Origin of the sequence: Pseudomonas sp. USTB-Z, assembly GCF_019691255.1 — a bacterium.
Taxonomy (GTDB): Bacteria; Pseudomonadota; Gammaproteobacteria; order Pseudomonadales; family Pseudomonadaceae; genus Aquipseudomonas; species Aquipseudomonas alloputida.
Map to the genome: position 1 here is coordinate 57,672 of NZ_JAECZP010000004.1, position 113,911 is coordinate 171,582.

A 113,911-nucleotide genomic window follows, 5' to 3' on the forward strand; every position below is an offset into this window, starting at 1 on the left:
GCTCGACAATATTAAGGAGTCGCGCCGACATCGGGCGAATGAGACCGATTGGCGCCCCTCTCCAGGGCATTAGTCAGCTCACCAAGTGCATCACGCAGATGGCAGTCTTGCCGTGCAGAACTAGGCTCCGACAGTAATTGTCGCGCATGTCTGAGTAGCGCCTCAAGGCTCTTGATATTGAGGGCTAGCTCGATCAGGACGGGCGAATCGCATGTGAATTCCCCAACTTGCTCGAAGAAGATAGGGATCACACGAGTCTGACGATATCCTGCAGTCTTTGGCGATCCCAACAGAAAACCGTAGCAAACATCGCCTCGGGTCACTACCAACATCAACAATTTGTTAGACTCGCGGTTTCCATCCATAACCCAGCTCTGCAGAAATCCTGGCGAGTTAGTTATATTAGCAACAAAGGCATGTAGTTCATCCATCGAGGTAGGCCAGACATCATCTGTCCACCTTACGTCATCAGGGGCAGGGATTATTAAGGCATAACCCTCCCTCAAGGTGGTGATTGTACCCACTTGGCAGGAGGTAATGGGGAGCGGGACGATATCGCCCAGCATGAGGATAAATAGCGTACAGCTCATTTGTTTACCACCGGCAAAGCTGGCCGCAATGCGAAACTCCGTAGGCCCGTCAATTTGTGGAAGCTCAACGCGAGCAAAGGCAGTATCAAAAGTTTCTTCTACAGCCCGATGACGCAAGCAAAACCGGGCCCACTCACTATTTTTAGCCTCGACGTCGCTGCGACCGTAAAGGGAGCCCAAGCTGGCTTCGGTCAAGGAGCGTGCAGTAGCAGATAACTCGTTTTGCAAGTTAGAGGAGTCAGTGTGTTTCATGCTGTTCGGGTGGCCTCGCCTAAAAAGTTAAGATGGTGCGAAGCACAGCTTAATGGCTGGAGTTGGATGTAGTTTTGAGCCATCGGGTCTACCAGGCCGAAACCACTACGTACATCAACAGGCATAGCCGTGATGTAGTCGATCGAGTAGCGCTTTTACCTGCAGATATCCAACCTCATTGCTTGCACATTCCAGCGCACTTAAGCTACCGATCTCGACCTGAGGGCGAGTCAGCCAAACATACGCCTTAAATTTGCTGCCAAACACCTGCTCGGCCTGTTGCCGAATGAGCTCCTCAAAATCTGTTTCTATTTTCATGCAGAACTACTCTTTTACCTTTGAGCATTCACCTCTTGGGAGAATAGCGCACTGATGAAGTTCAGGCATGTTCCAAGACCAGCAGCGCAAGGAGATTTATATGCCCGCATAGTACCCGGTAGCTTTGAGACGTCGATTAAGCGATAAATTGAGATCGTCCCCGCTCTGCAGAATTAATGACTCCAGTCATGGCGGTCAAAACTCACCGAAGAGGCTACAATCATTTGACTATACGACATTGAGTGGAATCGCGCAAACCGAGCATGTAGCCGGAAGTTATGGATACCCCGAATGCTCAGGCAAGCGATCGCCGCAGCGTTGATCCACATCCGCCAGCAACAGCAGGTGCTACTGACTGATAGTGAGGAAGGCGCAACCTCTGCACACCTCATCCGCGTCGAGCACAACGAGCATGGCGTTACGGTATGAATGCTCGATGAGATCGCTCGACAGTTACCGTAATAAAATTAGGATGCAGCACACTCAATGCTTGTGACCATTCGAATGTTCCTTTGACTTCCGTCGCAGTACAGTCTGCATAGTCGTAGAGACATGGCTCCCCTCCCCAACCAGAAAACCGCTGATTCGCACAGGTATCCAAGCCTGAGGAGCGTGGTGAAGAAGTACCTGCCGCGCACGATGCGAAAATAAGTCCTCGATTCATCTGAACGGTTTGGTGCCGATCCAATGAAGCTAATCAGTACTTGAGAACGCAACCGGCTCAAAGGGCATCTTGCGAGCCTTCAAACGAAGGCCGGGCCGGAATCACCGGCACCCTCCTCTGCTTCTTATGCGGCCTATCCGGTGCTGGGGAACGGCCCCAGCACTAGGCCCTGTGTTTCTTCAGTCGGCAAAGCCTTGCCGGTCGAGGTGGCCCCCTAGAAACCTTTCATTCAGCACTTTGGGGAAGGACACGGCAAGCTTCCACATGATGTAGATGAAGACGATCGGGACAATGATCCCCAGATACCCGCCCATCAAGAGGCCGACAATACTGAGGGGCAGGAACAGAAGCAGCAGCACAAAGGCGCTCACGCGCATTTTTTTGATCCAGCTGGCAAAACCATTCTCTTCATAAATTCGCTGCCCGTCGGCAGTTTTGACTGCAAACAGAACGTGCCCGAGCCGGCCAAGTTTGACGAAGAAAAACTGCCCTTCCATACCCAGGTACACCCCTTTTTTTCCGCGTCTTTGATAAGGGTGTCCAAGATCAGCGCGGCGCGATCGACCATGTCACGCGAAATCCTGGTGTACAACACACGCACGCGACGCAGCTCCACCCGCCCTTCAAAATCCTCGGCAGCTCTTACGGCCCGAAGCCATTCACGCACGAGCGGGTGTGGATCAGCCAGGTTGGTTGGCACATTGAGTTTTGAAGGGTTGGGGCGGGCCGGTGCTTTGGGCGGCGCCGGCGGAAACACTGACCTGTCCAGTACCCTGAAGGTAATCGATTCGGCTGAGTCGGGTGGGGTCGGCCTTTTAGGGCGCTTTTCGACGGTCTTTGCCCAATGCCCGCGACGCGGTAGCAAAATACCGGCCTTCCTACATGCTTTGCTCAAGGCAACATCCGAAACGCCGATCTGCCGAGCCAACTGCAAGACCGGGGTCGTCCAGACTCGGTCGAACAGCTCACGGACTGGATACGTGACAATCTTGTACATGCGTTTTCCTTGAGTGACCAATGTGAGATCAGTCAGTGACAAGCTGAATCGGCAATGGAGTACATTTGTGCTCCGGCTGGACTCTTTTGTAATTTCGAGCTCACACGACCTCTCAGGCTACCTTAACGCTACAGATCGACGTCGAAGATGGTGCTCGACAGCCTCTCAGAAGCGCCGAGTGATCAGCGTCTGAACAGTGCTCCGTCTGATCTAGGCAACCGGTTTTATGCAATTGGTAGTTGATCACCGTGTTATAAAGATGATCCGCTTTAAGTCGAAGACGCTTGAGCTCCTCTTCTAGGCGCCCTTGGGCCTCAGCCTGGTTGTAGGCTCGAATAGCCAACAGCGCTTGCGTGCGGAGCGGTTCTCCAGCCGCAGCCATGCCCTGTAACGTTCGCTTCATGACCTCATCCCTCTACAACGTGGTAAGCGAGCTCTGTAGCCACCTGCTTCCCAGCTTCAGTGCAGAATCTCCATGGAAGCCGTGGCTGGAATGCTGAAAGTGGAACGCTTCAGACTTCACGGTAGACGCTCTCCCCGGATCGCTGGTCGATCAATGCGCCAGCCACGAAGTCTCGTTCCGAGTTACGCCAGGAAACGGTGTTCGATTGACGAACCGGGCAGCCCTTTGTCTCCGCAGCCAAGGCCAGGGCAACGTTAGAAAATCCCCGAAAAATGTGACAAACATCATAGATTTGGCAGTATTTTCAGATTTTGCCCTATAAAAATTTTTTGCGGGACGGAGTTCTTATATTTGAGAGCCAAAAAAAGCGGGATCTCCGCTCCCCCATTTTTCCCTGCTCGAATTGGATGGCAATGCACCTTCTCATCCCTGCGTTTTCTTGAGTCTGAACGAAATCTGCCAGGCTATCGCCGCCTCTCAGCGGCTCAGGCATCGGGGGAAATCGCGGGTTTCGGTAGCTTCAGCTACCGCTGCTTTTGACTTTGGCTTCAAATACAAATCGATTTGGGCGCTTTTTTTGATGGGGAAGGTGCGTCCCGGGTTTGGCAATAAAGGCGGGGCAGCGCCAGCCAACTGAGCGACTGAAAGTAAGTGCCTCGCAACGAGTATCTGTTTCACGGCTTACGGGGAGCGAACGGTCGACATGCCCTCACAAGTTACCTGCCTGAAAACTAAGCTATAGCTTAGATTTTCATAGTTTCTCTGCCTGGTCGCGAAAAAACGAAGCTATAATTTCGTTTTTCGCACAGGTGTGCTCCTATGACCACTTTGGTGCAGCTGCGCTCCGCTACAGAGCTGGGTGTTGCAGTTCGACAAGTTCGAAAGCAGCAAGCAATCATCCAGACCGATCTCGCAGATATGCTCGGTAAGAGTCATGTGCTGCTCAGGGACATCGAGACGGGCAAAGGTACGGTTGCAATCGCCAGCGTCCTGCAGGTGCTGAACGAGCTTGGGATACGGCTATATGCTGAGCTGCCCGAGTGACAACTCCTCGACCTGCCCCTTGTGGGTGGGCTGCAGCAACCACCCACTGCTACAAATCGGCAGGCCATTACGGCTCTGCCACTGAGCTACCTCTGTCAGATTCAGCCTGTTTGCAAAGCTTGAGGTCTTCTAACGCCTGGCTCAGCTGTTTGCTGAGCTCAGTAGTGGTTGCTGCTAGCTCGGCGGTTTCAGCATTGGCAATCTCGGCCCCTTGCCTGGCCATTACCAACTGCTCCTGAAGCATTTCCTTGGCGCCCTCCGCCCGGGCAGCAGCCAGGTTCGCCAGGCTCAGATCCCCCTCCAGGCGCTTCAGCGCATCCTCATTGTGGCGAGCAGCTTTGTTCTGCTGACGAGCCTCTGCGAGTAGACGTTCGTTGTCCCGATTGAGTCGGGTGAGCTCATCCTGGCGCACCATGAGGGTTTGCTGAAGCTGCAGCATCTCGTGTTGCAGCTGTTGAAGCTGGGACTCATGGCGACGTTGATCTTGCTCGCGTTGCTCCTTGATCGCATCGCGATAGTGCTCCATAGCGTCACGAGCATGGGCGTGTTTCTCTTCCAGCGACCGCACCAACTCATCTTTTTCCTGCACCCGCAATTCGAGGTCGGAGCAACTTTGGCTTATGCGTGCGTTGCGGGTCAGCTCTGTCTGCAGTGAAGACTGCGACGTTCGCAGCTCCTCTGCTTGGCTGGTCAGAACGGTGTCTCGGCTAGCGACCTCTTGCTTGGCTTGCTTGAGCTCATCTTCAAGCCCCTCAATGTGCTGGTTAAGCCCCTTCACACTTTGCTCATGGGAGGCCCTCTCCTGAGCCAAAGCAGCATTGCCCTCCTCAAGCACGCGTTTCAAGAGTTGTTCGACCATCCCTGTGAGCTCATCACTCAAACGCTTCGGGTCGGCCAGGGGGCGGACATCGGTCTTTTCCAGCTCCTGCAGGTACCGGGAGATTGTGGTTTTGGAACCGGTATTCCCTAGCTCAATCCGTACGGCATCGATGCTTGGGTTTACACCGCGAGCAAGGAGTGCAGCGCGCGCCTTTTGTACGAGTGCCTTATTGATGCCGCCGCGAGCCATGGTTTCTCCTACGATTTCGTACCGATGTACATGTCATGTATCTACGTAGCATGTTACTTCAAATTGCGGTCTTTGTAATCGCTATTTGTAAGAGTAAATAATCGAGCATTATGTGTTCTTAGATTCGAAAATGAGCCAAAATCGCTTCCAGAACCGGTACGAATGGCAGGCAAAGGCAGATGGACAAGGCGCAGCGGTATCTGACGGCAGGCACGCGTGAAAACACCCGCAAGAGCTATCGAGCGGCCATCGAGCACTTCGAGGTGACGTGGGGAGGGTTTCTGCCGGCAACGGGTGAGGGAATCGTTCGGTATCTCGCGGAGTTTGCTGACTCACTGGCGCTCAGCACCCTGCGCCAGCGTCTCGCGGCACTTGCACAATGGCATGTCAGCCAGGGCTTCCCTGACCCGACCAAGACGCCTCATGTGCGCCAGATGCTCAAAGGCATTCGCGTGGTGCACCCCGCCAAACAGAAGCAGGCGGCTCCCCTTCAGCTTCGCCATCTTGAGAAAGCGGTCAAATGGCTGGATAGCAAGGCAGGAGCAGCGATCGAGTCGGGGGATTACTGCGCGCTGATGAGATACCGGCGCGACGTAGCGCTGCTACTCATTGGCTTCTGGCGAGGCTTTCGCAGTGACGAATTGGCTCGCCTCCAAGTCGAAGACACGCAAGCAGAGGCTGGCATAGGTATCACCTTCTATTTGCCCTACACCAAAGCTGATCGCGATCATCAAGGCAGCACTTTCCAAACCCCTGCCCTGAAAAAGCTCTGTCCTGTGGAGGCGTATATCAACTGGATAACCGTGGCCGGGATTACCAGAGGCCCAGTGTTCCGAAAGCTTGATCGGTGGGGCAACCTTTCTGAGAAAGGGTTTAAGTCAACTAGCCTCATTCCACTGCTGCGGCGCATTCTGGAAGACGCAGGCATCCCTGCTCAAGCCTACAGCAGCCATTCGATGCGTCGAGGGTTTGCAACCTGGGCGTCTGCGAACGGCTGGGATATCAAGGGCCTCATGAGCTATGTCGGATGGAAGGACATGAAATCTGCGTTGAGGTATGTCGACGGCAGCAGTTCCTTCGGCGGGTTGGCTGCATTCAGCCCAGGCTAGATCGATCACGATCGCTAGCCTGCGCCAACGAGCTCATTTTGATGATTTTCCCTTCTGCGACGCGAACTCGCGTTGACTTGCGACCACATCATTGCCAAGGCGTGCTTTCAAGCAAATCACAGCGTTGATCAAGGATTTCATCAGGAGCAAAGAACGGTTCAAGTGCTTTGACATCGGCGTGGTTTGCATTTGCTACGCCTCCCCGAACGCGAAAAGAGTACAAATGTACTGCTTGCGGAATAAAGCGGTGCGCGCTTGAAAACAAGAAACGTGCGTCATGCTTGTCTCTACACGAGGAAGGCCTCATGACGCTGAACCCGACACCCGCCGTCGGGCTGCGTAGCAAGCGCAACGTAACCCAGGATGGGTTCGCGGATTTCCACTGCTCAACTTCGCAAACGGTTATGTTTCTATCGGCTTCAAGCCTAGGCATCAGTCAAGAAATCCCCCACACAATCACCTGGCCAGCTTTTAATCCGATTTCTGGCTACGGATGGAGTCGATGCGAAGCGCCGGCAGATCATCAGCGAACCGTGCTGATTCACCTCTATATCGAGCGAACAGCCGTTGCCGTCGCCAGTGGTGTTGACACCCTCATAGGCCATCTCAGGGCCCCATAGCTGGCCAGCTAATTTAGGGTCATGTCGGAGGATCAACGGCTCTCGCTGATGCTGAAGACTGGCTCCGCCATGTGTCAAGGGAGTGCCAGCCTGCTTTTCAGAACAACATCAAAGCGGGACAGGTTAGCAATGGACGCTCAACCTCTGCCGTCAATTACCACAGTCGCTCAGTAGGCGACATTGCGGACGGTGCATCTGCTCGTCCGCAATGCCTAGATGTGTTTGGCATTGATTAACGCCCCCTTTGCCAACCGCGGATTCTCAAACGCCACTCTCCCGGTCAACCTGAATACCGGAACTTTTTAGAGTGCAGGCATAGCCGCGTTTCCTCACCAGTCCGGCCAGCCCTCATCAGCGGAGAGAATTGCCACAGCCAACGTATATCCACATCGTTTTTTGCAGATCACGACAACAATAATTCTGTGAGGCAATTTGACATGAAACCCAAGGCAATCGGCCAATTCGGCACGAAGCTGACCCTGACCTGTGCGTTAGCACTATCTCCTCTCCTCGCGTTTGCCGACTCAAAGCCGGCAGCTATCAAAATTGGCATCACCACGTTCATTTCGGGGCCCGCTTCAGTCTTCGGGATGCCTGCAAAAGCAGCTGCCGACTTGTATCTGGAGCAGTTGAATGCTTCAGGCGGCATCAAGGGCGTGAAGGTCGAGCCCATTTTTATTGATGAAGGCGTGGGGAGTGACCGCCTTCTGTCGGAGTACCGCCGAGTCGTGCAAGAGCAGCAGGCTGCTGTGATGATCGCTTCGATCTCCAGTGGTAACTGCAATACCCTGGCACCCGTCGCGGAGGATCTCAAGGTCGTTAACTTGTTGTGGGATTGCGGCACTGAAAAGGCACTGGAAAACCATGCCTATCGCTACGTCTTCAGGCCCCAAGCCAATGCGGTCACGGAGATGGTGTCGAGTGTCATCTATCTCCTCCAAACCAAGCCCGACTTCAAGACGATTGCAGTGGTCAACCAGGACTATGCGTGGGGCCGAGATTCGTGGGAGATATTCAGCAGAACGCTCAAGCAGCTCAAACCTGATGTGAAAGTCGTTGCCGAGCTGTTCCCGCGGTTCGGCGCCTCAGACTTCTCTGCAGAGGTCAGTCGCTTGCAGGTACTGCGGCCTGATGTAGTGCTCAGCACCTCCTGGGGAGGTGACCTGGATACCTTCATTCGACAAGCGAGCCAGCGTGGCTTGCTTCAGAAATCGCAGTTTTTCCTCCCGCTTGGTGAGACGTCACTCGAACGCCTGGGCTCGGCGGTACCCGACGGGGTACTGGTGGGCGCTCGGGGCGATCACTATTTCTTGAATCCCCAATACACGAATGATGCCCGCCATGGTCAGTTCGTTAACAACTTCAAGGCGCGTACCGGCACCTATCCAATCTACTCCGCCTACCACATGGTGCAGGCACTGGACGCAACAGTTGCTGCCTACTCCAGAGCCATCTCCGCCAACGGTGACAAGTGGCCTGACGAAGAGCAGCTCGCCGATGCTTTTCGAGGGTTGGAGTTTCGTGGACTCACCAGCGGCGTTCGGATTCGCCCTGAAGACGGACAAGGCCTCGAACCCCAGCTGTTTGGCGTGACCGCGGCAAGCAACCAGTTCAAGTTCAAAGTGCTCAAAGACATCGTCCTGATCAACCCTGATGGCGTCACTACGCCGCCGGGGATGAAAACGCAGGACTGGCTTGGAACGCTCAGTCCAGAACTGATCACTGAGATCAAGGCCGTGAGGGCACAACCATGAACCTCTTCGACGTCCTGCTCCTCTCGCTCCTTGATGGCATCTCCTATGCCGGACTGCTCTTCCTAGTGGCGCTGGGTCTGACCTTCATCTTCGGTGTGGTTCGAATCATGAACGTCGCCCACGGCAGCCTTTACGCGTTCGGCGGCTATGGCGCCGCCTCGCTTGGACTGTGGCTCGGTCAGGATGCTGGTTCGACTAGCCTGTCGATTGCGTTGCTGTTGATGGGCGCGATCTCGGTGGGATGTGTTCTGGGCACCGTATTGATGCTCTTACTCAAGCAGTTTCAGCATCGCGACCCCATCCTGCAGCTCTTGGTGACCTTTGGCGCGTTCATGATTTTCGAGGATCTTCAGCGCCTGCTTTGGGGAAGTCAGCCCTACTTTGTGTCGGATGTCGTCACCAACATGGGGACGTCTGAGCTCAAAGGGGTGACGTACACAAACTACCAACTGCTCTTTGTGCCATGTGCCGCAGTGGCAGTGTTCGTGGCTCTCAGATGGTTCCTAAACAAGACCTTGGCCGGAAAACAGATCATCGCCGTTACCCATGATCGTGAGGCCGCTACTGCCCTGGGAATCAACGCCAAACGTATTGCCTACCTCACCTTCTTGGTGGGCGCGATTCTGGGTGCGTTGGGGGGAGCGCTTGCATCACCTACTACTTCGCTCGTGCCTGGTATCGGCGCCGACATGATCGTCCTTTCATTCGCTGTTGTTGCCAGTGCCGGTTTGGGACAGGTCAGCGGTGCGCTGGTCACCGCCTTGATGATTGGGCTTGCTCGATCATTGTGCGTCTATTTCGCGCCTGAAATGGAAGTGGTAATGCCGTACCTGATCATGGTCGCTGTTCTGCTCGTCCGTCCCCAGGGCCTCTTCACTGTCGTGCAAGCGAGGAAAATCTGATGCGCTCCCTACTTTTCTTTGCGCTACCAGTCATCATCGTACTCAGCCTGGCAGTCGGCATGCCGTGGCTCAAACTCCCACTGATACTCGCACTCTGTTACGGCATGGCAGCGCTGGGTGTCGTTGTTCTGCTCAAGGCTGGCCAGATCTCCTTTGGCCACGCGATGTATGCCTGCGTGTCTGGGTACATCGTTGCGTTCCTTGGGCAGCGCTTCCCTTCCCTTGATGGCGTGGTAATGATCGTTGTCGCCACTGCCGGCAGTGTATTGCTTGCCATGGTCATCGGTGCATTCGTCGTGCGCTACCGGGAGATCTTCTTTGGAATGCTCAACCTTGCGCTGTCGATGGTGCTGTTCACTGCATTGGGCAAGTTCTATCACCTAACAGGCGGCACGGACGGGCTAAGGGTTGTGCGTCCGTCGATGCTTGGGCTTCAGCTGGAGCGAAGCACATTTGAAATCACGCTCCTGGTGATCTCGCTTGTGTGCTCTGTGCTAATCGCCATTGGGATCCAGCGCTACTTCCGATCGGGAGAGGGACAAGCTCTGGCCGCGATCAAAACGAATGAAACACGGCTGGAGTATTTGGGCATTTCAGCAAAGAGGGTTTTGTGGAAAGGCTACGTAATCTCGGCAGCCCTGTGCGGTCTGTCCGGTGCGCTGTTCGGGCTATCCCAAGGCCTCGTAACGCCTGAGATGGGTTACTGGCTGCGTTCGGGTGAGTTTGTCTTCATCGCCATTTTGGGCGGGTCGGGTCATCCAATCGGTGCTTTCCTGGGCGGCTTCCTCTATGAATTCCTGAAGATGTATTCCGCCGCCTTCGTCAGTGGCTCATGGCAAATGGTGTTGGGGATCGTCCTGATCGTGATCATCTATTTCCTGCCTAAGGGGTTGACGGGGTTGCTGCGCAAACGCCGTCTGGCAGGAGGTGATGCATGAGCCAGGTTCTTCTTGAGACACGCAAACTGAAGCTCGCTTTCGGCGGTTTGGTGGTAGCCAACGAAATTGACTTCCAGCTCCATTCCGGGGAGCGGCTGGCAGTGATCGGGCAGAATGGCGCGGGCAAGACAACGTTCATCAATATTTGCACTGGGTTACTGCGACCTGATGACGGGAGCGTGTACTTCGCAGGCGACGATATTACCGGTCGCACCCCTCGATCCATCGTGCGAAGAGGTATGGCACGGTCATTCCAACTGCCCCAGCTGTTCCTCGATCACACCGTGCGTGAGTCTCTGCAGATTGCATCCGCGTCCAGGCAAGGCAAATTGTCTGCGTGGATGGGGCTCGGCAAGGCAAGTGACTGGGTTGAGATCGACCATATGCTCGATCTGATCGGCCTGCGCAGCCGCCAAGACGAACCATGCAGCAATCTGCCAGAGGGACAGCGAAAGCTCTTGGATGTCGCTATGTCACTCATGTTGCGCCCGCAGCTATTGATTCTCGATGAGCCTACCAGTGGCGTATCGACTGAGGATAAGCACACCGTCATGGAGACACTCATGAGCGCGTTGGACGAACAAAAGGTTACCGCCATCTTTGTGGAGCATGACGTCGACATCGTGAGTCGGTATGCAACGAGGGTGGCAGCCTGGATCAGCGGCGGCATCGCGGCTGATGGGAAGCCAGTAGATGTTCTGTCCAATCCAATGATCCAAAAAGAGGTGTTAGGGCTATGAGCACCACAGTTCTGAGCTTCCATGGCATCAGCGTGGACATCGTGCGCGCCCCAGTGCTTCGCAGCATCACTGCTGACTTCGGTGCGGGTGAAATCATCGCAGTTGTCGGGCGCAACGGTGCCGGTAAAACGACGCTCCTGCGCACCATCATGGGCCTGCTCCCGATCAAGGATGGTCAAGTGCTGTTCAGGGGCAGCGACCTCGCATCGCTACCTGCTCACCAGCGGGCCCGGCTGGGTATTGGTTACGCGCCTCAAGAGCGTGTCATGTTCCCCACGTTTACCATCGAAGAGAACCTTCGGCTGCCATGCCAGGTCGCCAGGATGTCGAAGCGCGAGATTGATGATCGGCTGGCGATGACGCTTGACGTGGTACCGCAATTGCGGGACATGCTTCCTCGATCCGGTGCCGCGCTCTCGGGCGGGCAAGGGAAGATGGCGGCGTTAGGACGCGCGTTGATGATTGGGCATGAGATGGTCTTGCTCGACGAGCCGTTCCAAGGCTTGGCACCTGCACTGGCAACGGAGTACAGCAATGCGTTGAGGCGACTACAGCAGCTGTTGCCAGATCTGTGCATTGTGGTCACTGAGTCCAACGGCTCGCTGCTCAAGGATGTCCCTGATCGAATTTTGCAGATTGAGCGAGGCGCGTTGATTAGCACCGCACACCGCTCCTCATCTGAGCAGCCTTTAGCGCAAAGCAGTGTGCTCACCGCGACTGGATACCGGTAACCAGAGCGGGCCTCGCTCGACATCTCAAGATGAGATCGAGGCCCGTTCAACTCAGTGAGGCGATGATCAGGCGTTGTAAGCCCAGATGCGCCTGCTTTCCGGAGCCCACATCTGAGGCCCGGAGCGATGCACCGAATCTCCTTTCGCGTCTACTGCAACTGTCGTAGGCATGTCTTGGACTTCAAATTCGTAGATCGCTTCCATGCCCAGATCATCGAACGCAACGACTCTGGATTGGGTAATGGCTTGGGACACAAGGAACGCTGCGCCGCCTACAGCCATCAGATAAATGGCTTGGTGCTCCTTGATGGCATCGATCGCCGTCTGACCTCGCTCGGATTTGCCGATCATTCCTAGCAGCCCTGTGTGCTTCAGAATGGTGGGCGTGAATTTGTCCATCCGCGTTGACGTTGTAGGCCCCGCAGGCCCAACGATTTCATCCCTCACAGGATCGACTGGCCCAACGTAATAAATGAATCGGCCCCTTAAATCGACGGGCAGCTCTTCCCCTCGCTCCAGCATCCCAACCAGGCGTTTGTGCGCAGCATCCCTACCTGTCAGCAGCTTTCCGCTCAAGAGGATGGTTTCCCCTGGGCTCCAGGTGAGCACATCGGCAGGCGTCACCGTATCGAGATCCACTCGGCGAGCCGCCGCGGCTGCCCCCCACGCGATATCCGGATAATCACTGAGGGCCGGGGCTTGGAACTGCGCTATGCCGGTGCCGTTGAGTGTGAAATGTACATGTCTGGTCGCTGCGCAGTTCGGGATAATGCAGATGGGGAGCGAAGCCGCATGCGTCGGGTAATCCAGGATCTTGACGTCGAGAACAGTCGTCAGCCCACCTAACCCCTGCGCTCCGATGCCGAGTTGGTTCACTCGGTAGTACAGCTCAAGACGAAGTTCCTCTAACCGGCTGGTCGGCCCCCGCTCGATCAACTCATGGATATCAATTGGCGCCATCAGCGACTGCTTGGCCAGCAACGCTGCCTTTTCCGCGGTACCACCAATGCCAATGCCCAGCATGCCGGGAGGACACCAGCCAGCTCCCATCGCCGGCACTGTGTCCAGTACCCAGTCAACGATCGAATCAGACGGGTTCAGCATCGCTGCCTTGGCCTTATTTTCCGATCCTCCACCCTTGGCAGCAATATCGAAGCGGATATCAGACCCGGCGACGACCGAGTAATGAATGATGGCTGGCGTATTGTCACGAGTGTTTCTCCTCCTCCCCGCAGGATCCTCCACAATCGATGCTCGAAGCACGTTGTCCGGATGCAGGTAAGCCTGACGAACGCCCTGGTTGATCATCTCATCCAAGCTCATGGTGTGAGCGCCCCATTGAGCATCCATTCCAATCTCCACGAAGACCGTCACGATCCCTGTGTCTTGGCAGATCGGGCGCGAACCACTGGCACACATTCGGGAGTTGATGAGGATCTGTGCGATAGCATCGCGGGCAGCGGGCGAAGCCTCACGCTCGTATGCCTGATACATCGCGTTGATGAAGTCCGCGGGGTGAAAGTAAGAAATGAACTGCAATGCCGACGCGACACTGTCGATGACATCCTGCTGCTGGATCTTTTTTGTCAATTTTCTCACCAGTTTTCGAGGCGGAAGACAGGTGAAGCATCAGCGCTGGCCTGCGCAACCGCCGAAGGGGAATCGGGTTGCCGACCATTGATGATGAAAGTCGTCAGCGCGAGTGGGAATTTGTCATTGTTAAAGCCCGCATTCAGGCGTGGCTAACATCCACCTAAGCGTCCTGCGGCATTTACCAGATCCGAACGCCGGCTTATAGAAATGTAAATTCCTTAAATGGGTAAGCCGAGGCAACCTGACCTCAGATAAAAAACAACAATGCGCATCAGGTCAGCCTTCATGCCTAGCCTCAAGCGAACGACCAGCAACATGGCTTCACTGCACTGTTTTGCTATGACGGCCTTGCATCCCTCTACGAGCAGCCTGCGTGCCGCTGGTTATCGGGGCGGGATACGTTGTTCGCCCGCATTGCCCCCTACCCCATTTGCTCGCCGTGGCCTCGAAAGCTTCGCGCGCGTTGATCCCCTTAAAGCATTTCCCGTTGACCACTTGAGCTGGCCTTGCAGCGCGAGCGCCACCCAGATCGGCCAGCCAACCCCTACCCTGTTGAAAGGACTGATCCATGAGCAAGCTGTTTATTGATGGCGAGAGTGTCCCTGCCACTGGCGGCGGAACTATTCCTGTTTATTCGCCGGTAACTGGAGCGGCGTACGCAGAGATAGCCCGCGGGCAGTCCCAGGATGTCGATGCTGCCGTACGCGCTGCACGAGCCGCCGTGAATGGAGATTGGGGTAGGAAGACCGCCACCGAGCGAGGTCGCGTGCTGGTTCAGATCGGCAGCAAAGTCCTGGAGAACATCGATGAGCTTGCAGAGATTGAGGCTCGCGACACCGGTAAGCCGATCGCCTTGGCTCGTAAAGATATCGAGGCGCTGGCGCGATATTTCGAATTTTATGGAGGCGCCGCGGACAAGGTGCACGGGGAGGTCATCCCTTACCTTACCGGCTACACGGTTAGCGTCGTGCGCGAACCCTGTGGAGTGGTTGGCCATATCATTCCATGGAACTACCCAGCCCAGATGCTCGGACGCACGATTGCACCTGCTCTGGCGATGGGCAACGCCTCGGTCGTTAAACCCGCCGAAGACGCCTGCATGACATCACTGCGCTTCGCAGAGATTGCCAGTGAGGCGGGATTGCCAGCCGGCGCGCTAAACATCGTGACTGGTTACGGCAAAGAGGCTGGTGCGGCGTTGGCGGAGCACCCGGACATCAATCTGATCACGTTCACCGGCTCACCTGGAGTCGGCGTGGCCATCCAGACCGCTGCGGCAGCCAACCACGTCAAATGCGTACTCGAACTGGGTGGCAAATGCCCACAGGTGGTGTTCGAGGACGCCGACTTGGATAAGGCCATCCCAGTCATCGTCGGTGCGATCATTCAAAACGCAGGTCAGACGTGTTCAGCAGGCAGCCGTGTCCTGGTTCAGAGGACTGTATTCGATCAGGTCGTGGCACGCCTCGCTGCGCGTTTTAGCGAAGTTCGGGTAGGTCTGCCTGAGACCTCTCCAGATTGCGGCCCAATCATCACCAAAGCTCAGTTTGGGCGGGTCAACCAATTTATCGCTGAGTGCAAGCAGTCCGGCTTACCCGTGATTGCCGAGGGTTTCATGGACAGTGACCTGCCGGAAGACGGTTACTACGTACGACCCGTGGTGTTCGGCCCAGTACCCCGGGATCACAAGCTGGCGCTGGAGGAAGTCTTCGGCCCAGTGCTCGCAGTGCTCCCCTTCGATGATGAAGACGATGCTGTAGCCCTGGCCAATGGCACCGACTATGGCTTGGTCGCCTCCATCTGGAGCGAAAACGGGGGGCGGCAGCAACGTCTCGCCAAGCGCCTTGAGGGCGGGCAAGTATTCATCAACTGCTATGGAGCAGGTGGTGGTGTGGAGCTGCCGTTTGGGGGCATCCGCAAGAGCGGCCATGGGCGTGAGAAAGGTTTGCTCGCGCTCGATGAATTCAGCATCACCAAAACCGTGGTTAGCCACCACGGCTGAAACTCAATCTTGTTTTTGATCAGTGCCGGAGAAAATGATGACTCAGCTTAATAATAAGGTCGCTCTCGTAACAGGTGCAGCAAGCGGTTTCGGTGCGTGCATTGCGAGACGCTACATCGAACAAGGCGCAAAGGTCGTCTTAGCAGATATCAATTTCGAAGCTGCCAGCAAGCTCGCTGATGAGCTTGGCGCCAATGCTGTAGCCGCGGCTTGCGATGTCACCAATGCCGAGCAGGTTCAGGCTGCGGTCGACCTGTGCGTAAAGACATTCGGAACGCCAGATGTGGTGGTCAATAACGCGGGCACGACCCACCGCAACCAGCCGTTGATGGACGTGGACGAGAAGACCTTCGATCGCGTATTCGCAGTCAACGTGAAGTCGATTTTCCACATGACCAAGGCTGTCGTGCCTCTGATGCGGGCTCGTAAATCTGGCTCGATCATCAACGTCGGTTCCGTCGCTGGCATTCGCCCGCGCCCAGGCCTCACCTGGTACAACGGCTCGAAAGGTGCTGTGAATCTGCTGTCGAAGTCGCTGGCTGTTGAGCTGGGCCCTGACGGAATTCGGGTCAATAACATCTGCCCAGTGATGGGTGAGACGGCCTTGCTCGAAGATTTCATGGGCGTGCCCGACACCCCAGAAAACCGCCAGAAGTTTTTGGCTACCATCCCGTTGGGCCGCCTGGCCAAGCCAGATGATGTGGCTGCTGTCGCTGTATTCCTGGCGAGCGATGACGCTGCCTTCCTCAACGGTGTTGAACTGCCAGTGGATGGTGGCCGCGTCATCTGATTTGCTCTAGCAATCCCTGCAGTACGCCCTTCCATGCGCTTGCCACGATCAAGCGCATGGAAGGGTGCTTCGTGATCCCCCTCAATCACCCTCCTCCTCAGCCGCGCCGACTCTTTGTCAGTCGTGTCCGTTAATCCAGGATTAACACCCCATTTCGATTCGCAAGATTCTTGAACGCTCGCGAATCAGGCATCGTGATGTCTCGCGCCCCTCAGTACTCACTGTTTGAACAACACCAACAAATTCAGGAGAGGGCCTTTGGAGAAAGACGTATGCAAATCAAAGCCGCTGTCGTGAGAGATACCTCTGCCCCGTTCGTTGTGGAAACCCTCACGCTAGATGAGCCAAGGGCCGACGAAATCCTTGTGCGGGTTGTCGGTGCTGGTGTCTGTCATACGGACATGGTGGTCAGAGATCAAGGCTACCCCGTACCTTTGCCCTTGGTACTTGGGCATGAAGGTTCAGGTGTCGTCGAGCGCGTTGGCGCAAACGTTAAAACCCTGCAGCCTGGCGATCACGTAGTACTGAGCTACGCCAACTGTGGTCATTGCAGTAATTGCTTGTGTGGCGCACCTGGCTACTGCGAATCCTTTTACGACCAGAATTTTGGTGGCCAGCGTACTGACGGCTCTACGCCCTACAAGGATGTCGAAGGCCACGCTGTATGCGGCTGCTTCTTCAATCAATCCTCCTTTGGCACGCACGCTCTGGTGTCCGAGCGAAACGCGATCAAGATTCCCAAGGATGTCCCCTTGGAGCTCATGGGCCCACTGGGGTGCGGTATCCAGACCGGCGCCGGCGCCATCATGAACGCACTCGAGCCTGGGGTAGGTAGCAGCATTGCCGTGTTCGGTACAGGATCCGTGGGGCTCTCGGCGATCATGGCCGCCAAGGCGGTCGGATGCACCCAGATCATCGCGGTCGACATGAACGATGCGCGTCTGGAGCTGGCCAAAGAGCTCGGCGCCACGCATGTGATTAATCCAGCGTCGACGAATACCCTCGACAAAATCCGTGAGATTTCAGGCGGCGGCGTTCAATTCAGCCTGGAGTGTACCTCCCATCCCAAAGTCCTGCGCCAAGCCGTCGACTGTCTGCGAATCCCAGGCGTCTGTGGGCTGGTAGGTGCTGCGCCGCTCGGCACGGAAGTGTCCCTGGACATGAACACGGTTCTGTTCGGACGCACCCTGCGCGGCATTATCGAAGGGGACAGTGTGCCGAAGGTATTCATACCTCAGCTTATCGAACTCTGGCGTGCTGGACGCTTCCCCTTCGATCGCCTGGTCAAGTACTACGCCCTGGAGGAAATTAACCAGGCTGTGGCCGACTCAGAAAGTGGCGTGGTACTCAAGCCCATCCTCAAGCCCTGATGCTTGAGACACTTCAAACGACAGATACAGGTACGTTATGAACACTGCCCAAACCCCTTCTCCACTGATCGCCGCAGGCCTCCCGGCCCAGTTCCGACTGTCGATTGCCGGCAAGCTGGTGGAGGCCGAATCTTCTTTTGACGTCTTGAATCCTGCGACCAATGCAGTCATTGGCCAGGCTCCAGAGGGCTCTGCTGCACAGCTCGAAGAAGCGATTTCCGCTGCAGCAGAGGCCTTCAAGTCCTGGTCGAAGCTGGACTGGCAAAGTCGCTCCGAGTACGTTCAACGTTATGCCGATGCGCTTGAGGCACGAAAAGAAGAGTTGATCACCCTGCTGACACTTGAGCAGGGCAAGCCTCGCCACAGCCAGGCAAAATCGGAAGTGGAAGCAGCCATTTATTGGGTGCGGGAAGTCGCCAAACGCCATATCCCTGTCGAGGTGATCGAGGATACTGAGGATCACATCGTAGAAGTTCATCACACGCCGCTGGGCGTCGTTGGTGCGATCACGCCCTGGAACTTCCCGGTACTCCTGGGTCTCTGGAAAGTGGCGCCCTGCTTGGTCACAGGCAACACCATGGTGATGAAGCCCTCCCCGTACACGCCCCTGACCTCGCTGTTCTTCGGTGAGATTGCCCAAGACGTCCTACCGGCTGGCGTGCTAAACGTCGTTTCCGGGGGCAATGAGCTGGGTCAGATCATCACTGAGCACCCTGCCATCTCTAAAATCAGCTTCACCGGCTCGACTGCAACGGGTAAGCGAGTCATGGCCAGCGGTGCAAGCAATCTGAAGCGCATCACCCTTGAGCTTGGCGGCAACGATGCTGCCGTTGTACTCGCGGATGCCGACTGGCAATCCATTGTGAAACCTCTGTTTTGGGCAGCCTTTGGCAATTCCGGGCAATGGTGTATTGCGGTCAAACGCCTGTACGTCCACTCCAGCATCCACGCCGAGTTTACTGCAGCCTTTGTTGAATACGCGAAGTCGATCAACGTCGGTGACGGCATGGATCCGACGTCGGATCTGGGCCCGATCCAGAACCGGATGCAGTATGAAAAGCTGCTGGAACTGTTCGAGGACACCCGTAAACGGGGCTACAAATTCGCTCTGGGTGGCACCATTGATGAGTCAATGGCCGGTAACTTCGTTCCTGTAACGATCGTCGATAATCCCCCAGAGCACAGTCGCATTGTTCAGGAGGAGCCGTTTGGGCCGATCCTGCCCATCATTGCGTTCGACGAAATCGATGAGGTAATTACCAAGGTCAACGCAAGCCCATTCGGCTTGGCTGGCTCCGTTTGGGGTGGCGATCGGAGCAAGGCGATCGAGGTCGCGAAGCAACTGGAAACCGGTACCGTATGGGTCAACGAGATCCACATCCATGGCATCGACATCCCGTTCGGAGGCCACAAGCTCTCAGGAATGGGTGTAGAAAACGGCCAGGAGGGACTGGCTGGCTTCACTAACACAAAGACCTACATGTTCAAAAAATAGTTGGTTTGCATGCCCCCTCAATGGCCTTTCGCATAGGCTCTTGAGGGCGCATGCGCGTCCGGCTGCCCCCTGGAGGAGTAAGTGGCGAGAGTCTTGATCATTGGAGCAACTGGCAAGGTCGGAAGTCGCCTGGCTAGAAGGCTAAAGCGCAACGGGCATGAAGTCGTCGGCACGTGCCGACGAGCTGACCAAGCAGCGGCGTTGCGACTCGAAGGCGTTGAACCTGTCGAGTGCGATATCGTGAGCGTCGGCGTGGCTGAGATGACTTCGTTGATGTCCGGTATCGACGCTGTGGTTTTCACGGCAGGTGCAGCAGGTGCCGGGAGAGAATTGACCGATGCGATCGACGGTGAGGGCGTTTTGAAAGCCAGCGCCGCGGCACGGGCTGCTGGTGTCAAACGATTCGTGCTGGTATCAGCGTTCCCAGATGCTTGGCGCAGCAAGCGCATGCCTGAGTCTTTTGAGCATTACATGTTCGTCAAACGGCAAGCAGATGTGCACCTGGCCAGCACTGACCTGGACTGGATCATTCTTCGGCCTGGTACCCTCTTGGATACAGACGCAACCGGCGCAATTCGCCTGGGAATGGCCATTCCGTATGGAGAGGTTTCCCGGGATGACGTTGCGTCGACTATTGTCGCGTTGATCGAGGAGCCACGGTTGCGGCGGGTGATCCTGGAGCTGACATCGGGCTCAACTCCAGTTCAACAAGCGGTGTCGGATCAAGCCCGAATGTTCAGAATTGAGTAGCGGACTTCTCAGCTTGATCGGCTCTCAACAGGCTGATCAGTTTGCGGACACAGCCAGGTAACGCATCCAGTTCTCGGACGAGAATACTGCGTTCTCTGATCGCCCAAGGCTCATCGAGTTGGACGATGGAGAGCTTCATCGTCTTGCTATGCCTGATTGCCGCTGATTGAGGAATGATGCCAATCCCCACATTGGCTTCCACCATACGGCATACCGACTCAAAGCTGGATACCTGGATCCGCCAGGAGAGTTTCTCGCCGAGCCTCTCAGCCTGCTCGCGCATGAACTCCTGCAGCGTACTCCCTTCTTGCATACCCACATGATGGTAAGCCAGGGTATCGACGAATTTTGGAGAGGTCGTCGTATCCAGTACGTGGCCTTCTGGGACAACAATCACCAGGCGGTCAGTGCTGTAGTGGAGAACCTCAAGCTCTTTGGTCGCAACCGGGCCTGCTACGATCCCCATGTCGGTTGAGCCTTCGAGTACCCCTCGCACGATGTCTCTGGTCAATCGCTCTTGAAGATCGACCGTTACGCCTGGATTGCTTGCCAGATACCGTGCAAGGACTTCCGGCAGAAATTCCGTGACCGCTGTAGTGTTGGCGAAAATCCGAATGTGCCCCGATGAGTCAGCGCCGTACTCATTGAATTCAGTTTTCAAGTACGCCATCTGCCGCATGATGAGCCTGGCGTGCTTAAGAAGCCGTCTACCTGCCTCAGTCAGTTCGACCCCTTTACTGTCCCGATACAGCAGATGGGTGTTCAACTGCGCCTCAAGCGCTTTCATCCGGACGCTAGCTGCGGCTGGGGAAATAAACGCCTTCTTGGCACCCTGCGTCAGGCTCGGTGCCTCGGCAATGTGAATGAATAAATTCAGGTCTTTGAAGTCTAGGTGCATGAGGTAAATCCAATCGCCCGAGGCATTAGCTATAGCCTAACGCTGGGTTTTCAAAAGGCAAATTCACAGAACGCCAAGAGCCTCTCATGATCTCTTCAGGACTACAACCGCTTCCTGAATAGCATCAGTTGGAAGCAGGCAGGCACCAACGCCTGGTCGCATGTCCTCCATGGGTTATCTCAACAAACCGTAGCCCGGCGCCAAGCAGGCAGCCGCGCACTTCACCGTACGGAGCACACTGTGATTAAGCCGACCTCCAGCCTTCGCCCCTTGGATGGTGTAACCGTTGTCAGTCTTGAGCATGCGATTGCTGCACCATTTTGTACGCGTCAGCTGGCAGACCTGGGAGCCCGCGTGATCAAAATCGAGCGTCCAGGCGTCGGTGACTTCGCGCGTGCCTATGACACCCGTACCGAAGGCCTGGCTTCGCATTTCGTTTGGACAAATCGCTCCAAGGAAAGCCTTACCCTCGATGTGAAGAAACCGGGCGCAGACGCCATCCTGGATGCGCTGCTGGATAAAGCCGATGTGCTGGTGCAGAACCTGGCACCGGGCGCAGCAGCACGCATGGGCTTGTCGTTTGAGAAGCTCCACGAACGGTTTCCAAAACTGATTGTGTGCGACATCTCTGGGTACGGCGAAGGTGGGCCGTATGAGCAGAAGAAAGCTTACGACCTCTTGATTCAAAGTGAAGGTGGCTTTCTGTCTGTAACGGGCGGCCCGGGGGATGACGAGCTGGCCAAGGCTGGGTGCTCGATTGCGGACATCTCGGCTGGCATGTATGCCTACTCAGGGATTCTCTCAGCGTTACTGCTGCGTGGAAAAACCGGAGTGGGCAGCCGAGTGGATGTCAGCATGTTGGAGTGCCTGGTGGAATGGATGGGCTACCCGCTCTATTACGCCTATGACGGAGCAACACCTCCCCCTCGCGCAGGCGCCTCGCATTCGACTATCTATCCGTATGGCCCCTTCCCCGCCAGCGAAGGTGAAACCGTGATGCTGGGCCTTCAAAACGAACGTGAGTGGGCCCTATTTTGCGAACGCGTCTTGGAAGCGCCGCAGCTGCTCAGTGATTCACGATTCGATTCCAATGCCAAACGATCGGCGAATCGGAGCGAGTTGCGGGCCATCATCGTGACTGCATTTTCTCGTCTTGGCACTGAAGAGGTTGTCGCCCGTCTCGATGCAGCCCCGATCGCCAACGCCAAGGTCAACAGCATGCATGACGTTTGGAAGCATCCCCAGTTGCAAGCACGTGGGCGCTGGATGGAAGTGGCCAGCCCCAGCGGCGCATTGCCGGCACTCCTGCCTCCAGCGAGCAACTCCGCCTTCGCTGCACGTATGGATGCCATTCCTGCGCTTGGCCAGCACAGCGACAGCATCCTGAGTGAGCTCGGTTACTCTCAAACTGAGATCGGTACCCTCAAGAACGGTGGAGTGATCTGATCGTGACGAGACCTTCGTTTGTACGCAGCGCCCTGTTCGTACCAGGTGATCGACCCGAGCGGTTCGAAAAAGCGTTAGCCACGGATGCCGACGTTGTAATCGTAGATTTTGAGGATGCAGTAGAAGACGCGCTGAAAGCTCAGGCACGTGAAAACCTGCAGCACTTTTTGCGCTCAAACCCTGATGTGGGGGTGGTCGTTCGAGTGAACGGTAGCGATCACCCAGAACATCGAGCAGACGTGGCTTTCTGTGCAGGTGCTGCTCAGGTTAAAGCTGTGATATTGCCCAAGGCGGAGAGCCGTACACAGGTTGAGCATGTCGGTAAGCAGGGACTCTTGGTATGGCCCTTGATTGAAACCGTACAAGGCGTTGAGGCCCTGGCAGAAATCGCCAGTGCGAAGAACGTGGAGCGTCTGTCCTATGGGGCGTTGGACTTCGGCGTAGAGCTGGGTTTGAAATCAGGTACCGCAGCCGCAAATCGAATGCTCGACCAAGTCAGATTCCAACTGCTGACTCACAGCGTCCGTGCTGGCTTGGCGCGTCCTCTGGAGACGGTCTTTGCGGACATCGCCGCTTTGGATAAGCTTGCAGAATTTGCCCAAGACGCCCTCGATATGGGATTCGAAGGCATGTTGTGTATTCATCCCAAGCAAGTGGCTGTTGTGAACGAAGCGTTTTCACCCACCAAGGACGAGCTGGCCTGGGCAGCCAGGGTACTGGAAGCATCCCAGGGCGCCGCCAGTGCATTCAGGTATGAAGGAAAGATGATTGACGCGCCAGTGTTGGCTCATGCGCGTCGATTACTTGGAGTGGCATGACGCATTCCGGCTTGAGTGATGCGTCGACGTTCATCAAACCTGGCAGGTTAAGGTCGGCAGTTGAGCATTCGACCTGAAAAATACCTTCGCATCCCGCGCCGCACTTGAATCATTCGATGCCACTCGCTCGGCTGTTCCAGCTGCAGTGAGTCGCTTCGTAATTATCGAAGGCACCCTCTTCAAATGCTCAATGTCACCTTTGGAGCTGAGCAGTCATGCTTAGCCGCAAACACTCAATGGCAACGAACATGAAACAGCATATAGTCATCGTAGGGGGCGGCGCAGGCGGCCTGGAGCTGGCAACGCGCCTCGGCAACCGGCTGGGGCGTTCGGGGCGGGCGCACATCACGCTGGTGGACGCTAACCTCACCCACATCTGGAAGCCGCTCTTTCATGAGGTTGCAGCGGGCTCACTCAACACGGGGCTCGACGAGCTTAACTACGTGGCACAGGCCCGCTGGAACCATTTCAGTTTTCAGTATGGTCGGATGTCGGCCCTGAATCGTCACAACAAAATGATCACCCTGGAGCGGATGCTCGATGCCAATGGCAAGGAGATCAGTCCCGAGCGAACGATTGCTTATGACACGCTGGTGATGTCCGTTGGCAGCCAAAGCAATGACTTCGGTACCCCTGGCGTTTACGAGCACTGCGCGTTCTTGGACAGTCGCCGCCAGGCCGAAAAGCTACATCAGACATTGCTCAATCATCACCTGAATGCACATGCTACGAACAGCGACGCACCATTGAACATTGCAGTGGTTGGTGCAGGGGCAACAGGCGTGGAACTGTGCGCTGAGCTTCAACATGCAGCCCGCCTCCTCCAAGGTTATGGCGTTCGAAAAGCGTCGTCAGATACCTTGAAGGTTTATCTACTGGAGGCCGGTGAACGCATCCTTCCTGCATTACCTGAGCGCATCAGTCAGGCGGTTCACAGAGAACTGATCAAGGTGGGTGTCGAAGTGCTGGTCAGAACCGCTGTTCAGGAAGTCACCCCGTGCGAAGTCGTACTCCGAGACAATGAGCGCGTGAAGGTTGATCTGACAATTTGGGCGGCAGGCATCAAAGCTCCTGCATTCCTGGGACGGCTCGATGGCCTGACGACAAATCGAATCAACCAGCTGGAAGTGCTTCCTACCCTGCAGTCCGTTTCAGATGAGAGGGTTTTTGCCATCGGTGATTGTGCAGCTTGCCCTGTCGAGGGTAGTGACGGCAAGCGCGTACCTCCCCGAGCGCAAGCTGCGCATCAACAAGCCGAGCTTCTGGCCCAGAATCTGGAGCGACAACTGTCAGGCAAACCTCTCAAATCGTTCAAATACCGAGACTACGGCACGCTCGTGTCTCTGGCCTCGTTCAGCGCCGTGGGAACGCTGATGGGGAATCTCTCTGGGGCGACATTCGTAGAGGGTTTGCTGGCGCGCATGTTTTACATGTCACTCTATCGCATGCATCAAGCTGCGCTCTTGGGTAAGCGCCGTGTGCTGTTAAGGATGCTTGGAGATCTTCTCTCTGGTCGATCTAGGCCGAGACTGCGTTTGCATTAAGCGGACGTGCATCCAGCCCCCTCTCGGGGGCTTTTCAGTTCTGCAGTAAATGATCAACCATCTCGCGGGCGATGAGTGACAACGCCTCTCGGTTTCGTACACACAGCCGTAATTCGCGCCGCGCCCAGGACTCGTCAAAGTCGACCTTGCACAATTGCATCTGGGGGAGTTGGTGTCGAATCGCGTGGTGAGGGAGGATGCCGATGCCCATGCCGGCGTGGATCATTCTGCAAATGGCTTCGAAGCTTCGCAGTTGCACTCGAATGCGCAGTGAACGATCCAAGTCGATCGCAGAGTTCTGTAATCGCGCATGGAGAGCAGTGTCTTGCTGGAAGCAGATGTGCTCGTAGTCGAGGGTGTCTTCAAACCTCACGCTTTTACGCTTAGCCAGAGGATGGTCAGAGCGCGTGACCAAGACCAGGCGGTCTTGCCGAAAGCTGAAGATTTGAAGCTCCTCGGCAACGACATGGCCGGCGTAGATGCCGATGTCCGCGGCCCCCTCTCGTACGCTCCGTACGATTTCAGCGCTGGGACGCTCCTCCAGATCGATCTTCACCTCCGGAAAAACTTCCTTGAAGCGAGTAAGGCGCTCGGGAAGATACTCGATGGTGGCAGAGGCATTGGCTTGAATCCGGACGTGCCCCCTTACGCCGCTGCTGAACTCGCTCAGGTCAGCCTGCATCTGTTCGACGTTAGATATCAACACACGAGCGTGGTGAAGCAGCGACTGGCCCGCAGGCGTTAACGTGACACCTTTAGGTTGTCGGTACAGCAGCGCCGTACCGAACCCGCTTTCCATGTCACTGATCCGCTTGCTAACAGCGGCCAGCGAGAGATGCGTTCGCTCCGCTGCCCGAGTCAGACTCGATTCTTCTGCCACCGCTACAAAAAGTCGCAAGCTGTAGAAATCAATGCGCCGCATCGCGCACTTCAATCCGCCCGTCACTCACCAGAGGGCCTACGTACCGCGCGGAGCCAATCACTTCAAACAGGGCCGAGCGACGTTGCATGGCCGTTTCGACGCCTGTGACCACAACATCCAGCGGATCTGCGCCGGCTTGAGCGAGATCACCTGTCAGCTCTGCGCCAAGGTAGTCCAGGGAGTATTGAGCCAAGGCTGCCGACAGGGCATGGCAACCGCCCGATCTCTGCACATTGATCACACAGGTGCCTGGTCGCAGCAGGCGCGCAAGGCCATAGGTGCCGACAAGCATCGCTGCAGTGTCTTTCGAATCGCAAAGCGCCACCATGACGGTCTCGATGCTGCTCAAATCCCCAACAGGCTCTAGCGCACTCGCACCTGTTTGGCTGCAAAATGAATCGATTAATGACCGATCATTGTCGCTAACCACGATCGGGTATCCTGCTTTGGCGATGAGGGCGGCCAGCGGCCACCCCTTACCCTTCAAGCCAATAAAGCAGATCTTAGGCTGAAGAAGAGACATGATCAGGCGTCCATCTCTTTGAAGACTTCCTTGGCCACCCGGAAGCTATCAATCGCTGCTGGCACGCCACAGTAGATGGCGACCTGCAGGAAAATCTCCTTGATCTCATCTTTAGTCAGGCCGTTGTTCAGCGCTCCGCGGACATGCAGTTTGAGCTCATGCGGTCGATTCAAGGCCGAAATCATTGCCAGGTTCAGCAGGCTGCGGCTTTTGCGGTCAAGCCCGGGACGGTTCCAGACATCGCCCCAGCAGTACTGAGTGACCAGTTGCTGAAGATCAAGGGTGAAGTCGTCTGCGTTTTTAATGGCAGCATCTACGTACTCGGCGCCAAGCACCTCGCGGCGCGTTGCCAGGCCTTTTTCAAAAAGCTCTTCGTTCATCTCTATCTCTCGTCGGGTTGTTGTTTTTGATCGACGGCAAGCTCCGCAATAAGCCAAGCATGACAACCTCAACCTAGATCATTGTCATACAATATGTCAATGTTACTCAACCTATGGCATGCTCTGCCCTGTCTACGAGCCGTTAGCTTCTGCCCGCTCAGTAAGGCACCCACTGATCCCTTAGTCATACGTAACTGATCTTCGAACAAGGACAACCCATGCAGTTGAGAGATTCGGCGCTTTTTCGTCAGCAAGCCTTCATCAATGGTGAGTGGCTGGATGCGGACAGTGGCTTGGTAATCCGGGTGACGAACCCGGCCACGGGTGAAGTTATCGGTACCGTGCCGAAGATGGCCACCGCGGAAACCCGCCGCGCCATCGAAGCTGCCGACAAGGCCCTCCCGGCCTGGCGGGCACTGACAGCCAAGGAGCGCTCGAACAAGCTGCGTCGCTGGTTTGAACTGATGATCGAGCACCAGGATGACCTGGCTCAGCTGATGACCACCGAGCAAGGCAAGCCGCTGGCCGAAGCCAAGGGCGAAATCGCCTACGCGGCCTCGTTCATCGAGTGGTTCGCTGAAGAAGCCAAACGCGTCTACGGTGACACCATCCCAGGCCACCAGCCAGACAAGCGCCTGATCGTCATCAAGCAGCCAATCGGCGTTACCGCGGCCATCACCCCGTGGAACTTCCCGGCGGCGATGATCACCCGTAAAGCTGGCCCGGCACTGGCCGCTGGCTGCACCATGGTGCTCAAGCCCGCCTCGCAAACCCCCTACTCTGCCCTCGCCCTGGTCGAACTGGCCCACCGTGCCGGCATCCCGGCTGGCGTGCTGAGCGTGGTCACCGGCAGCGCCGGCGAAGTCGGCGGCGAGCTGACCGGCAACTCCCTGGTACGCAAGCTGTCCTTCACCGGCTCGACCGAAATCGGTCGCCAGCTGATGGAAGAATGCGCCAAGGACATCAAGAAGGTTTCCTTGGAACTGGGTGGCAACGCCCCCTTCATCGTGTTCGACGACGCCGACCTGGACAAGGCCGTCGAGGGCGCGATCATCTCCAAGTACCGCAACAACGGCCAGACCTGCGTCTGCGCCAACCGTATCTACGTGCAGGACGGCGTCTACGACGCGTTCGCGCAGAAGCTGGCCGCTGCGGTCGCCAAGCTGAAGATCGGTAACGGCCTGGAAGAAGGCACCACCACTGGCCCGCTCATCGACGGCAAGGCTGTCGCCAAGGTTCAAGAGCACATTGAAGACGCCGTTTCCAAGGGGGCGAAAGTGCTGTCCGGTGGCAAGCTGATCGAAGGCAACTTCTTCGAGCCGACCATCCTGGTCGACGTACCGAAGACCGCTGCGGTGGCCAAGGAAGAGACCTTCGGCCCACTGGCTCCGCTGTTCCGCTTCAAAGACGAAGCCGAAGTCATCGCCATGTCCAACGACACCGAGTTCGGCCTGGCTTCGTACTTCTACGCTCGCGACATGAGCCGTGTGTTCCGTGTCGCCGAGGCCCTGGAATACGGCATGGTGGGTATCAACACCGGCCTGATCTCCAACGAAGTCGCGCCATTTGGCGGTATCAAGGCTTCGGGCCTGGGCCGCGAAGGTTCCAAATACGGTATCGAGGACTACCTCGAAATCAAATACCTGTGCCTCAGCGTATAACTTAGCTAGAACACGAGAGCTGAAGATCAGCTCTCGTTTCTCGATCACAGCTAGTGAACGTATGACTGCTGTCCCGCGCCGAGGGCCACCTCTACCAGTTGATGGCCGTTCTTGGTCACCCTGCTTGGATACAGCGATGCCATTGAAGGCTCATGCGGTGCTAGCACACGCGACATGTCATCACCGACTGCTTTCAAAATAGAATCAGTGGTCATGAGGAGATTGGTCTGGCTTCCAGAGGCCAATCCGACTGGTAGGTAGAACGGATCCGCTGGATTGCCACCATGCAGGTTGTCGTGGCGGTAAACCAGATCTCCGGTATAGACAAACACGTCCTCGCTCTCGCGCTTGCCATCGTTGCGGATCACGATGTATTGCGAGGCGGCGGTATGGGTGTCCTTCGCAAGGCGTACATCCACCCCAGGGAATACATCATCGATATCCCCCCTCAGCCCTCGCATCCTTCCTTCTCTCGCCAGCTGCACCGCATAGATCATGTCCCCGGTATCTACCGCAGTGAGCAACCACCGGAAACGCCTGTCCATGGTCATGATAGAAACCCAGGAGGCAAGCTCCTCCTCCTGGATATAGAACGTAGCGTTGGGGAAAAGCTCAAGGCCACCCATGTGGTCAAAGTGGGCGTGCGTGAGAATAACGTGGGTAACCTCCTCGGGTGTACAGCCCACCTCTGCCAGTACGTCGCGCGGTGGGAACCAATTTTGGACGTTGAACCGTTTTACAAACTGCTCGCCATGGGACGCATTGTTGAGGCCGCAGTCGAGCAAAATCGTGTGCCCCTGGCCTTTGAGAAGGGTGTAGCAATAGGGCAATTCGACGGTTCCACCATTGTGCTTGCCGTAGACCAACGAGCTCATGGCTGCATCGGGAACCTTGGCGTATTCGAGCATCCAGATTGAATAGTCCGACATGGATCCTTCCTTCTTGTTGTTATCGAAAAGTTTTTATCCGCGGCCCAGATCTGCTGAGTGCTGGGCACAGCAGGAGTGGCTGAAATCGACGACCTCGAATCCAGGCAGACATTTAGAGGCGCACTCAAGCTCACGCCAGCCGTCGACCAGCAACGGTAATGGGTCGAGTGCTTGAGCCTTGTTGGCCAGGGTCTGGTCGATTGCGTGAGAGCTTGAGATCAACCGCTCAAGCCCCCTGCACAGGTGACGATGAAAATGCCCAACACGATGGGTAGGTTTAAGTGCCATGAAGCATTCCCTACCCTGCATGATCTGAGAGGCAGCAGCCTCCCGGGTAGCATGATCAAGCGCATGCCGGGAGCGTTCGAATGACATCACCAATAGGATTGATGCAAGGCGGCTCGCAGCGTCCTGCAGCTGCTGAAAGCATTGATGCGCTGCCGCGGCGTACACGACCGTGGCATCATCAAAATCAGTGCCTGGCGTGACCCGCAAATGCTGAGCTTCTGAATTCATACCGCAATCTCATCCGGGACTAGCTGCAGCCCCAGAATCATGTCCGAGGCTTTTTCTGCAATCATGTAGGTCGTAGCGTTGGTGTTCGCAGAGGGCATCGATGGCATGATGGACGCGTCTGCGACTCGTAGCCCTGTCAGCCCATGGACTCGTAACTGGTGATCGACCACGTTCATTGGCTGATCCGCTGGGCCCATGCGTGCAGTCCCGATCATGTGGTAAACGGTGGTACCCATGTTCCTCGCGAAATCGAGCAGTTCGTCATCGCTTTTCAGGTCAGGACTTGGTGATGTTTCCGACTCGACATAGCGCGCCAATGCGGGTGTTCGGAACAACTCACGCGCTAGTCGCATCCCGCCAATCAGGGCGCGCTGATCAGTTTCATGTGTGAGGTAATTAGGCTGAATGATCGGTTTGTCGAAGGGATCGCGACTGCGCGCGCGGACATAGCCCAAGCTTTCAGGACGTTCCTGCCAGACGCCAAGCGTCAATCCAGGATGAGAATCTAGAAGCCCCACCACACCCTCCTTGAAGCTCGCGGGCGAGCAAGCAAATTCAAGGTCTGGTCGATCGAGCTTTGGGTCGGACTTGCAGAACAGGTGCACCAGGGATGGACTTACCGCAAGCAAGCTGGGGCGTCGCATCAACCAGCGGCCAATCTCCAGCAAAAGTGCCGGCCCCTGCACCATCTGGTTGATGGTTCTAATCCCTTTCACACGGGAGACCATACGCACGGCGTAATGATCACGTAGATTTTGCCCCACACCCTCCAATGCATGGACAACCGGCACGCCTATATCTGCCAGGACATCGACCGGCCCAACCCCGGACAGCTGAAGTAGCTTGGGTGTATTCAACGCTCCAGCGGTGAGCACCACCTCTCGCCGTGCCCGAACCTGGTGAATAGTTCCGGTTGGGCCTTGGCTTAAGTAACGGACACCGACAGCGCGCTTGCCCTCGAATATGATGTTGGTCGCTTGAGCATCCGTACGGACGCTAACATTCCTTCGCTTCTCAGCTGTGCGAAGAAACGCTTTCGCAGAGCTATACCGCATCCCTTTGTGAATAGTGCGCTGGAAGAACCCGGCACCCTCTTGGCGCCCGGCGTTATGGTCACCGTTACGCGGTATGCCGATAGACTCTGCTGCCTCGATCAGAGCGTTGCTGACGGGGTGATGCCAATCCAGCTCGGATACAGGTAGCTCTCCAGCCCCTCCCCTAAAGGCACTACCTGCTCCTTGCCACTTCTCTGAACGCTTGAAATAGGGCAGGACATCTTGATACGACCACCCCTTATTGCCGGCAGCAGCCCAGCTGTCGTAATCCGCGGCTTGCCCCCTCACATAATTGAGCCCGTTGATCGAACTGGATCCGCCCAGCACCCGGCCTTGTGGCAGTGAAAAACGCCTGTTGTTGGTACCTGGGCCAGGCTCTGCCTCAAAGTTCCAGGTCAACGTCTTGCTGTAGATGTTTTTGATGTAGCCGGCAGGAATATGGATCAGGGGATTGGTGTCTCGCGGCCCAGCTTCGAGAATGCACACAGTGGCGCCGCTAGCACTCAAGCGGTTGGCAAGCACACATCCTGCGGTGCCTGCACCTACCACGATGTAGTCAAACTCATCGCCTTGATGAGCATTCATGACCATTGTCGGCCTCCTTGATTGGCGGTCGAGCATCGGTGTGCACGACCCTGTTTTTGTAGTTTTTGGAGCCAAATCACGCTAAACGATTGTAGTACAGACAGTCAATCATATTGGGTTAACCATTCCCGAAGCATGGTGCAAAGCCCGCTCGTCGTGTCCTCAGACTGAAAATCGCACCGCCCTCTTGGCAGCTTAAGCAAGCGGGTCTAGAGTGCCTGTATCTCACTCATATTGTAATACAATAATAAGGAAGCAATCATGACTGGAAAGGCGCAAACCTGGGCCGAGGCATCACGCTCAAAAAGGATCTCGATTGATGCCGGAAAGCGTAAAGTGCTCATCTCCAGCATCATCGGAAGCATCATCGAGTGGTATGACTACACCCTCTACGGTGTTGCCGCCGCGCTCGTTTTCAACCATCTGTTTTTTCCCAACTTCAGCTCAGGTGCTGGCACAATCGCGGCGTTTGGTTCGTTCGCGGTAGGCTTCATCGCACGCCCGCTCGGTGGCTTCTTTGCAGGTCAGATGGGCGACAGGGTCGGACGTAAAACCACGCTGGTTCTTACTCTCATGCTCATGGGGGTGTCGACAACTCTCATCGGACTGCTTCCGACCTACGAACAGATTGGTATCTGGGCGCCCATCCTCTTGGTGCTGATGCGGGTCGTTCAGGGCTTTGCCGTCGGCGGTGAATGGGGAGGCGCAGTACTCATGGCAGTTGAGCATGCGCCCGCGAACCGTCGGGGCATGTGGGGTGCTTTCCCCCAAACTGGTGTTTCAGCTGGCCTGGTTCTCGGCTCTGCCGCATTTGCGGCGGCATCGGCTTTGCCTGAACAGGACTTCTTAAGCTGGGGTTGGCGCGTTCCTTTCCTGTTCAGTGTCGTGCTCGCTGCCGTAGGTCTGTTCATTCGACTCAAAACGGAAGAATCACCAGCATTTTTGGAGGTGAAAAACTCCGTCGCTGAACGCAAAAGTCCGCTCGCCGAGGTTTTCAGGAACCAGCGCAAAGCGTTGCTGCTCGCCCTAGGTGCGCGGTTTGCAGAAGGGGGCAACTACTACATTTATACCGTCTTTATCCTGGCATTTACCTCTCAGTACACCTCGCTGGCGAAAAGCGACGTGCTGCTCGTCGTCATGCTGGCGGCGCTTTTCAACATCATCTCAATTCCGGTCTGGGGCGCCGTGTCGGATAAAATTGGGCGCCGTCCGGTGTTCATCGGCGGTGCGCTATTCATCGCGCTAACGGCATATCCGTTCTTCCTAATGGCGATGAGTGGATCGCTCCTACTGCTTGCGATTGCTCTGATTACCGTGCTCTGCCTTGGCCACGGGCCTGTGTACGGCACCTTGGCAGCCTACTATGCGGAGCTCTTCCCTACAGCTGTCCGGTACAGCGGCATCTCCATTGGTTACCAAGCTGCATCTATTTTGCTCGGCGGCATCACTCCAATGCTCGCCAGTGCCCTGATACTGTGGGCTGACGGATCCCCCTGGGCGGTAGTGTTGATGATGGTAATCAGCGCGCTCATCGCAGCATTCACCATGTTGGTGAGCCCGGAAACCTATCGAAGAGACCTAAAAACGGTGTAGAGAGCATCATTTGGTGGCGCTTTGATCTCTGGATTAAGTGATCCCCCCAGAACACGCCAGAACGCTGATTCAGAGCTCACCACGCGCCAGGCGTGGTTGATATCGAGCGTATTGGTATACAATCTGCTCATCCTATAATCAGATTGAAACCCGTGAGCGGCCTAATCGTCGAACACGTGAGGAGCTAAGATGGCCCGTGATGATATGCCGGTAATGAGCCGACCTGAAACGCTGCGAGGTCATGTCGAAAGCTTCTTGCGCGAAGCCATCATGAATGGACGGTTTGCGCCGGGAGAGAGACTGGTCGAGCGCGAGCTCTGTGAAATGCTTGAAGTGAGCCGCCCTCCTCTGCGAGAGGCGTTGAGAAAACTTGAGGCCGAAAAACTCGTGGTCATTGTGCCGCACCGAGGCCCGGTGGTCGCAAGTCTTGACGTTGAGGAAGCTCGTCAGCTCTATGCACTACGCGCGCTGCTGGAGGGTTTCGCAGCCCACGAATTTGCCAGGCTGGCCTCCGATCGTGAAATCACTGCGATGGAGAAAGCGGTCAAGAACTTGCATAAGCAGGCCACGAATCCAGATCGTCGCGCTCTGATTCAGGCAAAGTCGAAGATTTACGATGTGATGCTGGGCGGTTGTGGTAACGCGTTGATTACTGAAGTTCTGCATGGGCTACTGACGCGAATCAACCTGTTAAGAGCCACGTCTTTCTCTCGCCCAGAACGTCTTCACGAAAGCCTAGCGGAGATTGATGAGCTGTTGGAGCGCATCAAGCAACGTGACTCGGAAGGCGCCCAGAGGATGGCGACCCTGCACATCAAGAACGCGGAAAATGCCGCGATGGAAATGCTTGAGTCCGCTGCCACTGAAAGCCAGTGACCAAACCTTTTCAATCGCTCTTGCGGTAACGCATTACGAGAGCGATTCAATTCAGATCACCTGATGCGATATCAGGTGATCTGCCCTCCTCAGTCCGTCACATTCATCGATTGACCGATGGCATAAAACTGCCCGCCTGCAATGTAATGAATGCTCCTCAAGGCTGGGGGCGCCTGCTCATATCTCCAATGGCCGTCCTGAAATACGCGGCTGTCTGCCCACGCTCCAACAACCTCACCAATGAACAAGTCGTAGGTTTCTTGATTATGAGGCTCATTGATCAGCTTGCAGATCAGCCAGGCTGAACAGCCTTTGACAAGCGGCGCATCAAAACCCGGCATCTCGAACAGCTCCACCCCAGCATGGGTAAGCTTGTCTGGATCTTGGGATCTGCTGGTGTTTCCAACTGCATAGGTGAGGTCGAGCTGGTTCTGGGTCGGTATCTGCAAAACGAAAAAGCCGCTGCGCTCGATCAACGCTCGGGTGGCTGCGATTTTGTCAATCACGACAGTGACCTTAGGCGGTTCGAAATCCAGGCCACACGCCCAGGCAGCAGCCATGACGTTGTCGCATCCCCCATGGCGAGCGGAGACCAATACCGTAGGCCCGTGGTTGATCAGCCGATAGGCCTTAGATAGCGCAACAGGCGTGATGTGAGTGCCGCCAGCGAACCCTGCTGCAGATAACTGATCACTCAATAAGTAGTCTTCCAGTCCGTGATGGCCATCTCGCAGAAGATTACTGACGGCAGTCGCCATACTCGCTTCATCGATACCGGCAAGTACATCGAACCTTGCCTTCCAGGTAATGACGCAGGCTGCTGTGTCGGACAGCGGCTAAACGCTGACACTGGCTTCATAGTTCTCGACTGGCAGCGGTGTGATTTCCATCCGATAGCCGAGACTTCTTTGCTTCGGTTCAAGCACCGTGAGGCGCTCTGTGAGCACTTCGCCTGTAGGCAGATGGAGCTCTCGGACGCTCCCGGCGTCGGCCCTCTCACTGATGAGGCTGCTCGCGGAGATGCCCGGATGCCACTCTGCAATGTCTCCAAAACGTTCAACAATCGTCCATACCGCTTCTGCCGGGCACTGGGCGATCGCAGTGTATTCTAGACTTGGCACAACATAGCTCCTTGGTGAGGCGCACCCCCCGGGAATCGCCGCTCTCTTTCACGAGAAATTCAGCCCCGGTGGGCCGCCGTCTATGGATGCAACGTATTGCCGATCAACAGCCGGCAAAGCGCAACGCACCTACCAATTTTGTCGAGTAGGCGAGATGATCAGGTCGTTAACCGTAACGTTCGGTGGCTGGTTGAGCGCATACACGACCGCATTAGCTACATCCACTGGCGAGATCGCGATGCGATTTAGCTCTCGGGCAGCTTTACGGCCTTCGGGGTCGGAGACCTTTTCTGCCCACCCTGTGTTGATCACGCCGGGACTGATGGTGTTTGCGCGAATACCGTGATGCACACCCAGTTCTTTGCGCATGGACTCGGTCATGGCCTGTACGAAGAATTTGCTGGCACTGTAGACGCCCGCTGACTCGCCCACTTGATGGCCAGCCACAGACGCCATATTCAAGATGTGCCCGGACTTCTGCTCGACCATCAAAGGCAGAACAGCAGCAATGCAGTTGAGATAGCCTTTGATATTGACATCCACCATGCGGTTCCAGTCATCGGTCGCCACATCGACCCAATTGGAGAACAGCATCAGCCCAGCATTGTTCACCAAAATGTCGACGGCCCCGAAGGTATGCTTGGCGTAATTTGCGAGTCCTTGCGTCTGGAGAGAATTGCTCACGTCGGCAGGATAGGGATAGACCTGGGCTCCACCCTGGCCGACCTCATCAACCAGCGCATTCAATTGTGGCTCATCGATTGCAGCCGCTATGATCCTAACACCCTGGACAGCCAATGCCCGCACTGTTGCCGCGCCAATGCCCGAGGAGGCGCCCGTAACGACCGCGACCTTGTTTTCTAAGTAGTTCATTCAAATTCCTCGGACGCGCAGATCAATCTGCGCGTCTACAGGTGATGGCGAAATGGGTTGATCAGTAGTTGCCTTTTGGCCAATCGGTGTAGCCCTTCGCGCCACCGCCGTAGTACGACTCGCGTGGCGCGATGGTTAGCTCAGCGCCCACTCGCAGGCGCTCCACCAGATCCGGGTTGGAAATGAAGTAGCGCCCAAACGCAACGGCATCGATCAGATCTTCCTTGCGGCGCTCAATGGCCATTTCCAGGTCATAGTTGTTGTTACCAATGTACGGGCCGTGGAACCTGGCGCTCAGCGCATCCATATCCACGCCAGCGGGGATCTCACGCGTTGTGGCTGTCGCACCCTCGACGAAATGCATGTAAGCCAGGTCAAATTGATTAAGCTCGTCTACCAGGTAACCGTAGAGATCCATCACGTTGCTGTCTGGCGGCGTGTTGCCGGCATCAGGTGTAACCGGCGAAAGGCGGATGCCGACTCGATCATTCCCCCATATCTCCACAATAGCGGCAGTGACCTCCAGGGTCAGGCGCGCACGATTTTCGATGGATCCACCATAGCGATCGGTACGCTTGTTAGTGGAGTCTCGAAGGAACTGATCCAGCAGATAGCTGTTCGCCGAGTGCACTTCTACGCCATCGAATCCAGCCCGCATGGCATTGCGTGCCGCGATGCGGTATTGCTCGATGATCCCCGGGATCTCATCCGTTTCGAGTGCGCGGGGCATCGATACCGGAACAAAACCGTCGACGGTATAGGTATTCCCTTCCGCCTGGACGGCTGATGGAGCTACTGGTGCTTCGCCATTGGGCTGCAGCTCAACGCTGGAGAAACGACCGACATGCCACAGTTGGCTGACAATCTTCCCGCCGGCGGCATGGACGAGATCAGTCACCTTTTTCCAACCCGCTACCTGCTCTTCGCTCCAGATACCCGGTGTTGCGGCATAGCCTCTGCCTTGAGGAGAAATGTTAGTCGCCTCTGCGATGATCAGTCCTGCACTGGCTCGCTGTGCGTAGTAAGTCGCATGCAATTCATTCGGGATACCGTCTTCGCAGTACCGGCTACGAGTCACTGGCGCCATCACAATACGATTCGCCAGTTTGATAGCCCCCATCTCCATCGGGGAGAAAAGATCCGTGCGTGTGCTGTTATCCATCGTAAACACCTCAATAGTAGACCGGTCGTCTAGCCGATAGGCAAAATTTTTTAGTGGATGAGGCAGTTCACTGCTTGGCTCGCAGTTTCGAACGCCTTAGTGGATTTTTGCAGCTTCGCTTGCAATGAAGCCCCAAGCCAAAGCTGGTAGAGCGCTTCCGCCAATGAACTGGGTTCCATTGATGAGGTGATGCTGCCGTCCTCTACACCTCTGCTGATGCAGGAGGCCAAGGCTCCCACGATCCGAGCGGTACCCTTCTCCAGGACATCGCGCATATCTTCAGAGAGATCGCAGACCTCAGGGCCGAGCTTCACCACCAAGCACTTCTGGTGGGGTACATCGGTACCTTGAGTTTCAACCCAATATTCGAAATACCGGTGCAGGCACTGCGCTCCGCTCTCGTTGGCCGCCAGGATTGGAACAATTCGGCTGATGTACTCGGAGAAGTACTCCTCCAGAAGCGCCTTGCCAAAATCCTCTTTCGAGCGGAAGTAGTGATAGAACGACCCCTTTGGCACACCCGCATTGTTCAGCACTTCGGCCAAGCCAACAGCGGTGTACCCCTTGATGGTCATCAGGTTGCGCGCTACATCCAGGATGTGCTGACGCATGTCATTTGGCTTGTTCATGGCGCCCACCTTACCTCCGTACCGACCAGTCGTCTAGTAATTTCTAGACCAGTCGTCTAGAAACGCCCTTTACCCCCACCGCTTTCACCCCTAACTGGTCATCTGTGCATTCCAAAGACTGAAAAATATCTATCGATATTTCAACCAGTTAGTGGCGATCTCATTGAGTTTCATAGCCTCTGCACTTGTTCATTAGCGCGCGTTAATAGCGGCTTAGTGGGCCGAAAGCAAGGGCAACTGAGCACCTTGCTTTTTGATTTTTTCGAGATATATTTGCCTACAACACGCCGATAAGATTGTAATACAAGAACACAAAGGTCACGGCGTCTGGGGTTTTTAAGCCCTACTAAGGAGGCACGTGCGCGTCGGCTTCCGTGACCTTTGAAATGCTCACCCGAGCGTCATGTAGGCGCCTAAGGAGAATGCTAAATGCCTCGTATCACTGCCGCTGTGGCAACCAAGGCCAAGAGCCCCCTTGAGTTAAGAGAACTCACGCTGGCCGAACCCGAAGGAAACGAGATCCTGGTGCGCACCGTCGCATCCGGCATCTGCCACACGGATCTGTTGCTCAGGGACGGTATCTTCGGCCCGAGCCATCCGGTGATTCCAGGGCATGAGGGTGTTGGTGTCATCGAAGCGGTAGGCCCCGACGTCAAAAGCCTGCAGGTGGGTGATCACGTTGCGCTGAGCCAGAGCTCTTGCGGCCACTGCGCAGACTGCCGCCGCGCGCATCCGATGAATTGCCGAAACTACGTCCAGTACAACCTGACTGGCGCCCGCCCGAACGGTAAGCGTGCCATCCTGGATGCCGACGTCGCCTCTAACTTCGTGGGCCAATCTTCGTTTGCTACCCACATTCTCGCCACCGAGAACAACGCAGCGAAGCTGCCGAAGGATTTTGATCTCAAGATCGCCGCGCCACTGGGTTGCGGCATGGCAACCGGTGCCGGCACCGTCATGAACGCCATGCGGCCGCCAGTAGGTTCCACCATCGCAGTCTTCGGCTGCGGTGCAGTAGGCCTGGCGGCGATCATGGCTGCCAAGATCCGCCGCTGCAGCGTTATCGTCGCTGTTGACCTGCATGACTCGCGCTTGGAAATGGCCAAGAGCGTAGGTGCTACTCATGTAATCAATGGCCGTGCAGAAGATGTAGTGGAGCAGATCCATCAGATCACCGACGGTGGCGCCGATTTCAGTATCGACGCGGTCGGGCTGACGCCTGTGGTACGAAATGCAGTTTCCTCTACCCGCCCAGGTGGTCATTGCGCGCTTCTTGGTCTCGATAGCTTGGGCAAGGACATCCCCATCTTGCTTGATTGGATTGCATTCAATCGCAAGCTGCAAGGCGTGATTTTAGGCGATCAGATCCCTCAGATTTTCATCCCCCAGCTGGTACAGCTGCAGCAGGAAGGCCTGTTCCCCTTCGAGCGGTTCATCACCCACTACCCCTTCGAAAAGATCAATGAGGCCATTGCCGACGCAGAGTCCGGCAAAGTCATCAAACCCGTCCTGCTGTTCTGATGGAGTGCACCATGTCGGCTGCCTATGTCGTCGCTACTTTCAACGTAAAACCTGAACACCTTGACCAAGGTAAGTCACTCATTCTGGGCTTTGTAGAACCTTCGCTGGCGGAAAAAGGCTGCCTCTTCTACGACGCCTACCAGTCGAATGAAGATCCGGCTGAGTTCGTAATCGTGGACGCTTGGGCTACCCAAGAAGACCTGGATGGGCATGCCAATAGCGAACACGTCTCCCAGATTGTTGAGCAGCTTTCGCCCCTTTTGGCCAAACCTGCATCCGTAAAAACCTATCGTAAGATCTCCTGATCAAACGAAAGTGTGCATCTCTCCAACAATAACAATACGAGGCAATAAAATGCAGAACGTACAAGGTAAGGTTGTAGCTATCACTGGCGCGAGCAGTGGCATTGGTGAGGCGACGGCCCGCTATCTGGCTGGCCTGGGCGCTCATGTCGTCATTGGAGCACCTGCTAACACAGTACCTGCCATGGAAAAGATTGTTCAGAACATTCAGGAAGCTGGTGGCAAAGCTGCTTATGTAGTTCTTGACGTTACCCATCGAGAAGACGTGCAAAATTTTGTCGATTTCGCCGTCGACAAGTTTGGCCGCCTGGACGTGATCGTGAACAATGCTGGCATCATGCCGCTCTCTCCTATTGAGGCCCTCAAGGTTAACGAATGGGACGCGATGATTGATATCAATATCAAAGGCGTTCTCTATGGTATCGCTGCAGCACTTCCAGTGATGAAAGCCCAGGACAGCGGGCATATCGTAAATATCGCGTCGGTCGCTGGCCATATCGTTACCCGCAACAGTGCTGTCTATTGCGGAACCAAGATCGCGGTGCGCGCTATTTCGGAAGGTCTGAGGCAGGAGATTGGTGAGAAGATCCGCACCACTATCATTTCCCCCGGTGCAGTGCAATCGAACCTTGCATCAACAATTACCGATCCCGAAGCAAAGGCAGAAGAAAAGAAAGTACGCGATATCGCTGTAAAGGCTGAGGCTATCGCTGGCGCCATTGCTTTCGCTATTTCCCAGCCTGCCGAAGTTGACGTCAACGAAATTCTCATCCGCCCAACCGCCCAACCTTTCTAATTCTTGCTTTGCCGGGCAGCTGTGCTGCCCGGACGCTGGCTTACAAATACAATAATGGAGTCAAGCATGAAACCAGCCATCAAGCGTTGGGCGACCGCGCTCAGCCTTTTTTCAGCCATATCTCTGTGTGCCCCTCTGACGCTCGCGGAAGACCTGGTTCTTTTAGCGGATACAAGCCCCGCGTCGGGCGACAATCCCCTCACCAAACCAGACGAATTCAAAAAGACCGGCCCATGGAAGATTGGCATGAGCCACTATGGCCTCTCTGGGTCGACCCACACCTACCAGACAGCGCATGAAGCCGATCAGGCCGTCAAGGACATCCCTAATATCGGCGAGTACCTCTTCCGCAGCGCTGACCTAAGCCAGTCCAAGCAGGCAGCGGACATCGAGGATTTGATCGCTCAGAAAGTAGATGTTCTGATCGTCGCGCCGTTAACCACCACGTCGGCTTCAGCGGGTATTGAGAAAGCACGCGCCGCAGGCATTCCGGTGGTGGTGTATCTGGGCAAAACGAGCACCGACAAGTTCACTACCGAGATCCAGGGGGACGACTTCTTCTTCGGCAAGGTGATGGCCGACTACCTGATCAAAAAGACCAAGGGTCAGGGCAACATCTGGCTTCTGCGAGGCGTTGCTGGTCACCCGATCGATGAGGATCGCTACAAAGGCGCGATGGAGGCGTTCAAGGCTGCCCCCGGGGTCAAAGTGATCTCGGATCAATACGCAAACTGGTCATATGACGACGCCAAGCGCATGTGTGAAAGCCTGTACCTGTCCAACCCTCAAGTCGATGGTGTGTGGTCTGACGGTGCAAACATGTCCCTGGGCTGTGCTGATGCACTGCAGCAGATGGGAGTTTCCTCACTACCTCCAATTACCGGCGAAGCAATGAATGGCTGGCTTCGTCGCTGGAAAACAGATGGACTGCAGTCGATCGGCCCAATCTGCCCACCTGGGCTCAGCGCTGCAGCCATTCGTGCTGCTGTTGCTCTCCTGGAAGGCAAACCGGTTCACAAGCACTATGTGAACCGCCCTGCCCCGATCACTGATGAAACTTTGGATAAGTACGTACGAATGGATCTGTCCGACGCCTACTGGAGCCCTTCCGAAATCCCGGAAGCCAAGCTCCAGGGCTTCTACGGCAGCAAGTAATTCGTCATACCGCGATGGCGCTGACTTAGGTCGCGCCACCGTTTATTCAGAGGATCGGGCCATGCTGCGCGCGAAAAAAATCACCAAAACTTTTGGCAATACCACCGTGTTGCATGGCATCGACTTTTCCCTTGAGAAAGGCTCGATCCATGCACTAACAGGAGAAAACGGGGCAGGCAAGTCGACGCTGATGAAAATCATCGCCGGTGTGCACAAGCCGGACAGTGGGACACTTGAGCTTAACGGTAGGCCTCTGGTGCTCACATCTCCGCTGGATGCGCTTCATCATGGCATCTCCACCGTGTTCCAGGAGTTCACTCTGATACCGAATTTGTCGGTGGCAGAAAACATCTTCCTTGGGCGTGAGCCTCGCAAAGCCTCCGGTGCGCTGGATTACGCCCAGGCCGAAGCGAAGGCTACCGAAATTCTGGCTCGCGTAGGGCTGGAGTTTGATCCCAAGACGCTGGTCAAAAACCTCACTGTTGCTCAGCAACAGGCGGTAGAAATCGCCAAGGGGATCTCGGCAGACGCGGACATCTTCATTTTCGATGAGCCCTCCGCCGCTCTCAACGCTGCGGATGTGGTGCGCCTTCAGCAGCTCATCTTCGAGTTGCGTGATGCCGGTAAAGCGATCATCTACATCTCCCATCGTCTTCGCGAGATCTTTGAGATGTGTGACACGGTGACCGTGATGAAGGACGGTCGCCATGTTGCCACGCGTTCCACCAGCGAGCTCAACGAACACGACTTAGTGGCTCTGATGGTCGGGCGCGAATTGGTGGATTTCTTTCCGCCACGTGGCAAACCTAGCGTTACTCCGGCCTTGGACGTTCGCTCACTGCAGGTTTCAGAAGGCAGCGCGACGGTTCGATTCACGCTCAACCGTGGCGAAATACTCGGAGTCGCGGGTCTTGAGGGCGGAGGGCAGCGTGAAATAGCACGCGCCCTGGTCGGCCTGGAGAGCTTGTCCCAAGCCGAGATCTACAAGCACGAATCTACCCGCTCTATCGTCACGCCACTCGATCCCTCCCAAGGTATCCAGGCGATGATTCGAGCCGGTATCGGGTTCATTCCCGAGGACAGGAAGAGCGAGGGCCTTTTCCTGAGTCTCTCCATTGCAGACAACATTGCACTGGGTACCCAGATCGGACGCCCTATGGGGTCGATCCTGCATAACGCTCGCACTCTGGTTGCGACTCTTGTGAAGGAAATGAAGATCGGCACCGGCAACTCCAAAGCAGTTGTGAAGTCGCTCTCTGGTGGTAACCAGCAGAAGGCGCTAATTGGACGCTGGCTTGCGTCAGGTGTCGACATCATCGTTATCGAGGAGCCTACACGCGGCGTTGATGTGGGTGCGAAAGCTGAGATCTACCGCCTCTTGCGTAGCTTCGTGGATCAGGGGGGCGCTTTACTCGTCCTGTCGCGTGAACTGTTGGAATTGATCGGGCTGTGCGACCGCATCCTGGTGGTTCACGACGGGCATTTGGTCGCGCAAATGCCTGGCAACGAAGCCACCGAACAAGGGATTTTACAAGCAGCGATAGGAAGCACTGCTTCAACCCCGGTAAACACCACCGTCAATGGAGCTGCGACCCATGAGCGTGCTTAATCTCCTCACTGCACCACGCAATTCTCGAAGCGGTAACCTGCGCTTCGCCTTCGCTATCCTCGCCGTTCTGGTGGTGATTGCTACGGCCAGCTCGCCGGAGTTCTTCACGGCCCAGAACATCCAGAACGTCATTGCGCAAACCGCCCCTTTGATCTTGGCCTCCATTGGACAAATGATGGTTGTGGTTACTGGGGGGCTCGATGTGTCCAACGGCGCGGTGGTCAGCCTGACGACAACCTTGGTGGCCATGCCCTACCACGACGCAGTCAATCTGAGCCTCGCCTTTGGCGCCGCTTTGATGATTGGACTAGTCAACGGATACGGCGTCGCACGACTGAATGTGCATCCCATCATCATGACGCTGGCCACCATGAGTATCGCGCAAGGCTTCGCACTGCTGCTCAGGCCAATTCCCGGTGGTGATGTACCAGCCTGGTTGATCGGAGCTGTGAATGGCAACCTTGGGATCATTCCCGGCTCGCTCTTCTGGGTGGTTGTTCCAGCGTGCGCAGCAGCATGGCTGTTGTATCGCCGACCATTTGGTGTGCACCTCTTCGCTGCCGGCGGCAATGCTGAAAATGCGCGCCTTAACGGTATCAAGACCCAACGCATCATCATCGCTGCCTATGTGCTCAGCTCTCTATTTGCCTTCATTGCAGGCCTCTACCTGGCAGGACGGCTCTCATCTGGCGACGCGAAGGTGGGTAACGCATTCAACATCGACTCTGTGATGGCAGTGGCATTGGGTGGCGTACAGCTGAGCGGTGGGGTTGGTAGCTTGCTCGGCACGGTCATCGGAGCGCTTCTGGTGAGCCTCATCGGCAATACCATGAATCTTTCCAACATATCCGCCTTCGTTCAGCTGGGCGTAAAAGGCCTGCTGCTGCTTGCAGTGGTCAGCCTCCAGCGCCGCAAGGAGATCGGACTGTGAACACTCGATCGACGAATGGGATATCACTCAAAATGGCCACCCCCAAGCTAAATACGCTGTCGGCTTTTCAGTGGTTGCTCAGGCTTCCACCCTCTTACATCGTGTTGGCAGGGCTGTTGATCGTCATCGGCATTTTCGCCAGCAACCTCCTCAGCCCCCTTTTCACTTCGATCATCTTGAGACAGTGCGCCCCTCTCGGAATCATCGTTTTGGGTCAGGCGTTGGTCATGCGGGCGGGGTCTATCGATCTGTCGGTAGTCGGTGTTTCGGCGATGACCATCTACCTGGTGACCTCGGGCATCCTTTCAGGCCTGCACCCGGCTTTCACCATTTTGATTCCGCTGGTCATGGGGATATTGGTAGGTGCCGTTAATGGGGTACTGATCGCCTATGTAAGAGCATCGGCGGTGATGACTACCCTCGGGGTTACCACTGTTCTGCTTGGACTGGTGTCTTGGATGACCGCGGGCCAGCCGCCTGGCGCGGTACCTCGCTGGCTTAACCTGGTTACCAGTGAGCGCTTGTTCGGTTTGTCTTATGCGGTCTACATCTGGGTCGGACTTACGTTGGTGTTCGCTGGAGCACTCCGCTACCTGGTGTTTGGCAAGCTGCTCGCTGCAATCGGCGACAGCCCCAAAGCCGCGGCAATCTCTGGTCTACCAGTCAAGCGAGTCATTTGCGTCAGCCACATCGCTGCAAGCTTGCTGGGCGCTATGGGGGCCTTGCTGCAAACCTCTGCGCTCGGGGTTGGGAGCATCAAACCAGGTCTTGATTTGGCCATGAATGCAATCGCAGCAGCGATACTGGGAGCGGTGACGTTTGGCAGCGGTCGGGGTGGTGTTCTCGGCCCATTTGTCGCCGTACTTGCCTTCGGATACCTATTCGCTGCGCTGACAGTGTTCGGTGTTCAAGAACCGGGACGATTAATTGTCCAGGGCATAGTCATTGCCGTCGCTGCCATCAGCGCAGGCATCCGTCAAAAGTAACTCCCTCCTCCTCCACACGCTCCATCTGAAGAATTCGGCTCACTGGCTAGTTAATAGCCGGTGGGCTGATGTGTGGCCGCTTGCGGCCAAAAACAGTGCGAAAACAATAACAAAAGGTCACCTCACTTCATGAACAAAGCATTGAAACACGCGCTCATCTTCTCCATGGCCCCGCTGGCCCTCTCTGATGTTACCCAGGCGCTGGAGTTTTCTGGGTACCTACGCTCGGGAATCGGTGGTTCTACGAGCGGCGGTACTCAATCGTGCTTCCAACTGCCGGGCGCACAGACGAAATATCGCCTGGGGAACGAATGTGAGCAGTACAGCGAGCTGGAGCTGCGACAAGACGTCATGAGCTTCAATGATGGATCAGTCTTGAGCGTCGACGGCATGGCTGCGCTATGGGCTGACTACGGCCATTCGCCAACATTCACGGGAGACAACGGTTGGGCGAGGATGGCCCAGATGTATGCGCAATGGAGCAACGTCTCAGCGCTGAATGGTGGTTCAGTATGGGCAGGACGCCGCTTCTACAAACGTAACGACATCCTGATCTCCGACTATTTCTACTGGAATCAGAGCGCCACTGGCGCCGGCATCGAGGATGTGAAAATCGGTGACTACAAATACAGTTATGCATTCTCACGGAAGGACAACGTCTTTCAACGTGACTACATCAACCGACACGACTTCAACATTGATGGCATCGAGGTCAACCCGGGCGGTGTGCTGCAGCTGGGCGTTAGCTACATCGAGAATCCAGAGAAGGCTCAAGTCGACAGTGGCTGGGCTTTCACTGCACAACACAAGCAAACGCCCTTCCTGGGTGGTCACAACACCTTCGCCGTGCAATACGGTGAAGGCTCAGGTACCGGGTTGGGCTACACGGGCGACCCGAGCTTGGATGACAGCTCAAAGTCCTGGCGGGTGGTCGAATATTTTGATTGGCAGGTCACGCGGCAAATCAGCGGTCAGTTCGACATCGTTTTCCAAAAGGACAGGAAGCCAGGTGGCGCTGATCAAAATTGGCTCTCTGTCGGCGTACGTCCCGTTTACGCCCTCACCGACCAGTTCAAGCTGGTTACGGAGTTCGGCCACGACCAGGTCACCGCTCCTGGAGGCACACGCAAGCTCGACAAATTCACCTTCGCGCCCACCTGGTCACCTGCGGGCCCTGACTTCTGGGCTCGCCCGGAGATCCGCTTGTACTACACCTATGCGCAGTGGAACAAAGCGGCTCAGGCTGCAGCATCGGAGCTGGTAGCCGGATCCGCGCTTTCAGACACAGGCGCCTTTGGCACCGATCGGCATGGGTCTAACTTTGGTGTGCAGATCGAGTATTGGTGGAAGTAATTCACCAAAGTCAAAGCGCTTCAGGAGTCAACAGGTGAGGCTTTACCTCCGAATGATGGAGCCCTCGCCTGTTCAAAGTTGCGATCATTATTGATCGGATCGCAGTAACGATTTATCAGCACCGGTCAGCACGGATCTGGGCTTGCCAGCATCCCTGCTGATTTGTCGTTTATTTGTCTCATCTAACTCTGCCTTCGTCTGCAGGAAGTAATAATGTTGCAGCTCAATGTATTCCCTAAGGATGTCTGGCACGTCTGATATATTACTGATGTCTAGCTCGCCGACATCAAGCTTTAATGCCTTTGAATATTCGTCCCTAGGCCATCCCTCGCTGAGGATATAGAAATACATAAATGGCAGTTTGAAGGCTGCGATATAGCGGTGAGGGTCATCGGTGAATTTGATGTCTTGCTCGCCTATGGCGCGATCCAAATTATACGTATACTTCTTCGGCAGGCCAAAAAAGGGTGGCTCTCCATAGAGCGGGGCAAAGTAGATGGTCACCTCGCATCTATTATTCAAAATGCTCTGCCTGGACTGCTCCAAAAATTCATCGACCTTGACTATGTCCTCATTTGTCCATTCCCCCTCATCATCTTTGGTGGTAAGCAAGGCCCGCCAAAATATGGACAATACCGCCAATCTTACATCTTCCGTGATGGTGATTTTAGAGCTTTGCTTTCGATAATTCGCAACTTTGCGGAACACATTCTCGGCCAGAGCTTTCTCTACAATAGAAAGCCTTCCCTCGCACCCTCCACACAAGAGATACTCTTTAGGGCCATCTTGGCGTCGCACGTTAACGTCTAAACTGTACCTGATATACTTTGTGGGCGATGTTTTTTTAACCCAATCGTAAGCAAATTTAGGAATGCTGTGAGACTCTTTAAGGATCACATTTTTTTCGCCACAAAGCGCGCAGTCTCCCAAAGAACCACCGGGTTCATTGGTCATTTGCTCACTGGAACCGTTTAACATCGTCATGAATCGTTCCTGCACATTGTGATAGGAGGTTATGACCCCCTTCGGGCGGACAGCGTCGAATGCCTGATACGTCATCAGGCCTTGGGTAAGGTGGATGTGGCGGGTCACGCAGCAGAGTCTTTTTCCACCGCCAAGAATGGAGTCTGATCCAGCGCGGTAAATGATGCCTCATTGTTGAGCAGCCTGATGAAATTCCGCTTCTGCTCCTTCGTGGACAGGTTGACCATCCCACCTGCGAGATCAATCGTTCGAGCAAATATAGGGAAGTTGGCCATCACACCCTGGATTTGAGCGACGTTCAAGCCTTGTTGGACAATGTTGCCCTTCGAGACCATCGCCAGGCGCCGCATGAAAGCACGATCACGATACATATCCTTGAAAATATCACCTGGAGCAGCCACACCTGCAATGTTGAGAATCCCCAGCGCCAGAATCAGCGGCGTCGCTGAGTGAGCAAGGTTGTTGATGATCTGCTCCAGCCCGTAGAATCGCTCCAAAAGCGACAGATTCAGCGTGTAGAATTTGCCGCCATAGTAGAAGACGTCAATCGTATCGTTGATATCAATTGCATCATAATTGACCTTGCCAAGCGTGCGGCCATTGAAGCTGCAGAATGAGCTTTTGGTTTTTTTGTGCAGTGACACGGGGTATTTGTGCTGGTACAGGACGACACTATTCCCTTGGCCATCGCTAAGCAAATACACCACCCCTTTCACCTGCGACAGACTCTGCTGGTTAAAGTCGAATCTCGGAGCCGGCGCATTGATGCCAAACGCTAAAACACGGCTGATCTCGTTGAACTCCGCAGGCAGATGCCCGATCGCGACATCGTCATACTCCATGACCAGTTTGTCGCGCTCCAACGCAGTGGAGACCAGAGGGACGGCAGCTTTGCCGTCATTTGGCTCGACCACTGCTTTCTGCAAGCGGTAAGCGAATGCACGCGTCAGCTGCGTTTCAACTGCGGGCTCCAGCTGAACGGAGCTAACCGCGAGACCATTCGCAGATTCAGTAAGGAAAAAGGCCTCGCCTGAGACATGAGGAGAGCGGGTGATAGCGTCAATGCCAGTGAACATATTTACTTATCCAGTTTAGCTAAGCAGGTGTTGTTATCTATACGAATGTAACGAATTACACTCTTATCGGTCAGCTGCCCCCGACAAATGACTACAAACTGCTTTTCGCCTCTGTCGTGGATAGTTGCTTTGAAAATTTTGAAACCCAGAATCGCAAGCGAGGGGTTGGAGTAGAATTTATTAGTTTTTACGTAGATCGCCCCAATCGCTACAATCATCAAGGCTAGGTTCAACACTGTACGTTTGCTTTCAACATCCGTGAAAACAAGTGGCATGACATAGGTCGCCAAAAATTCAAGGTGCTCGTGATTTTCGTCGCTTATATCTGAAACGCGGCACGTGATCGACCACCCTCCTCGATAGCTGTTTGCGAGCAGCCAGAGGATAAGTCCACCTACCAGAATGAAGAGTGCACTGACAACGAACACCAGGTTCTTAACGTTGAAATCATCGCACAATGCGTTGAGATCACGTTGTTTCACGGCCTCCGCCACGTTGGTCAGTAACGTAGCATCATAGGACATGATCAACAGTGAAACGAAGAGCAACCACAATGAGAGGACGTAAAGCATTACTTTGATCAGCCAATCATCCTTCATGATTGTTCTCCGTTAAGGATGTCCTATGTACTGATCATCAGATCGAATGAGTCAAGCAGCAACGGTCTGAAGATAGCAGTTGGCCACCTTTCAGGCTAGTCGTTTAGAGGGGGGGATAGACTGGTTCTGTAGAGGAATGCCCGGGATCAGCAACGCTAGACCCCAGGCAGTGCGGGCTTACAGAGCGCCGTGCTCTTCTTCCCAAGCTTTGATCGCATCACCAGCAACGCGGAAGGCAGCCAAGGCCAGTGGCACGCCGGCGTAGATGCCCGCTTGCATCAGGACGGCGCGAATTTCGTCCTTCGTTACGCCATTGGTGAGAGCGCCTTTGACGTGAACACTGAGCTCATGGTGTTGGCTCATCGCGGTCAGCATGCCAATGTTCAGCAGGCTGCGGGTCTTGAAGGGAAGCGTGTCATCGCCCCAAATCGCGCCCCAGCAATACTCAGTTACGAGCGCTTGCATGGGCTTGTTGAAATCGTCGGCGGCAGCCCAGGAACGATCTACGTGGGCTGCGCCCAATACAGCTTTGCGGTTGTTGAAGCCTTTTTCGAATAGTTCGCTACTCATGGTTTTTTCCTCTGTAAATGCAACGCTTTGACGCGCCTGGATCGATGGGGTTTGAGCGTATGTGGCCCTGCCGGGACATCTGACGGAGATGGCAGAGCATTAGCCCGATGATGTAGAACTTCAATCTCCTTGCGTCCAACGTGAGCAGGCTGATCAAGGGGCAAAGGGCCCCCGCTGCCCCAGATCGTTTAACCAGGCATCACATGGAGAAGCTGAGAGGTGAGTAAAAGCGCTGCCGACCAAAATCAGTCGGCAACGTCGGATAAATCAGCCGTGATGGCCCACAATGCGATACATCTCGGTGTGGTCAGTACGAGCGGTGGACTCTTCTGCAGCGTCCATCCAGACGTCAAGACACTCATGCCCAAGCTTCATGTCCTCACCCATCTGCTCTGCCAGCGCGACGGCGATTTTCAGATCTTTGACCATGAGCTGCAGCGCAAAACCGGAGGCATAGGTGCCACTAAGCATGAATTGGTGAACTTTGTTCAGGGTGGCATTGTTAGAGCCCGACGCGCTGTTCAGCACATCCGTCATCACTGCTGGGTCGAGGCCGAATTTCTCGCCCACATGCAGAGCTTCTACCGCTGCCAGCAGGCCAGCGGCGGAGACGTAGTTGTTCAGGGCTTTGATGGCATGACCGGCGCCAACGGGGCCCACATGGGTAGTTTTACCCATCTTGGTCAAAAGTGGATCGTACTGCGCCGCGAGTTCAGCAGTACCGCCGACCATGATGGCGAGCGTGCCAGAGACTGCGCGTTTTACACCGCCCGACACAGGCGCATCGAGCAGGCCAATCGACAGAGCCTCTAGCTCGGCAGCCAGCTCACGGGTCTGGAGAGGCTCCGACGAGCTCATATCGATCACCACTGCACCTTTCTTGACCTGGGCAGCAATGCGTTGTTTACCGACCAATACGTCTCGAACGATCGCGGAGTTAGGCAGCATGGTGATTACGATCTCAACATCACTGATCGTCTCAACCGATTTCAGATCGAATGCACCAACTTCATTGCACAGATCAGCAACGGTGACCTCGTTCATGTCACTTACGATCAGCGGGTAGCCTGCCTTGGCGATGTGGATGGCCATAGGACGGCCCATCATGCCGAGACCGATGAAGAGTACTTTGGGCAATGACATACGCTTGTTCCACCTTTTACAAATAAACCTATTGAAGCACCCGTCGCTCGGCGGGGCCGATTATCCGGTCTCAGACCGAGCTGTGACCGGGCTGAGCAACCTCATATTTGGCAGCGTGCTGCTTCACCGGAGCGGCAAAAAACACCATCAGACCAGAGAGTACGCACGGGACGGCACCAAACCAGATTGCCGCCTGCAGCCAAGAGTCGCCCGCGCCCAGGAACATCGCGGAACCTGCGCTGGCAATGATTGCGCCGACCGGGCCAATCCCGGTGACGATCGATGCACCTGTACCGCGCACGGAGGAGTCATAGCTCTCACCCACGAAGAAAAGCAGGCATGAATATGGGCCAATCAGGAAGAACTGTCCGATGCTGTACAGGGCAATAACCATCCATGTCTCACTTGGGCCGTTCAACATGGCCCAGAATGCTGCTCCGCCCAGCATCCAACCCACAGCAATCACATTACGTCGACCAAAGCGATCTCCGAAATAACCATGAGTGAGATAGCCGAGGTAGGCCACCAGGTTGGACAGAAGCAGAATGATCAGCGAATTGCCAAACGAAACGTGGTGGACACTCATCAACACGGTCGTGCCCAAGACGCTGAAGATCTGTACCGGGAACCAGTTAAGCAAGTGCGCGCAGCTCAGCACTAGCGTCGCACGACGCGCTTTACCCTTCAGCACACTTGCCAACCCTACGGACTGCTCAGCTTCCATCTGCTGGCTTTGCGCAAGCGCCTGGGCCTCACCGTTCATTCCCGAGGCCTGGAGTGCCTTGATTTTGCTCAGCGCTTCGAATTGAGGGCTTTCCCGCAGACGGGTCGCCATGAATGCCACGATCAAAGAAGGAATTGCAGCGAAAATGAAACAGCCTTCCCATCCCACATGAGGCAGCAAAACTGCCGTGAGGCCAGCGGCCAACAATGCACCGATAGGCCAGCCTCCTTGCACCAAGCTGTAGATCAAACCGCGGCGCTTTGCGATCCGTGGATCCTTCGATGCTGAGTACAACTCGCTCAAGTAGGCACCGTTAACGCCTTGCTCAGCGTAACCAAGGCCAGCAAGCGATCGGATCAGCGTAAGGACGAGCGTGCCGATCGAGCCCGCGCCCGCGGTTAGCGCAGAGCAGATCCCTGCCCCGCCTACAGTGATGACCATGCCAGCGCGCCGACCGAACCGATCAACCAACGGCCCAACTGCAAGGGCTACTACCACGGTACCGAATGCGACCCAGGTCGCCAGGCGTGCCTGTGCGGCATCATCCAGCCCAGTCGCTTTACCAATCTCCGGCAACAACATGCCGAAGAGAATGAAATCGTAAACAGCGAATGTCCAAGCCAGAAATGCCACGAGCGTTGCATACTTTACTTGAGCATTTGTCACGGGCGCAGGTCGCCAAGCACCATTTTCCGGGCACTGAGACATTATTAATACTCCACGAGTAGAATTTTATCGATCGGCAACTACACCAATCATTCTTGTTGTCTTAAATCGCGGTTTTTGGAAGGGGGCAGTATGGCTACTGGCCCCCTCCGAACATCACAACGACTTGGTATGAACTTCGTTCAGGATCGGGAGCAGGTACTCCCTGAAAGCCGTGTAGTCTTCAGTGGCTGGGAAATGCCCCAGTTTTTCCATCGGCCAGAATTTCGCACCAGGAACAAGGTCAGCCACCATCTGGGTTTCAGCAGGTGATGTATTTGGATCGTATTCGCCGGTCAGAAGGTAAAGCATGCACTTGCTGGTATCGATAGTGCGTGCTTCTTCTGGTGTTACGTTGTGTTCGTAGTAGTAATAGTTGAGGTCGCCGGCAAAGATACCTGGGCCACCGCACATATACTCCCACTGGATCTCACGCACGTTCGCTTCTGGCGAATATGGAGAGATGTTCAGCATCATCGCCGCACCAATGGAGTTACGACTGACGTTCGGGTTGTCGAACTCCCGGCGGATGCCCGCCATCCCTACATCAACGTACTCTTGTGCGGACTGCAGCGCGCCTTCAACCGAGATGGTGGCGCGGTAGTGGTCGGGGCGGTACAGGGCGAGGTCAATTGCCAAATGACCGCCCATGGAGGAGCCCATGTAGACCGGCGAATCCAGCTGCAGGGCTTCGCTCAGCGCTTGCGGGAAATCCAGCATGAAAGCACGAGTCATCTTGTACTCCTGCTCCCACCAGTTCACACCGTAGGGCGGTAGCGACTTACCATGGTATGGCAGGTCGAACGCAATAACGCGGAATTTGCTGGTGACCTCTTCATCGCAAAGCAAATGACGATACTGGCGACCGTCGGAGCCCGCGGTGTGGCCCACGAGTAGAGGTATGCCCTGCCCGGCTTCTTCGTAGTACACGCGGTACTCGATGCCCTGCACGTTCAGGTAGATGTAGCGACCTACGATCGGATCATGCTTGGCCATGTTTCAGCACTCCTGAGAATGGATCTGGCGGAGCAGCTGCATCATCCGATTCAGTGCTGGCAGATAAGCGAAGGTTGCGTGGCTGTCACTGATGGACAAGCCGTGCTTGACGGCGGTGGATTGCAAGCTCTGGAAAAATGGCTTTGGCTTTTCAGCCAGCATTTCCTTCCAGTGCTCCGGAGTCCCTTTGACCATAATCTCAGTCACGGTGTCATCCGACTCACCCGAATCAACAGCCTCAAGCTTGCCTTCCTGGAAGGTCAGATGGTGCTGTTCAGAGCCAGCGACCAGCTTGAGAGTACCGTTGAAGTAACGGGTTTCCCGAACGAATTCCGGATCCGTTTTGGCAACCTTTTCAAAGGCTTGAATATTGATGATAGGCATTTCGTCACCTGATTATTTTTGTTGATCATCGCGTCCCTGCTATTGGCATAGCGTTCGGTGCGGCTCCTGCCGCACCGCTCACGATTCCTGGCCATCTTCGGAGCCGCTGATGACACGGCCCCGTTATGATTGTAATACAATAATATCGTGGCTTGAGGCCAATATACCCCCTCTGTCGGGAGTTGCAAGCCCTTCTTGGAAAATTTGCCGCTGCTCTGTACCCCCCGTATTCTGCGGGCCGCAGCTCACAAGGGCTCCGCGGGAACATTCTCTTTGCGTGAAAGAAACGTTCCTTCGAATTCAGTTTTATTGCGGGACGGTCGCGGCTATTTTGCGGGCTATCACCCTGCTCAGCCCGGCGCTCCTAGGCCGTGGGGTGGTCTCAGGTAACGCTGGTCTGCTTACCTTTTTTGCCCGCCTAGGGAGATTTGGGCGGGCTTTTTTTTGCCAGCACATCGACTAGGCGATCGCGGGATCCGGGGGAAGGCAAATGTCGATCAGTTCCCCGTGGAGGTTCAGTTCTTGGAGCAAGGCGCTTACATTGGGGTGCATGAATCCTTTTCGCCAAGCCAGCCAGATTTCCACTGTAGAGAATGAACCGGGCAAGGGAAAAGCCTCCACCATCTCGGCCCCCTGCATGGCGCAAAGCATGCTTCGCGGGAACATTGCGATCCCTGCACCCGCTGATACACAGGCAAGCATGCCGTGATATGACTCCATTTCAAAAATCCGAGAAGGTCTCACTCGGGCTGAAGCAAACCAGTTCTCGAAGTGACGACGGTAGGAGCAGTTCGATCGAAACGCATAAACCGTTTCTCCTGCCACATCACGTGGATGGCGAATCGGTGGATGATGTCGCGGAGCGATGACAAGCATCTCCTCCTCAAACACTTTACGACCATCCAACGCCAGATGACCGATAGGCCCATCAATGAACGCTGCGGCGAGACGCCCCTCAGTCACGCCGTTGATCATTTCCGCTGAAGAGCCGGTTGTCAGATCTAACTGCACAGCTGGGTAGCGCTGATGAAAGCTTGCCAACACCGAGGGCATCCTCACTGCCGCCGTGCTCTCCAAGGAGCCAATGGTGAACATGCCGTGCGGCTCCCCACCTTTGATCACGCCTCGGGCCTCGCTGACCAGATCAAGAATCTTCCTGGAGTAATCGAGGAAAACCGCGCCGGTGGGAGACAAGTACAAGCGCAGTCGCTCCCGAATGAAGAGGTCGACTCCCAGCTCACCCTCTAGCTGTTTCAACCGCGTTGTGACGTTCGAGGGCACTCGGTGCAGTCGCTGCGCTGCGGCGGTAATGCTGCCCTCCTCTGCGACAGCCCGGAAAATTTCAAGCTGCGTAAGATCCATAGATTCACCAAAAGAGAACGTTTCATTCTGAAATATTCATTTTTTACCGAAGTGCACCCGGCGTATGGTACGAGACAGCGCAACGAAAAGACAAAATGATTGTAATACAGGAATACGATATAACGACTTAAGGTGCAATGGGTTTCCTGCAGCCACAAGACTGCTCCCGCACCTACTCGCCCCGCCGACGCACAGGTTGAGGCGTGAATACTGACTGAGAGGAGACAAAGATGACCTATCCGGACTACCGCACCGAAGCGGTGTCGCTCAGCCCTGCCACCGGCGAAGTGGTGGCGCGATACCCCTATCAAACTGAGTCGGAGCTTGATAGCGCGCTGGAGAGGGTACAGGCAGGGTTTGAAGCCTGGCGCACTGTGCCTGTCGGGGAACGAGCAGCCGTCTTGACCAACATGGCTCGCGCACTGCGTACCAATGCGTCTGACTTGGCGCGTATGGAAGCAGTCGAGATGGGCAAGCCCATCAGCCAAGGTCTCGCTGAAGTCGAGAAAACTGCCGCATTGTGTGAGTGGTACGCTGAGCACGGCCCTGCAATGCTCGAACCCCAGCCTACGCTTGTAGAAAACAATCAGGCGTTCGTTGAGTTTCGTCCTTTGGGTGCTGTCCTCGCAGTTATGCCTTGGAATTTCCCGATCTGGCAAATTCTGCGTGGCGCTGTCCCTGCGATCCTCTCGGGCAACCCATATGTACTCAAACATGCGCCTAACGTCATGGGGTGCGCGTATTTGCTTCACCAGACCTGGAGAGCAGCTGGGCTTCCAGATGGTCTTTTCGAGGTGATTAACGTGTCGCCAGAGGGGGTCAGCCGGGCTATCAAGGATCCGCGTATTGCATCTATCGCGGTCACGGGCAGCGTACGTGCAGGGTCTGCCATTGCCGCCCAAGCCGGCGCCGAGCTGAAAAAGTGCGTCCTTGAGCTGGGCGGCTCAGACGCTTTCATCGTCCTTGCCGATGCTGACATCGATGAGGCTGTGAAGGCGGCCACGGTTGGGCGCTTCCAGAACACAGGCCAAATCTGCATCGCAGCCAAACGAATCATCGTTGAAAAGGGCGTAGCTCGCGAGTTCGAGGAAAAATTCGTAGTAGCCGTCAAGGCGCTGAAGATCGGCAATCCCATCGACGAAGACACCTATATCGGGCCGATGGCTCGCTTCGACCTCAGGGAAGAATTGGACGGACAAGTCCAGTCGACGATCAATGAAGGTGCCCGTCTGTTGCTGGGCGGTAAAAAGATCCCTGGCGATGGCAACTACTACGAGCCAACCGTCCTGGCCGACGTCAAGCCCGGCATGACCTCTTTTGTTCAGGAAGTATTCGGCCCTGTCGCATCCATCATTGTGGCGGACAGCGCTGATCACGCCGTTGAGCTTGCCAACGACAGCGAGTTCGGGCTGGCAGGAAGTCTATGGACGGGAGATGTCGCCAAAGCCAAACACTATGCCGCCAGGCTGGTGACCGGAGGTGTGTTCATCAACGGCTATACCGCTTCAGACCCTCGCGTGCCGATTGGCGGCGTCAAGAAGAGTGGCTTTGGCCGCGAGCTTTCCCACTTTGGGCTGCATGAGTTCTGCAACATCCAGACTGTGTGGGTTGACAGACGTTAACAAAGAACCCGCGCAGGCATCTCAACTGCGCGGGTTCTGCGGCCAACGCCAGTGATGGCGGCTCGACAGCATCCAATGCCTGGTACATCTTGGACGAAACCCCTCATCCAGGCTGCAGCGACCCTAGAAGCACGGATATGTAACGTCCGAGCTGGCGCATAAAGTGTTTAGCGCGGACAGGATTGTACGGGTACATTAACCTGCCCAGATGGCGGGCCACAGCACACCATGATGCAGATCGAGGATCGCCGAGATCGACACGTGCTGGGTACTAGACCCGGCGCAAGATCGCTGGTTGCTCAACTTATGACTAACTGAGTGCTTCACGTGGATCTGGAACAGATGCGACAAAACGCTCGGTATGATGCCGCAGCACGTATTTTTGCAACCATGTCCTCGAACGAAAAAAGCGAGCAGCTACTCGCTCAAATTCAAGGTCAATCCGATGCACAAATCGATTTCGCGGCACGGTATGAAGGGGTGCCAGCTGATCAGCTGGAGATCTATCGGGCCATGGTCAGGGGGCAAGACAACGCGTTCAACGACGAGCTGGGCCTTGTCCACGATCTTCTGCTACCTGGTGATGTGATTCTTAGCACAGGCAACACCTTCGGAGCGAAAGTCATCACCAAAGGGCAGAAAATCGGCTACGAGCATGCAAGATCAAGCCATGTCGCACTAATCCATGCAGAGTTTGTGTGTGTCGATGCGATGCCTGGCTTGGGGGTTTCCAACAGGCTGGTGTCGGAGTTGTTGGGTGACGTCAAGCCTGGGTGGCGGGTAATCCGGTGCAAAAAACTGGGCCCAGAGCACATGGACAGTGTCTACCAAGCCTGTGCATTCTACTTGGCACAACCGTACAAAATTTTGCCATCAAAAAAGCCGATGAAAGCTGCCGCCTACTGCTCTGAGCTAGCGCGCAAGGTCTTTCTCCATACCGGTATCACGGGAATTGGCATTCCTAACGACAGCGTGCTGAGCCCAGGAAAATTTGATGAATTGGCGGACAATCATCCCCAGTGGGAAGATGTCACCGAACAAGTGAAGCCAGCGATCGAATTCTGCATGAAGTATCCCAAGCTGATGGAAATGACCACTCGGCTCATGATCGAAGGCCTCAAACTAAACCGTAAGCGCTTTGAAGAGAGAAAAGCTCAGATTAAACAAATTCAGCTGGCGGCGAGCAGAAACGCCATTTCCAGAGAAAAGGCGAAGGAGATGATCAAATCCATCCGCGAGATAGAAACCACGATGAACCACAAATTCTGGGATTTTTCGAAGTAGTACAACCCTGTAGGGCCTCCTGCCGGAAAGCCGCCAGCCGATCGTACGCTGGCGCGCTGCCTCTAAACGCACCCTGTCATCGACTGCGCACTCTGGTGGCGCAGTCGAAATGCCTGACCATCCCACCCACCTGCAAGAGACGCAAGCCTAGCTCGCATAGGCAAGATCTCCCGGGAGGACGGCTAGACACGCAGCATGTCGATGAGCTCCCGTAGGCCCGTGGGATTTGACGCTGCCTGGGGTAATAGATGTAGTACGACGGCTCTATCGACGCCCAATCAGCTAGCACTACCTGCAAACGCCCTGCTTCAACATGAGGTCGTATTCGCTCCTCCGGGCAATAGGTAATACCTCGATCTGCCAAGGCCATCTCGATGCCAAACTCGATCTCATTGACACACAACTGGCCTGGCACATCAATCACCCGGTGTTCACCAGCCTTCTCAAAGTCCCACCGGTAGATAACACCCTGTCCCAAGGTGTTCCAGGATGCACGCGACGCGATCGCCCTCCTCCATGAGCACGGCATAGCTACCGCCGTCTGCAGCAACCTCGCTGCACTCTAGGGCCGGCAGTGAAGAAGCTACTGCCAGATCTCAACGCCTATTCGTTCAGTCACGAGCTCGGGGTCACCAAGCCTCACCGTCAGTTTCAAACGTTGGCACAAGAATCGCTCGACGCTGGCCAGCACCCGCTCACCAGACCGAGGAGTGCGCACTTAAGTGTTCGCATCATTGACGTAGCGCACGAAGCGATGGCCCCGCCGCCCGAGTTTGCGGTCGAGTTCATCGAGCAAAATATTCGACAGCAACGGCGACAGCGGCCCGCCTTCCGGCGTCCCATCCTGCCGCTGGCTGACGATTCCGTCTGACATGATCCCGGCTTCGAGGTAACGGCGGGTAAGCCTGAGCGCTTGCTTGACTTCAACCCGACGCTGCAAGCAAGCCATCAAGGTGTCGTGATTGACTCGATCAAAGAACTTTTCAAGATCAAGCTCCACACACCAGCGATGTTCCGCCGCCACATGGGTGCGGGCCATTTCAACGGCTTGATGAGCGCTTCTGCCCCGACGGAACCCGTAGCTGAAGTCCGAAAACAGAGGATCAAAGATGAGCGTGAGCTGTTGCAGCAGTACTTGCTGAATTAGATGATCCACGACGCTAGGGACTCCCAGTTGCCGTGTGCCGCCCTGCGGCTTGGGCATTTCAACCGCCCGCACTGCCTGGGGATGTTATTCACCGGCCAGCAACCTGGCCTTGAGGGTTGGCAAATACTCTTTCACGTAGCCCGCCAACTCAGCGACCGTCATGCCATCGGCACCCGGCGCTCCCTTGTTGCTGACCACGCGTTTATACGCAAGTCTGAGGTTGGCCGGCGCAAGCACCCGCTCCATCAGCGTGTCCGGCTCCGCGTTCGTCCACGCTACTGGCGCCGTCAATACCTTTACATTGTCATGCATCATCCTCGGCTTCTGGTCGGGGACTCGGGGTGACAGTTTCCGCCGTGGGAAATTTCTGCATTACCGTTACCAACGAGACAGTGACGCCTAATGGCGGCATAACCTGTTCGGCCCTTGGTGACGCGGTTAACCGCCACTTACTACGGCCAGGGCGGACTTCTGCACGCTCATCCCGTCGCCTCTCGACGCTCGGTAGCACCATGGCAAACGGGCAGATCTCCCAGAGTAATTCACGTAACCTTCCTGCTTATGCCTGTCGGATTTACGTCACAGCATTCCGGGCACGTATTGGGCTTTGACGGTATGGCCCGACTTACCCCGCTGTGTCGCCTCTATCCGCTTCCTGTTCGTCAGGCAAGCATTTTGCCTCGGGCTTCCTTCAGATCGCAGCCACCCACGACACCCTTGCCTCTGGCTAACATTTCCCCCTGCCGGATGTGTAGAGGACTTTCACCTCCAAGTCACCCACTCGGCCACCACAGCCAAGCGGGTTGCGCTGACGCGCAACGCACCATGCCTGGCGCACCCATAGAAAAAGCCCCCACCAGGGGGCTTTAGCACACCATGAGTGGAGCAGGTTATTGGGCAAGCCAGCCTTCCACTACGTCCCCACCATACTGGGCTTTCCACTCTTTGAGCAGCTTGTGATTGCCACCCTTGGTCTCGATGATTTCACCGTTGTGCGGGTTCTTATACTGCTTAACCTGGCGAGCGCGACGGGGGGACTTTTCAGCTACTGCTGGCGCGGCGGCACGCCGGTTGGCTTGAGGATCCAGAATGTTGATGATGTCGCGAAGGCTGAAACCGTATTTGTTCAGCAGATCACGCAATTTAGTCTCAAATTCGATCTCCGCTTGCAGCTCGGAGGAGCCTTTCATAGCTTCCAGTTCGGCCAACTGTGCCGCTAATGTTTGCTCAAGCTTACGGAATTCTGCGAGACGGGACATATGAGATCCTCAAATTTAAGGTAAACAGGCGGAACATTCTAAAGCATCCCGCTAACGATGTCCTTTAGTATGACGTTGATTCTAAATCCTCGTTCAATGTAGCTCGCTTTGAACTATTTCGAAGCCGTGACAGGCATCGCCTTTCAACTATCTGTCTGGGGCGAGCGCGTCCAGCGAGGATAGAAGCTTCTCTAAATCCATAAGCCTCGACGCCTTGATGATGTCGTACCCACCGCGACTACTCAGCTTGTAAACCTCACGGGCCTTTTTGACACGCTCAAGCAATGGCACGACCATACCGGAGGCCATTTCCAGGAAGTCATTGATGTCGGCTCTTGTCTGGGGAATTTTGTAGCCTTTGGATGTACTTGTGATGATGACATCAGCGTCCCGAAGCTTCGCAATACCACTTGACCGAACCCGCTGCTCCGACAGGTCTCCAAATCCTCTTTCACCCAGATGGGGCCGCCAGAGTCGAGACATCTATAGGAGCAATAGCACCTGAGGCTCGCCCGAAATTGATCAAGGCGCCGCCCGATGCTAACGCCTCCATGGATCCACTAAAGGTGTCTTTGCCGACACTGTCGAAAACGATGTCAACCCCACGCTCGCCCGTGTTTTTTTTTACCGCCTCTACGAAGTCCACATCCCTATAGAGGATGGTGTGTTTACACCCCAAGTCGTGGAGCAGCTCGGCTTTCTCAAACGAGCCAACCGTTCCAATGACGTTCGCTCCTAGTTTCAGAGCACCCTGGACAAGGAGCTGGCCGACCCCGCCAGCAGCGGCGTGAATCAACACCCACATCCCCGGTCGTATGGGGCTCATCTTGTGCAACAACACTTGAACGGTGAGGCCTTTGAGATAGCACGAGGCGGCAACAGCCTCATCGATACCTGCTGGTAGACGGATCGCTACGTCTGCAGAAACCAGTCGCGACGTAGCGTAAGCACCATATTTGGACGGAAGGTGATTGGGCAGGTGAGCGGGAAAGGACGTCGACAGCCCCTTCCATCCTCCCTATCCTTTCAGTCGAGAAGAACCGCGCCTGGCCAAAGAGCTACGGGCACGGTCGCAAGCCTGCGATAATGGCGATTCAGCATCACCTTGGTAGGCAAATTTTTAATGCACATGCACGACCCCCTTGATGGAATGCTTCCATTCACCCTGAACGGTGCCCCCAGCGGGCAAGGTCTCCTACAAGACTTCTGGGCCTGGAGCTTTTCCACCCTCCACAACACCTATTTGCGCGGATACATTGCTGAGTACCTTGTACTGAAAGCTCTGCAGGATCCTCAATCTCTCCTTTCCGTACCAGTTGATCACTTCAAGACTAAGATCGAGCAAGACATACACGACCTAGTATTTTTTATCGGAAACAAAAAGTACACCGTTCAAGTGAAATCTAAAGACTCTTACACGGCAGACGAAAAATTCAAAACCTCCTTTGCAGAAGGTTTCGACCCTCAGACAGGGAAAAACACCCCGAGAAATCACTGGTCAGACATTTATGTGTTCGCCTATCTAAGGCTGGATGAATTGGTCTGCAAAAAAGTAGAGGAGCGCCATCACAACTGGAACAAAGACCACAACTGGAAGCCAAGCGAAAAATCTCTGCACAAACAAGATCAATTCACATTAGCCAAATCTGTCATTGCAATTGAAAACTGGAGCTTTTACGTGTTGTCAAACGGAGCGCTCAAGGGGCGGCCTTCAATCCCCTTGAATCAATTGAAAAGCGAAGCACCTGCGGTCACATGGCAAAACCTCGCTCGCCAGATACGCCACACAGCTGCCCGTGTCGGTAACCGCGTAATTTAATGCAGAGCAATCGTCGACCAGTAACTATCCAACGGAGTCAGGCGCGGCCAAATGCGATGCGAGACGGCACCTGGCCCCTCGCTACAAAATGACTACCCGAGACTGTGATGGCAATCCTAGCCAGCCGCTCGACCACTAGTCCTTGCCTAAAAGAGCTGTAGCTTCGAGCGGATTTGATTCAGCAGTTTCCAACCTTCAATTTATCGAAATTAATGATCGCTTGAGCCACGTCTATCGGGTTCTCCTCTGCGAGCCAGTGTCCAGCTCTAAGAATAGTGACAGCGGTCACATTTGCTGCGACTTCGAGCATCATGTTTTCCATGATGGGCTCGAACGCACTGGCCTCGCCGGACATCGTGAGGACTGGAACGGAAAGTTTTCCTTCACGAGCGTATACCGCCCGGTTCCAGTCAGCATCGCGACTAAACGTTCTGTATAACTCGAACCCTGCTCTCATGCCGCCTGGCCCGCTGAAGCTTTCAACGTAACTTTGTTTGGTTATGGAATCTATCGCCCCGGCATCGTAGGCGAGATCGTGCCAAAACCGCTCCAGGTAGAATGCCTCCCTACCAGCGGTGAGCGCTTCAGGAATATCAGGTGCTTGGTGGAAGTGGAAGTGCCATACCCTCTGACTGTTCAGTGAAATCTGATCGAATGCCTCAGTTCCTGGTAGCGGTGCATCCATCACAACCAGCGCTCGGGTTGACTCTCTGAAGCGTCGAGCAAATGCATACGCAATCATCAGTCCGATGTCATGCCCTACAACGCACACCGGGTTACTAACCCCCGCATCCTTTAAGACCAGTAGGCAATCCTGAGCGAGCTGAACCTTGTCATATCCAGTCAGCGGACGACTAGACCCACCAGCACCACGTATGTCCGGTGCTATCACCCGGTATGCAGCGTGAACCAGAGGGCCTACAAGGTGACGCCACGCGATGGCCGTCTCGGGATAGCCGTGAATCAGCAGCACAACTCTGAGTCCAGTACCGGCACTCAGGTATCGAATACGGACGCCATTCTCCACTTCGGCTGAACACCATTGGATGTGCGCTTGGTCAGTCTGCGGCATTGAGCATTTCCCCGAAAGATTACGTGGACGAATCGGAACGAGCCGGGGGCCGCTTGCACGACCCCTGGCGATAATCGCTTAGTTGAGTCGTGCTTTTTGAGCGTGGTTGTGGGCTTTCACGACCTCTGGCGTCGTACGATTTTCGATGACCTGCTGCTTGGTAACTTCGTCACCACCCACAACGTGGTCGACATCGTTCATCAGCGCCTCGAAGCCCTGGCGAGCAACCTCGGTCTTGTCGTTCTTCTTGGACTTGCCAATCGCGCTGCTGCCCATACCCGCGTTCTGGTGGAAGTCGCTGTCAGTGGCGCCTGGAAGGAGCGCTGTAACGGTTACCCCAGTTTCGCGCAGCTCTTCACGCAGTGACTCTGCGAAAGAGAAGCCGAAGGCCTTGGAGGGGCCGTAGACGGTCTCGTATGGAGTTGGCTGCGTCGCAGAGATGGAAGACGTGATCAGAATACGCCCCTTACCGTTGCTAACCATATGTGTGGCGACACGCTTGGCCATGTGCACGGTGCCTGTGATGTTGATGGCGATCAGCTTGAAGTCATCTTCAAGATCGTTATCGATGAAGGCACCGCCCTGACCAATGCCAACATTCAACGCAGCAGCATCCAGTGGGCGATTAAGCGATACAACGAAATCCCAGAGGCTTTCAACACCCTCATAGGTAGCCGCATCGGCTTGGTAGGGAAAGCATTCGGCACCAAGCTTCCTGATTTCCTCAGCCGAATTCTCAACTTTCTCACTCGACCCTGAGATGACCAAGTCGAACCCGTTCTGGGCGAAGTGCTTGGCCAGCTCAAAACCGATTCCTGAAGAACCTCCGGTCACAAGGGCGAGTGGACGCATGGCAGTCATAGATTTTTCCTCACGGTAGGTGGATGTCACTTACCTTCGGAAAGCTTCAGGCTTTGAATGATCCATGAGCTTGATTCAATGAAGCGTTGGATCCGGTGCAAGGTCACCCGCGATCGAGATAGGTCAGACGCTGTGCCCTTAACATCGAGAGGAACATCAAATGTCTTATTTGGAAAACACGGTAACGGTCATCACTGGCGCCTCCTCAGGTATCGGTGCAGCGACGGCGCTGAAGCTTGCGCAAAGAGGCAGCAAAATAGTGTTGGCTGCCCGAAACGAGGAACGACTTCAGGGACTTGTAACGCAGATCACACAGGCCGGTGGTGTCGCGTCTTACCACCTGACGGATGTGGGCGACCGTGCCAGCGTTGACGAACTCGTCAATTTCGCAGTTTCCAAATATGGGAAAGTCGACAGCCTCGTGAACAATGCCGGCCTGATGCTGTTCTCCGACTGGGTAGATGTTGCCGTCGATGACTGGGATCAGATGATCAACACCAATGTCCGAGGGTACTTACACGCCATCGCAGCGGCCTTACCCAGTATGATCGCCCAAGGGCATGGCAAGATTCTCAACATGTCATCGGTAGCGGGGCTGCACGTCGGCGGCTCAAGCGGCGTCTATAGTGCGTCGAAGTTTTTCATTCGCGGCATCACAGAAAGCTTGCGCAAAGAGGTGGGGGTCGAGCATGGGATCCAGGTGTCAATGATCAGCCCTGGGGTGATCGACACAGGGTGGGCTGACAAAGTAACCAATAGCGATGGCAGAAAGGCTGCTCAGCAGCTAAACAAAATTGCGATAACTCCCGAGCAGGTTGCAGACGCCGTAGCTTATGCCCTAGACCAGCCCAACAACCTGACCATCAACGACATCGTCATTCACCCGACCAAGCAAAACTGGTAATTCATGAGCAGTCCAGGTCGACCACGCGGTTGTGGCGATGGCACTGAGCTGTAGGAGGGAGCGATCAAGCAGCCGAATTCGTTACTGCGGCCATGCGGTTCTAAGGCTTAATGGATTCTCGGAGTTAGAAATGTACCGGCAGCAATCCTGCCGGTACCGGCTACGACTCGTTCTCAAAGGCTCAGGCAAATGTGCTCGGATCTGGGCCCAGCCTGCCACCGCTATCCAGAGCCGCAATTGCGATCAAGTCAGCCGCGTCCAATGCGAAATCGAAAACGTTAAAGTTTTCCTGGATGCGCGATGGCGTGATCGATTTAGGTATTGCAATCAACCCGAGCTCAAGATGCCACCGAATGATGACTTGTGCGGCTGTCCTGTCATGCTTTCGGGCAATGTCCAATATGACTGGACTGCTCAGCGCAGTACCTTGGCCTAGCGGGCTCCAGGATTGGGTGGCGATACCTATTTGTTGGTGGGTGTGCCGAAGCTCAGTCTGCTGCATGAACGGATGAAGCTCGATCTGATTCAGTACCGGCGCTACGCCGGTATCATCGACCAGCCTTTGCAGGTGGTCTTGATTGAAGTTGGAAACGCCGATAGAGCGTGCTTTGCCAGTTCGCTTCGCTTCGATCAAGGCGCGCCAGGTTTCCACATAGTTGTTTTGGCTAGGTGCCGGCCAGTGGATGAGCAGTAGGTCGACGTAATCTACCTTGAGCCGCTTCAGACTTGCTTCCAGCGCTGCTGTGGCGGTATCAAGTCCGTGAGCGTCATTCCAGATCTTGGTAGTCACGAACACCTGCTCCCGAGGTGTGCCTGCGTCCCGCAGACCCTCTCCCACACCTTCCTCGTTTCCATAGATCGATGCAGTGTCCACATGGCGATACCCTTCTTCCAGAGCAACACGCACAGCGGCGCGCGCGTCTTCGTTACTGGCTTGCCATACGCCTAGGCCTACTTGGGGAATGCGCTGGGCGTCAGATAATTGGATGGTCAGCTGTGGCTTTACCATGAATCGATCTCCTGGATAAAAAACTTGCGCCAGTCAAAGGGTGACGTCCTCGACACGGACTCACAGTTCAATGTCTGGCGCTTTGCGCTCTTGCAATTGGGCTCTTTCGGGGCGTTTTTCGAGTGCAATGGATACAGCAAAAAAGACAATGCCGAGTGCAGCCAGAGCGGCACCCACCCAGCCCGTCGATGCCCAACCCAGGCCGCTAGCGATGGACAGACCGCCGAGGGATGCACCAACGGCGTTCGAGATGTTGAAAGCACTGTGGTTCAAAGCTGCTGCGAGGGTTTGGGCTTCGCCGGCAACATTCATCAAGCGCACCTGAAGCGCCGGCACCAATGCGAAACCGCAACCGATCAGAAACAGCACGACCAATGTGCCAATGCCGGATGGTGCGAAAAGGGAGAATGCGCCTAAGAACAAGGCGTTCCAGATCATCATGTAGAAGATGGCAGGGACAAGTGCCCGATCGGCCAACCAGCCGCCTATCACATTGCCAACGATCATACCCACGCCCCAGAGCGCCAGTACCATCGGCACTTGACCAGAGGTGAACCCAGTTACTTCAGTCAACGTTGGGGTGATATAGCTATAGACGGAGAACATTCCGCCGAAGCCTATGGAGGCCGTCGCAAGTGTCAGCCAGAGCTGAGGTTTTTTGAGGCCACTCAGCTCAGATCTCGCGCTCGCGGATTCGTCACGCGCGATGGTTGGAATGAAGAACCAGAACAAAACAGCGGCGATTGCGCCACCCGCAGCAAGCGCCCCGAAGGCGCCACGCCAGCCGAAAAGCTGACCAATCCATGTTGCCGCAGGAACACCGATGACATTAGCGGCTGCCAACCCTGCCATGACGTACCCGGCTGCTTGCGCTCTCCGATTGTCCGCCACCATGGAAGCAGCCACGAGGCAGGCTACCCCGTAGTAGGCGCCGTGCGGCAGACCTGCAATGAACCGTGCAGCCAGCAAGGTCGCGTGATTCCAGGCGACAGCGCTTGCTGCGTATCCAGCCGCAAAAAGTGCTACCAGTGCGATCAGCAACGCTTTGCGAGGCCAACGTGCTGCGAGGATCGCGATCAATGGAGCACCCACAACCACGCCCAGGGCATACGCGGTGATATAGCCCCCCGCGACAGGTATGGAGACTTCGGTGCTTGACGCCAAGCCTGGCAGCAAACTCATGGAAGCGAACTCACCCGTCCCGATAAATAGCGCGCCCAAGCCAAGCATGGTGATCGCTATGCCGATGCCATGTGAGATCTCAGGTGTGGGTTCAACATGAGGAGCATTGGTTTCAATACTGGTCTGACTGGTCATCAGTGCCTCCGATAAAGCGGTACCGAGGGCACCCTTTGAGTACGAAGAAAGGTGGCACCTCCGGCTCGGAGGTACCCAGGTGAATGTTGAAATCAGATTCTTCCAGCTATTTGTTGGCGACGTCGGCGATGTAGGCAGCGAATTGATCGGCGTAGTCTTCGTGCCAACGCGAAAGGGCTGGGCGGTTTTTAATCATGTCGTCTGCCGCCCATTGCATACGGCGCTGATCAAGTTCCCAGCTGGATTCGTTGTCTTCACAGAAGATGTAAAAGTCACCCTCGGCCATCTTCTCGATCATGCGGTTGGCAACCTGATCGGCAGTCCAGGGGCTATCCGGCTTCTGCGTCTCGGACGTCATGCCAGGGAAGTTCATGGGGGTGAACGTGTACCCCGGTATCAGCAAGTGGGCTGAAATACGATCTCCGACCTTCTCCCGCAGCTCATGGGCCAATTGCTCGGTGAGGACTTTGATCGCCGCTTTAGACAATGAGTACGCAGCGTTACCGGGGCGCGTTGTGATCCCTTCTTTGGAGCCGAGATTAACGATGGCGGCAGCGCCGTTCTGGGAGAACATCGTCTCCACGAACAGGTGTTGAAGCATCAACACGCTCCAGAAATTGACGTCCATCAGTGTGCGCCACTTCGACATCCCATCCCAAGGCCCAGCCCGGTTGATGATGGCTGCGTTGTTTACCAACAGCGAGACCTCACCGAACTCACAAGATCGCTCGTAGAGCTGGTGGAGATCGCGCTCGGATGTCACATCACCTTGAATGGCCAGCAGCTTCACCTTCGGAAACTCGTTGAGGATCGTCTTGCTCGCCACGTTCAGTGCATCCGAATCGCGATCAAAGAGGACGACGTTCATTCCCTCGCTGGCGACTCGCCGGGCTATTGCGTAGCCGATTCCCACTGCCGCGCCGGTAATGACTGCGACAGCTCCTTTGCGGATGGCTGGATGATTCATAGAAATGTCCTCCTGGCTGTATGGTCGTTAAGAGCCGGGCGGGCCCTTAGGACTATCTCGGTGATTTCAGGGGAAACACCGAGCCGAATAGGGAAACCGTTCCACAGAGCGGTGCCGTTGCTGACGTAAAGCTTCATCTTGCCGACGTCATAGCCGCCTGAAATGAAGCCTTCGTTGGCGTACCCAGCAACCAGATTCAAGCCGCTGATCATGCCGCCATGGGTGTGGCCTGAGAGCTGTAGGTCAACACCGGCAGCCGCTGAGTTGGACGCCCCCACAGGGCGGTGCTTTAGCAAAATAGTTGGTGCGTTTTGAGGCGCTCCGGCAAGCGCCTGAGATAAGTCAGGGCCTTGATGACCAAAAGCTGCTGCGGCCTCGTCGGTGACGCCCGCGATTACAAGCTGATCTGCTCCCTTGGTGAGGATGAGGTGTTCGTTTACGAGAACCCGCATGCCTAGACGTTGGAACTCAGAAGTCCACTGATCGGCATCGAAGTAGTACTCGTGGTTGCCAGGAATCGCGATCACGCCCAGTGGAGCAGTCAGCTTGCTCAATGGCGCTACGTCTTCTTTACGGGCCTCGACGGTGCCATCGATGAGGTCACCTGTGATCAAAATCGCGTCGGCGTTCAGGGCGTTAGCGCGTGATACAACACCTTCGACCCAATCCGCCTGGAAGAGGCGACTGATGTGCAGGTCAGTCAACTGGACAATGCGTAAACCATCCAGCGACGGAGGTAGGTTTTCAAGCGTCACCTCGACACGCCGAACCTCGGGGAGTTGAACTGCCTGGTATACGCCGATGGCTGACAAGAGGAGCGCTATAGACGCAATTGCCAGGCGAATACGAACCCCGAACACACTCTCCACCGGCACTTTGCGCCTCATCGCGATGAGGCCGCACGCAAAATCGGTCAGCAGCGTGAACACCAGCACGAGCACAAATGCGCAAAACAGCCACCCAGCTAAAAGCACGTAAGCCCGAGGTACCTCGGGCGAGAACATTGTCCCGTAAACCGCAATCAGGATCAGGTGGTACTTGGAGATAATAAGCACGGCCAAGGCCACCAGCACCCGCCAGGCCATTGTTAGGGGCAGCGGGGCAACGAAGCGCCAGAGGACATACAGGTAAGCGAGGGTTAGATAGATATGGAACACAATAAATATACCGTCATCCGGGTTGACGCCGAAATCGTTGAGTGGAATTAATAGTACCTGAGATCAACGCTAGAATTATTTAGCAGCGTTGCATCATCCATTGAATTTCACTCAACCATGGTGCGTCATGCCTGTCCTTCCTACCACGCGGCTATCACGCGCAGACCTTGCTGATCTGAACTCGTTTATCGCGGTCGAACGGTTGCGGAGCTTTACCCAGGCGGCTGTGGAGCTGGGGATAACCACCTCAGCTCTAAGTCATGCGATACGAAATCTGGAAGAGCGACTTGGAGTAAGGCTGCTAAATCGCACAAGCCGGACAGTGTCCCCTACGGATGCCGGAGCTGCGCTTGCAAAGCGCTTGACTGTTGGCTTCTCCGAAATCAGCAGCGCCTTAGCGGCACTTGATCGCCACCGAGATCGGCCTTCAGGCCGGCTTCGCCTCAACGTCCTGAGCGATGGCGCACGGTTACTCTTCACGAAATTTCTACCGCCGTTTCTGGAAGCCTATCCTGAGGTGTCTGTGGAGGTAGCAGTGGACGACAAGATGGTAGACATCGTGTCGGCAGGCTTCGATGCAGGCATACGATTCGGGAATACGATCCCAGAGGACTTCATCGCCGTCCGGCTCGGAGAGGAGCTTCGATGGGTGGCGGTTGCGTCACCCCGCTACCTAAATGCCCATTCACGAATTCTGGTTCCAGAAGATCTGAAGAATCAAAATTGCATCCAGATACGGACAGGAAATGGCGTTATCTATCGTTGGGATTTTCAGAAGGATGGCGACCATCAAGCGATAGACGTTCCGGGACAGCTATGCGTAAACGAGACCGCGCTAGGAATTGAAATGGCGCTAGCTGACCGAGGCATTACTTACTGTCTCGAAGAGCGTGTCCGTCCGCATTTGGCGCGCGGCGAACTTCAAATCGTCCTGCCTGATTGGGCACCTATGGAGCCAGCTTTCTACCTGTACTACCCTGGACGTCGCCAGATGCCGCCAGGTCTGCGAGAGTTGATCGATCTATTCCGCTCGGAATTGTCCTGAACAGCTATGAAATCTAGGAGACCGACTTTACGCGGTTAACGCCGGCAACCGACTTAATAACAGCCCAGCGGCGTTCGCATTGAGCATGGCGGGACTCAGCTGGCCTTTGAGCACCCATCTACAGGCTGTTACTTCATAGCAAGCCACGGCCTTCCACCATCACCGAAATGCGTGGTGAACACGTGGTGGACGGTCAATGCAGCTAGTCACTGTCCTGGCTCAGCTTGGCAGTTTCACGAAAGCTGCGGAAGCTCTGTCCCCGGGCAGGCCTCAGGCAACCAGGGCGATATAGGAACTTGAGGGCTCATTGGGAGTGCGCCTGTTCCAGCGAACCACTCGTAGCGTTCAGCTGACCGCGGATGGCGAACGCTTCAACGCGAGGATCAAAGGGATCTTGGGTGACATTACCGAAGCCACTTCGATGGTCAGCTTGCCAGGAAAGACATTTGGAGGACGACTTTGACTGAGAGGACAGTCGATCTGGTCGCAGAGGGTTTAGATCGTGCATTGCGCTTGGGCGACCTCCCCGACTCGACGCTCATTGCGCGCCCGATCGGTATGGCAACATGATCACCTGCGCATCTCCAAGTTACCTGAGCGAGAAGGGTGAACCGAAAACCGTGGAAGAATTGTCAGGCCAGCACGGCGTACGTTCCCTGTCAGGCCAGAGCAATCGCCCACTTGCCTGGCAATTCATCGTGGAGGTGAAAGAAAGAAAATACGGCCCTCGATCATCGGTGACCGTGAATCAGTCTGGAAGCTACGTACAACGTGCTCTCGCGGGCTTCGAGATTGTTCAACCTCCAGGTGTCATTCTTGATGCACACTTGGCCACTGGTGCACTGGTGGAAATTCTCCGGCCATTTAGGCCCAGACAAAGGCGAGTCACGATCCTCAACCCCAGTCAGTCCTATCTCTCTCCAGTTGTTGATATTTTCGTGGAGTGGCTTAAGGCCCGGTTCCCAGAACTTCATCCGACTTGGTTCGCGCCGATCAGCCGTGTGAACGTATAATCCACGCTGCCGCTTGACTCTGTACGTGATCCCTGGCAGAGAGGCTGAAAATAGAAGTGGTGACGGGAAGATCCATTAACTCCGCGTGGCTGCGCCGACTGCTGGCAACGCAGATTCAGTGAGTGACAGCGATCAGATTCCAATCTCATAAGCCAAGAAGTCTTCTGCCAAACGCTCGGTAGCATGGCCCTGGACAACCAGCTGCCGCTGGAGCCCTCTGACCAGGTGAAGCCACAGTCTAGAACGAAGTTCGATATGCCAGCCGTGGTCGTAGAATCTCACGTCCTTACGAGACTTCGCGCACAACGCATCGAGCAATGCGCGATAGGAGACTTCCCCAATCGATACAGGCGTGACTCGAAGCAGCTCATCCTTCCCGGGCTTACGCTCATAGGACTCAAGCATGATGCTGACTTCATCCGCCAGACACCCACCGAACACGACTTCCGCCCTACCCCAGATCTCCCGTTCCACCACCTGCTCCATCGAAACTCTCACCCTGCAAGAGATCAATATACTGGGTAATCGGCTTTGGGGAGCGAAAGCACGTCCTGGAGAGTACCTAGAGCATGTCTCCACTGTAAAAAATCAAGAGGTTTCATGAGTCGGGCTCTAGGCACTCCTGGATTACCAAGCTCACGCGTCTCAGCGCACGCTCTCCAGGCAGCCGACTTGTACCTACTCATCATCAGCTCCGTCGAATCCATCGGAATGAAAGCCGAGGCGCGCCCTTAGGAAAAGGCGGCGCCAAGGCATCCAGAAAGATTCTCCTAGCTTACAGACCTAAGTCTTCGGTGAAGAGCTCACCCCGCAACGTATGGCTCATCGTGCATCCAGGAATGGTGGTAGCAGTTTGGCAGATAGCACTATTGCTGCTGCCATTTAGGTACATGACTGCAAGTGCATAAGTAGCGTCTGCTCGAAGAAGCTTCGCTAGCCTATTCAGCTTGTACGCGTGGTCAGGCTTCATTCCGTGCCTGAACGGTATCAGGCGTTCGCGAATGTCTTTCCCGTTGAGCGGTGTGCCTACACAAGCTTGCTCAAGATCCTCCCCGAATCGAAGTGTTGCATGTAACGAGCCACGGGCCATCTCAGGTGTATCCAGATGGCTCTCAATGAGATCAGCAATGTTCACAGCGAGGTTCCCTATCATTCGCGATCCAGGATGATAGCGAAACAATGGCCAAAGTCGAGCCCTGGATTGCCCGTCCTAGAGCCTTCATTGCTTATTTTTCCGCGTTCAGGCGTTAGCGGTGAGTATCAGCTGGCCATCAATTGTTCTAGCCCTACGCCTTCTTGAGGTAACCAGTACCCCTCCTCCCAGAGCTCACTGATCTGCTCGAATAAATCCGGCAACCAGGACTTCACTAGATGTCGGTGGTCAGTGGGGAGTGCAACAGGATCCCGACGCCGCCCTACCTCTAGCAAAAGACGGTAAAAGCCAATGCTCGGCGTCAATTGAAGTTCATGCAGGCGATTGAATTTCAGGGGAATGTTAACGCCTTCAGGGTCGATGTCACCGAAGTATTCTGCCCTTTGGGCATCTCGCTCTCTCATGACCTCCAGCAGAGCCAGGCCAGACGCGCAAATTGTATTTCCTCCACCATAAACGACGGCGCTGTAGCGCTTGGCATGCTCATTCCACTCTCCCAGGCTCCAGAACGTGTGGTGGTTCTCGACCACGAGCACAGGTGCGCCTACGGCGTCTGAAGGTCGGTAAGCAAGCGGATGCTCAACACGCATTGCTCCGATGACACTTAAGGGCATGCGACCACCAAAGAGCGCTCCATTGCGCACCCGGGCATCAAGAAACTTCTCATCCCCGAAAATATCCAGCGACCGCTCACGCAAGGGCACCTGCAGGAATCGACCGCGACGCTTGATCAGCCACTCGTTGATCATGAAAGCTGTTGCTTGCTCGCTTAATGACAGGCTCGGCCAGAACCCAATCTCTGGCAGCCACGAAACGCTGTTGTAGTCGAATGTCGGCTTCGACTTTTCTGCTCGTACCAAGGTAATGGCCTTGGGCATTGGAGGGTGCCCAAGCTTTTCGAAGCCACCCGCGCCGGGTAGTTTCAACAAACCCTCCGCCTCTCCTAGCCGCAACGCTTCCAGCAGCTGAGCATCCCGGTTCGGCGTCTCGACCTGCTCCGGATAAGCTGCAAGCCAGAGGGTTCTGAGCGTCGGTAGCGTCACGCGCTTCCCTGCTTCCAGCTCAAGCGTTTTCAGAAATGCAGCGCTCATCGTTATACCGCTGCCTCAGCAAAGGTCGCGCTGGCCATCTCGATATGAGTGCGTTTTGTCTTGCTATTAACGCCCGCCTTACGAAGCCGGATGATCCGCCTGAACCCTTCGAGGATGTTGGCATCCGCATTGGCAGTAAAGCAGATCAGCTGGATACCGAGGCTAGTCGCCAGCTTTCTCTGCGCATCGATGAGGGCTCTGGTCTGGACGTTTGCGAAGGGGTTGTCGAGAAGCAAGGGCCCGCCACCGCCGCGTTTTGCTTGGGTCTGTGTGCTCACACGCATATGACTGACCAGCATGTAGAGGAATGTCGCGATGACAGTCCCTTGGCCACCTGACTTCTTCATGGCATTCACAGGCTGATACTGAAAATCGATGTTCTGCTCCATTTTCAGCATGTGCAGCCCAAACGACTTCTCGTTCGTAAAGCGCAACAGACACTGCGTGATGATGTCCGCCCCACTGCTTGGAACGACGCCATCCTCGATCTGACTGTTCAGATAGTGGCGAATTTCGAGCTTGCGCTGCTCCGAGCTCTTCGCAGAAAGATTGGCCGACATCTTCAGGATTTCTTTGCCACCCACATAAGGCGTTCCGGCGGGCATGGTGATTCCTGAAGCATATTTGACCAACGAGCTCGCCGACGTCGCCTGGTTGTAGACCTCGTTCACGCAGCTCTCGAAGTCGGGGATCATTTCGTTCAGCTGATCCGTGACCGAAGCAATCCGGTCATGGATCATTTCAGCCAAGCGATCATGGTCGGTACATGCTTTGTCAAAATCGTCCTGACTGATGTGCATCGAGACCTCAGGCTCTACGGCGATGAAATCGCTGTGCGTGGCGACCCTGACCAAGTCTCGATGCGCCCTGCTTGTCTCCAAACTGCAGTTTTTCACTGCTGCATCTCGCGCGGTTCGCGTTTCGACCAAAGCGGTTACGCGCCGTTGGATATCTCCGTCCAGCGGAATGAGTTTGGGTTCGGCAGTGGTTGCGGGGAATGCCGACGCTACAAAATTGACCTGGACGACCAGGCCATCCTTGCGCTTCTCATCAGCGGCGCTGTCGATGCGTTGTTGAGTGATTTGCCGGCGAAGAGTTTCGGCCTCAGCGCCTCGCGCGACCGCAGCAGCCAACTCACGCTCCAAGGCATTAGCGACTTCCTCATCACCGAGTCTGTGCATGTCTTCTGAAGGCTCTTCAGGGGCGTGCTCGCGGATGAAGCTGTTCAACACTGAGCCCGTTACAGCTGCGTCATGAACCGCTCTCTCCTTCTCGCTATCAAGGCGTGTGTTCAGCTTTTTCTGCGAGTCGATTTCTGCTCCGATATCGATGTCACTCCGGGCGAGCTCCGTGATGAACACATCGTCAAGATGGCCATACTCCTTGAGGAACAGCGCTGCCAGTTGAATAGATCGTTCGCGCTGGTCTACCAGTTGGTAACTGACGACACCGAGCTTATGATTTTCCTCTGCGGTCAGCATTCTCATGGCGTTTGAATACAGCGTTCGAATGACGCTGAGGTCATATCCCGTTTCGTGTAGGCAGCCCTCTGCATCGAAATCGGCGTCATACCGCATAACTTGCGCAAACTCACGTTGTAGCTCGGAGACAGTAGCGGCAACGTCAACCAGATCCAGGCGAACCTCCTCCAATCTCAGTGAGTGAACGCCTTCATCCTCCCGAAGCGCCTCCAGCAGCGCGGTGGTTTGATGCATCTCTCGGTTGATTTCCAACAGCTCACGACGACCCGATTCAACCTGAGGCTCCCAGGTAGCCAAGTAATCAGACAGACGCTTAAGGCCGTTCTCGTGGGCCTGAATTTGAGCAGGGAGCACTTCGATACGCGCACTCAGCGCTTCAAACTCATGAGTCAAGCGTTCAGTGAGCTCAAGCAGCGCAGCCCGCTTCGCCGTCGCAGCCTCGATTTCTTCTTGGCGTTGCTCAACTTCCAATTCGATTTGTTGAATAGCCTCGTGCGTGTAATCGCGCTGAAAGCGTTGAAGGGCGGCAAGCGCCGCTTGAGCTTGCTTCTCCCGGGCAGAGAAAGCGTCATGCTCGACGTGGATTTGCTCGATCAGGGCCTGGCAATCTACCAACAACTGCGCGGCAGCGGCCTTATTGAAGAGCGAGTCCTTTTCTGGCCCAAAAACATAACGATCTTCAGAAGCAGATTCAGCATCCAGACCCGCCACTGCCAGCGTCACAGGCAGGGAGAGTGGCAGCTGCAGGGACTGTCCGACTTGAATCGCTTTGTTCCACTCTTCCTTCGCGACATTGACGCCGAGAAACCGTGCCGGATCTGACACGACGAGCGCTCTCCCCTCCTCAGCGTCGATTCGCAGATCAGCGACATAGGTGTTGGCTGCTCTGGCAGAGCGTATGCCTGCCGAGTTGAGCGCACGCACTACCCTATCAACGTCATCACTGCGCCCAGCCAAGCCAGTCTGTTCAATCGACTCCTGCTGTTCGTGCAGCTGTTTGAGGCGGATGGCGCAGTTAGATATCTCGCTTCGGGTCGACTCGATAAACTGCTGAACATGAGTGACCAGTGCGGACGAGTGGGGATCACATTGACCTTCGACCAACAAGGTCAGAATAGGGTCATTGTGCAGGCTCTCAACGTTACGATCATAGTCGTTCAGGCGCTGCTTCAACGTAGCCAATGCATGTTGCGCATGAGTGATGTCTTGCTGTGCCGAAGAGCTTTGCGCTTGCGCATCATCCAAGGATGCTTTTTTTACCAGCCGCTGATCACGCAACTCATCGAGCGTGGATTCAAGCTCGGTGATCACTGTCCTCAGGCGCGTAATCGCTGCGCTCACGTCGATATCGGTTGGCAGCAGCCAGCCATTTTCGATCAACCCGTCCAGTATCTGGCTCGCTGCCCGAATACGCTCTTCAATCTTACCCTTCGTGCCACTGAGCTCAGCCACCCTGGTACTGCACTGGTTTCGTTGTTGAGCGATGCGCAAGAGGCCCGCTTTCAGCTCTGTCTCCTGCGTAAGCAATGAAGATCGTGTCTGCTGGTGCCTTTCAATGTGCTGTTGAATCAGGAAGCGAAGCATGGCGCCATTCTGAGAGGCCTCATTCTCAAAAGGCCTCAGTTCTTCCTTGAGCGCAGTTGTTTGACTTTCCAGCTCGGCAATGACCTTCTCCACATTGAAGATGTCTCTCTTGACCAGCGCGCCGCTGAGGCAGTCAAGCCGCACCAGTGCATCTTTGAATGTCTGCTGCAATTCATCGGTACGTTGCTTGGCAGCCTGATCTTCACGAGACAGCTTAAGCCTCTGCAGCGAGAAGTGATTACGCTTGGCAACAGCTGCGTCGTCATCTGCTTTGCTTGCGAGTTGCTCAAGCTGGTCGACGGCATTGTTCGCCTTCGTCAACCGAACATCCAGGGCACTTATCTGATCACGCATCGTGAATACGATGTCAGCCGCATCCTGCTCCACGGCCAACAGAGCGGCCTTGGCTCCAAGGAAGGCAGCTGCGCTCTCTCCGAAGGGTGTCATGGCCTGCTGAAGGCGCTGCAGTTCGTACAATCGAGCTTCATACTTTGGCTTTGCCTTAAGCCTATCCATGGTCTGGACGACCATGTCTCTGAGCGCGCTGGTGTGCTCTTGATTCATCGACAAATTCAGCAGTTTCGTAACGAGGTCGCTTTCGGAGCTGAAAGACAGAAAGCCCTCTTCGCTCCCCCCTTCACGGCTGTTAAACGACAGCTGCATGCTCAGCAGCTCAACGTCGATCAGTCGGCGCTGTTCCAGGTGCGAAACCCACTCTCCCTGGTTGTGGGTGATGTAGAAGTCGCCCTGACTCTCCAGCCGAGCTTTCTGAAGTGCCCAATTCAGGAAGGCCTGCATCGACTGAACTGGCGCGAGGGAGAGGCCTGGTACCGGCAAGTCTTCCCATGCCAAGCCAGAGCTGGATTCATAAGCAAAAAAACGCCGATCAACCTCTGACGCCCGATCTGCGGCCTCCTTCACCTGAACGACCTGACCGATGACCACTCGGTAAGACTGCCCGTTAGCGCTACGTGGAGGCATAACCCATTCAATGGCGATAAAGGACGGCCTGACATCGCGGGAGAAGTAATCCCTGAAACTGTGGGACTTGGACTGCAGATGCTGCAACCAGCGTTCCTGCTTCGGTTCAAAGCAGCTGAAAATGTATGAGAGCAGCGAGGTCTTGCCCCCAGCATTCTCAAGGTTCATGCAGCTGTCGATCGGCTCACCTGTGGCAGGGTCGCACAAGTCGAACGTCATCTCCTCATACCAGCTAGTGGGAGATCCGAACCGGTCTACGTAGATCCTTGAAATGCGCATAGGTCATCCTTGATGGGAGGGAGCGGCAGCTGCGGCGACAGCTTTAAAGAGGTTCGGTAGTGTCAATTCGCGCAACTGCACGCGTAGCTGGTGTGTGGGCGTAAAGACGGTCTTATCGAGCATTTCCTCATCGCCCTCATTCCTGACCAATCCATAGTCCTGCAGCCGGCGCAGGCTAACCCTCACGAGACCTTCCACAGACTTCATTGACGCCCGCTCAGCACCAGGTATGAACACTGGAAGATCCAGTAGGAAGCTCCAGCCCGGGCGAAGCTGTTCCGCAGCGTAACTATCACCTTCAGCGGATGAACGCAGGGAGTTCGCGATAGCGAGAACCTTGTCTCTTATCTCGGCCAAGGTGCTCGGAAATGGGGCTCGCCCCTCGTCTTCTATGTGGTCTGTGGTGGGATAGAACACTGCAGCAATCGCGAGATGGATCAGTACCATGGCCACCTTGTCCTGCTCTGACATGGATCGCCTCAAGTCAGTCGGGCGAAGTGAAAAGCGGCTGTTCCTACCCGTAGGAGCAATCACCAACCCTCGCTCACTGACGTCGAGAATGACCAACTCCATACCAGCAGCGACTCCGTTGACTACCTCCGCGAACATGCGTTCACCGCGAAACCTTGCCACCAAATGCCGGTAGTCTGGGTCGTTTGCAGGATTGGCCGATATCGCCATTGCCTTGTAGAGCAGCCTAGCTGCATCCTGGCTATCACTGCTGCTCATTACTGCTCTCCTGCTTGATGACATATTTCAGGTCGTCGCCTGATACCACGGACGTTTCGAACTCACCGCTCACTTGGGCATGAAGATGGGGGTAGCGTGACTCGCTGTCGGCGTAGGCGCGATAAAGCTCGTAGGCAACAGCTTTACGTTCGACGAACGTCAGGCCTTCACGTTCAGCGAGTTCGATCAGTTGCCGAAGGTGCCAGGTCTGTCCGGAATGCATCTTCACGTCGAGCCAAGCAAGAGCCGTTGCAATAACTTCGGTCGAGAAGGGATTGGGGATCTGCACAAACTCCGCAATTTCCCCATCAACTTCTTCTTCGTCGCCCTCGTACACGTATGCGTCCCGGCGCTCCAAAAGCGCATCCAGTAAGGTCGACAAATCAAAAATCCTGGGGGGGACAGCAGGGTAAAAGCTGAGTAGAAGGTCTTCTGTGACGCTTGCGATTGCACTCAGAGGCTTTTCCATGAGCGCTGGCAGCAGCTGAAGGTCGATGTCGGGCAAGCCAGAGCGGCGCCGTGCCCGAAAGCCCAACGCCTGCCCCTGAAGAAAACGATCACCCGCCCCTCCAATTTCATTCAGCAAGTTCAGACGCTGCAGGTTGGCGCTTTGTAGTTGAAGGTTGAGCTTGACCAGCGGGGCGATGGCGTTCGGGTTGTCCATGCCACGAATTTTGGTGGCAAGCGACTCCATCATGTGATGATCGACCGACTGGCGCTCTGAGACGTGATGGCGCGCTTCATTCAACCGCGGGCTGATGTCCTTGCGCCAATTTACAGTGCCCGGTGAACGATTGGCCTGCCGAATCATCTCCCGGATCATTTGCCGGTGCTCAATAGACAGCAAGCGTGCTCGATTCGCGAGCTCCAGTGCTTGCTCAAAGCGTCCGTTTTCGATGAGGTGAACCAGCATCTTTTCGATGAGAACCTGATAATCCTCAATTTCAAGATCAAGCATCCCCATGAGCACCACGTAGCCCTGCTCAGTCGGGGTGAACCGGACGGTACCTTCGTGATCCTGCTCCAAGCGAACCAGCTTGAAGGTCAGCTCTTTGGTCTCACCGGAGGGCGCGTGAAAATACGATTCTCGGTGCGCAGCGTATCTGTTAGTGGCATTGCTCAACGTGTCCAGCACGACCTCCGCAACACGCATTCTGGCGGGTTCGCTGAGCTCGGCGCGCATCTTTCCGGCTGTGGCCATCAAGTGATCACGTACTTCGGTGAGGGTGTACCCCTGATTGATTGCCGCGCCTTCCATCATGTAGAAAAGCGAGGCAAGACAGAGGTAATTGGTATCCAGTCCCTCCAACACCTTGGAATCATCGTCGCCGCGGTGCATCGACTTATTGACATCAAGACGCAAAATCGGGCGCAAGAGCAGCAAGTTACGTTGGTGGGCTGTCAGATCGACCAGGTCACCATTCCTCGTGTCAGGAGGCTCTGCCATGTTAGAAAGGTCGTTCATATTCAGCCCACGAATTCCTTGTCGAGCCGTCGGTTACCAATCAAGCCGTAACCGAATCATTATGAGGTGGTGTGACTGATACTAGCTTTATGCCTCTAAGCATCGCAACCAAAAAATAGAACGTAGACGATTTGATGACCAAAGACATTGCAGATCACTCGCAGGCGCAGCAGGAGCGCCTTGCCTACATCGAGCTGAACCTGTGGTTTCTAGGGGAAGTGCGACGGCAGATGCTGGTGAGGCGCTTCCAGATAAAGGCTGCGTCAGCAACCCGGGATCTTGCCCTCTATGCCAGCTTGAACCCAGGCAACCTGACGTACGACGTCAGCGCCAAGACCTTTTTCATTACCCCGAGCTTCCAGCCTATGTACAGCTTCAGCTCGCAACGGGTGATGACTTGGCTGTCTCAAGGGTTTGCGGACGGCTTTCCTGGTGTCTGGGCTGCCGGGGTGCCGGCTCTACAGCCCGCACGCCTGGGCAATCCAAGCCTTAAAACGTTGGGCGTAGTGACGCGGGCCATCTTTCAACAGCAGCCCCTACTCATCCGCTACGAGTCTTTAAGCGGTGCAAGCGAGCGTGTAATTGTGCCGCATGTGCTGGTAGACAACGGGCTGCGATGGCATGTACGTGGCTTTGATCGAAAAACGCAGGAGTTCCGGGATTTTGTTGTCACTCGGATCATCGAGCCGCGGATTCTCGATAACGATGTGCCACTGGACTATGAAACACGGGAGTCCGATAACCAATGGAACCATCAGGTGACGCTGGAAATGGTGCATCATCCTGACCAACCACGACCTGAAGTCACTCACTTGGACTACGAGATGCAGGAGGGCGTGCTGAGGATGACTGTTCAAGCGCTGACTGCCGGCTACACCCTGCGCCAGTGGAGTGTTGACTGTTCACCTGATCACAGCCTCAGAGGCCCGGAGTACCGGCTATGGCTCAGGAATAATGAGGTGCTCATAGGCGTGGATAACGCGCTGCTTGCCCCAGGATTTTCAGAGTCGACTGCAGGTTAGTATCACCTGCAGCTTCGCATGCAGACCGGCCTTGAAATGGCGGTGCGATGCTCCGTCGTCCTGCGACTCATGTGCGTCGGTCATGAGTTGCGGCGCGGTATCACGTGGAAGGCGCCTCAACTCAAACTGGACAAAGACATCAGGCGCGGGCTTGGCGCCCTACCACTCATTCAATTGCTCATGATCACCTAAGTGGTCAAAGCTCACGCTCCCGGGCCATCAGCCCTGCTGCGATAACTGCGGCTCAATTCATAACTCAGCGCTGCAGAACCACTCATCATCGGCCAAAGCCGTATACATGACCTTCCTCCAATGATTAGCGGGCAGGCTTTGGCTTTGCGCAACGGAACGCAGTTGTTCACGAAATACTTCAGGCGTCAGGTTTTTCATAAAACCTCTTCGCTGATCAACCAGGGTGCCCAGGTCTTCAGCAGCGCGCACCAGGTAGCGACGCGCGATGTTAAAAAATTTGAAGTGATTCGACGCTCGCCTTTTATTCACCTCTAGCCATTCATCAGGTGGGCTCACCTTATACTGGATAACGCAGGGAATTTCGTGAGTCACCTCGGCCCTGATCCACATGTCCTCGTGGAAGCATGCGTGATCATAGTACGGGTGGATATGCTGTTGCGCAGGATCAGTGATGATTGGATTGCCTTTATCAGTATTGCAATCCCTGCAAGCAGGCACGAGATTGTAGGACAGCACGGAAAGCTGCGGATAGTGAGACTTCGGCAGATAGTGATCCAGTGTCTTGATTTCCGTAGCCAGCCCACAAAGAGGGCAAACATCATGTGCGGATACTTTAATGGCGTCATAAAGGGAGCGTCCAGGCTCTCGCTTCAGCATGTAATATTCATACAAATTGATAAGCTCGGACTTTTTAATATCACCGACGACAAATGGATCCTCTCCCCTCGCTGCTCGTAAAGGAGGAATCGTACATATTGAGCCCGCTTTTGCATGCTCCTGATAAGAAAGTGCTGCGGCCTTGAAAAATTCAATCTCGTTCAGCATCCGATCTCTGTCAGATACTTTGTTAATTGCCGATACACATTGGCGGAAGGAAAAGTCAGGCTCGTAGTCCTGAATGTTCATTCTCTTCATGGGGTCGCCTTCGAATGATTGTCGCTCGCCTTGGAGTCACGGTCTGCAATAAGCGCTCGCAGGATAGCTTGGGCTTCGAAGCCTAATCTCCCACAAAATTTCCGAAGAATTTCGTCAAACGTCTCACCTCCGTCTACCGCAGTCTGAAGAATGGTGTGAAAACCGGACAGCTGAACTTCCAAGCCGAAGACTTCGCGCGTCAGTACGCCAACATTTTCTCCAAATGTCTCAATTTGCGGGCGTTTGGCGGCGGCAGAGAGCCCCTTTCGATTGACTTTCCATGCACAGGAGGACGGAATTTCCTGAAGCACGACAGGCGAATGTGTGGCAATAATTGCCACGCCATTGCGATCGAGCATCAAATCGTTCAGGGCCCTGATGAAAGCGGACAGCAACGGCGGATGAAGGTGGCTTTCAGGCTCGTCCAGCAGAACCAGTGTTTTTTCCTCTACCCGCTCGACCAACCTGGCAATGGTCAGAAGGACGATGGCATGACCCGAGCTGAGCGTGGAAAAAAGCTGATCGGCTGCTTCAATGTACTCGGCACTGGAAAGCTCCACTTGGGTCAGCATTTCCATCCGGGCAAAATTGTCATCCGACTGCAGGCTCTTTACGGCTTCATCCCACCTGCGCCTTTTATAATCATCTCTGAAGCACGCTTGCAGTGCCTTCACATATTCGCTTTTAAGCTCAGAAGATCCCTTCAGTTCGTAGCCATGCTCAGTGGATCGTTTCAAGCCGACGTAATAAAAGCATGTCCCTTTCGAAGGATCAGGTTGATCAGGTGGCGGATTGAAGGGATCGAAAGCACTGAAGGACACAGAGACGACGCTACTGAAGTACTCATGCGTGACGGGAATACGCTCTATTTGCCACTGCCCTGTGTGGTACAATCTATCCTGATTATTCCCCTGGCCGAGCGCAGCCTTCACGATGCCGTTGAGAATCGTGGTTTTACCAATGCCATTTCGCCCAATGAGTGCATGGACATTGCTGGAGGGTGTAGAATCGGTTTCCACGCTGAATTTCAGCTCAATGCCTGCCGTATCCTCCCCTCCTGATTTTTCATAAATGAAGTCATAATTCGTACGTATCGCACCACCGTTCAAGACGCGCACGAACTGCTGCTTGATGCTCGGCAGACTCACATCGCGCAGCAGTGATATAGAAAGAACTTTCTCATCGATCACGCTTTCAAGTAGTTCCGCGTTCGCCGCGAGATCTTTCATGCCCGCTACGTACTCTGTAGCGAGCGGCCCAGGTACGCTGTTAGCAAGCTTGTCGTAGTACTCAACGTTATTACCGAGAGAAAAGAATCCATCCGGCAGTTCAAGAAAGTGTCGCTGCAACTTCGACATCGTACTGGTGTCTTTGGTCTGCCCGCGAAAACCAATCTTGACATCACCTAAATTATGCTCGACACCGCTTTGGTCGTAGATGATGACATTAAACATCGTCACGAAATCATAGTCATTCCATCGGTCAAATTTTAAATATGCACAATTTTTGGCGGTCGAGGGAACTCGATCATCCCGACCAACAACGTAAAAGTCCATTTAGGTTCCTCAAAGCCATCAACATGAATATCGATGCAAAGTGCGTGGTCGCAGGCGCCATCACGCGCATCTGGAGACTGGATGACTACCAGCCCAACTCGATAAAGGCATAATGCCATGTCTTGTGATGCCGTGTAGATGGCTTTTTACAGCTGTGACTGCCCCAGTGCCATTTCCAAAGCGTCGGCCAGCTGGTCGAGAGCGTCTATGAGACGCTGCCTCTCCCGAGCATCAATTTCGGGGTGAAATCCTCGTGCGTGCCTGAGCAAGGCTTCGAGATCATTTGTATTCAGGTCAAGCTCCACCAACATGCCGTCCGCTCCTGGTAGCTGGGCAGCGGCCATGATCACCATCAGGACTTAGCGCTGCGTAGAAGGTAGGAATGATCTTCCAGCGTCGCTCCTGCCGGTCATTGCAGTGTAGGAGACGGCAACCCCATCGCTCTGAGTTGGTAATCCGAGACGGCCTGGAACAGCATTTCGGCTTCTGCATTTAGACGCTCAATCTCCTCCGCTGCCAGGCCTGCAGCGAGCCCCTCGTGATAGCAGCGCAGCGCTTCTGCTGCTTGAAGGGAGAGCGGCTGGCTGTCTTCGAAGACTGTCAAAAAATTCCGCCTCATCATTTTGCTCCTAACCGCGACTAAACCGCTGGTGAGATCGGCCCGCCTGATAAACGCTCTTGATCGACAGCATTCCGTTGAGATGATCTCATTTAGCTAGCAAAATCTGACCGCAGGAGGATTCGCCGCTAGAGTAGGTCTTGAGCCAATTCGTAACCTAACGACCTCCAGAGAATCCAGTATGGCGCATCATCCGAGCAGCGATACGAAGAAACACGATACCGTGCTCTTCCAGATGTGGGAGCCCTTCCGGCAAAAAAATGATCGAAGAGCAACGGTTCTACCTCGACCAGGGGAAGAAAAAATTGCTCTCCCAGTTTCACGACATGGAAAAGGAAGCCGAGCAAGAAGCAGAACGTTGGCTCGAAGAGCGCGCCCCCTACTTCGACCCTGACCGGGACGACCCGGACACCGCGTACGAAAATGCCTATCAAGAAGGCGTTGGATACTACCTCCTATTGAGCGAAATGCGAGATCAGACCCGACTCAGCTTGGTCGCCGGGATGTACCATATGTGGGATAAGCAGCTCCGTAGCTGGCTGATGAAGGAAATCCGTCATTGGCACGACGGAGATACAGTCAAGAAAAAGGTATGGTCTGCGACCTTCGACGAGATTTCAGAACTGCTTGCAGCGACTGGCCTTGTCAAAGCCGACAATACGTATGTGGCTCGGCTCAGCGCCTTTCGGTACGTGGTCAATGTCTATAAGCATGGCGATGGCCCGGCTTTCGAGCGAATTAAGGCAGATCACACAGAATTCCTTCACCAGTCGGCTTACCAGGACATCGACCCTGAGTTGCTCTGGATTGATTTCACGTCCTTGACCGTCAGCGAGACACAACTCGACGAACTGTCCCAGGCTATCACCGACTTTTGGAACGGGATTCCGTACGAAGTGCGCTACAGCCAAGTCGAAGAAGCACCCGACTGGTTCACAAAGGCGCAAACGCGAGACCTCACAAAAAAGTGAAAGGGAGACAGGGGCGCGAATCTGCCGCCCCTTACCCGTTTTCCTGTAGAACAGCTAAGACTGCACCCTATTCCTCCTGGCCCGGATTTCTATCTCCAGATCAGGGTGATGATGTGTGCGATCCCCACTGCGATCTTTCCGAGATCCAGAGCCCTGTCAAACCAACGCTTTTCACTCCGGATTGCCGCGCTCGTCGCCGCTCCAGATTCTGGCTTGGCAGTCGCTCGCGGCTTGGGCAGTGCATGAGCCGTTGGGCCATTGTCATGTTCGCGGGAGGACGTCAGATCACCGCCAGGATTGTTGATGCAACTGCCACCCACGGGCTTACACTGCGGGCAGCCACAGACTTTTTCAGATTCCATAGAAAAATATCCCATTCAAAAAAAGGAAGCGTCGAACAATCTTTTTTTCCGAAAGGGTTAACGACGGCGGTGACGGTAATCACTGAGCTCCGGGCCGGTCAGGCACAGAGGAACGGCGAGGGATGCTCGAAGAGATCGGGCAAGGAGGGATTTGAGTTTAGAACGCAAGGCACGATAGAACGACAGCACCTGGCGCCAGTACTTCTGACGGAGGTCGTGCTCTGCCGACAACCCAGGCAAAATGCCTGAATCATCAAGGGCAGCGAGCGCAAGGCTGGCCTCATCGATCCGGCAATTGATCATGCGTCGATCGCAGTACCGATCGGCTAGCTCCAGGGAATCAAGAGCAGCCCACGCTCTTCTAGCAGCCCGCCCCTCTTCGGCTAAGCGCTCCCGCTCAACCCTGACACGTTCTGCCCTTAGCTCTTGCGCGAAGGAGTGGACTGCGGCCCGATGCGCGGTCGGCGGATCTGCCTGGCAAGTGGTTGAAATGTGATCGTCCATTGGGATTCTCAGTGAATGACACGCAACCAACATAGCGAGCCAGCTGGGTGCCGGCAACAAAAATCGCATGGCCGCAGTAACGCGGCATAGCTGCATCCTTCATTAGGGGGAAGCCTCTGGCAATTTTCGTTGTTCAGCGCGGTGTTGCCCTGCTCGCACATTCATCGCCGTCGAGGCACTCTCAGGAAGGTGTTCTAGAGGTCATCCAGGGCAAGGATGGCTGGCAAACTTACATACTTGCGTACGCCCACACCCGCCAAGAGATAGTCTGTTTCACGCGTGCTGAACATCGACTGCTCCGACGTAACCCTGAAGCTTGACCGAATCGCCCCGGTACGAGAGGCCCCCGACCTGCTGTCATAAACGATGCTTTTGGAAAAAACCACTGCGGGTTCACACCCCATCGCCTTGACCTGATCTTCCAATTCGCTCGACAGCATGACATCGAGAATCATCCACTCACGCAAAACCACCAAAGGGCGTTCCCGACCTCTTTGTTGTGCTTGCTCAATCAGCTCATCATCGGTGAGATCAAGCCCGTGCATCGGGTCTCCTTCCTCGAATATAAAACTGGCCATCAGTGCTGCTTCCACGGTCAATCGTCTCCAACGTTTATTTTGCTTGGCGCGCAGAGCTCTGCCGTATGGATTGGGAGGTCGCAAATTCACGATCCAGGCGTATTGCCCTAGTCACCTGGATTTTCATCAAAATGGCCTTGATCGAATCGTTGCTAATCAGCGGCTTGGCCACCCGAAAAATCTTCGGCAAGCGATTGAAGGTCGCTAAAGGCCAAGGTGCAGCCGGACACCCGGGTTATTCCGGCTCATGATTTCGTCAGGGCAGTTCGATCTCGAAGTCTGGTCTGAAACCCGTTTCATGCTCACCTGGATATCCTCTTGGGTTCGACAGCAAGCGGCACCGCCCTAGATGCATATCCATCGAGCGGTGAAGGTGTCCGTAGATCCAAAAATCAGCTTTCCCCACGAGCTGGGGCCAGTGATTGGCATATGCCGCTGTAAGGTGTTCACGTGCCCCTTTGACCACGCTCATGACTGGTGCATGGTGCGTGATAACAACAGTCTTACCTTCGTAGGGCTTATCAAGCTCTTGGCTCAGCCACGCGTGTGAGGCGCGATTACGGTCAATGACGTCCTGAGGTCGCAGCCGGCGGTACGTTGAATCCGCTCGGATCGCGTTGAAGTCATTCATTCGCGTCCACGCCGTGTGTGCGGCAACGTGCTGCGAGCCGGTAGATGAAAAATCCGTCCAGCTCGTTGCGCAGAGGAAACGAACCCGCCCGAACTCCAGCACTTCATTCTCAAGAACATGCACGTGAGGTGCGGCAGTTGCTTTCATTTTTGCCAAGGTACGATCGATGTGGCCACCGTAAAACTCGTGGTTACCGCATACGTAAACGACGGGGCAGTTGAATGCTTCATTGGCCCATGTCACACCCCGCGCCTTGGTGCCGATGTCGCCCGCCAGGATGACCAGATCAGCATCCGTGGACGACGGCGTGAAAGGCCTGAATTCGGTGTGCAAATCGGAGTAGATCAATATTTTCATGCAGAGTCTCGCGGGGCTGACGTCCAGTCCCGTGTCTTCGATTAAGCGATATATTGAATGAGTCTTTAGCATGCAAATGGGCAGCGAACGCCGCCCTGATGCACCTAGAGCCAAATGCAAGTGTTCCACATATTTGACTATACGACATTGTGCGGAACCACGCAAACCGGGCATACAGTCGGATTTTAGGGATGCTCCCGAATGCTCAGGCAAGCTATCGCCGCAGCGCTGACCTACGTACGCCAGCAGCGCCGGGTGGTACTGACCGACGTTGAAGAAGGCGTTACTGCCGCACACCTCAGTCGCGTTGAACGCGGCGAGCGCGGCGTGTCGGTGGAGAAGCTCGATGAGATCGCTCGTCAGCTGGATGTTCATCCTCTGACACTCCTCGCCTTGGCATACGGTGCCGACCAAGTCGTCCGACCTACAGATCTGCTTAAACAGGTATCCAAAGAAGTGGCTGGATTGGGCGGGTCAGTCGCACCTCTTGTGATCACAACCGATACCCGGATTCACGCACGGGTGGCGGCGGCACGGGAGCGGCGTGAAGACGTGCAGCGTCTGAAAGCTCAAGGACTGACCAAGGCGGAGGTCGCGCGAGAACTTGGAGTTTCCAAGCAGACAGTGGGAAGGCACTGGGATCAGATGGCGACTAAATATCCAAGCGACGATGATCGCTAACTGCGCGATTATGCAATGCACAGATCATATTCTTGTTGTTGCTAAGCAGCCATGTTGAATATAGACCTATCTCTACTTTCAATGGTTTGTTAAGGCGGCTAGCACAGTATACAACGCTTTTCTGGAGCACACGTCCCGGCTCCTCCATCAACATGACCGCATCCCGGTAAGCGCCGTCGCTGCCCTTATGAGCAGTCTCGTAGATCATTGGTACAGCAAAGCTAAGCAGGCTACCATCATGCCTATAATTTAGCACAAATTTTCCGCCATCAATTTCTCTATAGTGACGCAGCAAGCTCCATGTTCTGTAAAACCTAGCAATTAACTTATACAGCTCACATGTGCGTACGCAATCCAATATCTCTCCATCTTGGGAGAAATCAATGAAATGCGAATCCAGAAGACTCTCGCGTGCTTTTAACAACTCATATGGCGAAACGGCCCAGCGGCGAGCAAAGGTTGTGAGGTAAGCTGTCACGCAAGGGCATACATTTTCGAGATTAAGCTGGTACCAACTATCCGGATCTAGCTTAACCAAGCGAGCCAAGCATTTTCTATGGAAACGTATGTAGCGACGAAATATGTAGCGCCTAATTGATTTCTCAACAAGCACATAATCCTCAAATTTAACTAATGGATCCTTCGATTTTAATAATTCACTCACCAGAAGATCATCAGGCTTTAGTAAGTTTCTAAGTCGTCGTGTTATCTCAGCGAACGGAAGCTTGAAAAAAGTGACTGGCACTCCTGTAGCTACCGCGAGAAAATTATGTGATAACCGCTCCGCCAATAACTGGGTAGGAACTTTTTTATCTTGCAGCTTGGATGGCTTTCCCGCGAAAATCTCATGGATGTTTTCCCTTATCAGTTGCCAGCCACACTTAATACAAAGCCTGAAACCGGCACACCAATTATTTACCTCAAAGCGTAAATTAACCGATATCTCTTTTGCCGGGATTGCATCGAGAATTATTGCTAGATGCTCGCAATTCTCTGCGGCCTCAGCGATCCTGTGCCTGCCGCGCCATGATTTCGATAGTACATTCGTACAATGCTGGCAATAACGAAGTGGTTCCTGATGCCATGGGCAATGGGTAATGTATTCGAAATAGAATACGGCTGAGTGATAGCCCAATTTTATACATTGAGCGCAATGTCGGATTCTAGGTTGAGACCCTATGTCTAAGCTCCCACAGCCTGAGATGCTCAACCGCGGAAACCAACCGTCCAAAAATGCATACTGCAGTTCGTTGCATTCCAATCCGCAAGCTTCTTCAACGTATGCATATGGAACCTGGCTACCGTCCCACCAACGATCAGTCCCTTTTGAACCCTCATCTGACAGCTCTAAAAGTCTGCAGATATCGCTAAACCGTCGAAACCGGTTCCACTTCATGATATTAAGGAATACCAGCCAAGAAGAAGCATATTTCAGAGGGGGCCTGAGGTATATGAATCGTACTGGCTTCGAGATATTCACAGCACTCCACCCTCTTTCAAGATGTCCATGTATACACGAAGTCCAGACTCAGCAGTAGCGGACTTTATGGTGTCGTCGACCATCTCAAAGTCCGCTGAGTCTCTATGCATAGAGCGAATTAGGATAAGCCTGAAAACTTCAAACACGTATTCCGTGGGAATCACCGGGATTGCCCCGGCCACCACCTCCGACATCACCTTAAACGTTTGAGGGGCATGATTGGCCAGGCGAAAGCCAGCTTCAAAGGCTCTTGGAAGGAAAAACTGAGTGTAAGTACAACTGCTGCCGGGTGGGTAGGTAAAGCTCTCATCGTACCCTTTTACGGTTCCTTCCATCCAGGTGTGATCGGCACAGCACGGCAGATCCAATACCTCACTCAAAAATCGCGCATTGAGTTCTACACGCTTCTGTTTTATTAGTAGCTCAATTGCAAAGTTGATTTGTGTTTGACTGAAGCCGATAAGGGTGGTGTCAATGCCGTTGATGGCCAGCAAATTCTGAATATGCTGAAGATGTTCAAAATCTTCAATGGTTAGGGTTTGCAACTCATCTATAAATAGAATCCAGTGCCTCCCACCCATATTTTTCAGGGCGCTTTCAATTGCATTAAGCACATCTTGGCGCAACGCTGCGGTGTCTAATCTCTTTGGCACGAAGAGATGCAGTGCTTTGGCTAGACTTTTGACGATATGCTCCCTGCGTTTCAGCTCATTGATCGTATCTGCTGAAACGCGCGTCACAAACCGATCTTTGAGTGCTGGGTGCCTTTTCAATGCACTAATAACGAAGTTACAAGTCGTGGTCTTACCCATGCGAGGGTAAGCCTTGAAGACAAGGCATCTTTTATGAAGCATTATGTGCTCGATTACGATTTCAAGTACTTTAGGCATGCTTGGGGTGAGGGCAACGTAGTCTTTGGTCATGAGCGGATGTTCCCACATCATTTCCCGTTGCTGCTCAATATCGTAAGGATCGTAAATATCCATGGCGCCACTCAGAGCTTTTTAACCAACTCAATGAGGTCTATGCTGCCAGGCGGAACAATGTATTCCCGCTCAAGTATGGACGCATGTTTTTTGGGCTCATCTGGCTCTATCTGCGGAGCAGCATGAGACTTTAACTCCTCCGCATGTATGCCAATGTGATTTTCAGCCCTTAGTGCGTCGAGCTTCGTGGCAGACTTTGGGTCTTGCTTATTTTTTTTCGCTGCTGCCTTCAGATTGCTTTCAAGATAGCGGAAATAGGTCGTTACGATGCACTCGCCTGTCACTCGATGTAAAATCTGCCGGGATATCAATGAGTTGATAATGTCACGAACTTTGAGACTGTGTGGATGCTCTGCCCAATCGCCTTGCACCGTGAGAGGGCCTATTGAAGCACCGGTCTTCAAGTAAGCATCCACGACTCGTATATCCCCCTCGTTGACCTTGATAGTGATGGGCTCACCGACGAGTTGTGGGCTGCGTGCGAGTGCTGGAGATGTATACCTGGCTTTCTTGAAGTTAATGTAAGGTCGATGGCCATCTTCAACACCACCCTTCACTGTTCTGGGGTAACTCGCTCTGACAAGCCCCAACGAATGTTGCATGTCAATGGGTGGGCGCCTAGGGATGTAATGATCCTTTCTGACCAGTTGCTCGACGGTTGCAAGAGGTGACAGGAAGCGCAGCCCTGCTGACGGCTCTGCATTCAGGTTGGCAAAAAACGCATAGGTCAGCTGATCCAGTTCATCACTTGTTATCATGAATTCGATAGCAGCTCCTTCAGGATTCACTGCCCTGCCATTAAGAGGGCCTGCCCCCGTAGTATTCGGAAAGCGTTGAATCAAGTCCGCCGCAAATCGCTTGAATTTGTGCTCAACGTTGGGTCGTCTTTCAGGGCGACCAGGTACTCCATACTCAATCACGCATCCTATTTGCTTTCGGAGATCACTGCTGACCTTATTGGCTAGATGTGCCAGCGCATTATCGAGCCGAATGATTGACGGCAGTACCTGCGTCATCTCAGGAATAACCTCCATCGGAAAACCCGCGCCCGGTTCAATGGCCAAATCCTGTATGGTAAATTCAGGCTTTTGAAGGTTGGCGCTAAGCATTTTTCGAATGAGCGTGACAACACTTTCCGCAGACACATCATCACCATGAACGACGTAGTACCAAAGCGTAGCAGTGGTCAGGGAATCAACGGCGGCAAGGAGATGCAACTTCTTCAGGACATGATAGGTTTCGAGGCCATTTTCATGCTGGAGAATTAATATAAATATTGCATCGTAAGTATATGCATCGATCTCGATTGCGCTCATCAGTCCTGTGGACTTGGTAAAAGATGGAATACCTGTCCCAACGGGTATATGCGCTATAGCACCTCGATCACCACTGATATGAATTGTTCGCTCATAATTTTGCTCTCGCACCTGTTTGATGTAGGTGGTCAGCCCCCTTATACCCAAGCTCTTAGTATTGTAAGGCCACTCCATTGCCGGGTGATTATTCTCTCTCAGCATTCCTATAAATGCCACATGCACATCTACAGCTCGTATAGCAAACTCATGTATCTCTTTGCTCTTTTTGCCTTTCGACCTGCGCTTTAAGATCAGCGCAGTGAGCCGGCTTTCAAGTCCCGGATACCGACGAAATGTTGCGCCGAGCACGCCAGCGAGGCCCGCCCCCGACTGCCAGTGGGAGGCATCGACTTCTTTTGTTCGTATGTACGCTTTTATCGGTTGATGAGGTAGGAACGCTCGATACCCATAGACTTTACCATCTGGCGCCATCGTCAGACATCGCTTAATCATTTTCCTTAGAAAACTTCCGTCTATGGTCGTGGCATGTTTGATTGCGTCAATCGTATCCCCTTGAAGATACATCTCAAGGGCTTGCTTTCTATGGCGGTACACACCGGCATCCTTGGGTTCCAACTCCTCAACGGAGGCGTCCGGCCATGGCATTGTCGCGCGTATGAGGTCGACAATTTCGGATCGAGAACGCCTAGTCATGGCGCGCTCCAAGCTGTGTTGTAGCCAAACCCGTCTTTTCTTGCTTCCACAATTACGGAGCCCGAGATGATCAAGCGGCAGATCACGCCCAGCGCAATGGCTTGATCCGCTATATCCAAGTCCTCAAGCAGAGATCGAATCGTGCCCTTTCTCAGCAATTGAACCTGGGTACCCACGAGCTCAGTCTCATGGTCAAGCTCGTAACCCCTCAGCTGCGATGCAAATGCGATTACTTTTAGCCAGAACCCTAATTGATAGGCGACCAACGTAAGATGAGCAGACGTAATCGAAACCAGCTCCGCGTGTCGAGTAACTTGATCAGTGAGTCGGTAACGAATAGGGATCGATTTGCGATCGGAGTCATGTTTCTCATTGGCGTCTATTTGATGAAATTCGACTGCCCCAGACCTACGATCAACCCATATCCCTCTGATTTTCGTAAAATTACTGTCATCCTCACCCTCACCTACCGTCAGGCTGATGTTCACATCCTCATCGAAGCGGTAGGCCTGCACACTCGGATTGGTCTCCAGTTCGGTAGCCCAGTGAATGATTTCCAGGTCGCCCAGGATAACGAGATCAGCATTCAGTTTCGGACTGTAGACCATCCAAAGACTGCGGTTGTGGCTGCTCGTCTTGCGGCTAGCCGCTAGCTGCTCGCGGCGGTGGCTTTTCATCGTGGCCATAGGAGGCAGATCTCACTGGGTGCAAAGGTACGAAATCGCTTCCAAAAATATTAGTTCGACAGATGGTATTTGCTAGGAACATTTCGCAACTAGCATCTTTTGACAAAGTCCGGTAGGGTATAAAAGTTCTTTAATCTACCCGTTTATAGCCTCCAAAGGCTTAAATGAATAAGAGATACCGGCGTCTCTGGTACTTTGGTGATTCATAGGGTCAGACTTGCTTCCAGTGGTTACCCTGAGGACGAATATACTTCTCTGCCTGAGAAGTAACTTTGACCAGCTCGCAGTGTTTTATGTTGGTTTGTTTTTGATAAGTGGCTGATAGGGTTGGAAATTTGGTGGGGTGGGGATAGGGGCAGTGTTTCTTCGGTGTACTCATGACAGCTCAGGCGCCTTTCCAGCTGTGACAGTACACGGAAGCCTCTTACCCTAATCTCGAAAGTAAATCGACCTAGGCCGATTTTTTGCCTCCTTCCAATCCATCTTGCTGCTCGGATCGCTCTCACAGCCGCAGACCCATTCAACGCTTCTGTCCCCCGATGCCATGGATACAAGGCGCTTCCTGGCGCGACGAGCCTCGTCATTAAGGTGTCGATTTACGTCTATGTGTTACTGCAGCCACGTAAACTGCGTTAAGCAACCGTGCCAGCGCCTTTGCTATTTCTGAAGACTTGCGAAGGCCGCGTATGCTTACTCATCGATGAAAACACAAGCATCGGCGCGAACTCCTTTTTCTGACCAGAGGTCGAACCTGTGAAATCAGAAGAAACTTTAAGCGCGATGGCCTCGAGTGACTGCGGTTGCGCTGTCAATCCTGTACGGTTCCGAACACGCAATATCGGAGAGATCTGTTTCAGGTAGCTCATCATTATCCAAGTGAAAATAAAGCATGAGATATTTGTAGAACCGGGTTTGTCCAATCGCATTTGGCTCTGATTTGCACAGACGCCACGACCTTTCAGTAGCCTAATGCCCAGATCAATCCCAATAGATGCTCTCGCCTAACCTTGGCAACCTCTCAACCTAGAGCGGTTTACTCACTCAATAAACGATAAAATCGGTCGAAATAATCGCCCTGTACAGCTCTGTCTCAGTCAGTACACCCGTTTAATTTGCCTGGCGCGCGGGTGCACGCCAGCCATTCTGTATCCTCAAAGCCCAACTCCAGGCTACCTGAGCGCTTCAGTTTGCCACGAAGCTGTCCGATATCAGCGTGCGCCCGCAGCCCGACAACCCAGAGAACCTGAGATAAAGCCAGTCGGTTGCATTGTCGAGCAATAAATACCAAACTACCCTTCTTTTATGTAAGCGCGCGACCCAACTCGACTAAATGAATATTTAGTTGAGTTATACGCATAGCCTGTCTGGAAAGTGCCCTTCACGCTTCCCTCAATATCCGATAACTCTCAGGCCGGGATATTGTGTATTCCTCAGCGCCGCTCTTTATTCAGGTTGTCCCATTTCATCGTGACCACCCTGTCTTCGAAAGTTCCGGTGCTTCCTGATGCTGAATTTCCAGCAGCTGACCGAAAAACAGCCGACGGTGCGAGCCTACCTGGCCTCCTTCCCCGCCCCCTGAGCGCGGCCGAGGGTTACAGACGACTATGCAACTGGCCCCGCCCTCACCCGCCTTCAATGGGCGACTTTCGTCGAGATGGCAATGGTAACTGGTGGTTCCATGTCGCCGGTAAGGGCAACGGGGTTGTCTCCTCTGCCCTCACCCAATGAAACCCACCCGCTGTTGTCTACGCGGCACGGCCGCAGCTTGCTTTACGCCTGGCGGCGTTTACTAAGCACTTCCAGCCCATTGAACAGCGCCATGCCGGCCAGCATCGCTGCCACAAACAGCCAGCCTTGCCAAAACCCCCCGGCCAGCAGCACCAGGGCCGGCCCTGGGCACACCCCGGCTAGCCCCCAGCCAATGCCGAAGATCAGGCTGCCACCCACTAGCCGTCGGTCAATGTCGCGTCGGGCAGGCAACTGCATCGCGCCGCCGAGCAAGGACACAGCGTGCCGACGCGCCCACGCCATCGGCAGCAGTGCAACACCGATCGCGCCCGCCATGACGAGTGCCAGTGACGGGTCCCACTGCCCCGCGAGGTCGAGAAACCCCAGTACCTTGGTGGGGTTTGCCATGCCCGATAGCAACAACCCCATGCCGAACAGCAACCCCGCGATGAATGCGCTGATCCGGGTCATTTCATGCTCCTGGGTAAAGGTGGCGAACCACGAAGACGGTGGCAAAGCCGGCTGCCATGAAGCACAACGTGGCCACCGCCGAGCGAGGGGACAGGCGAGAAAGGCCACACACACCATGGCCACTGGTACAGCCACTGCCATAGCGGGTACCCACGCCCACCAGAAGCCCTGCGACCATGAGCAACCAGGGGGCCGTACTGAAATGTACCGTGGGCATCGCCGAGAACGCTCGCCACAAAAGTGGCGCCGCGATGATGCCCAGCAGAAACGACAGTTTCTCGCCACGCCCTTCTCCCGTGCGCTGCAATAGCGAGCCGAGCAAACCGCTGATACCGGCAATGCGCCCGTTCGCCACCACGAACAGCCCGGCGGCCAGGCCTATTAGTGCTCCGCCTGCCAGAGCCGACCACGGTGTGAAGGCAGCCATATCAACCACCATTTCAGTGCTCCCTATCCAACTGCAGAAATGAACCGGTTCCATCTTAACGCTGAGCCTGCACCGCTGGAATCCACCCCATCGCGACGGCCCTTCGGGCCCATGGCCAGCCACCGATAGCGTCAGAGGGATGCTGCTGGTAACAGCCTGTGCGACGGGTATATGCATTGGGTTCCAGGCCTCTTGAAAGCGCGTGGGGCTGACCCAGTACCAACCGATCAGGCTCAGACCGGCAACGGGTTCAATCACGCCCCATACACTGATGGCTCCCAGCCAGCCGATAATGTAGGAGCCGCCAAGATTGGCCAATGTGGTAAACAAGATCAGTATGACCGCCCCTGCCAGCCACCAAGCCCATTTTCTTTGCTGGATGACTTCTGCGCTTCTGCGCGTACATGCCTTGATGAAACCGGTCGGTCCCCTGTCACACCCTCATTCTCGTGCGCTGCGCCCCAGCCGCCGCGCCCCCGGCAATGCACTCATGCCGTGCAATACCACGCTGAGCAGAACGCAAGCGATGGTGCACGCGATGATCGTGCCAGCCTCTTGCAACGGCGCATCCAGTATCAGTATCGCGAACACGATGGACGCGAGCCCACGGGGGCCGAACCAGCCGATGAACAAGCGGCTCTCGGCGCTGAGTGTGCTCCCCGCCAGGCTGAGCCAGACAGGCAGCATTCGCACCAGCGACAGGCTCGAAAGTGCGTAGAACCAGACGGAGGGTGCCATGATCTGCGAAGCCTTGGGCGCCACATAGGCGCCAAACACCACCCAGGTCAGCAGCGACAGCGCTTCACCGCACGACTCGCCGGTGACGATCAACGGCTGGGTTTCCCGTTTGAACAGGTAACCTGTCAGCAGCCCTGCGCAGAACGCGGCGATGAAACCGCTGCCCCCCAGTGCCTGAGCGCTGGCGAAGCTCAGTAATGCCAGCGCGGGCATCACCAGTTGCTGCCAGGCCTCGATCTGCAGGCAATGGCGTTGCGACAGACGTAACAACCCGCCTACCAACAGCGCAAGCGCCGCCCCCGTGAGAACACCGATACCCAACTCCTCCAGGAAGAAGTAGCCCGCCAAGGCAAAAGGCATCGTCGAGTGAGCCTCCGTCAACAATGCCAACAGCAAGAGTAGTACCGGCACGCAAATGCCGTCATTCAAGCCGCTTTCGACATTCAGGCTCTCGCGCACATCGGCCGGAACGTCGGGGTTGCTCACGACGGCCTTGCCGAGGGCGGCGTCGGTCGGGGCCAGTATGGTCGACAACAGCGCCATCTCCAGCCAGGGCATCCGTGGGAACATCAGCCAGGCGGCAAGCCAGCCCGCAATCAGTGTCAGCGGCAGGCCCAGGGTCAGCAAGCGCAAGGGCAGGCTACGGGATTGCCGCAATTGGGCCAGGTTGGCTTTGGCGGCATCATTGAACAGGACGATTGAGAGGGTAAGCTCGGCCAGCAAGCGAAGATCGTTGCGGTCCAGCGAAAGGTTCAACAACCCGAGCCCAGAGGGGCCTGCCACCAGGCCTGCCAGCAGAAACAACAGCGGCCCATTGACAGGTTTGGACTCAAGCGCACCGGCCAGGCTGGCGTACAGCACCAGCAAGGCGGCCAGAACAGCCAGGTTCTGATACATGGCCACGCCTCGGGATCAAAAGCGTATGTAGCAACGCTATCACTGCCCGCGCAACGCGACGATCTGAAAGGCGGCAGAAGTTATCTTAGGTCAACTATGCGGGTAATAAAGATCTCGCGTGCCGGCCATGGCCCATCAGTGTCATCAGCAGGATATGGGTGCCTGCGCCCGTCTGGTAGATGCAGTAATCCGCGATGCACTGAAACTCAGGTTCCTGGCCCGGACTCGGCTGGCTATCACTTGGCTTTTATCAAGCCCACCTCAAGGTGCCCGGGTAGGCTCCCGCCCAGTGATATCCAATAAAGGAGAAACACCATGAATCGCCCCGCTCCATCGAGGGTCCGCCTGTATGACGAAGACGATCTGGACAGCGTGCTGCGTTCGATGGCCCGCCAGGCCATGGCCTGTCTGCCTGCGTCCGAAGTGGCACTGGTAGGCATTCAGCGGCGTGGTGAGCCGCTGGCGCAGCGCTTGCAACTGCACCTGCAGGCACTCACCGGTGCTGCGCCCTTGCCGCTCTACCCGATCAAGGTCAAGCGTTATGCAGACGACCTGAGCCTCCTGCATGCCCATACTCAACTCACCGAAAACCCTGAACTCGCCAAGCTCGACCTTGCCGCAACCACCTTGCTGGTGGTCGATGACGTGCTCTACGAAGGGCACTCTCTGCTACGCACCTGCGCCTACCTCGCCGAACTGGGTGCGCGCCACATCATCAGCGCGGTGCTCGTCGACCGCCACGTCTGCCACCAACCGGTGCATGCCGATATCGTCGGCATTCATCTGCAGGTCGCGGCGCAGGATATCGTCGAATGCCATGTGCCCCCCTACGAAGGTCAATTCTGCGTGGAGGTGGTGCGCCATGGCCGAACAGGCGATACCGCCTGATTCAACTGCCAGGTGCAGGCCTGATCGTCAGGATGCTGCACGGCGCATGGCTGACAAGCCGCTCGGTAGTATCGCCGATCAGCTTGGCCCAACGCCTGGCCTGCACGGCGCCGACCACCACCACATCGGCTCCCAGCGCAGCGATATGGGACTTGATGACACGCAACGGCGCACCTTCGCTGAAGAATCGATGGTTGTGGGCGATGCCGTGGGCATCGGCCAACGCATCGAACGGCAACTGCAGCGATTCCCGCACCTCATCCGCCCAAGGGCCGGCGAGGTCAGGATTTGCCAGCATGGCGATTGGCAGGTCGTAAGCCGAAAGCAGGTTCAGCGGGCCCTGGCATTGTGTTGCCAGTTGCTGACCGGCCATCACCAGTGCGTCATTGAGCGGCGAGGCGTGGGATACATCCACCGCGACCAGCACGCTAGCTGGCATGGCTGGGGCATTCGCCGGTACGAACATCAACGGCACCTCGCTCCCATGCAACAGTACCTGGTCAAGTGAAGTCCGGGCCCGCTGATCGATCAGGGAACAGCCCGAGCAGTCCTTGATCACCAGGTCAGGCGCATAGCGGGCAATGCAGGCCGGCACCAGGTCTCGGGGATCGGAGGTTTCCACGGCCTCGAAACCTGGGCGTGCCCCCCTTGCCGGCTGTTCATCGAGCAGCGCCTTGAGCGCTGTGCTGAAGTGCACGAATGAAACGCAAGGCAGCGGGGGTGTCGGCAACTCGTGGCGCAGGCGCAGTTCGCCGGGTTCATGAATACCCAGCACGTGCAGGGAAGCACCAGACGCCGCAGCCAGGGCCATGGCCCGGTCCAGCGCGGCATTGGCTTGAGCCTTGGTCATGATCAGCAAAATCCGGCGATACGGGCTCATCGGGCACCTCCCGGTGCGGCTGCAGGATAGCCTACGCCGCCGCAGCTTCAGCAGCGCGGGGCGCTGTTCCAAAACGGGATGTTCGAACGCATCCTGGTCGCCGACAGCATCAAGCCCTTTCGCCTGCCCGCCCCTTGCCAGGCCCGGCTGGACATCGTCGCCACCAGCGCCCTGGTCGCCGAGCGCCTCCCGCCCATGGCGTAGTCATCCGCACGTTCCTACACCACCAGGATGTTGCAAGGTACCTGGTACAGCACATGTTCGGTGGTACTGCCGAACAGACGGTCCAGTCCCCGTGCGATGGGCCGCCCCAGGACCAGTACCTCCACCGGCTGTGATTCGACGTATGCGCTGAGCACCGCGACCGGGCGTCCGAGCACGAAATGGCAACGTTGCGGTGGTGCGCCGAAGCGTTCGGCCAGGTTCCTGAAATCATCCTCCAGCGCTTGGCGCAAGGGCTCGGCAATGTCACCGATGGCCCAGGCGGCATACCCCATATCGCCCATGTAGGCCATCGACAGATCGCAGGCGTGCAGCAGGTCCAGTTGCGCCCCTGTCTGCAAGGCCAAAGCACCGGCCTGCCGGACGATGCTGTCATTTCGGGCTTGCCCCTCTGGCGAGGTGTCGGCCACGTCCACCGCCGCCACGATCTGGCGCGGCAACGCCGGCTGGCTGGCACCGAGCAAGTAGACCGGGACCGGGCAGTGGCGCAACAGTTGCCAGTCAAGCGGCGTGAAGAAGGCGCGCTTGAGCGCAGGCTCATGCTCGACCTGCTTGAGCAGCAGGTCCGGTTGCATCTCCAGCACGTGCTGCAGAATGTCATCCTGCAGGTCGTTACTCCAGGCCACCTCGGTCGTCACCTGCACGCCGGAGGCACGCAGTGCGTTTGCCTGGGCTTCCAGCTGTTCATGCTGAGCAAGCCGATAAGCCTCCCGCTCCGCTTGATGCTTACCGGACTCCAGCAGCCAGAGTTTGTCCAATGACTCGAGCAAGGCGACGATGTGCAGGCTGGCCGATGCCGATCTGGCCAGTGCAACAGCCTGCTCCAGGGCGACCGCCTGGTGCAGCATTGGACGCATGATCAGCAACAGCCGTTGATAGTGACTCATGATGGCCTCCAACGGTGGGCCGGCCTGATCACTCAGGTCGCTCGGGTTGCATCGAGACGGGGCTTTTCGGCCGGCAGTGATTGACCGCTGCTGCCAGCATCCGGTCAACGCCGCCCTTGGCGCTTGATTTTTATCAAGCGTGCAAATGCCTGCAGCGGTGTTCAATGTTGGTCAAGGTAACGGTACAAGGCCTCCTCCTGGTCGAAATGCAGTTTTGCCAAGGTATCCAGGCGTATGAGCTGGTGCTGGATTTCGTCGGCGCTCGGGTTGGCGGCGGCCTGGGCGAAATCCTCGTTCATGCGCGTCAGCAAATGGATCAGCCTGAACATTTCCCGGTGTGTATGGCTGAGCGGCGAGAGCGGATCCTCGCCTCCCATGTAGCGGCTCAACAGGGGGTACAGCTGCTGCTCGTCGTCCCGCTCATGGCGCTCCAGCGAGCCATGCAGGGCGGCGACCAGGCGCCCGAGGTCGGCCCGCGCCTGCTCCGCAGGGCGGCTGGCAAAGTCCCGCGCCATCTGGCTCAGGTCGGTCAACACCCCGTCCAGTTGTCGATGCTCGTCCTGCATGCGTTGCAGGCTCTCGGTCGGCAACCCGTTGTGGCCATCGCCCGCAACCGGGCCGAGGGCGCGAAGGGCGTTGAGGATGATCAACAGGTCGATGCCTTCCTGCAGTACCGCCCCCATCACCGCAGGCAGGTAGCCGGCCGCAGCGAACAGCATGGCCAGCAGCGAGAGGCTCATGCCCACCCACACGCCTTGCCGGGCGATGTGCACGGTGTGCCGGGCGATGTCGAGCGCTTCGATCAGACGATCCAGCCTGTCGACCAGCAAGACCACGCCGGCTGACTGTGCCGAAGCAGTCACGCCGGACGCGCCCATGGCAACCCCGACATCGGCGGCAGCCAGTGCTGGCGCATCATTGATACCATCCCCGACCATCAGCGTGGGACCTTTTCGGCAACCTTCCTGCACCAGGCGGACCTTGTCCTGCGGTGAGAGGCCAGAGTGAAGCGCATCGATACCCGCTGTCAGCGCGATCATTTGCGCTGTCTGGGGGCGGTCGCCAGTCAGCATGACAATCTGGTCGATGCCGCGGGCTCGAAGCCGGCGCAGGGTCTGGGGTGTTTCCCGACGCACATCGTCGGCCAGCCGCAGCATCGCTTTCAATTCACCGTCTACGGCTACGAAACTGCCACTGCTGGCCAGATAGTCCAGCTGCTGCAAGCACACCTGTGCCCAAGGGCCCGCATCCCTGCCCTGCTGCACGTAAGCCAGCAGCCCCAAGCGCACGGCTTTGCCTTGTACCTGGCCGGCCAACCCTTGGCCTGGCGCCTCCTGCACCTGTTGCGGCGCCGCCAGGCTCAGGCCCCGCGCGAGGGCCGCATCGACAATAGCCCGAGCGATCGGGTGGGTGGATGCCTGGGCCAATGACGCGGCCCACTGCAAGATCTGCAGCGGCGCGCCCTCCCCGTTAAGCTCGATCGATTGCAGCCGAGCATGGCCGCTGGTCAAGGTACCGGTCTTGTCGAGAAAAACCTGGCGGATCCCGGCGAGCGCCTCCAGTACCGCGCCATCGCGCACCAGAATGCTACGCCGCGCCGCTCGCGAGATGCCCGACAGCACGGCAATCGGCACCGCTAATATCAGGGGGCAAGGTGTGGCGACCACCAGCACCGCCAGCACGCGTTGCGGGTCGCCACTGGCCCACCAGGCGAGCGCGGCGATCAGCAACGTCAGCGGGATGAACGCCAGCGCGTAGCGGTCAGCCAGGCGCACGAAGGGCGCCCGTGACTGGCGTGCCGCCTCGGCCAGCCGCACGATGCCGGCATAGGTGCTTTGTGCCGCAGTCTGCGTGGCCACCAGCACCATCGGCGCGCCGGCGTTGCACACCCCGCTGGCCACCGGCTCGCCGCAATGACGAGTGACGGGTAACGACTCCCCGGTCAGCGCCGCCTCGTCCAGGGTGGCCTGGGGACTCTGCAGGCGCCCGTCCACGGGTACGATTTCACCCAGGCGCACCAGCACGGCCTGCCCTGGCCTGACCTGATCCACCGCAACTTCGCGCAGCCCGTCTTGCTCCTGGATCCAGGCACGTTGCGGCGCTCGGTCGATCAGCGCCCGCAATTCGCGCTCGGCATGACGCACGCTGAACGCTTCAAGTGCTCGGCCGGTGGCCAGCATCAGCGCGACCACCGCAGCCACCAGCATGTTCTCCAGGGCCAGGGCGGCGGTGATCGACAGCAAGGCAATCAGGTCGATACCCGCCTCTCCCCGGGCTAGGCGCCTGAACATTTCCACCGCCAGGACCCCGGCCATGACCAAGCCACCAGTTGCCCAGACCAGCCCGGCCCAAGCAGGCCGCTGCGCCGCATAGGCCACGCCGCCAGTCAGCAGGGCCAGGGTGCAGACCACCAGCAGTGCGGGGTCGAGCCATCGACGTGGCATGGCGGGCTACTTGCGTCTGGCCTGCTGGCGCAGTTGCCGCACCTCGTCCTGAGCCTGGGTTGCCCGCCTTAGGGCCTCGTTGGCGGTCTGCTCGACCAGATCGATGCGGTAACACACTTGATCGGCGCGCAACCTTGCGGTGGCGGCGTTGTTCTCCGCTGATTCCAGGCGCGCATCGTATTCCTCGGCGCGCCACGCCGTGCAGCCGGACACGGTAACCAGCAACAGGCTTGCCCATCCGCAAAGCACATAACGTCGCATGTCGGTACCCTCGTGCATGGCCAGGACACGCTAAGTATCGATGGCGGCGTGCGCCGCACGCCTGACATTTGTCAACCGCGAGCGGCCTGTTCACCCGGTTTGACCTTTATCAATCGCGCTGGTGGGCACAAGGGTAGAAACAAAGACTCAGGGCACCGCCCCCCTACCCTATCTGCTACCGGAGCCGATCATGAACGACCTTGACCTACGAGACCTTGTGCTCGAAGAGCTGGAATTCAAACCCGATATCAATGCAGCCAGCATCGGTGTGACGGTGCAGAACGGCGTGGTGACCCTCTCCGGGCACGTCAACAGCTACGCCCAGAAAGTCAGTGCCGAGCGCACGGTCAAGGCCATGAAAGGCGTGCGCGGCCTGGCTGAGGAGATAGAGGTACGCCTGAACAAGCTCGAAGGTACCGCTGACGACACGATTGCCAGCCGTGCCCTGAGCATCATCGCCTGGAGCTCTGACGCCAACGTGGAGGGCATCCAGGTCACCGTGCAAAAAGGGACGGTGACCCTGGAAGGCCAGCTCGATTGGCAATACCAGAAGGAAGTGATCGAACAGGCAATCTGGCGCTTGTCGGGTGTGGTTGGCGTACACAACCGCATCACCCTCAAAGCCCGGGCCGACGTGGTCGATATCAAGCGCCACATCGAGGACGCACTCAAGCGCAGCGCCGAAATCGAGGCCGAAGGCATCCGCGTCACGGTCGACGGTGGTGTGGTCAAGCTGGAAGGCAAGGTACACTTGCTGCGCGAGCGAGAAGTGGTCGAGCGTGCGGCCTGGTCGGTGCCGGGCGTCAGTAAGGTCGAAGATTATCTGTTGATCGCCTAGCGCCGCCGCGCCGAGGACCGATGGCCATGAACAAGGATAAGCCCTGGACGCTCTACCTCCTGGCAGTTGGCCTGGCAGTGCTCGCTGCCGTGCAGTTCGGCCTGTTCAGCCAGCCGGCCGTGCAAGCCATTCCTTACAGCCAGTTCCTGCAACTACTCGATCAGCAGAAGGTCAGCGACCTGCATATCGAGCACGAGCGGATCCTCGGCAGGCTGCAGGAGCCGATCGATGGCCACTCGGTATTCTCCACCGTTCGCGTCGACCCGGCTCTGAGCGAGCAACTGGGACGCTCTGGAGTCGCGTTCTCTGGCGTCGTCGAGGACAACACGGTAGCGACCGTGATGGGCGCGTTGATGCCGCTGTTGATGATGCTGGCGCTGTGGTACTTCCTGTTTCATGGCCTGGGGCAGAAACAGGGGTTGGGCGGGTTGATGGGGGTGGGCAAGTCGCGTGCGCGGGTCTATGTCGAACACGACACCCAGGTGACTTTCGCCGACGTGGCCGGTATCGACGACGTCAAGGGCGAGCTGACCGAGATCGTGTCCTTCCTGAAAAACAAGGCGTGGTATGCGCGCCTTGGCGCCCATGTGCCCAAGGGCACGCTGCTGGTAGGCCCACCCGGCACCGGCAAGACCCTGGTCGCCAAGGCCATCGCCGGGGAAGCAGCGGTGCCATTTTTCTCGATTTCCGGCTCGGAGTTCGTGGAGATGTTCGTGGGCGTGGGTGCCGCCCGGGTGCGTGACCTGTTCGACCAGGCCCGCCAAGCGGCGCCTTGCATCATCTTCATCGATGAGCTGGATGCCCTGGGCAAGATGCGCGGCGTCGGCAGCTTTGGCGGCAATGACGAGAAAGAGCAAACCCTCAATCAGTTGCTCGCCGAGCTCGACGGCTTCGACCCACGGGAAGGCGTGGTGCTGTTGGCAGCGACCAATCGCCCGGAAGTGCTGGACCCGGCGCTGCTGCGTGCCGGGCGCTTCGACCGGCAGATTCTCATCGACCGGCCCGACCGCAAGGGCCGCCTGGCGATCCTGAAAGTCCACCTGCACAAGATCATCTACAAGAACGACCTGGACTGCGAGCGGATTGCCGAGATCACCCCGGGCCTGACGGGCGCCGACCTGGCCAACCTGGTCAACGAGGCTGCCATCGTTGCCACCCGGCGATCCAGCCAGTGGGTCGAGTTGCAGGACTTCACCGCTGCGGTCGAGCGACTGGTGGCGGGCATCGAGCGCAAAGGCAGCGTATTGCGCAGCGACGAGCGCCAGGTGGTGGCGTACCACGAAATGGGCCATGCCCTGGCCGCCAGTAGCCTGCCGGCGATGGACCCGGTGCACAAGGTGTCGATCATTCCCCGCGCCGCGGGTTCACTGGGCTACACCCTGCAACGGCCGACCGATGACCGCTACCTGATCAGCACGCAGATGCTGCGTGACCGCCTTGTCGTGCTGATGGCCGGGCGCGCCGCCGAGCACCTTGTGTTCGGCCAGGTCTCCACGGGGGCCGCCGACGACCTCGGGCGCGCCACCGATATCGCCCGCCAGCTGGTCACCCGCTTCGGCATGAGCCCGGTACTGGGCCAGGCGGTTCTTGAGCGCCAGCAAGCCGGCTATCTGGGTGACTCGCTGTTGCGTCAGGAGCGCAAGGACTACTCGGAGCAAACCGCGCGCGAAATCGACCTCGCTGTCCGCGGCTTGCTCGAAGAAGCCTATGGCCGCGCCCGGGCTTTGCTGGAGCAGCGCCGCGACGACCTGGATGCAGGCGCGCGTCTGTTGCTGGCCAAGGAGACCATCACCCCCGAAGAATTCCCGGCGTTGCAATCGCAAGCCAATGAGCCCGCCACCTATGTGCTGGTCGATGCCACGAAATGAACCGCCGATCCTGGCCAGGGTACCTGCGATGCTCTTTGTCACGCTGATCAATATGCTGGTGGTGATCCTGGTGGTGATCATTCATTACGAATGCCTGCTGCGCCTGAATGACTGGCTACCTCGGCTCAAGCTCTGGAGCCGCTTTCGCATCGTCGCAGGCGTGTTCGGCGCGCTGCTGGCCCATGCCCTGGAGGTGTGGTGTTTTGCCTTGGCCTATTACCTGATGGCCCATGCCCCAGGCTGGGGTACGCTCAGCGGCAATTTCGACGGCAGTTTCCTGGACTGCGTGTATTTTTCCTTCACCACCTACACCACCATAGGCTTCGGCGATATCGCCCCCACTGGCCACCTCAAGTACCTCACCGGCCTGCAGGCGCTGACGGGCCTGGTGCTGATCACCTGGACCGCCTCGTTCCTGTTCCTGGAAATGCAGAAGTACTGGAAGGCCAAGTAAGGCGGGTTCAGGCACGCGACGCTGATGTCCAGCGCCATTGCGCAACTTCAGGCATGTCTTCGCCATGTTCGATGAGGTAGAGCTTGTGCTTCTCCATCGTGGCCCAATAGCGGGCGCGGGCCTGTTCGAGCTGGGGCTGCAAACGTGGCACGCGCTCGAACACATCGAGCAGCAGCTGGTAGCGGTCCAGATTGTTGATGACTGCCATGTCGAACGGCGTGGTCGTTGCGCCCTCTTCGCGAAATCCCCGGACATGAAACCGTTGCGGATTGGCGCGTTTGTAGATGAGGCGGTGGATGAGCGCCGGATAGCCGTGGAAGGCAAAGATGACCGGTCGATCTTCGGTAAACAGCCCGTTGAAATCGCTGTCGGACAGCCCGTGAGGGTGCTGTTGCGACAGTTGCAGCGCCATGAGGTCAACGACATTCACCACCCTCACACGCACGTCTGGAGCCTGCTCTTGCAGCAGTGTAACCGCCGCCAGTACCTCCAGTGTCGGCACATCGCCCGCGCAGGCAAGCACCACCTCGGGCATCTCGTCATCATGGCAGGCCCAGCCCCAGCGCCCTATACCTGATTGGCAGTGCACGGCGGCCGCTTCGCAATCGAGCCATTGCCACTCCATCTGCTTACCGGCAACGATCACATTGATGTACCCACGGCTGCGCAGGCAATGCTCAGCCACCGACAACAGGCAGTTGGCGTCAGGTGGCAGATAGATCCGCGCAAGGTTGGCCTTCTTGTTTGCCAGCAGGTCGAGCAAGCCCGGGTCCTGGTGCGAGAAACCATTATGGTCCTGCCGCCAGACATGCGAAGTCAGGAGGATATTCAATGAGGCGATCGGCTTGCGCCAAGGCACCTCGGCAGCTGTCTTGAGCCATTTGGCATGTTGGTTGATCATCGAATCGACGATATGGATGAAAGCTTCGTAACAGGAAAACAGGCCATGGCGGCCCGTCAGCAGGTACCCCTCAAGCCAGCCCTCGCAGATGTGCTCACTGAGGATCTCCATGACCCGCCCCTGTGCCGAAAGGTGTCTATCATCGCTGGCCCGAGCATCCAGCCACACCTTGTCGGTCACCTCAAATACCGCATCCAGACGGTTGGACGCCGTTTCGTCAGGGCCGAACAGGCGGAAATTCTGCGACGCAATGCTGTTCTTCATGACATCGCGTACATAACCACCCAGCACTCTGGTCGCCTCGGCCCGCACCTGACCAGGGCCCGGCATCGGCACGCAGTAATCGGCGTAGTGCGGCAAATCCAGGGCCCGCAATAAGAGACCGCCGTTGGCATGGGGGTTCGCGCTCATGCGTCGCCGGCCAGTTGGGGTCAGCGCGGCCAGCTCAGGCAACAACGTACCCTGTGCGTCAAAAAGCTCATGGGGACGGTAACTTTCCAGCCATTGTTGCAGCTGCATCAGGTGCGGCGGTTTGCCAAGGTCCGCCAACGGCAACTGATGGGACCGCCAGGTGCCCTCTACGCGTTGCCCATCCACGTACCTGGGCCCCGTCCACCCTTTGGGGGTACGAAGAATCAGCACCGGCCACAAGGGCCTGTCGACCACCTGCGGGTCTTCGGCATGCCGCGCGAGGCGCTGGATCTGGCTGATCTTCTCGTAGATGACATCCAGCGTCCTGGCCAACACGCGATGGACCTCCATCGGCTCGTCACCCTCGACGAAATACGGATCATAGCCATAGCCATACATGAGGCTGGTCAGCTCCTCCTCGCTGATCATCGACAGCACGCTGGGGTTGGCGATCTTGTAACCGTTCAGATGCAAGATGGGCAGCACCGCGCCGTCGCGGGCGGGGTTGAGGAACTTGTTGCAGTGCCAGCTGGCAGCCAGTGGCCCGGTTTCGGCCTCACCATCACCAATGACGCACGCCACGATCAGTTGCGGATTGTCCAGGGCGGCACCATAGGCATGGGCCAGCGAATAGCCCAGTTCGCCCCCTTCGTGAATGGAGCCAGGCACATGGGGGCCGACATGGCTGCCAATGCCATAAGGCCAGGAAAACTGCCGAAAGAGCCGGGTCATTCCAAGTGCGTTGCGCTCGACCGATGGGTTGAGCTCGGTGTAGGTACCGTCGAGGTATGCCTGAGCGACCAGGGCAGGACCGCCGTGGCCAGGCCCCGTGACGAACAGCACATTGAGGCTGTACTGGCGAATCAACCGGTTCAGATGGGTATAGACGAGGTTGAGCCCCGGGGAAGTCCCCCAGTGGCCCAGCAGCCGAGGTTTGACATCGGCCAAGGTCAAGGGCCTGGTCAACAAGGCATTGCCCTGCAGATAGATCTGGCCAACGGTGAGGTAGTTCGCCGCCCGCCAATAGGCATCCAGGCTTTCGAGCTCTTCAGTACCGGGGAAATCACTCATGCCAGCCTCCTTTCATAATCGCGCACGGGGCGCTCAAAGGTCTTCGCCGCGAAGATCTTCCTCCCGCCGGCTCTGTTGACGGATCAGCAGTCACAGTTCGTACAGGTGGTCCGACAGCAGGCCCATCAGGTCGTCCGCCGTGGCGATTCCGACCAGCAGACCGAGATCATCGACGACCGGAATGCGTCGGACAGTGGCGCGCCGCGGCATAGATGGAGATACCGGGTAATGCGGTGACCACGTCCCGTTTGCAGTATTTGCCAATGGACATCATGGGCTACCTCCACAGGCGGAGCCTCCTTGCTCCTCGATGCAGTGAGGGTGGGTGATCATTTACCGCTCTTGATCGGAATCACCTTTTCCGGATGGATGGCTTCGGCACGTTTGGGCAGGTGCACCAGCAGCACGCCCTTGTTGAACTGGGCGTCGATTTTCTCGGCGTCGACTCCACGGGGCAGCTGGAAAACCCGTTCGAAGCTGCCGTAATGGCGCTCGGACAGGTGATATTCCTTGCGTTTTTCGTCCACTTCTTCCTTTTTCTCGCCCCGGATCAACAGGTTGCCATTGACGAGCTTGATCTCGATATCCTTGGCATCCACGCCAGGCAACTCGGCGCTGATGCGGTACTCCTCGGCCAGCTCGCTGATGTCCATGGCCGGCATGCCGTGGGTGAACAGGTCACGCCGCCAGAAAGGTTCGACATCGAACGGTGTGTGGCTGAACGGCATGCGCATCGGCCGCCGTCCAAAATCCTCGAACAGGCTGTCGATCTGATGGCGCAATTGCTGGAAGGGCCGCCACAGCTCCGAAGGTTCGACGCTGGGCGGCGAAGCTTTGGTTGGCTGGGGGGCGGCGGGGGTAACAGGCACTTTCTTGGCAACTTCTGACATGGCGACCTCCTCGAATGAGTAATGCCTCCCAGGGAGACGCTTCGATCATGCGCCGTGGGGCAGCAGCCCATTTGACCTTTATCAACAACGTGAAGTCCCTGCCGCCCGCTGGTTTGATCCTGATCAAAGTGCCGGATTGCCCACGGTCTAGGCTGATTACAGCAAGTCATCCTTACAGTGCGAGGCAGTCATGGACCGGGAGGGTGCCAGCGTTCGCTTGCTCCAGACATTGCCCGGCCTGGGCATCCAGCAATTCGTGCGCCTGGCCCTTTGCAGCCAGCCAGGCGGCGAGGCAATGGCTGGCCAGTACTGCGTGCTCAGTGGTCGTACCGAGTGCTGGCCGTGCAGTTACGTGACCCTACCTGGCAGGGCCGGGCAATTTATCGTCAGCACCCAGAGCGCGCAGCCCGTGGGCCGTGCGGGGGAGCTGCTCGACTATTCCGGGCCGCTTGGCAGCGCTTGGCCGTTGCCCCTGCAAAGCACAAGGTTGCTGGCCATCAGTCGCGCCGACGGCCTGCTGCCGTTGTTGGGTGCGCTGGATGAGATTCGCTGCTGGCTGCCCTGGTTACAATTGCAGCTGTCACATGACGGCATTGCGGCCGAACTGCTGCCAGACGATTGTCGAACCTGGCTGTCGGCACTGTCGCCATTGTCGCGTGACTACAGCAGTGGCTGGTGGCAGACCAGGCACTTGCTGACCACTTTCCGCCCGGACACGGTGTACTGTTGCGCGCCGCCACAGGTGGCGCGCCAAGTGGCACGGTTGTGCTGGCAAACTGGCGTAGCCGCGCAGCGTATCTGGATACGCACAGATCATGTGTCACGCCCGATCTGGGTGGGGCACTCCCCCGAAAGCTGGCCTGTGCAACGCTATGACCGGGTGCTTGCCGCGCTCAAGTGGGCTCCTCCAGGCGGGTCAGGTTGACCAGGCCTTGCATGTCGATGAGCCTGACCTCACGCCCGGCGCACAGCATGAAACCTGCATGGACGAAACGGCTGAACAGTCGGCTGACCGTTTCCTGCGTGAGGTCCAGGTAGTTGGCGATATCACCACGGGACATGGGCAGGTTGAACACATCAGCCTGCAAGCCTCGCGCCTGGTAACGCGCGGACATACCCAGCAGGAAGATCGCCAACCGCTGTTCGGCACGCCCATGGCAGCAGCGCAGGTGCTCGTCCTTGCCCTGGATCCCCAGGCTGAGCATGTGCAGCAACTGATAGCGCAGCCCTGAAATCTGGCCGGACAGGTCCACCAGTTGGTCCAGCCTGATGGCGCAGACCAGCGAGATTTCCAGGGCAACGGCAAAGCTTCGGTAATGACTGGCACCAATAGCGTCCAGCCCGAGCATTTCCCCCGGCAGGAGAAAGCCGGTCACCCGCTCGGTGCCCTCGGCATCGAGCAGAAAATTCTTGATCGCCCCGGAGCGCAAGGCATACACATGCTCCATGGGTTCATTGGCCTTGAACAGGTACTCACCCCGCTTCAGCGGCCGATTACGGCGGACAATTCGCTCCAGCTTGGCCACTTCGTCGGCACTGAGGCTGGCTGCCAGGCAAAGCCGGCTCAACGAGCACGCAAGGCACTTGACCTGGAGCTTTGCTCCCATTTCCGCAAGGCCTGACATGATGATGCCTCTGCTTTTTTGCAGGCGTGTATCTATTGAAGTTAGCGGTTCCACTAAACGTTAGCGGTCTGTCCGACCAAGGGTTGGACGCTACCCCCGGCTATACCCGCTTTTTTCTATCGGTTTGACAAGTCATGTGGGAAGCAATTGACAACTGTCAAGTCAGCGATGGGCCCGCTGCCGAAACTGAACTTCCTTGTTCATTCGACATAGAGGACATTGCCATGGCGCCCGCCGAGACTTCCCGTGAGCATAAAACGCCTTCGTTCCCAAAACCTTCGGGTGAATACTGGATCGAAGCCCTTGAAAACGGCGTTCACGTATTGATCAGGCCCTTGCAAGCCCAGGACCGAGAACGCGAAAAAGCCTTCATCGAACGGCTGTCGCCCGAATCGCGGCATTTCCGCTTCCTGTGCCAGCTCAGGGAGCCCGGTGAAGCCATGCTCGACCAGCTGATGAAGGTCGACCAGGATCGCCAGGCGGCTTACGTCGCCCTTGCCCACGTGGATGGCGAATTGCAGGAAGTGGGCATTTCCCGCTACGCCACTGCTAGCGGCAAGGACGAGTGCGAGTGTGCCGTTACCGTCATGGACAGCTGGCAGCACCATGGCTTGGGTCGCCTGCTGCTCAAGCACCTGGTCGACCATGCCCGGGCCAAGGGCTTGCGGCAGATGTATTCGGTTGATGCAGCAGCCAACCAAGCGATGCGCGAGCTGGCCAAAGCGGCGGGGTTCACCACCGTCGCTGACCCGGATGATCCCAGCCAGGTCATCCACCGGCTCTCCCTGATCTGAATCCTGGGCCGTCGCACTGACGGGTCAATGCGCGGCGGCCCGATTACGGGAGGCTCTCCATGAGCGGCCCTTCGAAGACATTGATGGAAAAACTCTACGGCAAGCAGTATCAGGTCGACACTGCCGATATTGCCCCGGTGCTTCATCAGTACGCCGAACCTTTGCCGGACCTGGATACGCCGGCATTCGCAGCGCTGTTCGACCGCTATGCTGACGCGCGCGTCATCCTGCTGGGCGAGGCAAGCCACGGCAGCAGTGAGTTCTATCGCGCCCGCGCGGCGATCACCCGGCGCCTGATCGAACAGCATGGTTTCAACATCGTTGCTGTCGAGGCTGACTGGCCGGATGCCGGGCATGTCGATCAGTACGTCCGAGGCTTGGCGCACTCGGCGTGGAAACGCCATATTTTCAGCCGTTTTCCTACCTGGATGTGGCGTAATAGCGAAGTCAAAGCCTTCGCCCAATGGCTTCACGGGCACAACCGCCTGCTGCCCACCGACCACCGCGTGGAATTCCGCGGCCTGGATGTCTACAGCCTGCGCAATTCCATCCATGAAGTCCTGGCCTATCTGGACCGGGTCGATCCGCATCTGGCCCATGAAGCCCGCCGCCGTTACGGTTGCCTGACGCCGTGGCAGGACGACCCCGCGCTGTACGGGCACTTTGTCGAGCGCGGTGGCGTCATGCCTTGTGAGCAACCGGTGATCCAGCAGTTGAATGTCATGCTCGCCGAGCAACTGTCAGGGCTTGTCCGCAATGATGAAGCCTTCTTCAACGCAACGCAGAACGCCCGTGTAATCATCGCTGCGGAACAGTACTACCGCGCCATTTACCGAGGTTCGACGGCTTCCTGGAATCTGCGCGACCGGCACATGTTCGATACCTTGCGCGCACTGCTGGAACACCGTGGTCCCCACGCCAAGGCCGTGGTCTGGGCACACAATTCACACATCGGCAATGCCGGAGCCACGGAAATGGGCTGGAAAGGCCAGTTCACCATCGGCCAGCTTTGCCGCAGCGCTTTCGGGCACGACGCGGTGCTGATCGGCATGGCCACCGACCGCGGCCAGGTGGCCGCCGCCGATGACTGGGACGGCGACATGCAGATCAAGGAAATCCGTCCTTCGCGCAGCGACAGCTGGGAGCACCAGTTCCGCCTCGCAGGCGTGCCAGCGAGCCTGAGCGACTGGCGCGACCCACAGCGCAAGGCGTTGCGCCATGTGTTGTCCACGGCGCTACTCGAACGCGCCATCGGCGTCATCTATCGCCCCGAGAGCGAACGGCTGAGCCACTACTTCGAGGCGGTGCTGGCCGAGCAGTTCGATGCGCTGCTCTGGTTCGAACAGACCCAGCCAGTGACTGCCCTACCCTTGCCGAAACAACAGCACCTTGAGCCTGAGGACGAGACCTATCCATTTGGTGTATGAGCCTCGGCGAAGCGCTATCAGTCTGCGTGCGGATTTCAACCCTGCGCTCAGTCATGGGGGGCACTCGGGCAAAGTGCTTGCTGATCAGCTTGCCCCATGAGCGTCATGACTTCCTCGTCCGACGTCTGCGGGAAATCCTGGTA

General features: G+C 56.1%; 107 protein-coding genes and 2 pseudogenes (1 of these 109 running past the window's edge). 44 read left to right on the top strand and 65 right to left on the bottom strand.

Going from position 1 to position 113,911, the window contains the following annotated elements; translation table 11 throughout:
- Positions 1-11: 11 nt before the first annotated feature.
- Positions 12-842 carry a hypothetical protein gene (locus I8746_RS06125; RefSeq protein WP_221100311.1) on the bottom strand — a complete coding sequence of 277 codons (831 nt, stop codon included), beginning with the start codon at positions 840-842 and terminating at the stop codon, positions 12-14.
- Between the two features lie 114 nt (positions 843-956).
- Complete coding sequence (locus I8746_RS06130; RefSeq protein ID WP_176508869.1) at positions 957-1,160, bottom strand: MbcA/ParS/Xre antitoxin family protein; 204 nt, start codon at positions 1,158-1,160, stop codon at positions 957-959.
- Positions 1,161-1,451: 291 nt separating this feature from the next.
- Between I8746_RS06130 and I8746_RS06135 the strand changes: the two genes are divergently transcribed.
- Positions 1,452-1,589 carry a hypothetical protein gene (locus tag I8746_RS06135; RefSeq protein ID WP_176508870.1) on the top strand — a complete coding sequence of 46 codons (138 nt, stop codon included), beginning with the start codon at positions 1,452-1,454 and terminating at the stop codon, positions 1,587-1,589.
- Positions 1,590-2,003: 414 nt separating this feature from the next.
- Here the strand turns inward: I8746_RS06135 and I8746_RS06140 are convergent, their stop codons facing one another.
- Together I8746_RS06140 and I8746_RS06145 are read right to left on the bottom strand one after the other, a co-directional pair.
- On the bottom strand, positions 2,004-2,201 hold the full coding sequence (locus tag I8746_RS06140; protein WP_221100312.1) for a hypothetical protein: 198 nt from the start codon (positions 2,199-2,201) through the stop codon (positions 2,004-2,006).
- Complete coding sequence (locus I8746_RS06145) at positions 2,192-2,821, bottom strand: hypothetical protein (protein WP_221100313.1); 630 nt, start codon at positions 2,819-2,821, stop codon at positions 2,192-2,194. The genes I8746_RS06140 and I8746_RS06145 overlap by 10 nt, the downstream gene beginning before the upstream one ends.
- 1,222 nt (positions 2,822-4,043) lie before the next feature.
- Here I8746_RS06145 and I8746_RS06150 point away from each other — a divergent pair.
- Positions 4,044-4,268 carry a helix-turn-helix domain-containing protein gene (locus I8746_RS06150; RefSeq protein ID WP_196184156.1) on the top strand — a complete coding sequence of 75 codons (225 nt, stop codon included), beginning with the start codon at positions 4,044-4,046 and terminating at the stop codon, positions 4,266-4,268.
- A 67-nt stretch (positions 4,269-4,335) separates the two neighbouring features.
- On the opposite strand, the gene I8746_RS06155 is transcribed toward I8746_RS06150, so the two are convergent.
- Positions 4,336-5,337 (bottom strand): DNA-binding protein, encoded by a 1,002-nt coding sequence (locus I8746_RS06155; RefSeq protein WP_221100314.1) that lies wholly within the window; start codon positions 5,335-5,337, stop codon positions 4,336-4,338.
- A gap of 179 nt (positions 5,338-5,516) precedes the next feature.
- On the opposite strand from I8746_RS06155, the gene I8746_RS06160 reads away from it, so the two are divergent.
- The 6 genes from I8746_RS06160 (at position 5,517) to I8746_RS06185 (ending at position 12,131) form a co-directional block, all read left to right on the top strand.
- Positions 5,517-6,446: a tyrosine-type recombinase/integrase gene (locus I8746_RS06160; protein ID WP_221100315.1), complete on the top strand. Its 930-nt coding sequence runs from the start codon at positions 5,517-5,519 to the stop codon at positions 6,444-6,446.
- A 1,057-nt stretch (positions 6,447-7,503) separates the two neighbouring features.
- Complete coding sequence (locus I8746_RS06165; protein WP_221100316.1) at positions 7,504-8,820, top strand: ABC transporter substrate-binding protein; 1,317 nt, start codon at positions 7,504-7,506, stop codon at positions 8,818-8,820.
- Complete coding sequence (locus I8746_RS06170; protein WP_221100317.1) at positions 8,817-9,722, top strand: branched-chain amino acid ABC transporter permease; 906 nt, start codon at positions 8,817-8,819, stop codon at positions 9,720-9,722. Before I8746_RS06165 ends, I8746_RS06170 begins: the two co-directional genes overlap by 4 nt.
- Positions 9,722-10,660, top strand: a complete 939-nt coding sequence (locus tag I8746_RS06175; RefSeq protein WP_196184151.1) for a branched-chain amino acid ABC transporter permease — start codon at positions 9,722-9,724, stop codon at positions 10,658-10,660. The genes I8746_RS06170 and I8746_RS06175 overlap by 1 nt, the downstream gene beginning before the upstream one ends.
- The gene (locus I8746_RS06180) at positions 10,657-11,400 is read left to right on the top strand and encodes an ABC transporter ATP-binding protein (protein WP_221100318.1); all 744 of its coding nucleotides are present in this window, start codon (positions 10,657-10,659) and stop codon (positions 11,398-11,400) included. Before I8746_RS06175 ends, I8746_RS06180 begins: the two co-directional genes overlap by 4 nt.
- Positions 11,397-12,131: an ABC transporter ATP-binding protein gene (locus I8746_RS06185; RefSeq protein WP_221100319.1), complete on the top strand. Its 735-nt coding sequence runs from the start codon at positions 11,397-11,399 to the stop codon at positions 12,129-12,131. The genes I8746_RS06180 and I8746_RS06185 overlap by 4 nt, the downstream gene beginning before the upstream one ends.
- Positions 12,132-12,197: 66 nt before the next feature.
- On the opposite strand, the gene I8746_RS06190 is transcribed toward I8746_RS06185, so the two are convergent.
- Complete coding sequence (locus tag I8746_RS06190) at positions 12,198-13,721, bottom strand: fumarate hydratase (RefSeq protein WP_259674084.1); 1,524 nt, start codon at positions 13,719-13,721, stop codon at positions 12,198-12,200.
- A gap of 571 nt (positions 13,722-14,292) precedes the next feature.
- Between I8746_RS06190 and I8746_RS06195 the strand changes: the two genes are divergently transcribed.
- The 5 genes from I8746_RS06195 to I8746_RS06215 all read left to right on the top strand — a co-directional run bounded on the left by I8746_RS06195 (position 14,293) and on the right by I8746_RS06215 (position 20,131).
- Complete coding sequence (locus I8746_RS06195) at positions 14,293-15,726, top strand: aldehyde dehydrogenase family protein (protein WP_196184148.1); 1,434 nt, start codon at positions 14,293-14,295, stop codon at positions 15,724-15,726.
- 37 nt (positions 15,727-15,763) lie between these two features.
- Complete coding sequence (locus tag I8746_RS06200) at positions 15,764-16,516, top strand: SDR family oxidoreductase (protein WP_196184147.1); 753 nt, start codon at positions 15,764-15,766, stop codon at positions 16,514-16,516.
- A 272-nt stretch (positions 16,517-16,788) separates the two neighbouring features.
- A complete protein-coding gene (locus I8746_RS06205) occupies positions 16,789-17,886 on the top strand; it encodes an NAD(P)-dependent alcohol dehydrogenase (protein WP_221100320.1) in 1,098 nt (365 codons plus the stop codon).
- A 37-nt stretch (positions 17,887-17,923) separates the two neighbouring features.
- Positions 17,924-19,381 (top strand): aldehyde dehydrogenase family protein, encoded by a 1,458-nt coding sequence (locus I8746_RS06210; RefSeq protein ID WP_221100321.1) that lies wholly within the window; start codon positions 17,924-17,926, stop codon positions 19,379-19,381.
- 81 nt (positions 19,382-19,462) lie between these two features.
- Positions 19,463-20,131 (top strand): SDR family oxidoreductase, encoded by a 669-nt coding sequence (locus I8746_RS06215; protein ID WP_196184144.1) that lies wholly within the window; start codon positions 19,463-19,465, stop codon positions 20,129-20,131.
- Here I8746_RS06215 and I8746_RS06220 read toward each other — a convergent pair.
- On the bottom strand, positions 20,118-21,029 hold the full coding sequence (locus tag I8746_RS06220; RefSeq protein WP_196184143.1) for a LysR substrate-binding domain-containing protein: 912 nt from the start codon (positions 21,027-21,029) through the stop codon (positions 20,118-20,120). The two genes, I8746_RS06215 and I8746_RS06220, sit on opposite strands and share 14 nt — an antisense overlap.
- Positions 21,030-21,269: 240 nt before the next feature.
- Here I8746_RS06220 and I8746_RS06225 point away from each other — a divergent pair, with 240 nt between their 5' ends.
- The 3 genes from I8746_RS06225 (at position 21,270) to I8746_RS06235 (ending at position 24,837) form a co-directional block, all read left to right on the top strand.
- Positions 21,270-22,475 (top strand): CaiB/BaiF CoA-transferase family protein, encoded by a 1,206-nt coding sequence (locus I8746_RS06225; protein ID WP_196184142.1) that lies wholly within the window; start codon positions 21,270-21,272, stop codon positions 22,473-22,475.
- A 2-nt stretch (positions 22,476-22,477) separates the two neighbouring features.
- Entirely contained in the window at positions 22,478-23,293 is an 816-nt protein-coding gene (locus I8746_RS06230) for a CoA ester lyase (protein ID WP_196184141.1), read from the top strand.
- A gap of 248 nt (positions 23,294-23,541) precedes the next feature.
- The gene (locus I8746_RS06235) at positions 23,542-24,837 is read left to right on the top strand and encodes an NAD(P)/FAD-dependent oxidoreductase (RefSeq protein ID WP_230397072.1); all 1,296 of its coding nucleotides are present in this window, start codon (positions 23,542-23,544) and stop codon (positions 24,835-24,837) included.
- A 34-nt stretch (positions 24,838-24,871) separates the two neighbouring features.
- Here the strand turns inward: I8746_RS06235 and I8746_RS06240 are convergent, their stop codons facing one another.
- From I8746_RS06240 to pcaC, 3 genes are read right to left on the bottom strand one after another with little or no spacing between them, the layout of a single operon-like run.
- Positions 24,872-25,759 (bottom strand): LysR family transcriptional regulator, encoded by an 888-nt coding sequence (locus tag I8746_RS06240; RefSeq protein WP_196184140.1) that lies wholly within the window; start codon positions 25,757-25,759, stop codon positions 24,872-24,874.
- A complete protein-coding gene (locus I8746_RS06245) occupies positions 25,746-26,282 on the bottom strand; it encodes an NAD(P)-binding domain-containing protein (protein ID WP_196184139.1) in 537 nt (178 codons plus the stop codon). Before I8746_RS06245 ends, I8746_RS06240 begins: the two co-directional genes overlap by 14 nt.
- Before the next feature lie 2 nt (positions 26,283-26,284).
- The gene (pcaC, locus tag I8746_RS06250) at positions 26,285-26,662 is read right to left on the bottom strand and encodes a 4-carboxymuconolactone decarboxylase (protein ID WP_196184138.1); all 378 of its coding nucleotides are present in this window, start codon (positions 26,660-26,662) and stop codon (positions 26,285-26,287) included.
- Positions 26,663-26,880: 218 nt separating this feature from the next.
- Between pcaC and gabD the strand changes: the two genes are divergently transcribed.
- Complete coding sequence (gene gabD / locus I8746_RS06255) at positions 26,881-28,323, top strand: NADP-dependent succinate-semialdehyde dehydrogenase (RefSeq protein ID WP_221100322.1); 1,443 nt, start codon at positions 26,881-26,883, stop codon at positions 28,321-28,323.
- A 50-nt stretch (positions 28,324-28,373) separates the two neighbouring features.
- Here gabD and I8746_RS06260 read toward each other — a convergent pair whose 3' ends face one another.
- Genes I8746_RS06260 through I8746_RS06270 form a run of 3 tightly spaced genes read right to left on the bottom strand, consistent with a single transcriptional unit; the run spans position 28,374 to position 31,414 of the window.
- Complete coding sequence (locus I8746_RS06260) at positions 28,374-29,252, bottom strand: N-acyl homoserine lactonase family protein (protein ID WP_221100323.1); 879 nt, start codon at positions 29,250-29,252, stop codon at positions 28,374-28,376.
- A 33-nt stretch (positions 29,253-29,285) separates the two neighbouring features.
- A complete protein-coding gene (locus tag I8746_RS06265; RefSeq protein ID WP_196184136.1) occupies positions 29,286-29,768 on the bottom strand; it encodes a hypothetical protein in 483 nt (160 codons plus the stop codon).
- Positions 29,765-31,414: a GMC family oxidoreductase gene (locus tag I8746_RS06270; RefSeq protein ID WP_230397070.1), complete on the bottom strand. Its 1,650-nt coding sequence runs from the start codon at positions 31,412-31,414 to the stop codon at positions 29,765-29,767. Before I8746_RS06270 ends, I8746_RS06265 begins: the two co-directional genes overlap by 4 nt.
- 255 nt (positions 31,415-31,669) lie before the next feature.
- Between I8746_RS06270 and I8746_RS06275 the strand changes: the two genes are divergently transcribed.
- The gene (locus I8746_RS06275; protein WP_221100324.1) at positions 31,670-33,001 is read left to right on the top strand and encodes an MFS transporter; all 1,332 of its coding nucleotides are present in this window, start codon (positions 31,670-31,672) and stop codon (positions 32,999-33,001) included.
- Positions 33,002-33,190: 189 nt separating this feature from the next.
- The gene (locus I8746_RS06280) at positions 33,191-33,877 is read left to right on the top strand and encodes a GntR family transcriptional regulator (protein ID WP_196184134.1); all 687 of its coding nucleotides are present in this window, start codon (positions 33,191-33,193) and stop codon (positions 33,875-33,877) included.
- Positions 33,878-33,966: 89 nt separating this feature from the next.
- Here I8746_RS06280 and I8746_RS06285 read toward each other — a convergent pair whose 3' ends face one another.
- The 5 genes from I8746_RS06285 to I8746_RS06305 all read right to left on the bottom strand — a co-directional run bounded on the left by I8746_RS06285 (position 33,967) and on the right by I8746_RS06305 (position 37,662).
- Positions 33,967-34,635, bottom strand: a complete 669-nt coding sequence (locus I8746_RS06285; RefSeq protein ID WP_221100325.1) for a flavin reductase family protein — start codon at positions 34,633-34,635, stop codon at positions 33,967-33,969.
- Between the two features lie 78 nt (positions 34,636-34,713).
- Positions 34,714-34,998 (bottom strand): SRPBCC family protein, encoded by a 285-nt coding sequence (locus tag I8746_RS27480; protein WP_221100326.1) that lies wholly within the window; start codon positions 34,996-34,998, stop codon positions 34,714-34,716.
- A 129-nt stretch (positions 34,999-35,127) separates the two neighbouring features.
- Positions 35,128-35,871 carry an SDR family oxidoreductase gene (locus tag I8746_RS06295; RefSeq protein WP_196184133.1) on the bottom strand — a complete coding sequence of 248 codons (744 nt, stop codon included), beginning with the start codon at positions 35,869-35,871 and terminating at the stop codon, positions 35,128-35,130.
- A gap of 61 nt (positions 35,872-35,932) precedes the next feature.
- A complete protein-coding gene (locus I8746_RS06300; RefSeq protein WP_196184132.1) occupies positions 35,933-37,033 on the bottom strand; it encodes an alkene reductase in 1,101 nt (366 codons plus the stop codon).
- 50 nt (positions 37,034-37,083) lie between these two features.
- On the bottom strand, positions 37,084-37,662 hold the full coding sequence (locus I8746_RS06305; protein WP_196184131.1) for a TetR/AcrR family transcriptional regulator: 579 nt from the start codon (positions 37,660-37,662) through the stop codon (positions 37,084-37,086).
- A 429-nt stretch (positions 37,663-38,091) separates the two neighbouring features.
- On the opposite strand from I8746_RS06305, the gene I8746_RS06310 reads away from it, so the two are divergent.
- The 8 genes from I8746_RS06310 (at position 38,092) to I8746_RS06345 (ending at position 46,315) form a co-directional block, all read left to right on the top strand.
- Complete coding sequence (locus I8746_RS06310; RefSeq protein ID WP_221100327.1) at positions 38,092-39,183, top strand: NAD(P)-dependent alcohol dehydrogenase; 1,092 nt, start codon at positions 38,092-38,094, stop codon at positions 39,181-39,183.
- 11 nt (positions 39,184-39,194) lie between these two features.
- A complete protein-coding gene (locus I8746_RS06315; protein WP_196184129.1) occupies positions 39,195-39,488 on the top strand; it encodes a putative quinol monooxygenase in 294 nt (97 codons plus the stop codon).
- 49 nt (positions 39,489-39,537) lie between these two features.
- Complete coding sequence (locus I8746_RS06320; RefSeq protein WP_196184128.1) at positions 39,538-40,281, top strand: SDR family oxidoreductase; 744 nt, start codon at positions 39,538-39,540, stop codon at positions 40,279-40,281.
- Between the two features lie 66 nt (positions 40,282-40,347).
- Positions 40,348-41,436 (top strand): ABC transporter substrate-binding protein, encoded by a 1,089-nt coding sequence (locus I8746_RS06325; protein ID WP_196184127.1) that lies wholly within the window; start codon positions 40,348-40,350, stop codon positions 41,434-41,436.
- 61 nt (positions 41,437-41,497) lie between these two features.
- Positions 41,498-43,045: a sugar ABC transporter ATP-binding protein gene (locus I8746_RS06330; protein WP_221100328.1), complete on the top strand. Its 1,548-nt coding sequence runs from the start codon at positions 41,498-41,500 to the stop codon at positions 43,043-43,045.
- Positions 43,032-43,976 (top strand): ABC transporter permease, encoded by a 945-nt coding sequence (locus I8746_RS06335; RefSeq protein ID WP_221100329.1) that lies wholly within the window; start codon positions 43,032-43,034, stop codon positions 43,974-43,976. Before I8746_RS06330 ends, I8746_RS06335 begins: the two co-directional genes overlap by 14 nt.
- Positions 43,973-44,962, top strand: a complete 990-nt coding sequence (locus tag I8746_RS06340) for an ABC transporter permease (RefSeq protein WP_221100330.1) — start codon at positions 43,973-43,975, stop codon at positions 44,960-44,962. The genes I8746_RS06335 and I8746_RS06340 overlap by 4 nt, the downstream gene beginning before the upstream one ends.
- Before the next feature lie 129 nt (positions 44,963-45,091).
- Positions 45,092-46,315: a carbohydrate porin gene (locus tag I8746_RS06345; protein ID WP_196184123.1), complete on the top strand. Its 1,224-nt coding sequence runs from the start codon at positions 45,092-45,094 to the stop codon at positions 46,313-46,315.
- A gap of 87 nt (positions 46,316-46,402) precedes the next feature.
- Here I8746_RS06345 and I8746_RS06350 read toward each other — a convergent pair whose 3' ends face one another.
- From I8746_RS06350 to ptrR, 9 genes are all read right to left on the bottom strand, one after another.
- A complete protein-coding gene (locus tag I8746_RS06350; protein ID WP_196184122.1) occupies positions 46,403-47,407 on the bottom strand; it encodes a hypothetical protein in 1,005 nt (334 codons plus the stop codon).
- Positions 47,404-48,375: a Kiwa anti-phage protein KwaB-like domain-containing protein gene (locus I8746_RS06355; RefSeq protein WP_196184121.1), complete on the bottom strand. Its 972-nt coding sequence runs from the start codon at positions 48,373-48,375 to the stop codon at positions 47,404-47,406. The genes I8746_RS06350 and I8746_RS06355 overlap by 4 nt, the downstream gene beginning before the upstream one ends.
- Before the next feature lie 2 nt (positions 48,376-48,377).
- Complete coding sequence (gene kwaA / locus I8746_RS06360; RefSeq protein WP_259674085.1) at positions 48,378-48,974, bottom strand: anti-phage protein KwaA; 597 nt, start codon at positions 48,972-48,974, stop codon at positions 48,378-48,380.
- Positions 48,975-49,151: 177 nt separating this feature from the next.
- Positions 49,152-49,544 (bottom strand): carboxymuconolactone decarboxylase family protein, encoded by a 393-nt coding sequence (locus I8746_RS06365; protein WP_176506210.1) that lies wholly within the window; start codon positions 49,542-49,544, stop codon positions 49,152-49,154.
- Positions 49,545-49,811: 267 nt separating this feature from the next.
- Complete coding sequence (locus tag I8746_RS06370; protein ID WP_259674086.1) at positions 49,812-50,687, bottom strand: NAD(P)-dependent oxidoreductase; 876 nt, start codon at positions 50,685-50,687, stop codon at positions 49,812-49,814.
- Positions 50,688-50,757: 70 nt separating this feature from the next.
- Entirely contained in the window at positions 50,758-52,119 is a 1,362-nt protein-coding gene (locus tag I8746_RS06375; RefSeq protein ID WP_221100331.1) for an MFS transporter, read from the bottom strand.
- Positions 52,120-52,233: 114 nt separating this feature from the next.
- Entirely contained in the window at positions 52,234-53,112 is an 879-nt protein-coding gene (locus I8746_RS06380) for an alpha/beta fold hydrolase (protein WP_196184067.1), read from the bottom strand.
- A gap of 3 nt (positions 53,113-53,115) precedes the next feature.
- The gene (locus I8746_RS06385) at positions 53,116-53,496 is read right to left on the bottom strand and encodes a hypothetical protein (RefSeq protein WP_196184066.1); all 381 of its coding nucleotides are present in this window, start codon (positions 53,494-53,496) and stop codon (positions 53,116-53,118) included.
- 459 nt (positions 53,497-53,955) lie between these two features.
- The gene (ptrR, locus tag I8746_RS06390; RefSeq protein WP_196184065.1) at positions 53,956-54,858 is read right to left on the bottom strand and encodes a putrescine utilization regulator PtrR; all 903 of its coding nucleotides are present in this window, start codon (positions 54,856-54,858) and stop codon (positions 53,956-53,958) included.
- Positions 54,859-55,088: 230 nt separating this feature from the next.
- On the opposite strand from ptrR, the gene I8746_RS06395 reads away from it, so the two are divergent.
- Positions 55,089-56,480: an aldehyde dehydrogenase family protein gene (locus I8746_RS06395; protein WP_221100332.1), complete on the top strand. Its 1,392-nt coding sequence runs from the start codon at positions 55,089-55,091 to the stop codon at positions 56,478-56,480.
- Between the two features lie 327 nt (positions 56,481-56,807).
- Positions 56,808-57,764, top strand: coding sequence for a hypothetical protein (locus I8746_RS06400; RefSeq protein ID WP_221100333.1), 957 nt, complete (start codon positions 56,808-56,810; stop codon positions 57,762-57,764).
- Positions 57,765-57,840: 76 nt separating this feature from the next.
- Here the strand turns inward: I8746_RS06400 and I8746_RS06405 are convergent, their stop codons facing one another.
- The 4 genes and pseudogenes from I8746_RS06405 to I8746_RS06420 form a co-directional block, all read right to left on the bottom strand.
- Positions 57,841-58,293 (bottom strand): LysR substrate-binding domain-containing protein, encoded by a 453-nt coding sequence (locus I8746_RS06405; protein ID WP_259674087.1) that lies wholly within the window; start codon positions 58,291-58,293, stop codon positions 57,841-57,843.
- 111 nt (positions 58,294-58,404) lie between these two features.
- Positions 58,405-59,323, bottom strand: a pseudogene (locus tag I8746_RS06410) (reverse transcriptase domain-containing protein); the annotation flags it as partial.
- 478 nt (positions 59,324-59,801) lie between these two features.
- On the bottom strand, positions 59,802-60,170 hold the full coding sequence (locus I8746_RS06415) for a histone-like nucleoid-structuring protein, MvaT/MvaU family (protein ID WP_221100334.1): 369 nt from the start codon (positions 60,168-60,170) through the stop codon (positions 59,802-59,804).
- A 451-nt stretch (positions 60,171-60,621) separates the two neighbouring features.
- Positions 60,622-60,975 carry a zinc-binding dehydrogenase gene (locus I8746_RS06420; RefSeq protein WP_221100335.1) on the bottom strand — a complete coding sequence of 118 codons (354 nt, stop codon included), beginning with the start codon at positions 60,973-60,975 and terminating at the stop codon, positions 60,622-60,624.
- Positions 60,976-61,293: 318 nt separating this feature from the next.
- On the opposite strand from I8746_RS06420, the gene I8746_RS06425 reads away from it, so the two are divergent.
- Positions 61,294-61,989 (top strand): hypothetical protein, encoded by a 696-nt coding sequence (locus tag I8746_RS06425; RefSeq protein ID WP_221100336.1) that lies wholly within the window; start codon positions 61,294-61,296, stop codon positions 61,987-61,989.
- A 178-nt stretch (positions 61,990-62,167) separates the two neighbouring features.
- Here I8746_RS06425 and I8746_RS06430 read toward each other — a convergent pair whose 3' ends face one another.
- The gene (locus tag I8746_RS06430; protein ID WP_221100337.1) at positions 62,168-63,061 is read right to left on the bottom strand and encodes an alpha/beta fold hydrolase; all 894 of its coding nucleotides are present in this window, start codon (positions 63,059-63,061) and stop codon (positions 62,168-62,170) included.
- A 78-nt stretch (positions 63,062-63,139) separates the two neighbouring features.
- Positions 63,140-63,922, bottom strand: a complete 783-nt coding sequence (locus I8746_RS06435; protein WP_221100338.1) for an SDR family oxidoreductase — start codon at positions 63,920-63,922, stop codon at positions 63,140-63,142.
- 160 nt (positions 63,923-64,082) lie between these two features.
- Here I8746_RS06435 and I8746_RS06440 point away from each other — a divergent pair, with 160 nt between their 5' ends.
- Positions 64,083-64,826: an SDR family oxidoreductase gene (locus I8746_RS06440; RefSeq protein ID WP_221100339.1), complete on the top strand. Its 744-nt coding sequence runs from the start codon at positions 64,083-64,085 to the stop codon at positions 64,824-64,826.
- Between the two features lie 181 nt (positions 64,827-65,007).
- On the opposite strand, the gene I8746_RS06445 is transcribed toward I8746_RS06440, so the two are convergent.
- From I8746_RS06445 to I8746_RS06460, 4 genes are all read right to left on the bottom strand, one after another.
- A complete protein-coding gene (locus I8746_RS06445; protein ID WP_221100340.1) occupies positions 65,008-65,835 on the bottom strand; it encodes an aldo/keto reductase in 828 nt (275 codons plus the stop codon).
- 60 nt (positions 65,836-65,895) lie between these two features.
- On the bottom strand, positions 65,896-67,077 hold the full coding sequence (locus I8746_RS06450; protein WP_221100404.1) for an MFS transporter: 1,182 nt from the start codon (positions 67,075-67,077) through the stop codon (positions 65,896-65,898).
- Positions 67,078-67,258: 181 nt separating this feature from the next.
- Positions 67,259-68,119, bottom strand: coding sequence for an SDR family oxidoreductase (locus I8746_RS06455; protein WP_221100341.1), 861 nt, complete (start codon positions 68,117-68,119; stop codon positions 67,259-67,261).
- Positions 68,116-69,276: a metallophosphoesterase gene (locus I8746_RS06460; protein ID WP_221100342.1), complete on the bottom strand. Its 1,161-nt coding sequence runs from the start codon at positions 69,274-69,276 to the stop codon at positions 68,116-68,118. Before I8746_RS06460 ends, I8746_RS06455 begins: the two co-directional genes overlap by 4 nt.
- Positions 69,277-69,403: 127 nt before the next feature.
- Here I8746_RS06460 and I8746_RS06465 point away from each other — a divergent pair, with 127 nt between their 5' ends.
- Both I8746_RS06465 and I8746_RS06470 read left to right on the top strand, forming a co-directional pair.
- Positions 69,404-70,321, top strand: coding sequence for a LysR family transcriptional regulator (locus I8746_RS06465; protein ID WP_221100343.1), 918 nt, complete (start codon positions 69,404-69,406; stop codon positions 70,319-70,321).
- 196 nt (positions 70,322-70,517) lie between these two features.
- Positions 70,518-71,334: pseudogene (locus tag I8746_RS06470) on the top strand (LysR family transcriptional regulator).
- Positions 71,335-71,466: 132 nt separating this feature from the next.
- Here I8746_RS06470 and I8746_RS06475 read toward each other — a convergent pair.
- The 6 genes from I8746_RS06475 to I8746_RS06500 all read right to left on the bottom strand — a co-directional run bounded on the left by I8746_RS06475 (position 71,467) and on the right by I8746_RS06500 (position 80,097).
- Positions 71,467-71,820, bottom strand: coding sequence for a hypothetical protein (locus I8746_RS06475; RefSeq protein WP_221100344.1), 354 nt, complete (start codon positions 71,818-71,820; stop codon positions 71,467-71,469).
- 289 nt (positions 71,821-72,109) lie between these two features.
- Positions 72,110-72,469: a hypothetical protein gene (locus I8746_RS06480; protein ID WP_221100345.1), complete on the bottom strand. Its 360-nt coding sequence runs from the start codon at positions 72,467-72,469 to the stop codon at positions 72,110-72,112.
- A 125-nt stretch (positions 72,470-72,594) separates the two neighbouring features.
- Positions 72,595-73,578, bottom strand: a complete 984-nt coding sequence (locus I8746_RS06485) for a Wadjet anti-phage system protein JetD domain-containing protein (protein ID WP_230397036.1) — start codon at positions 73,576-73,578, stop codon at positions 72,595-72,597.
- 2 nt (positions 73,579-73,580) lie between these two features.
- Positions 73,581-77,843 (bottom strand): hypothetical protein, encoded by a 4,263-nt coding sequence (locus I8746_RS06490; protein WP_221100346.1) that lies wholly within the window; start codon positions 77,841-77,843, stop codon positions 73,581-73,583.
- A 63-nt stretch (positions 77,844-77,906) separates the two neighbouring features.
- On the bottom strand, positions 77,907-78,632 hold the full coding sequence (locus tag I8746_RS06495) for a hypothetical protein (RefSeq protein WP_196184051.1): 726 nt from the start codon (positions 78,630-78,632) through the stop codon (positions 77,907-77,909).
- Entirely contained in the window at positions 78,619-80,097 is a 1,479-nt protein-coding gene (locus I8746_RS06500) for a hypothetical protein (RefSeq protein ID WP_196184050.1), read from the bottom strand. Before I8746_RS06500 ends, I8746_RS06495 begins: the two co-directional genes overlap by 14 nt.
- Positions 80,098-80,228: 131 nt before the next feature.
- Between I8746_RS06500 and I8746_RS06505 the strand changes: the two genes are divergently transcribed.
- Complete coding sequence (locus I8746_RS06505; RefSeq protein WP_196184049.1) at positions 80,229-81,119, top strand: WYL domain-containing protein; 891 nt, start codon at positions 80,229-80,231, stop codon at positions 81,117-81,119.
- A gap of 249 nt (positions 81,120-81,368) precedes the next feature.
- On the opposite strand, the gene I8746_RS06510 is transcribed toward I8746_RS06505, so the two are convergent.
- From I8746_RS06510 to I8746_RS06525, 4 genes are all read right to left on the bottom strand, one after another.
- Entirely contained in the window at positions 81,369-82,226 is an 858-nt protein-coding gene (locus tag I8746_RS06510) for an HNH endonuclease (RefSeq protein WP_221100347.1), read from the bottom strand.
- Positions 82,223-83,782, bottom strand: a complete 1,560-nt coding sequence (locus tag I8746_RS06515; protein ID WP_196184047.1) for an AAA family ATPase — start codon at positions 83,780-83,782, stop codon at positions 82,223-82,225. Before I8746_RS06515 ends, I8746_RS06510 begins: the two co-directional genes overlap by 4 nt.
- Positions 83,783-83,928: 146 nt before the next feature.
- Positions 83,929-84,093, bottom strand: a complete 165-nt coding sequence (locus I8746_RS06520; protein WP_196184046.1) for a hypothetical protein — start codon at positions 84,091-84,093, stop codon at positions 83,929-83,931.
- A gap of 98 nt (positions 84,094-84,191) precedes the next feature.
- Positions 84,192-84,386, bottom strand: a complete 195-nt coding sequence (locus I8746_RS06525; protein ID WP_311044810.1) for a hypothetical protein — start codon at positions 84,384-84,386, stop codon at positions 84,192-84,194.
- 275 nt (positions 84,387-84,661) lie between these two features.
- Here I8746_RS06525 and I8746_RS06530 point away from each other — a divergent pair, with 275 nt between their 5' ends.
- Positions 84,662-85,372: a hypothetical protein gene (locus I8746_RS06530; protein ID WP_221100348.1), complete on the top strand. Its 711-nt coding sequence runs from the start codon at positions 84,662-84,664 to the stop codon at positions 85,370-85,372.
- Positions 85,373-85,652: 280 nt separating this feature from the next.
- Here I8746_RS06530 and I8746_RS06535 read toward each other — a convergent pair whose 3' ends face one another.
- The 3 genes from I8746_RS06535 to I8746_RS06545 form a co-directional block, all read right to left on the bottom strand.
- Positions 85,653-85,817, bottom strand: coding sequence for a hypothetical protein (locus tag I8746_RS06535; protein WP_221100349.1), 165 nt, complete (start codon positions 85,815-85,817; stop codon positions 85,653-85,655).
- Positions 85,818-86,432: 615 nt separating this feature from the next.
- Entirely contained in the window at positions 86,433-86,831 is a 399-nt protein-coding gene (locus I8746_RS06540) for a DUF6957 family protein (protein WP_196184042.1), read from the bottom strand.
- A 241-nt stretch (positions 86,832-87,072) separates the two neighbouring features.
- Positions 87,073-87,804, bottom strand: a complete 732-nt coding sequence (locus I8746_RS06545) for a metallophosphoesterase family protein (RefSeq protein WP_196184041.1) — start codon at positions 87,802-87,804, stop codon at positions 87,073-87,075.
- 201 nt (positions 87,805-88,005) lie between these two features.
- On the opposite strand from I8746_RS06545, the gene I8746_RS06550 reads away from it, so the two are divergent.
- Positions 88,006-88,485 (top strand): transcriptional regulator, encoded by a 480-nt coding sequence (locus tag I8746_RS06550; RefSeq protein WP_176506221.1) that lies wholly within the window; start codon positions 88,006-88,008, stop codon positions 88,483-88,485.
- Here I8746_RS06550 and I8746_RS06555 read toward each other — a convergent pair.
- The 7 genes from I8746_RS06555 to I8746_RS06585 form a co-directional block, all read right to left on the bottom strand.
- Positions 88,457-89,149: a hypothetical protein gene (locus I8746_RS06555; protein ID WP_196184040.1), complete on the bottom strand. Its 693-nt coding sequence runs from the start codon at positions 89,147-89,149 to the stop codon at positions 88,457-88,459. The two genes, I8746_RS06550 and I8746_RS06555, sit on opposite strands and share 29 nt — an antisense overlap.
- 812 nt (positions 89,150-89,961) lie before the next feature.
- Complete coding sequence (locus I8746_RS06560; protein WP_221100350.1) at positions 89,962-90,951, bottom strand: ATP-binding protein; 990 nt, start codon at positions 90,949-90,951, stop codon at positions 89,962-89,964.
- Between the two features lie 8 nt (positions 90,952-90,959).
- Positions 90,960-92,960 (bottom strand): hypothetical protein, encoded by a 2,001-nt coding sequence (locus I8746_RS06565; protein ID WP_221100351.1) that lies wholly within the window; start codon positions 92,958-92,960, stop codon positions 90,960-90,962.
- Positions 92,957-93,646, bottom strand: a complete 690-nt coding sequence (locus tag I8746_RS06570; protein ID WP_221100352.1) for a hypothetical protein — start codon at positions 93,644-93,646, stop codon at positions 92,957-92,959. The genes I8746_RS06565 and I8746_RS06570 overlap by 4 nt, the downstream gene beginning before the upstream one ends.
- A gap of 1,770 nt (positions 93,647-95,416) precedes the next feature.
- Positions 95,417-95,845: a DUF6691 family protein gene (locus I8746_RS06575; protein ID WP_012052273.1), complete on the bottom strand. Its 429-nt coding sequence runs from the start codon at positions 95,843-95,845 to the stop codon at positions 95,417-95,419.
- Position 95,846: 1 nt separating this feature from the next.
- The gene (locus I8746_RS06580; protein WP_017148341.1) at positions 95,847-96,284 is read right to left on the bottom strand and encodes a YeeE/YedE family protein; all 438 of its coding nucleotides are present in this window, start codon (positions 96,282-96,284) and stop codon (positions 95,847-95,849) included.
- 429 nt (positions 96,285-96,713) lie between these two features.
- Positions 96,714-97,907: a sodium:proton antiporter gene (locus I8746_RS06585; protein WP_221100353.1), complete on the bottom strand. Its 1,194-nt coding sequence runs from the start codon at positions 97,905-97,907 to the stop codon at positions 96,714-96,716.
- 315 nt (positions 97,908-98,222) lie between these two features.
- On the opposite strand from I8746_RS06585, the gene I8746_RS06590 reads away from it, so the two are divergent.
- On the top strand, positions 98,223-98,795 hold the full coding sequence (locus I8746_RS06590; RefSeq protein ID WP_012052276.1) for a bifunctional pyr operon transcriptional regulator/uracil phosphoribosyltransferase: 573 nt from the start codon (positions 98,223-98,225) through the stop codon (positions 98,793-98,795).
- 1 nt (position 98,796) lies between these two features.
- Here I8746_RS06590 and I8746_RS06595 read toward each other — a convergent pair whose 3' ends face one another.
- Entirely contained in the window at positions 98,797-99,675 is an 879-nt protein-coding gene (locus tag I8746_RS06595; protein ID WP_012052277.1) for a universal stress protein, read from the bottom strand.
- Positions 99,676-99,753: 78 nt separating this feature from the next.
- On the opposite strand from I8746_RS06595, the gene I8746_RS06600 reads away from it, so the two are divergent.
- Positions 99,754-99,879 (top strand): hypothetical protein, encoded by a 126-nt coding sequence (locus I8746_RS06600; protein WP_014756736.1) that lies wholly within the window; start codon positions 99,754-99,756, stop codon positions 99,877-99,879.
- A gap of 14 nt (positions 99,880-99,893) precedes the next feature.
- On the opposite strand, the gene I8746_RS06605 is transcribed toward I8746_RS06600, so the two are convergent.
- The 3 genes from I8746_RS06605 to I8746_RS06615 form a co-directional block, all read right to left on the bottom strand.
- On the bottom strand, positions 99,894-100,784 hold the full coding sequence (locus tag I8746_RS06605) for a universal stress protein (RefSeq protein WP_221100354.1): 891 nt from the start codon (positions 100,782-100,784) through the stop codon (positions 99,894-99,896).
- A 161-nt stretch (positions 100,785-100,945) separates the two neighbouring features.
- Complete coding sequence (locus I8746_RS06610; protein WP_221100355.1) at positions 100,946-103,228, bottom strand: heavy metal translocating P-type ATPase; 2,283 nt, start codon at positions 103,226-103,228, stop codon at positions 100,946-100,948.
- A 6-nt stretch (positions 103,229-103,234) separates the two neighbouring features.
- Positions 103,235-103,489: an outer membrane lipoprotein OprI gene (locus I8746_RS06615; protein ID WP_221100405.1), complete on the bottom strand. Its 255-nt coding sequence runs from the start codon at positions 103,487-103,489 to the stop codon at positions 103,235-103,237.
- A 190-nt stretch (positions 103,490-103,679) separates the two neighbouring features.
- On the opposite strand from I8746_RS06615, the gene I8746_RS06620 reads away from it, so the two are divergent.
- From I8746_RS06620 to I8746_RS06630, 3 genes are read left to right on the top strand one after another with little or no spacing between them, the layout of a single operon-like run.
- The gene (locus I8746_RS06620; RefSeq protein ID WP_221100356.1) at positions 103,680-104,327 is read left to right on the top strand and encodes a BON domain-containing protein; all 648 of its coding nucleotides are present in this window, start codon (positions 103,680-103,682) and stop codon (positions 104,325-104,327) included.
- 26 nt (positions 104,328-104,353) lie between these two features.
- Positions 104,354-106,195, top strand: a complete 1,842-nt coding sequence (ftsH, locus tag I8746_RS06625; protein ID WP_221100357.1) for an ATP-dependent zinc metalloprotease FtsH — start codon at positions 104,354-104,356, stop codon at positions 106,193-106,195.
- 28 nt (positions 106,196-106,223) lie between these two features.
- On the top strand, positions 106,224-106,649 hold the full coding sequence (locus tag I8746_RS06630; RefSeq protein WP_088513168.1) for a potassium channel family protein: 426 nt from the start codon (positions 106,224-106,226) through the stop codon (positions 106,647-106,649).
- A 7-nt stretch (positions 106,650-106,656) separates the two neighbouring features.
- On the opposite strand, the gene I8746_RS06635 is transcribed toward I8746_RS06630, so the two are convergent.
- Positions 106,657-109,032, bottom strand: a complete 2,376-nt coding sequence (locus tag I8746_RS06635; RefSeq protein ID WP_221100358.1) for a phosphoketolase — start codon at positions 109,030-109,032, stop codon at positions 106,657-106,659.
- Positions 109,033-109,361: 329 nt separating this feature from the next.
- Positions 109,362-109,922, bottom strand: coding sequence for an Hsp20/alpha crystallin family protein (locus tag I8746_RS06645; RefSeq protein WP_012052284.1), 561 nt, complete (start codon positions 109,920-109,922; stop codon positions 109,362-109,364).
- Positions 109,923-110,112: 190 nt separating this feature from the next.
- On the opposite strand from I8746_RS06645, the gene I8746_RS06650 reads away from it, so the two are divergent.
- Positions 110,113-110,847, top strand: coding sequence for a hypothetical protein (locus I8746_RS06650; RefSeq protein ID WP_221100359.1), 735 nt, complete (start codon positions 110,113-110,115; stop codon positions 110,845-110,847).
- Here the strand turns inward: I8746_RS06650 and fnrB are convergent.
- Positions 110,816-111,547 carry a Crp/Fnr family transcriptional regulator FnrB gene (fnrB, locus tag I8746_RS06655; protein WP_121783483.1) on the bottom strand — a complete coding sequence of 244 codons (732 nt, stop codon included), beginning with the start codon at positions 111,545-111,547 and terminating at the stop codon, positions 110,816-110,818. The genes I8746_RS06650 and fnrB overlap by 32 nt on opposite strands.
- A 224-nt stretch (positions 111,548-111,771) precedes the next feature.
- On the opposite strand from fnrB, the gene I8746_RS06660 reads away from it, so the two are divergent.
- Both I8746_RS06660 and I8746_RS06665 read left to right on the top strand, forming a co-directional pair.
- Positions 111,772-112,341, top strand: a complete 570-nt coding sequence (locus I8746_RS06660) for a GNAT family N-acetyltransferase (protein ID WP_004374572.1) — start codon at positions 111,772-111,774, stop codon at positions 112,339-112,341.
- 59 nt (positions 112,342-112,400) lie between these two features.
- A complete protein-coding gene (locus I8746_RS06665; RefSeq protein ID WP_012052287.1) occupies positions 112,401-113,768 on the top strand; it encodes an erythromycin esterase family protein in 1,368 nt (455 codons plus the stop codon).
- Positions 113,769-113,815: 47 nt separating this feature from the next.
- Here I8746_RS06665 and I8746_RS06670 read toward each other — a convergent pair whose 3' ends face one another.
- A protein-coding gene (locus I8746_RS06670; RefSeq protein WP_221100360.1) for a phosphoribosyltransferase crosses the window boundary here: on the bottom strand, positions 113,816-113,911 show its 3' end. The gene runs 597 nt beyond the window's last position; only the last 96 of its 693 coding nucleotides appear in the window; its start codon lies beyond the right edge, outside the window; the stop codon is at positions 113,816-113,818.

What these genes read in the sequence shown, in the direction of transcription:
- I8746_RS06160 (WP_221100315.1), top strand. Translation starts at nt 5,517, where the DNA reads ATGGACAAGGCGCAGCGGTATCTGACGGCAGGCACGCGTGAAAACACC.
- I8746_RS06615 (WP_221100405.1), bottom strand. Translation starts at nt 103,489, where the DNA reads ATGCGACGTTATGTGCTTTGCGGATGGGCAAGCCTGTTGCTGGTTACC.
- I8746_RS06285 (WP_221100325.1), bottom strand. Translation starts at nt 34,635, where the DNA reads ATGGCGACTGCCGTCAGTAATCTTCTGCGAGATGGCCATCACGGACTG.
- ftsH (WP_221100357.1), top strand. Translation starts at nt 104,354, where the DNA reads ATGAACAAGGATAAGCCCTGGACGCTCTACCTCCTGGCAGTTGGCCTG.
- gabD (WP_221100322.1), top strand. Translation starts at nt 26,881, where the DNA reads ATGCAGTTGAGAGATTCGGCGCTTTTTCGTCAGCAAGCCTTCATCAAT.
- I8746_RS06365 (WP_176506210.1), bottom strand. Translation starts at nt 49,544, where the DNA reads ATGAGTAGCGAACTATTCGAAAAAGGCTTCAACAACCGCAAAGCTGTA.
- I8746_RS06240 (WP_196184140.1), bottom strand. Translation starts at nt 25,759, where the DNA reads ATGCGGCGCATTGATTTCTACAGCTTGCGACTTTTTGTAGCGGTGGCA.
- I8746_RS06560 (WP_221100350.1), bottom strand. Translation starts at nt 90,951, where the DNA reads ATGGATATTTACGATCCTTACGATATTGAGCAGCAACGGGAAATGATG.
- I8746_RS06415 (WP_221100334.1), bottom strand. Translation starts at nt 60,170, where the DNA reads ATGTCCCGTCTCGCAGAATTCCGTAAGCTTGAGCAAACATTAGCGGCA.
- I8746_RS06235 (WP_230397072.1), top strand. Translation starts at nt 23,542, where the DNA reads ATGAAACAGCATATAGTCATCGTAGGGGGCGGCGCAGGCGGCCTGGAG.
- I8746_RS06635 (WP_221100358.1), bottom strand. Translation starts at nt 109,032, where the DNA reads ATGAGTGATTTCCCCGGTACTGAAGAGCTCGAAAGCCTGGATGCCTAT.
- pcaC (WP_196184138.1), bottom strand. Translation starts at nt 26,662, where the DNA reads ATGAACGAAGAGCTTTTTGAAAAAGGCCTGGCAACGCGCCGCGAGGTG.
- I8746_RS06195 (WP_196184148.1), top strand. Translation starts at nt 14,293, where the DNA reads ATGAGCAAGCTGTTTATTGATGGCGAGAGTGTCCCTGCCACTGGCGGC.
- I8746_RS06130 (WP_176508869.1), bottom strand. Translation starts at nt 1,160, where the DNA reads ATGAAAATAGAAACAGATTTTGAGGAGCTCATTCGGCAACAGGCCGAG.
- I8746_RS06335 (WP_221100329.1), top strand. Translation starts at nt 43,032, where the DNA reads ATGAGCGTGCTTAATCTCCTCACTGCACCACGCAATTCTCGAAGCGGT.
- I8746_RS06520 (WP_196184046.1), bottom strand. Translation starts at nt 84,093, where the DNA reads ATGTTGGTGGAGCTTGACCTGAATACAAATGATCTCGAAGCCTTGCTC.
- fnrB (WP_121783483.1), bottom strand. Translation starts at nt 111,547, where the DNA reads ATGTCAGGCCTTGCGGAAATGGGAGCAAAGCTCCAGGTCAAGTGCCTT.
- I8746_RS06650 (WP_221100359.1), top strand. Translation starts at nt 110,113, where the DNA reads ATGGACCGGGAGGGTGCCAGCGTTCGCTTGCTCCAGACATTGCCCGGC.
- I8746_RS06265 (WP_196184136.1), bottom strand. Translation starts at nt 29,768, where the DNA reads ATGAATTCAGAAGCTCAGCATTTGCGGGTCACGCCAGGCACTGATTTT.
- I8746_RS06600 (WP_014756736.1), top strand. Translation starts at nt 99,754, where the DNA reads ATGTTCGAACGCATCCTGGTCGCCGACAGCATCAAGCCCTTTCGCCTG.
- I8746_RS06610 (WP_221100355.1), bottom strand. Translation starts at nt 103,228, where the DNA reads ATGCCACGTCGATGGCTCGACCCCGCACTGCTGGTGGTCTGCACCCTG.
- I8746_RS06660 (WP_004374572.1), top strand. Translation starts at nt 111,772, where the DNA reads ATGGCGCCCGCCGAGACTTCCCGTGAGCATAAAACGCCTTCGTTCCCA.
- I8746_RS06220 (WP_196184143.1), bottom strand. Translation starts at nt 21,029, where the DNA reads ATGCACCTAGACTTCAAAGACCTGAATTTATTCATTCACATTGCCGAG.
- ptrR (WP_196184065.1), bottom strand. Translation starts at nt 54,858, where the DNA reads ATGGATCTTACGCAGCTTGAAATTTTCCGGGCTGTCGCAGAGGAGGGC.
- I8746_RS06475 (WP_221100344.1), bottom strand. Translation starts at nt 71,820, where the DNA reads ATGGAGCAGGTGGTGGAACGGGAGATCTGGGGTAGGGCGGAAGTCGTG.
- I8746_RS06310 (WP_221100327.1), top strand. Translation starts at nt 38,092, where the DNA reads ATGCCTCGTATCACTGCCGCTGTGGCAACCAAGGCCAAGAGCCCCCTT.
- I8746_RS06590 (WP_012052276.1), top strand. Translation starts at nt 98,223, where the DNA reads ATGAATCGCCCCGCTCCATCGAGGGTCCGCCTGTATGACGAAGACGAT.
- I8746_RS06375 (WP_221100331.1), bottom strand. Translation starts at nt 52,119, where the DNA reads ATGTCTCAGTGCCCGGAAAATGGTGCTTGGCGACCTGCGCCCGTGACA.
- I8746_RS06585 (WP_221100353.1), bottom strand. Translation starts at nt 97,907, where the DNA reads ATGTATCAGAACCTGGCTGTTCTGGCCGCCTTGCTGGTGCTGTACGCC.
- I8746_RS06645 (WP_012052284.1), bottom strand. Translation starts at nt 109,922, where the DNA reads ATGTCAGAAGTTGCCAAGAAAGTGCCTGTTACCCCCGCCGCCCCCCAG.
- I8746_RS06275 (WP_221100324.1), top strand. Translation starts at nt 31,670, where the DNA reads ATGACTGGAAAGGCGCAAACCTGGGCCGAGGCATCACGCTCAAAAAGG.
- I8746_RS06515 (WP_196184047.1), bottom strand. Translation starts at nt 83,782, where the DNA reads ATGGACTTTTACGTTGTTGGTCGGGATGATCGAGTTCCCTCGACCGCC.
- I8746_RS06490 (WP_221100346.1), bottom strand. Translation starts at nt 77,843, where the DNA reads ATGACGTTCGACTTGTGCGACCCTGCCACAGGTGAGCCGATCGACAGC.
- I8746_RS06140 (WP_221100312.1), bottom strand. Translation starts at nt 2,201, where the DNA reads ATGCGCGTGAGCGCCTTTGTGCTGCTGCTTCTGTTCCTGCCCCTCAGT.
- I8746_RS06200 (WP_196184147.1), top strand. Translation starts at nt 15,764, where the DNA reads ATGACTCAGCTTAATAATAAGGTCGCTCTCGTAACAGGTGCAGCAAGC.
- I8746_RS06565 (WP_221100351.1), bottom strand. Translation starts at nt 92,960, where the DNA reads ATGACTAGGCGTTCTCGATCCGAAATTGTCGACCTCATACGCGCGACA.
- I8746_RS06455 (WP_221100341.1), bottom strand. Translation starts at nt 68,119, where the DNA reads ATGAATCATCCAGCCATCCGCAAAGGAGCTGTCGCAGTCATTACCGGC.
- I8746_RS06155 (WP_221100314.1), bottom strand. Translation starts at nt 5,337, where the DNA reads ATGGCTCGCGGCGGCATCAATAAGGCACTCGTACAAAAGGCGCGCGCT.
- I8746_RS06205 (WP_221100320.1), top strand. Translation starts at nt 16,789, where the DNA reads ATGCAAATCAAAGCCGCTGTCGTGAGAGATACCTCTGCCCCGTTCGTT.
- I8746_RS06605 (WP_221100354.1), bottom strand. Translation starts at nt 100,784, where the DNA reads ATGAGTCACTATCAACGGCTGTTGCTGATCATGCGTCCAATGCTGCAC.
- I8746_RS06550 (WP_176506221.1), top strand. Translation starts at nt 88,006, where the DNA reads ATGCTCAGGCAAGCTATCGCCGCAGCGCTGACCTACGTACGCCAGCAG.
- I8746_RS06300 (WP_196184132.1), bottom strand. Translation starts at nt 37,033, where the DNA reads ATGGATAACAGCACACGCACGGATCTTTTCTCCCCGATGGAGATGGGG.
- I8746_RS06665 (WP_012052287.1), top strand. Translation starts at nt 112,401, where the DNA reads ATGAGCGGCCCTTCGAAGACATTGATGGAAAAACTCTACGGCAAGCAG.
- I8746_RS06210 (WP_221100321.1), top strand. Translation starts at nt 17,924, where the DNA reads ATGAACACTGCCCAAACCCCTTCTCCACTGATCGCCGCAGGCCTCCCG.
- I8746_RS06510 (WP_221100347.1), bottom strand. Translation starts at nt 82,226, where the DNA reads ATGAAGAGAATGAACATTCAGGACTACGAGCCTGACTTTTCCTTCCGC.
- I8746_RS06170 (WP_221100317.1), top strand. Translation starts at nt 8,817, where the DNA reads ATGAACCTCTTCGACGTCCTGCTCCTCTCGCTCCTTGATGGCATCTCC.
- I8746_RS06445 (WP_221100340.1), bottom strand. Translation starts at nt 65,835, where the DNA reads ATGGTAAAGCCACAGCTGACCATCCAATTATCTGACGCCCAGCGCATT.
- I8746_RS06495 (WP_196184051.1), bottom strand. Translation starts at nt 78,632, where the DNA reads ATGAGCAGCAGTGATAGCCAGGATGCAGCTAGGCTGCTCTACAAGGCA.
- I8746_RS06175 (WP_196184151.1), top strand. Translation starts at nt 9,722, where the DNA reads ATGCGCTCCCTACTTTTCTTTGCGCTACCAGTCATCATCGTACTCAGC.
- I8746_RS06465 (WP_221100343.1), top strand. Translation starts at nt 69,404, where the DNA reads ATGCCTGTCCTTCCTACCACGCGGCTATCACGCGCAGACCTTGCTGAT.
- I8746_RS06580 (WP_017148341.1), bottom strand. Translation starts at nt 96,284, where the DNA reads ATGGTGGTTGATATGGCTGCCTTCACACCGTGGTCGGCTCTGGCAGGC.
- I8746_RS06315 (WP_196184129.1), top strand. Translation starts at nt 39,195, where the DNA reads ATGTCGGCTGCCTATGTCGTCGCTACTTTCAACGTAAAACCTGAACAC.
- I8746_RS06440 (WP_221100339.1), top strand. Translation starts at nt 64,083, where the DNA reads ATGTCTTATTTGGAAAACACGGTAACGGTCATCACTGGCGCCTCCTCA.
- I8746_RS06355 (WP_196184121.1), bottom strand. Translation starts at nt 48,375, where the DNA reads ATGTTCACTGGCATTGACGCTATCACCCGCTCTCCTCATGTCTCAGGC.
- I8746_RS06245 (WP_196184139.1), bottom strand. Translation starts at nt 26,282, where the DNA reads ATGTCTCTTCTTCAGCCTAAGATCTGCTTTATTGGCTTGAAGGGTAAG.
- I8746_RS06530 (WP_221100348.1), top strand. Translation starts at nt 84,662, where the DNA reads ATGATCGAAGAGCAACGGTTCTACCTCGACCAGGGGAAGAAAAAATTG.
- I8746_RS06320 (WP_196184128.1), top strand. Translation starts at nt 39,538, where the DNA reads ATGCAGAACGTACAAGGTAAGGTTGTAGCTATCACTGGCGCGAGCAGT.
- I8746_RS06125 (WP_221100311.1), bottom strand. Translation starts at nt 842, where the DNA reads ATGAAACACACTGACTCCTCTAACTTGCAAAACGAGTTATCTGCTACT.
- I8746_RS06500 (WP_196184050.1), bottom strand. Translation starts at nt 80,097, where the DNA reads ATGAACGACCTTTCTAACATGGCAGAGCCTCCTGACACGAGGAATGGT.
- I8746_RS06425 (WP_221100336.1), top strand. Translation starts at nt 61,294, where the DNA reads ATGCACATGCACGACCCCCTTGATGGAATGCTTCCATTCACCCTGAAC.
- I8746_RS06545 (WP_196184041.1), bottom strand. Translation starts at nt 87,804, where the DNA reads ATGAAAATATTGATCTACTCCGATTTGCACACCGAATTCAGGCCTTTC.
- I8746_RS06330 (WP_221100328.1), top strand. Translation starts at nt 41,498, where the DNA reads ATGCTGCGCGCGAAAAAAATCACCAAAACTTTTGGCAATACCACCGTG.
- I8746_RS06595 (WP_012052277.1), bottom strand. Translation starts at nt 99,675, where the DNA reads ATGAGCCCGTATCGCCGGATTTTGCTGATCATGACCAAGGCTCAAGCC.
- I8746_RS06420 (WP_221100335.1), bottom strand. Translation starts at nt 60,975, where the DNA reads ATGTGGGTGTTGATTCACGCCGCTGCTGGCGGGGTCGGCCAGCTCCTT.
- I8746_RS06485 (WP_230397036.1), bottom strand. Translation starts at nt 73,578, where the DNA reads ATGAGCGCTGCATTTCTGAAAACGCTTGAGCTGGAAGCAGGGAAGCGC.
- I8746_RS06325 (WP_196184127.1), top strand. Translation starts at nt 40,348, where the DNA reads ATGAAACCAGCCATCAAGCGTTGGGCGACCGCGCTCAGCCTTTTTTCA.
- I8746_RS06295 (WP_196184133.1), bottom strand. Translation starts at nt 35,871, where the DNA reads ATGAACTACTTAGAAAACAAGGTCGCGGTCGTTACGGGCGCCTCCTCG.
- I8746_RS06165 (WP_221100316.1), top strand. Translation starts at nt 7,504, where the DNA reads ATGAAACCCAAGGCAATCGGCCAATTCGGCACGAAGCTGACCCTGACC.
- I8746_RS06380 (WP_196184067.1), bottom strand. Translation starts at nt 53,112, where the DNA reads ATGGCCAAGCATGATCCGATCGTAGGTCGCTACATCTACCTGAACGTG.
- I8746_RS06385 (WP_196184066.1), bottom strand. Translation starts at nt 53,496, where the DNA reads ATGCCTATCATCAATATTCAAGCCTTTGAAAAGGTTGCCAAAACGGAT.
- I8746_RS06260 (WP_221100323.1), bottom strand. Translation starts at nt 29,252, where the DNA reads ATGTCGGACTATTCAATCTGGATGCTCGAATACGCCAAGGTTCCCGAT.
- I8746_RS06575 (WP_012052273.1), bottom strand. Translation starts at nt 95,845, where the DNA reads ATGACCCGGATCAGCGCATTCATCGCGGGGTTGCTGTTCGGCATGGGG.
- I8746_RS06630 (WP_088513168.1), top strand. Translation starts at nt 106,224, where the DNA reads ATGCTCTTTGTCACGCTGATCAATATGCTGGTGGTGATCCTGGTGGTG.
- I8746_RS06150 (WP_196184156.1), top strand. Translation starts at nt 4,044, where the DNA reads ATGACCACTTTGGTGCAGCTGCGCTCCGCTACAGAGCTGGGTGTTGCA.
- I8746_RS06305 (WP_196184131.1), bottom strand. Translation starts at nt 37,662, where the DNA reads ATGAACAAGCCAAATGACATGCGTCAGCACATCCTGGATGTAGCGCGC.
- I8746_RS06180 (WP_221100318.1), top strand. Translation starts at nt 10,657, where the DNA reads ATGAGCCAGGTTCTTCTTGAGACACGCAAACTGAAGCTCGCTTTCGGC.
- I8746_RS06145 (WP_221100313.1), bottom strand. Translation starts at nt 2,821, where the DNA reads ATGTACAAGATTGTCACGTATCCAGTCCGTGAGCTGTTCGACCGAGTC.
- I8746_RS06570 (WP_221100352.1), bottom strand. Translation starts at nt 93,646, where the DNA reads ATGGCCACGATGAAAAGCCACCGCCGCGAGCAGCTAGCGGCTAGCCGC.
- I8746_RS06280 (WP_196184134.1), top strand. Translation starts at nt 33,191, where the DNA reads ATGGCCCGTGATGATATGCCGGTAATGAGCCGACCTGAAACGCTGCGA.
- I8746_RS06395 (WP_221100332.1), top strand. Translation starts at nt 55,089, where the DNA reads ATGACCTATCCGGACTACCGCACCGAAGCGGTGTCGCTCAGCCCTGCC.
- I8746_RS06185 (WP_221100319.1), top strand. Translation starts at nt 11,397, where the DNA reads ATGAGCACCACAGTTCTGAGCTTCCATGGCATCAGCGTGGACATCGTG.
- I8746_RS06430 (WP_221100337.1), bottom strand. Translation starts at nt 63,061, where the DNA reads ATGCCGCAGACTGACCAAGCGCACATCCAATGGTGTTCAGCCGAAGTG.
- I8746_RS06370 (WP_259674086.1), bottom strand. Translation starts at nt 50,687, where the DNA reads ATGTCATTGCCCAAAGTACTCTTCATCGGTCTCGGCATGATGGGCCGT.
- I8746_RS06405 (WP_259674087.1), bottom strand. Translation starts at nt 58,293, where the DNA reads ATGCCGTGCTCATGGAGGAGGGCGATCGCGTCGCGTGCATCCTGGAAC.
- I8746_RS06270 (WP_230397070.1), bottom strand. Translation starts at nt 31,414, where the DNA reads ATGGTCATGAATGCTCATCAAGGCGATGAGTTTGACTACATCGTGGTA.
- I8746_RS06135 (WP_176508870.1), top strand. Translation starts at nt 1,452, where the DNA reads ATGCTCAGGCAAGCGATCGCCGCAGCGTTGATCCACATCCGCCAGCAA.
- I8746_RS06620 (WP_221100356.1), top strand. Translation starts at nt 103,680, where the DNA reads ATGAACGACCTTGACCTACGAGACCTTGTGCTCGAAGAGCTGGAATTC.
- kwaA (WP_259674085.1), bottom strand. Translation starts at nt 48,974, where the DNA reads ATGAAGGATGATTGGCTGATCAAAGTAATGCTTTACGTCCTCTCATTG.
- I8746_RS06345 (WP_196184123.1), top strand. Translation starts at nt 45,092, where the DNA reads ATGAACAAAGCATTGAAACACGCGCTCATCTTCTCCATGGCCCCGCTG.
- I8746_RS06435 (WP_221100338.1), bottom strand. Translation starts at nt 63,922, where the DNA reads ATGACTGCCATGCGTCCACTCGCCCTTGTGACCGGAGGTTCTTCAGGA.